The 114059-nt window shown below is 71.8% G+C and carries 99 protein-coding genes, 3 tRNA genes and 1 riboswitch (2 of these 103 running past the window's edge); of the genes, 41 read left to right on the top strand and 61 right to left on the bottom strand.

Annotated features, from left to right (window positions below; all coding sequences use genetic code 11):
• The 7 genes from ABFX81_RS05575 to ABFX81_RS05545 form a co-directional block, all read right to left on the bottom strand.
• A protein-coding gene (locus ABFX81_RS05575) for a non-ribosomal peptide synthetase (RefSeq protein ID WP_346137689.1) crosses the window boundary here: on the bottom strand, positions 1-7537 show its 5' portion. 3374 nt of this gene lie to the left of the window's left edge; the window shows 7537 of its 10911 coding nt (coding positions 1-7537); it begins with the start codon at positions 7535-7537; its stop codon lies beyond the left edge, outside the window.
• A 58-nt stretch (positions 7538-7595) separates the two neighbouring features.
• Positions 7596-9383 (bottom strand): ABC transporter transmembrane domain-containing protein, encoded by a 1788-nt coding sequence (locus tag ABFX81_RS05570; protein WP_086852922.1) that lies wholly within the window; start codon positions 9381-9383, stop codon positions 7596-7598.
• A gap of 46 nt (positions 9384-9429) precedes the next feature.
• A complete protein-coding gene (locus ABFX81_RS05565) occupies positions 9430-10488 on the bottom strand; it encodes an ABC transporter substrate-binding protein (RefSeq protein ID WP_086852924.1) in 1059 nt (352 codons plus the stop codon).
• 114 nt (positions 10489-10602) lie between these two features.
• Positions 10603-11442: an ATP-binding cassette domain-containing protein gene (locus tag ABFX81_RS05560; protein ID WP_086852925.1), complete on the bottom strand. Its 840-nt coding sequence runs from the start codon at positions 11440-11442 to the stop codon at positions 10603-10605.
• A 38-nt stretch (positions 11443-11480) separates the two neighbouring features.
• A complete protein-coding gene (locus ABFX81_RS05555) occupies positions 11481-12542 on the bottom strand; it encodes an iron chelate uptake ABC transporter family permease subunit (protein ID WP_086852927.1) in 1062 nt (353 codons plus the stop codon).
• Positions 12539-13597: an iron chelate uptake ABC transporter family permease subunit gene (locus tag ABFX81_RS05550; RefSeq protein ID WP_086852929.1), complete on the bottom strand. Its 1059-nt coding sequence runs from the start codon at positions 13595-13597 to the stop codon at positions 12539-12541. The genes ABFX81_RS05555 and ABFX81_RS05550 overlap by 4 nt, the downstream gene beginning before the upstream one ends.
• Before the next feature lie 98 nt (positions 13598-13695).
• Complete coding sequence (locus ABFX81_RS05545) at positions 13696-15051, bottom strand: SidA/IucD/PvdA family monooxygenase (protein WP_086852931.1); 1356 nt, start codon at positions 15049-15051, stop codon at positions 13696-13698.
• 263 nt (positions 15052-15314) lie between these two features.
• On the opposite strand from ABFX81_RS05545, the gene ABFX81_RS05540 reads away from it, so the two are divergent.
• Positions 15315-16262, top strand: a complete 948-nt coding sequence (locus ABFX81_RS05540) for a formyltransferase family protein (RefSeq protein ID WP_086852933.1) — start codon at positions 15315-15317, stop codon at positions 16260-16262.
• Between the two features lie 449 nt (positions 16263-16711).
• On the opposite strand, the gene ABFX81_RS05535 is transcribed toward ABFX81_RS05540, so the two are convergent.
• Positions 16712-17449: a response regulator gene (locus ABFX81_RS05535; RefSeq protein ID WP_346137688.1), complete on the bottom strand. Its 738-nt coding sequence runs from the start codon at positions 17447-17449 to the stop codon at positions 16712-16714.
• Positions 17446-19074 carry an ATP-binding protein gene (locus ABFX81_RS05530; protein ID WP_086852938.1) on the bottom strand — a complete coding sequence of 543 codons (1629 nt, stop codon included), beginning with the start codon at positions 19072-19074 and terminating at the stop codon, positions 17446-17448. Before ABFX81_RS05530 ends, ABFX81_RS05535 begins: the two co-directional genes overlap by 4 nt.
• Before the next feature lie 97 nt (positions 19075-19171).
• Here ABFX81_RS05530 and ABFX81_RS05525 point away from each other — a divergent pair, with 97 nt between their 5' ends.
• Positions 19172-20155 (top strand): tripartite tricarboxylate transporter substrate-binding protein, encoded by a 984-nt coding sequence (locus tag ABFX81_RS05525; RefSeq protein WP_086852940.1) that lies wholly within the window; start codon positions 19172-19174, stop codon positions 20153-20155.
• A gap of 2 nt (positions 20156-20157) precedes the next feature.
• Here ABFX81_RS05525 and ABFX81_RS05520 read toward each other — a convergent pair whose 3' ends face one another.
• Complete coding sequence (locus ABFX81_RS05520; RefSeq protein WP_086852942.1) at positions 20158-20664, bottom strand: hypothetical protein; 507 nt, start codon at positions 20662-20664, stop codon at positions 20158-20160.
• A gap of 102 nt (positions 20665-20766) precedes the next feature.
• The gene (locus ABFX81_RS05515; RefSeq protein ID WP_086852944.1) at positions 20767-22653 is read right to left on the bottom strand and encodes an ABC transporter transmembrane domain-containing protein; all 1887 of its coding nucleotides are present in this window, start codon (positions 22651-22653) and stop codon (positions 20767-20769) included.
• A 212-nt stretch (positions 22654-22865) separates the two neighbouring features.
• Between ABFX81_RS05515 and ABFX81_RS05510 the strand changes: the two genes are divergently transcribed.
• The 5 genes from ABFX81_RS05510 to ABFX81_RS05490 all read left to right on the top strand — a co-directional run bounded on the left by ABFX81_RS05510 (position 22866) and on the right by ABFX81_RS05490 (position 29039).
• On the top strand, positions 22866-23849 hold the full coding sequence (locus ABFX81_RS05510; protein WP_428837134.1) for a lysylphosphatidylglycerol synthase transmembrane domain-containing protein: 984 nt from the start codon (positions 22866-22868) through the stop codon (positions 23847-23849).
• Positions 23850-24077: 228 nt separating this feature from the next.
• The gene (locus ABFX81_RS05505; protein ID WP_086852948.1) at positions 24078-25175 is read left to right on the top strand and encodes a mechanosensitive ion channel domain-containing protein; all 1098 of its coding nucleotides are present in this window, start codon (positions 24078-24080) and stop codon (positions 25173-25175) included.
• A gap of 312 nt (positions 25176-25487) precedes the next feature.
• Positions 25488-25643, top strand: a complete 156-nt coding sequence (locus ABFX81_RS05500; protein ID WP_346137687.1) for a hypothetical protein — start codon at positions 25488-25490, stop codon at positions 25641-25643.
• A 255-nt stretch (positions 25644-25898) separates the two neighbouring features.
• Complete coding sequence (locus ABFX81_RS05495; RefSeq protein ID WP_086852950.1) at positions 25899-28118, top strand: NADP-dependent isocitrate dehydrogenase; 2220 nt, start codon at positions 25899-25901, stop codon at positions 28116-28118.
• Positions 28119-28244: 126 nt separating this feature from the next.
• Positions 28245-29039 (top strand): N-formylglutamate amidohydrolase, encoded by a 795-nt coding sequence (locus tag ABFX81_RS05490; RefSeq protein WP_086852953.1) that lies wholly within the window; start codon positions 28245-28247, stop codon positions 29037-29039.
• Positions 29040-29295: 256 nt separating this feature from the next.
• Here the strand turns inward: ABFX81_RS05490 and ABFX81_RS05485 are convergent, their stop codons facing one another.
• The 3 genes from ABFX81_RS05485 to ABFX81_RS05475 form a co-directional block, all read right to left on the bottom strand.
• On the bottom strand, positions 29296-29784 hold the full coding sequence (locus ABFX81_RS05485; RefSeq protein WP_086852955.1) for a hypothetical protein: 489 nt from the start codon (positions 29782-29784) through the stop codon (positions 29296-29298).
• The gene (locus tag ABFX81_RS05480; RefSeq protein WP_346137686.1) at positions 29781-30356 is read right to left on the bottom strand and encodes an RNA polymerase sigma factor; all 576 of its coding nucleotides are present in this window, start codon (positions 30354-30356) and stop codon (positions 29781-29783) included. Before ABFX81_RS05480 ends, ABFX81_RS05485 begins: the two co-directional genes overlap by 4 nt.
• 62 nt (positions 30357-30418) lie before the next feature.
• Positions 30419-31849: a S8 family serine peptidase gene (locus ABFX81_RS05475; protein WP_086854632.1), complete on the bottom strand. Its 1431-nt coding sequence runs from the start codon at positions 31847-31849 to the stop codon at positions 30419-30421.
• Positions 31850-32027: 178 nt separating this feature from the next.
• Here ABFX81_RS05475 and ABFX81_RS05470 point away from each other — a divergent pair, with 178 nt between their 5' ends.
• Positions 32028-34595, top strand: coding sequence for a CHAT domain-containing protein (locus ABFX81_RS05470; protein WP_086854631.1), 2568 nt, complete (start codon positions 32028-32030; stop codon positions 34593-34595).
• Between the two features lie 42 nt (positions 34596-34637).
• On the opposite strand, the gene ABFX81_RS05465 is transcribed toward ABFX81_RS05470, so the two are convergent.
• Complete coding sequence (locus ABFX81_RS05465; RefSeq protein ID WP_346137685.1) at positions 34638-36365, bottom strand: LuxR family transcriptional regulator AbsR2; 1728 nt, start codon at positions 36363-36365, stop codon at positions 34638-34640.
• Positions 36366-36460: 95 nt separating this feature from the next.
• On the opposite strand from ABFX81_RS05465, the gene absR1 reads away from it, so the two are divergent.
• Together absR1 and ABFX81_RS05455 are read left to right on the top strand one after the other, a co-directional pair.
• A complete protein-coding gene (gene absR1 / locus ABFX81_RS05460) occupies positions 36461-37546 on the top strand; it encodes a beta-glucuronidase AbsR1 (protein WP_086854928.1) in 1086 nt (361 codons plus the stop codon).
• Between the two features lie 71 nt (positions 37547-37617).
• Positions 37618-38640 (top strand): hypothetical protein, encoded by a 1023-nt coding sequence (locus tag ABFX81_RS05455; protein ID WP_346137684.1) that lies wholly within the window; start codon positions 37618-37620, stop codon positions 38638-38640.
• A gap of 84 nt (positions 38641-38724) precedes the next feature.
• Here ABFX81_RS05455 and ABFX81_RS05450 read toward each other — a convergent pair.
• Both ABFX81_RS05450 and ABFX81_RS05445 read right to left on the bottom strand, forming a co-directional pair.
• A tRNA-Pro gene (locus ABFX81_RS05450) sits at positions 38725-38798 on the bottom strand.
• Positions 38799-39318: 520 nt separating this feature from the next.
• Positions 39319-40317, bottom strand: a complete 999-nt coding sequence (locus ABFX81_RS05445) for a substrate-binding domain-containing protein (protein ID WP_086854927.1) — start codon at positions 40315-40317, stop codon at positions 39319-39321.
• Positions 40318-40428: 111 nt separating this feature from the next.
• Between ABFX81_RS05445 and ABFX81_RS05440 the strand changes: the two genes are divergently transcribed.
• Complete coding sequence (locus ABFX81_RS05440; protein WP_086854926.1) at positions 40429-41592, top strand: Gfo/Idh/MocA family protein; 1164 nt, start codon at positions 40429-40431, stop codon at positions 41590-41592.
• A 3-nt stretch (positions 41593-41595) separates the two neighbouring features.
• Here ABFX81_RS05440 and ABFX81_RS05435 read toward each other — a convergent pair whose 3' ends face one another.
• Both ABFX81_RS05435 and ABFX81_RS05430 read right to left on the bottom strand, forming a co-directional pair.
• Positions 41596-42210, bottom strand: a complete 615-nt coding sequence (locus ABFX81_RS05435) for a TMEM175 family protein (protein WP_346137683.1) — start codon at positions 42208-42210, stop codon at positions 41596-41598.
• Positions 42211-42283: 73 nt separating this feature from the next.
• On the bottom strand, positions 42284-43318 hold the full coding sequence (locus tag ABFX81_RS05430) for a substrate-binding domain-containing protein (protein ID WP_086854925.1): 1035 nt from the start codon (positions 43316-43318) through the stop codon (positions 42284-42286).
• Between the two features lie 108 nt (positions 43319-43426).
• On the opposite strand from ABFX81_RS05430, the gene ABFX81_RS05425 reads away from it, so the two are divergent.
• The 3 genes from ABFX81_RS05425 to ABFX81_RS05415 all read left to right on the top strand — a co-directional run bounded on the left by ABFX81_RS05425 (position 43427) and on the right by ABFX81_RS05415 (position 46484).
• Positions 43427-44584: a phytanoyl-CoA dioxygenase family protein gene (locus ABFX81_RS05425; RefSeq protein ID WP_086854924.1), complete on the top strand. Its 1158-nt coding sequence runs from the start codon at positions 43427-43429 to the stop codon at positions 44582-44584.
• 8 nt (positions 44585-44592) lie between these two features.
• Positions 44593-45369 (top strand): oxidoreductase, encoded by a 777-nt coding sequence (locus tag ABFX81_RS05420; protein ID WP_086854923.1) that lies wholly within the window; start codon positions 44593-44595, stop codon positions 45367-45369.
• Positions 45370-45479: 110 nt separating this feature from the next.
• Positions 45480-46484, top strand: coding sequence for a Gfo/Idh/MocA family protein (locus ABFX81_RS05415; RefSeq protein WP_086854922.1), 1005 nt, complete (start codon positions 45480-45482; stop codon positions 46482-46484).
• Positions 46485-46542: 58 nt separating this feature from the next.
• Here ABFX81_RS05415 and ABFX81_RS05410 read toward each other — a convergent pair whose 3' ends face one another.
• From ABFX81_RS05410 to ABFX81_RS05380, 7 genes are all read right to left on the bottom strand, one after another.
• Entirely contained in the window at positions 46543-49176 is a 2634-nt protein-coding gene (locus ABFX81_RS05410) for a hypothetical protein (protein WP_086854921.1), read from the bottom strand.
• On the bottom strand, positions 49173-49976 hold the full coding sequence (locus ABFX81_RS05405; protein ID WP_346137682.1) for an SMODS-associated NUDIX domain-containing protein: 804 nt from the start codon (positions 49974-49976) through the stop codon (positions 49173-49175). Before ABFX81_RS05405 ends, ABFX81_RS05410 begins: the two co-directional genes overlap by 4 nt.
• Before the next feature lie 118 nt (positions 49977-50094).
• Positions 50095-51114: a Gfo/Idh/MocA family oxidoreductase gene (locus ABFX81_RS05400; protein WP_086854919.1), complete on the bottom strand. Its 1020-nt coding sequence runs from the start codon at positions 51112-51114 to the stop codon at positions 50095-50097.
• Positions 51115-51132: 18 nt separating this feature from the next.
• Positions 51133-52035, bottom strand: coding sequence for a TIM barrel protein (locus ABFX81_RS05395; protein WP_086854918.1), 903 nt, complete (start codon positions 52033-52035; stop codon positions 51133-51135).
• Position 52036: 1 nt separating this feature from the next.
• The gene (locus tag ABFX81_RS05390; protein ID WP_086854917.1) at positions 52037-52948 is read right to left on the bottom strand and encodes an ATP-binding cassette domain-containing protein; all 912 of its coding nucleotides are present in this window, start codon (positions 52946-52948) and stop codon (positions 52037-52039) included.
• Positions 52949-52953: 5 nt separating this feature from the next.
• Complete coding sequence (locus tag ABFX81_RS05385) at positions 52954-54030, bottom strand: ABC transporter permease (RefSeq protein ID WP_346137681.1); 1077 nt, start codon at positions 54028-54030, stop codon at positions 52954-52956.
• Entirely contained in the window at positions 54030-55049 is a 1020-nt protein-coding gene (locus ABFX81_RS05380) for a substrate-binding domain-containing protein (protein WP_086854915.1), read from the bottom strand. Before ABFX81_RS05380 ends, ABFX81_RS05385 begins: the two co-directional genes overlap by 1 nt.
• Positions 55050-55369: 320 nt before the next feature.
• Here ABFX81_RS05380 and iolC point away from each other — a divergent pair, with 320 nt between their 5' ends.
• From iolC to ABFX81_RS05350, 6 genes are all read left to right on the top strand, one after another.
• Complete coding sequence (iolC, locus tag ABFX81_RS05375; protein ID WP_086854914.1) at positions 55370-56347, top strand: 5-dehydro-2-deoxygluconokinase; 978 nt, start codon at positions 55370-55372, stop codon at positions 56345-56347.
• A 12-nt stretch (positions 56348-56359) separates the two neighbouring features.
• Complete coding sequence (locus ABFX81_RS05370) at positions 56360-57238, top strand: Cgl0159 family (beta/alpha)8-fold protein (protein ID WP_086854913.1); 879 nt, start codon at positions 56360-56362, stop codon at positions 57236-57238.
• 36 nt (positions 57239-57274) lie between these two features.
• A complete protein-coding gene (gene iolB, locus ABFX81_RS05365; RefSeq protein WP_086854912.1) occupies positions 57275-58168 on the top strand; it encodes a 5-deoxy-glucuronate isomerase in 894 nt (297 codons plus the stop codon).
• Positions 58165-60039 carry a 3D-(3,5/4)-trihydroxycyclohexane-1,2-dione acylhydrolase (decyclizing) gene (iolD, locus tag ABFX81_RS05360; RefSeq protein ID WP_086854911.1) on the top strand — a complete coding sequence of 625 codons (1875 nt, stop codon included), beginning with the start codon at positions 58165-58167 and terminating at the stop codon, positions 60037-60039. Before iolB ends, iolD begins: the two co-directional genes overlap by 4 nt.
• A gap of 63 nt (positions 60040-60102) precedes the next feature.
• On the top strand, positions 60103-61599 hold the full coding sequence (locus tag ABFX81_RS05355; protein ID WP_086854910.1) for a CoA-acylating methylmalonate-semialdehyde dehydrogenase: 1497 nt from the start codon (positions 60103-60105) through the stop codon (positions 61597-61599).
• A gap of 44 nt (positions 61600-61643) precedes the next feature.
• Entirely contained in the window at positions 61644-62429 is a 786-nt protein-coding gene (locus ABFX81_RS05350; protein WP_086854909.1) for a UTRA domain-containing protein, read from the top strand.
• Between the two features lie 76 nt (positions 62430-62505).
• Here ABFX81_RS05350 and ABFX81_RS05345 read toward each other — a convergent pair whose 3' ends face one another.
• The 3 genes from ABFX81_RS05345 to ABFX81_RS05335 all read right to left on the bottom strand — a co-directional run bounded on the left by ABFX81_RS05345 (position 62506) and on the right by ABFX81_RS05335 (position 65121).
• Entirely contained in the window at positions 62506-63330 is an 825-nt protein-coding gene (locus ABFX81_RS05345; protein WP_346137680.1) for a DUF427 domain-containing protein, read from the bottom strand.
• A gap of 56 nt (positions 63331-63386) precedes the next feature.
• Positions 63387-64370, bottom strand: a complete 984-nt coding sequence (locus tag ABFX81_RS05340) for an aldo/keto reductase (RefSeq protein WP_346137679.1) — start codon at positions 64368-64370, stop codon at positions 63387-63389.
• A gap of 88 nt (positions 64371-64458) precedes the next feature.
• The gene (locus tag ABFX81_RS05335) at positions 64459-65121 is read right to left on the bottom strand and encodes an NUDIX domain-containing protein (protein WP_086854449.1); all 663 of its coding nucleotides are present in this window, start codon (positions 65119-65121) and stop codon (positions 64459-64461) included.
• 232 nt (positions 65122-65353) lie between these two features.
• On the opposite strand from ABFX81_RS05335, the gene ABFX81_RS05330 reads away from it, so the two are divergent.
• Entirely contained in the window at positions 65354-66544 is a 1191-nt protein-coding gene (locus tag ABFX81_RS05330; protein WP_086854448.1) for an FAD-dependent monooxygenase, read from the top strand.
• Between the two features lie 68 nt (positions 66545-66612).
• On the opposite strand, the gene ABFX81_RS05325 is transcribed toward ABFX81_RS05330, so the two are convergent.
• A tRNA-Pro gene (locus ABFX81_RS05325) sits at positions 66613-66686 on the bottom strand.
• A 99-nt stretch (positions 66687-66785) separates the two neighbouring features.
• Between ABFX81_RS05325 and ABFX81_RS05320 the strand changes: the two genes are divergently transcribed.
• From ABFX81_RS05320 to ABFX81_RS05310, 3 genes are all read left to right on the top strand, one after another.
• The gene (locus tag ABFX81_RS05320; protein ID WP_086854447.1) at positions 66786-67328 is read left to right on the top strand and encodes a DUF309 domain-containing protein; all 543 of its coding nucleotides are present in this window, start codon (positions 66786-66788) and stop codon (positions 67326-67328) included.
• A 99-nt stretch (positions 67329-67427) separates the two neighbouring features.
• Positions 67428-69503: an MDR family MFS transporter gene (locus tag ABFX81_RS05315; RefSeq protein WP_346137678.1), complete on the top strand. Its 2076-nt coding sequence runs from the start codon at positions 67428-67430 to the stop codon at positions 69501-69503.
• 67 nt (positions 69504-69570) lie between these two features.
• Complete coding sequence (locus ABFX81_RS05310; protein WP_346137677.1) at positions 69571-70371, top strand: HAD-IIA family hydrolase; 801 nt, start codon at positions 69571-69573, stop codon at positions 70369-70371.
• Here the strand turns inward: ABFX81_RS05310 and ABFX81_RS05305 are convergent.
• The gene (locus tag ABFX81_RS05305; RefSeq protein ID WP_086853948.1) at positions 70357-71130 is read right to left on the bottom strand and encodes a TSUP family transporter; all 774 of its coding nucleotides are present in this window, start codon (positions 71128-71130) and stop codon (positions 70357-70359) included. The genes ABFX81_RS05310 and ABFX81_RS05305 overlap by 15 nt on opposite strands.
• A 71-nt stretch (positions 71131-71201) precedes the next feature.
• Positions 71202-72389, bottom strand: coding sequence for a thiolase family protein (locus tag ABFX81_RS05300; RefSeq protein ID WP_346137676.1), 1188 nt, complete (start codon positions 72387-72389; stop codon positions 71202-71204).
• A 182-nt stretch (positions 72390-72571) separates the two neighbouring features.
• Here ABFX81_RS05300 and ABFX81_RS05295 point away from each other — a divergent pair, with 182 nt between their 5' ends.
• The 4 genes from ABFX81_RS05295 to ABFX81_RS05280 are packed head-to-tail and all read left to right on the top strand — an operon-like array spanning position 72572 to position 74340.
• Complete coding sequence (locus tag ABFX81_RS05295) at positions 72572-72829, top strand: WhiB family transcriptional regulator (protein ID WP_086854403.1); 258 nt, start codon at positions 72572-72574, stop codon at positions 72827-72829.
• On the top strand, positions 72826-73308 hold the full coding sequence (locus ABFX81_RS05290) for a ferritin-like domain-containing protein (RefSeq protein WP_086854400.1): 483 nt from the start codon (positions 72826-72828) through the stop codon (positions 73306-73308). The genes ABFX81_RS05295 and ABFX81_RS05290 overlap by 4 nt, the downstream gene beginning before the upstream one ends.
• Before the next feature lie 34 nt (positions 73309-73342).
• Positions 73343-73687 (top strand): DUF3140 domain-containing protein, encoded by a 345-nt coding sequence (locus ABFX81_RS05285; RefSeq protein ID WP_086854399.1) that lies wholly within the window; start codon positions 73343-73345, stop codon positions 73685-73687.
• A 5-nt stretch (positions 73688-73692) separates the two neighbouring features.
• Positions 73693-74340 carry an HhH-GDP family DNA glycosylase gene (locus ABFX81_RS05280; RefSeq protein WP_086854398.1) on the top strand — a complete coding sequence of 216 codons (648 nt, stop codon included), beginning with the start codon at positions 73693-73695 and terminating at the stop codon, positions 74338-74340.
• Between the two features lie 12 nt (positions 74341-74352).
• Here ABFX81_RS05280 and ABFX81_RS05275 read toward each other — a convergent pair whose 3' ends face one another.
• From ABFX81_RS05275 to ABFX81_RS05240, 8 genes are all read right to left on the bottom strand, one after another.
• On the bottom strand, positions 74353-75042 hold the full coding sequence (locus tag ABFX81_RS05275) for an SDR family oxidoreductase (RefSeq protein WP_086854397.1): 690 nt from the start codon (positions 75040-75042) through the stop codon (positions 74353-74355).
• Positions 75039-75920, bottom strand: a complete 882-nt coding sequence (locus ABFX81_RS05270) for a cupin domain-containing protein (protein WP_086854396.1) — start codon at positions 75918-75920, stop codon at positions 75039-75041. Before ABFX81_RS05270 ends, ABFX81_RS05275 begins: the two co-directional genes overlap by 4 nt.
• Positions 75917-77287, bottom strand: a complete 1371-nt coding sequence (locus ABFX81_RS05265) for an amidohydrolase family protein (RefSeq protein ID WP_086854395.1) — start codon at positions 77285-77287, stop codon at positions 75917-75919. The genes ABFX81_RS05270 and ABFX81_RS05265 overlap by 4 nt, the downstream gene beginning before the upstream one ends.
• Before the next feature lie 46 nt (positions 77288-77333).
• Positions 77334-78314 carry a pyruvate dehydrogenase complex E1 component subunit beta gene (locus ABFX81_RS05260; RefSeq protein ID WP_086854394.1) on the bottom strand — a complete coding sequence of 327 codons (981 nt, stop codon included), beginning with the start codon at positions 78312-78314 and terminating at the stop codon, positions 77334-77336.
• The gene (locus ABFX81_RS05255; protein WP_086854393.1) at positions 78302-79279 is read right to left on the bottom strand and encodes a thiamine pyrophosphate-dependent enzyme; all 978 of its coding nucleotides are present in this window, start codon (positions 79277-79279) and stop codon (positions 78302-78304) included. Before ABFX81_RS05255 ends, ABFX81_RS05260 begins: the two co-directional genes overlap by 13 nt.
• Positions 79279-80616, bottom strand: a complete 1338-nt coding sequence (locus ABFX81_RS05250; protein WP_086854402.1) for a M24 family metallopeptidase — start codon at positions 80614-80616, stop codon at positions 79279-79281. The genes ABFX81_RS05255 and ABFX81_RS05250 overlap by 1 nt, the downstream gene beginning before the upstream one ends.
• Positions 80617-80668: 52 nt before the next feature.
• Positions 80669-81307, bottom strand: coding sequence for a cupin domain-containing protein (locus ABFX81_RS05245; RefSeq protein WP_086854392.1), 639 nt, complete (start codon positions 81305-81307; stop codon positions 80669-80671).
• Positions 81308-81418: 111 nt separating this feature from the next.
• Complete coding sequence (locus ABFX81_RS05240; protein WP_346137675.1) at positions 81419-82591, bottom strand: sensor histidine kinase; 1173 nt, start codon at positions 82589-82591, stop codon at positions 81419-81421.
• A 178-nt stretch (positions 82592-82769) separates the two neighbouring features.
• Between ABFX81_RS05240 and ABFX81_RS05235 the strand changes: the two genes are divergently transcribed.
• The 7 genes from ABFX81_RS05235 to ABFX81_RS05205 all read left to right on the top strand — a co-directional run bounded on the left by ABFX81_RS05235 (position 82770) and on the right by ABFX81_RS05205 (position 89632).
• The gene (locus tag ABFX81_RS05235) at positions 82770-83528 is read left to right on the top strand and encodes a response regulator (RefSeq protein ID WP_346137674.1); all 759 of its coding nucleotides are present in this window, start codon (positions 82770-82772) and stop codon (positions 83526-83528) included.
• Positions 83529-83637: 109 nt separating this feature from the next.
• A complete protein-coding gene (locus tag ABFX81_RS05230; protein WP_086853626.1) occupies positions 83638-84462 on the top strand; it encodes a hypothetical protein in 825 nt (274 codons plus the stop codon).
• A gap of 134 nt (positions 84463-84596) precedes the next feature.
• A complete protein-coding gene (locus ABFX81_RS05225; protein WP_086853597.1) occupies positions 84597-85409 on the top strand; it encodes an SAM-dependent methyltransferase in 813 nt (270 codons plus the stop codon).
• A gap of 32 nt (positions 85410-85441) precedes the next feature.
• Positions 85442-86845 (top strand): type I glutamate--ammonia ligase, encoded by a 1404-nt coding sequence (locus tag ABFX81_RS05220; protein WP_086853599.1) that lies wholly within the window; start codon positions 85442-85444, stop codon positions 86843-86845.
• A gap of 1 nt (position 86846) precedes the next feature.
• Positions 86847-87977: an amidohydrolase family protein gene (locus ABFX81_RS05215; RefSeq protein WP_086853601.1), complete on the top strand. Its 1131-nt coding sequence runs from the start codon at positions 86847-86849 to the stop codon at positions 87975-87977.
• Positions 87978-88061: 84 nt separating this feature from the next.
• Positions 88062-88598: a DUF4916 domain-containing protein gene (locus ABFX81_RS05210; protein WP_086853602.1), complete on the top strand. Its 537-nt coding sequence runs from the start codon at positions 88062-88064 to the stop codon at positions 88596-88598.
• Between the two features lie 32 nt (positions 88599-88630).
• Complete coding sequence (locus tag ABFX81_RS05205) at positions 88631-89632, top strand: glycoside hydrolase family 43 protein (protein WP_346137673.1); 1002 nt, start codon at positions 88631-88633, stop codon at positions 89630-89632.
• 54 nt (positions 89633-89686) lie between these two features.
• Here the strand turns inward: ABFX81_RS05205 and ABFX81_RS05200 are convergent.
• Positions 89687-89760: transfer RNA gene (locus ABFX81_RS05200), tRNA-Pro, on the bottom strand.
• A 136-nt stretch (positions 89761-89896) separates the two neighbouring features.
• Between ABFX81_RS05200 and ABFX81_RS05195 the strand changes: the two genes are divergently transcribed.
• Positions 89897-90598 carry a transketolase gene (locus ABFX81_RS05195; protein ID WP_086853606.1) on the top strand — a complete coding sequence of 234 codons (702 nt, stop codon included), beginning with the start codon at positions 89897-89899 and terminating at the stop codon, positions 90596-90598.
• 29 nt (positions 90599-90627) lie between these two features.
• Positions 90628-91539 (top strand): transketolase C-terminal domain-containing protein, encoded by a 912-nt coding sequence (locus ABFX81_RS05190; protein ID WP_086853607.1) that lies wholly within the window; start codon positions 90628-90630, stop codon positions 91537-91539.
• Between the two features lie 10 nt (positions 91540-91549).
• Here the strand turns inward: ABFX81_RS05190 and ABFX81_RS05185 are convergent, their stop codons facing one another.
• The 12 genes from ABFX81_RS05185 to ABFX81_RS05130 form a co-directional block, all read right to left on the bottom strand.
• A complete protein-coding gene (locus tag ABFX81_RS05185) occupies positions 91550-91909 on the bottom strand; it encodes an MmcQ/YjbR family DNA-binding protein (protein ID WP_020270920.1) in 360 nt (119 codons plus the stop codon).
• A 30-nt stretch (positions 91910-91939) separates the two neighbouring features.
• The gene (locus ABFX81_RS05180; RefSeq protein WP_086853612.1) at positions 91940-92467 is read right to left on the bottom strand and encodes a GNAT family N-acetyltransferase; all 528 of its coding nucleotides are present in this window, start codon (positions 92465-92467) and stop codon (positions 91940-91942) included.
• Positions 92464-93036 (bottom strand): helix-turn-helix domain-containing protein, encoded by a 573-nt coding sequence (locus tag ABFX81_RS05175; RefSeq protein ID WP_086853614.1) that lies wholly within the window; start codon positions 93034-93036, stop codon positions 92464-92466. Before ABFX81_RS05175 ends, ABFX81_RS05180 begins: the two co-directional genes overlap by 4 nt.
• A 46-nt stretch (positions 93037-93082) precedes the next feature.
• Complete coding sequence (locus tag ABFX81_RS05170; RefSeq protein WP_086853616.1) at positions 93083-93985, bottom strand: LysR substrate-binding domain-containing protein; 903 nt, start codon at positions 93983-93985, stop codon at positions 93083-93085.
• 31 nt (positions 93986-94016) lie between these two features.
• Positions 94017-95210, bottom strand: a complete 1194-nt coding sequence (locus tag ABFX81_RS05165) for a glycine C-acetyltransferase (RefSeq protein WP_086853618.1) — start codon at positions 95208-95210, stop codon at positions 94017-94019.
• A gap of 33 nt (positions 95211-95243) precedes the next feature.
• Positions 95244-96272, bottom strand: coding sequence for an L-threonine 3-dehydrogenase (gene tdh / locus ABFX81_RS05160; RefSeq protein WP_086853620.1), 1029 nt, complete (start codon positions 96270-96272; stop codon positions 95244-95246).
• Positions 96273-96457: 185 nt separating this feature from the next.
• Positions 96458-97030 carry a GAF domain-containing protein gene (locus tag ABFX81_RS05155; protein WP_086853622.1) on the bottom strand — a complete coding sequence of 191 codons (573 nt, stop codon included), beginning with the start codon at positions 97028-97030 and terminating at the stop codon, positions 96458-96460.
• A gap of 61 nt (positions 97031-97091) precedes the next feature.
• On the bottom strand, positions 97092-97721 hold the full coding sequence (locus ABFX81_RS05150; protein ID WP_086853624.1) for an ATP/GTP-binding protein: 630 nt from the start codon (positions 97719-97721) through the stop codon (positions 97092-97094).
• Complete coding sequence (locus ABFX81_RS05145) at positions 97699-98070, bottom strand: DUF742 domain-containing protein (protein ID WP_010044672.1); 372 nt, start codon at positions 98068-98070, stop codon at positions 97699-97701. Before ABFX81_RS05145 ends, ABFX81_RS05150 begins: the two co-directional genes overlap by 23 nt.
• Positions 98071-98072: 2 nt before the next feature.
• The gene (locus tag ABFX81_RS05140; protein WP_346137672.1) at positions 98073-98507 is read right to left on the bottom strand and encodes a roadblock/LC7 domain-containing protein; all 435 of its coding nucleotides are present in this window, start codon (positions 98505-98507) and stop codon (positions 98073-98075) included.
• A gap of 74 nt (positions 98508-98581) precedes the next feature.
• Positions 98582-100816: an ATP-binding protein gene (locus ABFX81_RS05135; protein WP_346137671.1), complete on the bottom strand. Its 2235-nt coding sequence runs from the start codon at positions 100814-100816 to the stop codon at positions 98582-98584.
• A 536-nt stretch (positions 100817-101352) separates the two neighbouring features.
• Positions 101353-102618 (bottom strand): MBL fold metallo-hydrolase, encoded by a 1266-nt coding sequence (locus ABFX81_RS05130; RefSeq protein WP_086853665.1) that lies wholly within the window; start codon positions 102616-102618, stop codon positions 101353-101355.
• Positions 102619-102762: 144 nt separating this feature from the next.
• On the opposite strand from ABFX81_RS05130, the gene ABFX81_RS05125 reads away from it, so the two are divergent.
• Positions 102763-103941, top strand: a complete 1179-nt coding sequence (locus ABFX81_RS05125) for a Glu/Leu/Phe/Val dehydrogenase dimerization domain-containing protein (protein WP_086853663.1) — start codon at positions 102763-102765, stop codon at positions 103939-103941.
• A gap of 86 nt (positions 103942-104027) precedes the next feature.
• Positions 104028-104642 carry a TetR/AcrR family transcriptional regulator gene (locus ABFX81_RS05120; RefSeq protein WP_346137670.1) on the top strand — a complete coding sequence of 205 codons (615 nt, stop codon included), beginning with the start codon at positions 104028-104030 and terminating at the stop codon, positions 104640-104642.
• Between the two features lie 37 nt (positions 104643-104679).
• Here ABFX81_RS05120 and ABFX81_RS05115 read toward each other — a convergent pair whose 3' ends face one another.
• Complete coding sequence (locus ABFX81_RS05115; RefSeq protein ID WP_086853667.1) at positions 104680-105423, bottom strand: helix-turn-helix domain-containing protein; 744 nt, start codon at positions 105421-105423, stop codon at positions 104680-104682.
• A 226-nt stretch (positions 105424-105649) separates the two neighbouring features.
• Between ABFX81_RS05115 and ABFX81_RS05110 the strand changes: the two genes are divergently transcribed.
• On the top strand, positions 105650-106696 hold the full coding sequence (locus ABFX81_RS05110; protein WP_086853660.1) for a serine hydrolase: 1047 nt from the start codon (positions 105650-105652) through the stop codon (positions 106694-106696).
• 152 nt (positions 106697-106848) lie between these two features.
• Here the strand turns inward: ABFX81_RS05110 and ABFX81_RS05100 are convergent, their stop codons facing one another.
• The 4 genes from ABFX81_RS05100 to ABFX81_RS05085 all read right to left on the bottom strand — a co-directional run bounded on the left by ABFX81_RS05100 (position 106849) and on the right by ABFX81_RS05085 (position 112182).
• Positions 106849-107634: a GDSL-type esterase/lipase family protein gene (locus ABFX81_RS05100; RefSeq protein ID WP_086853658.1), complete on the bottom strand. Its 786-nt coding sequence runs from the start codon at positions 107632-107634 to the stop codon at positions 106849-106851.
• A 145-nt stretch (positions 107635-107779) separates the two neighbouring features.
• Entirely contained in the window at positions 107780-108496 is a 717-nt protein-coding gene (locus tag ABFX81_RS05095; protein ID WP_086853656.1) for a DUF6250 domain-containing protein, read from the bottom strand.
• Positions 108497-108697: 201 nt separating this feature from the next.
• Positions 108698-109630: a peptidoglycan DD-metalloendopeptidase family protein gene (locus ABFX81_RS05090; RefSeq protein WP_086853654.1), complete on the bottom strand. Its 933-nt coding sequence runs from the start codon at positions 109628-109630 to the stop codon at positions 108698-108700.
• Between the two features lie 4 nt (positions 109631-109634).
• Positions 109635-109789, bottom strand: a riboswitch (cyclic di-AMP (ydaO/yuaA leader).
• 317 nt (positions 109790-110106) lie between these two features.
• Positions 110107-112182, bottom strand: a complete 2076-nt coding sequence (locus tag ABFX81_RS05085; protein WP_086853653.1) for an alpha-galactosidase — start codon at positions 112180-112182, stop codon at positions 110107-110109.
• 179 nt (positions 112183-112361) lie between these two features.
• Here ABFX81_RS05085 and ABFX81_RS05080 point away from each other — a divergent pair, with 179 nt between their 5' ends.
• Positions 112362-113159, top strand: coding sequence for a tyrosine-protein phosphatase (locus ABFX81_RS05080; protein WP_086853651.1), 798 nt, complete (start codon positions 112362-112364; stop codon positions 113157-113159).
• Between the two features lie 9 nt (positions 113160-113168).
• On the opposite strand, the gene ABFX81_RS05075 is transcribed toward ABFX81_RS05080, so the two are convergent.
• The 3 genes from ABFX81_RS05075 to ABFX81_RS05065 all read right to left on the bottom strand — a co-directional run.
• Positions 113169-113288 carry a DUF6126 family protein gene (locus tag ABFX81_RS05075; RefSeq protein WP_086600141.1) on the bottom strand — a complete coding sequence of 40 codons (120 nt, stop codon included), beginning with the start codon at positions 113286-113288 and terminating at the stop codon, positions 113169-113171.
• Positions 113285-113926: a helix-turn-helix domain-containing protein gene (locus ABFX81_RS05070; protein ID WP_086853649.1), complete on the bottom strand. Its 642-nt coding sequence runs from the start codon at positions 113924-113926 to the stop codon at positions 113285-113287. The genes ABFX81_RS05075 and ABFX81_RS05070 overlap by 4 nt, the downstream gene beginning before the upstream one ends.
• Before the next feature lie 88 nt (positions 113927-114014).
• Positions 114015-114059: the 3' end of an aminotransferase class III-fold pyridoxal phosphate-dependent enzyme gene (locus tag ABFX81_RS05065; protein ID WP_086853647.1), read on the bottom strand. The gene runs 1371 nt beyond the window's last position; the window shows 45 of its 1416 coding nt (coding positions 1372-1416); the start codon falls outside the window, past its right edge — the gene reads right to left on this strand; its stop codon occupies positions 114015-114017.

The raw sequence follows: 114059 nt of genomic DNA, 5'->3' as shown, positions 1-114059 counted from the left end.
CGTCCGGCTGGCGTTCGGCGACTTCGCGGGCCGCCGCGACCGGGTCCGTGTGCGCGGTGAGGCGTACGGGTGCGATCGCGGTGAACCAGCCGACCGTACGGGTGTAGTCGTGATGTTCCAGCACCGGGACCCGGCCGTGCCGTTCCAGGTCGACCGCGAGGTCGGTGGGCGAGGGCTGGATGTGGGTCAGCGCCGTGCGGAGGGCTCCGCACAGCAGCTCGGTGAGGCCGATGCCGAGTGTGGCGGGGGCGGTGCGGGTCAGGCGGTCGGTGGCTTCGGGCGGGAGGACGACCGTGGTCTCCCGCGGTCCCCCGACGGCGGGCAGCAGCGGGGGCGCCTGGAGCGTGGTGAGCCAGTGCCCGAGGTCGTCGGTCGCGTGGGCGGACCGGAGGGCCAGGGCTTCGGCGTACTCGGCGTACGACGTCGTCGGTGCGGCCAGGGCTTCCCCGCGCAGGGCGGCGGCCAGGTCGTCCAGCAGGATCAGCCAGGACACCGAGTCGACGGCGAGGTGGTGCACGGTGACGACCAGGGTCCGGCTCGCCTCCAGCCACGAGAAGGCGACGACCTCGCCCGACTCGGGGTCGAGCCGCCCGGCGGCCTCGTTCGCGGCGGTCGTGGTGTCGGTGGTGTCCGGGCGTACGACGGTGACTTCGCGGGCGGGTTCGGTGCGGAGGATCCACACTCCGTGTTCGGTACCGAGCCTCAGTCGCAGGGTCTGGTGTGTGGCGACCACGGCGTTCGCGGCGCGTTCGACATCGGCGAAGGAGCTGTCCGGGACCACGAGCGTTCTGGCCTGGGCGAAGCGGGTGAGTGAGCCCCCCAGTTCGCGTTGGCGCAGGATGATCGGCGTCGGGGGGAGGGGGCCGTCCTCGCGGTGGGTGGGGGCGGTCGCTTGTGGTGTGCGCGTTGGCAGGTGTGCGGCGAGCGCGCGAGGGGTCTTGTGCAGGAACACGTCCCGGGGGGCTATGGGCAGGCCGAGCGTGCGGGCCCTGTTCACGACCGTGATGGCGATGATGCTGTCGCCTCCGGCGTGGAAGAAGTCGGTGTCGGCGGTCACGTCCGAGCCGGGCAGTGTCTCTGTGAAGATCTTGGTGAGTGCGGCTACAGCTGAGTTTTCGTCTGCGGGTGCGTCGTGGCTTGTCGCGCAGTTCCCCGCGCCCCTAGAGGCGCGCTTCTCCAAGGCCTTTCGATCGAGCTTGCCGTTGACCGTCAGGGGCAGGGCATCGATCGTGAGCACCCGCCCCGGCACCATGTGCACGGGCAGCTTCCCCGCCAGTCGCTCGGCGAAGTCCCCCGGCACCCGGCCCACCACGTGCGCCACCAGATGATCCCCGCTGTCCGCCACCGTCACAGCCACGTCGATCACGCCGTCGAGTTCCCGGATCGCGGACTCCACCTCGCCCAGCTCGATGCGGAAGCCCTTGAGCTGGACCTGGTCGTCGGCGCGGCCGGCGAACTCCAGCTCGCCGTCGAGGGTGCGGCGGGCGAGGTCGCCCGTGTGGTACATGCGGGAGCCGTCGCCGGCGAAGGGGTTCGCCACGAACCGGCCAGCGGTGAGGCCGGGCCTGCCCAGGTAGCCGAGCGACACCTGGTCGCCGGCGACGTAGATGGCACCCACCCGGCCCGGCGGCACCGGCCGGAGCCGGTCGTCGAGGAGGTAGGTGACCAGGCCGGGTATGGGGCCGCCGATCGGGCTGATGTCGTCCCCGGGGCCGAAGTCCTCCTCGGTCAGCACGCGGTGGGTGACGTGGACGGTGGTCTCGGTGATGCCGTACATGTTGACCAGCTCGGGCGAGCCGGTGCCGTGCCGCTCGACCCAGCCGCGCAGCCGCGCGAGGTCCAGCGCCTCGCCGCCGAAGATGATGCGGCGCAGGGCGGGCAGCGGCTCGCCGTCGTGCCGGTCGGCCTCGATGAACTGGTAGAAAGCGGACGGCGTCTGGTTGAGCACGGTCACCCCGCGCTCGCGGACCAGCCGGTGGAAGTCGACCGGGGAGCGGGTCAGCCCGTACTCCGGCACCAGCAGCTCACCGCCGTGCGCGAGCGCTCCCCACAGCTCCCAGACCGCGAAGTCGAAGGAGAAGGAGTGGAACTGGACCCAGACGTCGTGCGGTCCGAAGTCCATGTCGGGCTGGGTGTTGGCGAGCAGCGTCACCACGCTGGAGTGGGGGACGACGACGCCCTTGGGGCGTCCGGTGGATCCGGACGTGTAGATCACGTACGCGGGGTCGTGCCAGCTGGCGTCGGGCGCGGTGCTCTCCCCCACCGGCAGTTCGTCCCCCTGTACGAGCACGGCGGCCGGCACGCCTGTGCGGGCCAGGAGTTCCGTGAAGCGGTCCCGCTGCTCGCGGTCCACGAGGACGACCTGCGGGGCGGCGTCGGCGAGGATGTACTCCAGCCGTTCGTCCGGGTAGGCCAGGTCCAGCGGTACGTACGCGCCGCCCGCGGTGACGATGGCGACCAGGGCGACGACCTGCTCCACGGACCGGGGGACGGCGACGGCGACCCGCCGGCCGGGGCCGACACCGGCCGCGCGCAGTGCGGAGGCCAACTGGTTCTTGGCCTCCGCCAGTTCGCCGTACGTCAGGGACCGGGTACCGCCGTCGAGGCCGCACTGGGTGACGGCGGTGGCGGCCGGGTCGCGCCGCGCGGCGGCGTCGAAGAGGCCGCCCAGGGTCGTCGGGGTGATGCGCGCGGGACGCCGGTCGCCCTCGGACGCCACGTCGTCGACCAGGGTGTCCGGTCGGGTGAGGAGGGCGGTGAGGGCCGAGGTGAACGTGCGCAGGATCGACTGGGCGGTGGTCTCCCGCAGCAGCTCGCCGTCGTAGATCAGGTTGAAGCGGGGACGGCCGTCGAGTGCGCGTTCCACGACGAGGGTCAGCGGGTAGTGCGGTGCGCCCTCGTTGACGAGGTCGGTGACGACCAGCGTGTCGCCGGGCCGCCGCAGTCCGTCCACGTCGGTCGCGACGTCGAACACCACCAGGGTGTCGAACAGGGAGCCGGCGTCGGCTTGGCGGCCGATCCTGGCCAGTGAGACGTGCTGGTGCGGCAGGACGGCGCCCTGGTGTTCCCGCACCGAGGAGAGCAGGTCCCGCGCGGTGGTGGTGCCGGTCCAACGGGCGCGTACGGGAATCGTGTTGATGAACAGGCCCACCATGTCCTCGATGCCGGGCACGTCCGCGTCGCGGCCGGACACGGTGGAGCCGAACACCACGTCCCTGCCGTGCAGGATGCCGCCCAGCGTCACCGCCCAGGCGCTGTGCACGGCCACGCTCAGCGGCACGCCGGCCGACCGTGCGGCCGCGTCGATGTCGTGCTCCGGCCGCACGGCGGTGTCGGCGAACCGGTCGGACGGGGTGTGCCCCTCGGCGACCAGCGACGGGCCGGGAAGCTCGGCGAGCTGCTCGCGCCACACCCGGTCGCTCTCGTCGGCGTCGCGTCCGGCGAGCCAGTGTACGTAGTCGGAGAAACCGCCGACCGGGTAGACGGTCCCCGGCGCGTGGTACTCGGCGAGCAGCGCGCGGAGCATCGGCGGCACCGACCAGCCGTCGGCGATGATGTGGTGCACGGTCTGCACGAGGACGGTGCGGCCCGGGCCGCCGCGGACGAGGGTGTACCGCATCAACGGGCCGGTCGCCAGGTCGAATCCGGCGCGGCGGTCCCGCTCGGCCAGGTCGCGCAGCTCGGCGTCGGTGATGCCGGGGCGGTCCAGGATGGTGAAGGGCGCCTCGGCGCCGCCCTCCAGTACGGAGACCACGCGGCCGTCGGCGAGGGCCACGAACCGCGCGGCCAGGTTGGGGTACAGCGTGAGCAGCCGGGTGGCCGCCGCCGCGAGCCGGTCGGCGTCCACCTCGCCGTCCAGGGTGAGCAGTTGCTGTTCGACGTAGGCGCCGGCCGAGTCGTCGTCGAAGACGGAGTGGAAGTACAGGCCCTCCTGCAACGGCGTCAGCGGCAGGATGTCCCGCAGCGCCGGGCCGTCCAGCGCGTCGACGTCGGCCTGCGTCAGCGGCACCAGGCCGAAGTCGCTGGGCGAGTGGCCGCCTTGCGGGTCGAGTGCGGCGAGTCCGGCCAGGGCGTCCCGGAAGTAGCCGCCGATGGTGGCGATGTCCTCGTCGCTGAACATGCCGTCGGGCCAGGAGATGGTGGTGACCAGGTCGTAGTCGCCGCTCGGGGCCGGTTCGGCGATCGCGTTGAACTCCAGGGCGCGCGGGAGGCGCATCCGCGGGTCCCGCTTCTCGCCCAACTGGCCCGTCGCCTGGGCGAGTTGCCAGTCCCCGGGTTCACCGGCGGCGAAGCGGCCCAGGTAGTTGAAGAGCACCTGCGGTGCGGGCGCGTCGAACTCGGTGTCGGTCAGGTACCGCAGGGCACCGTAGGAGACGCCGTTGTCGGGCACCCGGGCGAGGTCTTCCTTGACCGCCTTGAGGGCGGCGGTCAGGTATGCGGGGGCGGTGAAGTCGGCCGCCGGGCCGGGGTCGACGGTGACCGGGAAGAGGGTGGTGAACCAGCCGACGGTACGTGACAGTTCGGGCTCGAAGCCGGCGGAGGCGGCGACGAACTGTCCTTCGCGGCCGTGGCCTTCCAGTTCGATGTGCGCGAAGGTCTGGTCCTGTCCCAGGTCGCGGCGCCATCGGGCGAGCGCGACGGCGAGCCCGGTCAGCAGGACGTCGTTGACGCCCGCGTGGAACTTCGCGGGGATCTCGCCCAGCAGCGCGGACGTGACCTCCGGGCCGGCCGAGACGGTCCGCAGCCGCTCGGTGGCGACGGTGTCGGCGTCGGACAGCGCCCGCCTGCCCACCGGGTGGTCCGCTCCCGGCAGGGGGCGCCAGTAGTAGGAACTGTCCGCGTCGAACGCCGCGCGCTCCAGCAGTTGCGTCCAGCGCCGGAAGGACGTGCCCACCGGAGGCAGCTCGACGGGAGTACCCGAGGTGAACTGCCGCCAGGCCGTGGCCAGGTCGTCCATCAGGATCCGCCAGGACACTCCGTCGATCACCACGTGATGGGCGACCAGGACCAGCTGCCCCGCCTCACGGCGCCAGACGGCTCGCAGCATCACCCCGTTGTCGGGGTCCAGGGCGTCGGTGGCGAGTGCGACGCACGCGTCGAGCGGCCGGTCGCTCTCCTGCCACCCCGCGACGGCCCGGCCCGGTTCCGGGATGTCGAAGCTCCAGCGGTCCGCGCGCACCAGCCTGGCGCGCAGCATGTCGTGCCTGCGGACCACGGCGGTGAGGATCTCGTCGAGCGCGTCGGCGGTCAGGTCCGGCGGGGTGTTCAGCACGACGGACTGCACGAAGCCGTCGATCGCGTCGGTGGTCTCGCCGAGCCACTGCACGATGGGCGAACCCACGACGGACCCGGTCGCCACGTCGCGGTGGTCGACCGTGGAGACGTCCTCGCGGCTCGCGACCGCGGCCAGGGCTCCCACGGTGCTGTGGGTGAAGATCTGCCGTGCCGTGACGTAGAGGCCCGCGTCGCGCAGCGCGGTCAGCAGCGAGATCGCCAGGATGCTGTCGCCGCCGAGCTGGAAGAAGTCCTGGTCGACGCCGACTTCTTCGAGCCGCAGCACCGCCGCGACCGCCGCGCAGACCGCGCGCTCGTCGTCGGTGGTGGGCCGTACGAGCGTGCCGGTGCCGATCGTGGGTTCCGGCAGGGCGTTGCGGTCGAGCTTGCCGTTGGCGGTGAGCGGGAACTCCGTCATGACGACGATGTGGGCGGGCACCATGTACTCGACCATGTGCTCGGCGGCCCACGCCTTGACCTCGTCCGCCCGCAGGTCCTCGCTGCCGGCGGCCGGGATGACGTAGCCCACCAGGTAGGTGCCGCCCGCCGTGTTCTTCCGTGCGACGACGCAGGTGTGCCGCACGCCGGGGTGCTCGGCGAGGCCGACCTCGACGTCCTCGATCTCCAGCCGCATGCCGCGGATCTTGATCTGGTTGTCGGCCCGGCCGAGGAAGTCGAGGGAGCCGTCCGGGGCGAACCGGGCGAGGTCACCGGTGCGGTAGAGGCGGGAGCCGTCGCCGGCGAAGGGGTTGGCGACGAACCGGGAGGCCGTCAGACCGGGCGCGTTGACGTAGCCGCGTCCCAGGAGGAACCCGCCCACGTACAGTTCGCCGCCGACGCCGACGGGGACCGGGCGCAGTTCCTCGTCGAGGACGTAGAGCTGGGTGTTGGGGTTGGCCTTGCCGATGGAGGTCGACAGGCGTTCCGCCTCTCCCCGGTAGATGACGTGGGAGACGCCGATGGTCGTCTCGGCCGGGCCGTAGCCGTGGTACATGGGGATGTCGAGCTTGGTGCGGAACCGCTCGTAGAGCTCCGGAGTCAGCACCTCGCCGCCGCACCACACGTGCCGCAGGCTGTCCAGGCGGCCGGATTCGCCGGCGATCTCCAGCAGGACGTCCAGCATGGACGACACCAGATACGTGAAGGTGACGCGCTGTTCGGCGATGACGCTCAGCAGGTGGTGCGGGTCGCGTTCGCCGCCGGGCCGCAGCACCACCAGGCGGGCGCCGGACACCAGCGGCAGGAATATCTCGTTGATGGAGATGTCGAAGGACAACGGCGCCTTGAACAGCGAGGCGTCGTCGTGGCCGAAGCCCAGGATCTCGTTCACCTGCCACAGCAGGCGCTCGCTGATCGCCTCGTGGCGGATCATGGCGCCCTTGGGCCGTCCGGTGGAGCCGGACGTGAAGATCACGTAGGCGAGGGCGTCGCCGTGGACGGTGACGCCGGTTCCCTCGGTGGGGTGGGAACCGTAGCGCCAGTCGTCGAGGTCGACGGCCAGGGCCGGCGGTTCGGCCGGGTCGTGCTCGCCCGAGGCGTTGAGCTGTACGACGACCCGGGCGTCCTCGATGACGACGGCCCGGCGCGCGGCGGGCCACTGCGGATCGAGCGGCACGAACGCGCACCCCGCCTGGAGCACGGCGAGCAGTCCGATGACCATGTCGGCGGAGCGGCCCAGCGAGATGCCGACAACCTGTTCGTGGCCGAGGCCGCGTTCGATCAGGTGGTGGGCCAACTGGCCGGCGTGTTCAGCTGCTTGGCGGTAGGTCAGCGACCGGTGCTCGTCGACGATGGCGACGGCGTCCGGCCTGGTCCGGGCCTGCTCCCGGAACATCTCGACGATGGTCGGGCGGATCCGGTCGGCTTCGGTGTCGTTCCAGCGGGCCAGGAGTTCGAGTCTCGCGGCCACGCCGGCCGGGCCGATGGTGCCGAGGGGCCGGTCCGGGAAGTCGGCCAGGTCGTCCAGCGCGAGCTGCGCTTCGGCCGGTGCGACACCGTCCGGAACCGTGATGCTCCGGCCGTCCGCGCCGACCTCCCAGTCACCGGGCCCGGCCCCGCCGTTGTCGACCCATCCGAGGACGTCGGCGAACAGGGTTCCGGGGGTGAGGTCGATGCCGTCGGGGCTGCGGCCCGTCGTCCAGTACGACAGCCCGATGGCGCACGCTTCGGTGATGGTCCTGTCGGAGTAGTCGCCGGTCCGCCGGCGTACGTCGGCCAGGCGTGCGGGAGAAAGCCGTACGAGACGAGCGCTCGGTTCCATCATCGAAGACTCAGCACCCTTTCAAGGAAACCAAAGTAAGCCCAGCCTAACTTAGGCTTGCCTAACTGCCCTCGCGCCATGCCTGCCACAGTCGCGCGTACCGGCCGCCCAGCGCCACCAACTCGTCGTGCGTGCCCTGTTCGACGACACGGCCCGCGTCCAGCACGGCGATCCGGTCCGCCGCCATCGCCTGGGTCAGCCGGTGCGCCACGAACAGGGTGGTCCGGCCCGCGCACGCGGCCACGACCGCGCGTTCCAGCTCGGCGGCGCCCTCGCTGCCGGCCTCCGCGGTGGACTCGTCGAGCACCACCACGGGCGAGCGGGCCAGCACCAGCCGGGCCAGCGCGATCTGGGCGACCTTGGTGACGTCCAGACGCTCGCCGCCCTCGCCGACCGTGGTGTTCAGCCCGTCGGGCAGCGCCTGCACCCAGGCGTCGGCGCCGACCGTGCGCAGTGCTTCCGTCAGTTCAGCGTCGGTCGCTCCGGGCGCGGACAGCCGGAGGTCGTCGGCGAGCGGGCCGGAGAACACGTGCGTCTCCTGCGTCAGGATGCTCACCAGGGCCCGCGCCCCGGCCTCGTCCAGGCCTGCCAGGTCGGTCGTGCCGATGCGCACCGACCCGGCCTCGGGGGTCCCGATGCCCGCGATCAGCGCGGCCAGGGTCGTCTTGCCCGCACCCGTCGCACCCACCAGCGCGAGCGAACCCCCGGCCGGGATCGTCAGATCGACGTCCCTCAGCACCGGCTCCTCGGCGCCGGGGTAACGGAACGTCAGCCCCCGCACCGTCACCTGCAACGGCTCGGCGTCCGCCGGCGCGACGGCCGGGTCACCCACCAGCCGGCCCTCCCCGGCCTCCCCCAGCACGCCGACCAGCCTTGTCAGGCTCGCGCCCGACTTCTGCGCCTCGTCGAAGGTGAACATGATGAGGCCCAGCGGGCCGAACAGCCGGTGGAACAGCAGCGGCGCCGCGGACACCTCGCCCAGGCTGGCGGCGCCGGCCTCCAGCAGGGCGTACCCCACCAGGAGGATCAGGACCAGCCCGATGAACTCGGCGCGGTTCTCCCGGCCGACGAACCGGCCGAAGAACCGGAACACCTCGATACCGAGATCGCGCACCCGCCAGGACTCGCTGGTGACCTTCTCGCGGAAGGCGCCCTCCAGCCGGTAGGCGCGGACCGTGTCGATCCCGTTCAGACCGCTGATCAACGCCTGCGCACGGTCGGCCTGGGCCACCCGCTGCTTCCGGTAGAGCGGCGCGGAGCGGGGGAGGTACCAGCGCAGGGCGAGCGCGTACGCGGGCAGCGCGCCGGCGCCCGCCAGTCCGAGCCGCCAGTCCAGCCCGAACATGCCGAACGTGGCGATGGTGACCAGCACTCCGGCCGAGAACACCGTGGGGATGGCCGTACGGATGCCCTTGGAGATGACGGCCACGTCGTCGCCGACCCTGGAGAGCACGTCTCCCCGGCCGACCTGTTCGACGCGGGCGCTCGGCATGCCCAGCACCGCCCGGACGGCTCCTTCCCGCAGCCGCGCGAGCAGGTCGGCGCCCAGCCGGCCGATCAGGTAGGTCGACACCGCGGTGGCCGCCGCGCCGAGCAGCGCGGCGGCCCCGATCAACACCCCGATGGTGACCAGGATCGAGCGCGACTCGCCCTCGACCACGCCGTCGACCACCCGGCCGAGCAGCAGGACCGGAAGCACCTGGAGCGCCGCGCCGGCCACCGTGGTGAGCACGGTGGCCGCCGACAGCAAGGGCACCTCGCGGCAGTGCGCCGCGACCCATCGGGCGGCCTCGCGCCCGGTCGCCGTGTGCAGCGTCGCCGGGGCAGGGCGGGTGACGGTCGCGCTCACACCGCGACCCGGGTGGGGAGAGGACAGGACTTGGTGACCGGCATCGCTACTCGGCCACCGACTTCACGAGCTCGTCGACGGCGTACGGCATGGACAGCAGGGTGCCCTGGGAGATGGCCGCGCCGACCGCCGGGCCCTCGCTGTCCAGCAGGTAGGACACGTTGCCCTTCTTCACGGCGTCCAGGTTGGCGAACAGCTTGAACTTCTTCAGGGCCGCCGTGTCGGCCTTGTCGTTGATGACGAAGATGCGGTCGACGTCGACCAGGTCGACGCGCTCCGGCGAGAGCTTGGTGTAGAAGCTGCCGTCGGCGACCTTGTCGATCTCGGTCTGGTACTTGAAGCCGATACCCGTCACGAGCCTGCCGCGCACGTCGGTGGAGGTGAACGGCGCCACCGAGTTCTCGTACCAGGACAGTACGACGGCGGTCTGCTTCGCGAGTTCGGGGTTCGCCTTCTTGGCCGCGTCGAGCTTGCCCTGGATGTCCTGCACCATCTTCTCGCCCTCCTCGGCCTTGCCGAGTGCCTTGGCGATGTGCAGGGCGTTGTCCTGCCAGGGGGCGCTGAACGGCTCCTTCTCGGCCTTGGTGCGGGCCACCGTGGGCGCGATCTTGGAGAGCTTGTCGTAGCCGGCCTGGTCGATCTCGGAGTAGACCGCGACGATCAGGTCGGGGCGCAGGGCGGCGATCTTCTCGTAGTTGGGGCCGGTGTCACCGTTCTTCATGATGACCTCGGGCTTGGTGTCGCCCCACTTGTCCTTCACCCAGGGCCACTGGGTGTTGATGTCGGGGCTCTTGCCCGCCGGGTTCGGGTACTGGTCGGTCATGCCGACCGGCTTGATGCCGAACGCCAGGACGGTCTGGTCGTCGGTGTAGCCGACGGTGACGACCCGCTTCGGGGTCTCGGTGACCTTCGTGGTGCCGAACGCGTGCTCCACGGTGACCGGGAAGGCGCCGGCTGCGGCGGTCGAGGTGTTGTCGCTGCCCTTGTCCGCCGAGTCCGATTCGGAACCACACCCCGCGAGGAGGCCGACGCCGAGCGCCGCGGCGGAGAGGAGCGCCGCGGCCCGCCGCCATGGCGTCCTGCGCGTCGTTCTGTGGAGGAGCATCCGTCAATCCCCTTGCTGTTCGCACTGTCCACTGCGCCCCCGGGTAAGGGCAGGCAAACCGTATCGCAAGGCAGTAAGGTAAGCCTAGCCTTACTTACGTAACTTTATGGCGAACTAGTCGAGTTGGACATGCGTGCGACCGATCGGGACGATGAGCGGCCGGTCGCCCACCGGGTCGTCGATGACCTTGGCACGCAGTCCGAACGCCTCGTGCAGCAGCTCGGCGGTCAGCACGTCACGGGGATGGCCCTGCGCCAGGATCGACCCCTCCCGCATCACGATGAGGTTGTCGCTGTAGCGCGCGGCCAGATTGAGGTCGTGCAGCACCATCACCACGGTGCATCCCGACTCGTGCAGATCATCGACCAGATCGAGGACGTCCATCGCGTGCGCCAGGTCGAGATAGGTGGTCGGCTCGTCCAGCAGCAGCAGATCGGTGCCCTGGGCGAGGGTCATCGAAATCCAGACGCGCTGCCGCTGCCCGCCGGACAGCGCGTCGACCGGGCGGTCGGCCAGGTCGGCCACCCCGGTCATGGCCAGCGCGCGCTCCACCACGTCGGCGTCGTCCGAGGACCACTGCCGCAGCCAGCTCTGGTGCGGGTGGCGGCCCCTGGCGACCAGGTCGGCCACCGTCAGCCCCTCGGGCGCGACCGGCGCCTGCGGCAGCAGGCCGAGTTTCCTCGCCACGTCCCGGGTCCTGAGCCGGGCGATGTCGTCGCCGTCCAGCACGACCGTCCCCTTGGACGGCTTGAGCAGCCGGGACAGGGTGCGCAACAGGGTCGATTTTCCACAGCCGTTGGGGCCGATGATGGTGGTGATCACCCCGGGGGGTATCGCCACGTCGAGATCGTCGATGACGGCCCGGGCGCCGTAGCCGACCGTGATGCCCCTGGCTGCCAGCCGTGAGGCTTGATCGGACTTCGACTCGACCCCGGTGACGGACTGAGTGACCACAAGGCCCCCTTACTTAGGCTCGCCTGACTTTGTACCAGCTATCTGCGGTTCGCCCGTACCAGCAGATAGACGAGGAAGGGGCCGCCGATCGCCGCGGTGACCACGCCGACCGGGAGACTGACGGGCAGGGCCGTGCGGGCGACCAGGTCCGAGCCGGTCAGCAGCAGCGCGCCGACCAGCGCGGAGGCCACCATGGGCGGCGTCGGGCAGCGCGCCAGACGCATCGCCACCTGCGGGGCCACCAGCGCCACGAACGGGACCGGGCCCGCCGCGCTCACCGCCACGCCGGCCAGCAGCACCGCGCACAGCAGGAGGACCGCGCGCACGGCCGAGTACCGGACCCCCAGGCCCGCGGCGACGTCGTCACCGAGGTGCATCGGCTTGAACTGGAAGGCGGCGGCCGCCACGACGACCAGCAGGACGAGCGTGCCCCAGACGGCCACCTGGACCTCGTCCCACGACCGGTCGTCCAGCGAGCCGACCAGCCATGTCTGGGCCTGGGCCACGTCCCTGATGTCGGCCGTGACCAGCAGCCAGGTCGTGAGGGCCTCCATCACGGCACTCACCGAGATGCCGATGAGGATGAGCCGGAGGCCGTCGATCCCGCGCCGCCAGGCGAGGAAGTACACCAGCAGGCCCGTGCCGAGACCGCCCATGAGGGCCGCCGCCGACAGGCCCACGGAGCTGACGATCGCCGCCGCCGTCCCGCCCGACACCGTCACCAGGAACACCGCGACCGCGCTGGCGCCGTTCGTGATCCCCAGGACGTCCGGACTGGCCAGCGGATTGCGGGCGATGGACTGCGTGAGCGCCCCGGACACCCCCAGCGCGATGCCGACGACGACCCCGGCCAGGGCGCGCGGCATCCGGAGATCCATGATCACGAACTCGTCGACCTGCTCACCCCGGCCGAGGAGCGTGGCGATCACCTGGGGCAGCCGGATGGGGAAGTCCCCGACGCCGATGGACAGGCAGAACACCAGGAACGTCGCCGCCGCGAGCAGCAGCGTGACGCACACGATCCACGGCCGCCACACGAACGACACCTGGCCGAGCCGCACGCCCGGCGTCACCGACGGCTTCACGTCTGTCCTGTTCATGCGTTCTTGAACTTTCCGCGCCACACCAGGGCCGCGAAGAACGGGGCGCCCAGCAGGGCGACGACGACACCCGCGTCCAGCTCGCTCGGCCGCACCACCAGACGGCCCACGATGTCGCAGACCAGGAGCACGATGGCGCCGAGCAGACCCGCGTACGGCACCAGCCAGCGGTAGTCGGGGCCAGTCAGGTACCGGGCCACGTGGGCCACCATGAGCCCGAGGAACGCGATGGGCCCGCACGCGGCGGTCGCGGCGCCCGCCAGCAGGGTGATGGCGGTGATGCCGATGGTCCGGCTCAGTGCGATGTTCACCCCGAGGCCGCGCGCCACGTCGTCACCCAGGTTGAGCAGGTTGAGGGCCGGCAGCGTGATCAGGGCCAGTACCAGTCCGGCCGCGATGAACGCGGTCACCGGCCAGATGACGCCGAAGCCGACGCCGGCCACGGAGCCCGCGTTCCAGAACCGCAGCGCGTTCAGCGACTTCTGGTCCGACAGCGCGATCGCCGTGGTCATCGCCGCGAGGAACACCGTGACCCCCTGCCCGGCCAGGGCGAGCGTCAGCGGGTTCCCGGCACCGCGGCCGATGCTCGCCAGCCCGAACACCACGACACCGGCGACCGCCGCCCCCAGGAAGGCGAACCAGATGTAATGGAACGGGTCGGAGAGCCCGAACACGGCGATCACCGTCACGACGGTGAACGAGGCGCCGGAGTTCACGCCCAGCAGGCCGGTGTCGGCGATCGGGTTGCGCGTGTACCCCTGGATCAGCGCCCCGCCGACCCCGAGGGCGACGCCCGCCACGATCGCGAGCACCGTCCGGGGCACCCGCACGGTCTCCACGATGAGCCTGATCTCGGTGAGACGCTGGTCGGACTCCGGTGCCGCGAACAGCCCGTGCCACACCTCGCCGGGGCTCAGCGCGCGCGCCCCGACGGCCAACGACACGGCCCCCGCTGCGACGAGGACCAGCACCAGCGCGCCAAGTCCTACAACTCGCCGCCGACGGGCTTGAGTTGTGACCTTGGACGCGGGGCGCTCCACTGCGATCGTGCCCATGTCGACGTACGTTATCCCTTTGATCAGTGCCGTCGCGCCTCGCCGGGTGGGCCCACCCGGCGAGGCGCGACGATGTGCCGGCGGAACCGGTGGGTGGACTAGCGGGTCGCGCTTCCGGTTCCGTCGGCGACCGTCCGGGCCTCGTCCGAGGCGGACTTGCGGCCCCGGTCGAGGAGCGAGTCGAGGATCTCGCCGACCCTGATGGCGGTGTTGGACAGCAGGGACGAGGTGATGCCGTGCGTGTGTTCGGTGCCGCCCTGGAGGTAGATGCCGCAGTGCAGATCCGGCTCCGTCGCGATGCGGTAGTCGCGCTCGACGCGGATGCGGCCCTCGTCGTCCCGGAGGCAGCGGTCGGCCACCTCGCCGAGCAGACCGACGGGGTCCGCGGGGCTGTAGCCGGTGGCGAACACCACGACGTCCGCGTCCAGGAGGGTCTTCTCGCCGGTGACGAGGGACGTGACGGCGGCCGTGACCTTGTCCGGCGTCTCCGTGACACCGGTGAGCCGGGACACGTTGAGGAAGCGCAGCCGCTCGGTGCCGAGGACCTTCTCCTGGTACATCTGCCGGTACAGGTCGTCGATCAGGTCGATGTCCACCACGGAGTAGTTGGTGTTGCCGTGGTAGTCCATCAGCCGGCGTTTGACGTCCTTCGGCGCCGCGAAGAACTGGTCGACGGCCTCGGGGTCGAAGATGCGGTTGGCGAAGGCGCTGTCGTCGGCGGGGCTGTAGCCGTAGCGGGAGAAGACGGCGCAGACCTCGGCCCCGGGGAAGCGGCGGTGCAGGTAGGCGACGTTCTCGGCGGCACTCTGCCCGGCACCCACGACGACGAACCGGGAGGGTGAGGTGCCCTCCAGCGCGTCGACCCGGCCCAGCAGTTCGGAGTTGTGCCAGACGCGGTCGCTGCGCTCCACGCCCTCCGGCATGAGGGGGCGCAGACCGGTGCCGAGGACCAGGTTGCGGGCCCGGTGGACCTCGAGGCCCTCCCCCGAACGGACCGTCACGTCCAGGTACTCCACGACGCCGTCGCGCACGACGGGCATGACGCCGACGACCTCGTGGCCGTAGGAGACCATGTCGTCGACCTGGCCCGCGGCCCACTCGAAGTAGTCGTGGAACTCCACCCGCAGCGGGAAGAGGTTCTTGTGGTTGATGAAGTCGATCAGCCGTCCCTTGCTCTTGAGGTAGCACAGGAAGCTGTACTCGCTGGCGGGGTTCCGGAGCGTCACCAGGTCCTTGAGGAAGGACACCTGCATGGTCGCGTCGTCGATGAGCATGCCTCGGTGCCAGCCGAAGCGCGGCTGCTGCTCGAAGAAGTGAGCGGAGACCGCCTCCTCCCCGCCGGCGCCCGCGTTGTGCTCGCTGAGCGCGATCGCCATGGCCACGTTGGACGGCCCGAAGCCGATGCCTATGAGGTCGTGGATCAAAGGGGCGTCGCCAGGACGAGCCTGTGCCATGTCACTCCCATCGTGCGGTGCGGCGGCCCTTCTGTGCAGGCAGCCGTCGGTCGAGCATCGGGAAGTACGGAAGTCGGGCACGCCGAAGAGGCACCACCCAAAACTTAGGTAAGGCTAAGCTCATCCCGTGAGGGTGTCCATAGACAAAACGGACACGCCGGAGTGGGTGAGTCGTCAACACGTGGGCGAACTGGCCCCGTTGACCACTTAGGTAAGCCTTGCTTTACTGGTCACGGCCATTCCCTGCTTCGAGGAGGAACCCCATGCGGGTCGTCATGTTCGGTTACCAGACCTGGGGGCACCGCACCCTGCGAGCCCTCCTGGACTCCGAGCACGACGTGGTCCTGGTCGTGACGCACCCCAAGAGCGAGCACGCGTACGAGAAGATCTGGAGCGACTCGGTCGCCGACCTCGCCAAGGAGAACGGCGTACCGGTCGTGATCCGCAACCGCCCCGACGACGACGAGCTGTTCCAGCGCCTCAAGGAGGCCGACCCGGACATCATCGTGGCCAACAACTGGCGTACGTGGATCCCGCCGCGCATCTTCGACCTGCCGCGCCACGGCACGCTGAACGTGCACGACTCGCTGCTGCCGAAGTACGCCGGCTTCTCCCCGCTGATCTGGGCGCTGATCAACGGCGAGCCCGAAGTGGGCGTCACCGCGCACATGATGAACGACGAACTGGACGCCGGCGACATCGTGCGGCAGGAGGCGGTGACGGTCGGGCCCACGGACACGGCGACCGACCTGTTCCACAAGACCGTCGACCTCATCGCCCCGGTCACCATCGGCGCGCTCGACCTCATCGCCTCCGGGCAGACGGAGTTCACCAAGCAGGACCGCTCCCAGGCCAGCTTCTTCCACAAGCGGTCCATCGAGGACAGCCGCATCGACTGGACCTGGCCGGCCGAAGACCTGGAGCGCCTGGTCCGCGCCCAGTCCGAGCCGTACCCCAGCGCGTTCACCTTCCACAAGGGCAAGCGACTCGAGGTCCTGACCGCCGTCGTCTCGGAGGGGCGGTACGGCGGCACGCCCGGCCGCATCTTCTACCGCGAGGGCGAGGGCGTGGTGATCGTGGCCGGGGCCGACGCCCGCACCGGCCGCAACCACGGCCTGGCCATCACGCGCGTACGGACCGAGGACGGCCGGGAGTTGCCCGCGGCCGAGTACTTCACCGCCATGGGCGGCTACCTGACCAACCAGCCCTGACACCGCTGTGAAACTTCTGTGCAACGCGTGGGACTTTAAGTTTCAAGATTCCCTTTGCCGGCGGCGGCTGCGACAGTAAGGCCCATGGGGGCAGTACATGACGTCAAGTCGAACCACCGGGACGACAGTTGGCCTACCACGACACGTACCACCGGACTGCCGGCACGCTCCTGAGCCCCGTCCTCGGCTGGGTCCTGGCGCTCACCGGGGCCGTGGTGCTCCCCCTGACCGCCGCCACGGCTCTCGGACCGGAAACCGGACGGTGGCATGACCAGAGCCCGGGCCTGTACACCGTGACCATCACGGAGGACACGACGGGGAAGCCGGGCGCCTCGGCGCCGAAGGGCCGGGGCGGTTCGGCCGCGACGGTCTCCGTCCCGGTCCCCGCGCCTTCCCCCTTGCCGGCGCCCGGCCCTCCGGGGGGCGACGGCCCGTCGTAGTCGGGGGGATCACGTCCGCCAGGAGTACCGCCGTTCGGGCCGGCCGGCGACGCCGTAGCGCAGGGACACCTCCGCGCTGCCGGTGCCGTGGAAGTACTCCAGGTAGCGGCGGGCGCTCACGCGGGACACGCCGGTCAGCGCGGCGCACTCGGAGGCGGACAGGGTGCCGTCCGCCGCGCGCAGGGCCCGTTCGACGAGTTCGGCGGTCTCCACGCTCATGCCCTTGGGCAGCGCGGGGGCCGGTGCGGGGACGGCCGTTCCGGCCAGGACCCGGTCGATGTCGGCCTGGCCTCGTACCACCGTCGTGAGCAGCCGGCCCCGCTGGGCGGCGTAGCGCTCCAGGCGGGTGCGCAGGTCCTCGAAGTCGAAGGGTTTCAGGAGGTAGTCGACGACCCCTTGGCGGACGGCGCCGCGGACCGCGTCGGCCTCCTGCGCGGCGCTGATGACCATGACGTCGCAGTCGTGGCCGGCGGTGCGCAGCCGGGGTATGACGTCCAGGCCGAAGAGGTCGGGGAGGTAGAGGTCCAGCAGGACGAGGTCGGGGCGCAGTTCGTCCACGGCCTCGACCGCCTGTCCGCCGGTGTGGGCCACGCCGACGACACGGAACGGCTCGACGCGTTCGACGAACGCGCGGTGGACCCGGGCCACCATGAAGTCGTCGTCGACCACGAGGACGTCGATCGTGCCCGCCTTGTCGCGCGTTCCGGTGGTGGCGTGCGTTTCCGTCGTGTCGCGTGTTCCGGTCATGGGGCCGCTCCTTCCGCCACCGCTTCGGGGAGGTGGCTGACGGTCATGCGTGCGGTGAACACGGCCCCGTCGGGGGTGTTGGCCACCGATATCTCTCCCCCGTGCCGTTCACAGACCAGCTTGGTCAGGGCCAGTCCGATGCCGCGCTCGCCCTCCCGCGCGGCCTTGGTGGTGAAGCCGTGGGAGAACACCTCGCGGGCCAGTTCCGGAGCCACGCCCGGCCCCGAGTCGCGGACCACGATCTCCACGCTGGAGGCGTCCTGCCGCAGCGCCACCTCGACCCACCGCTCCCCGTGGTGCGCCGCCGCGTCGACGGCGTTGTCCACGAGGTTGCCCACCACGGTCGCCACGTCGGCGGCGTCCTCCGGGGCCAGCCGCTCCAGCGCGGTGTCGTCCGAGATGCGCAGGCTGACCTTCCGTTCGGCCGCGAGGGACGCCTTCGCCATCAGCAGTGCGGCCACCGCCCTGTCGCGGACGCGGCGGCTGAGGGTGATGTCCAGGGACTGGCGGTGCTGGTTCAACGCGCGGATGTAGCGCACGACTTCGTCCTGCTCGCCGATCTGGATCAGCCCGGAGATGGTGTGCAGCTGGTTGGCGAACTCGTGCGCCTGCGCCCGCAGCAGCTCCGAGGAGCTGCGGAAGGAGCCGATCTCCCGCTCCAGCCGGGCCAGTTCGGTACGGTCGCGCAGGGTGGTGACCGAGCCGAGGAGCCGGCCGTCCTTGGTGACGGTCATCCGGTTCATCACCAGGACCCGGCCGTGGCGGACGACGACCTCGTCCCGCTTGCCTGCGGCGGTTCCGGCCAGCACGTCGCGCAGCCGTCCGTCGATGCCCAGGCCGTCCAGGTTCTGGCCGACGCAGTCCTCGGGCAGGTCGAGCAGGCGGCGGCCCATGTCGTTGACGAGGGTGAGCCGGTGCTGCGGGTCCAGGGCGACCACGCCCTCGGCGATGCCGTACAGCATCGCCTCCCGGTGCTCGGCGAGTCCCGCGATCTCCCCCGGCTCCAGCCCGAGGGTCTGCCGCTTCACCCGCCGCGCGAGCAGCCAGGAGCCGGCCACGCCGAGCCCGCTGGCGATGCCCAGATAGGCGAGCAGGTACGAGGAGGCGCCGTTGAGCCGCTGCCACACCGTCGGATCGGCCTCGCCGATCATCACCGTGCCGAGGATCCGGCCGAGGTTCTCCTCCGTCGCCCCGAGGACGGGGACCCGGGCGGCCAGCTCGCGGTTGCCGTCCAGCGTCAGCGGCCCCGCCCAGCCCCGCGCCTGGTCGGTGGCGTGCCCCGGGGGCAGCCGCTCGCCGATCACCGTGGGATTGGTGGAGCTGACGATCCGGCCGGAGGCGTCGGCCACCGTCACCGAGGTCACTCCGGACTGCGCCTGCGTGGCGAGCACCAGCGGGGCGAGGGTCTCGCCGGGCGCGGGACGCACGAGCTGGCTGCGTACCAGGGGGTTGGCGGCGAGCTGTTCGGCCAGCGCGCTCACCCGGCGTCCCTCGACGCGGTTGAAGGTGGCCTGCGACTGGGCGAGCGAGACCGCGGCGACCGCCAGCAGCACCACCACGACGATGGCGAGCTGGAGCACCAGCATCTCGCCCGCGAGCGAATGGCGACGAAAGGTGGCGACCACAATGAACTCAATCTTCAATGCCGACACAGGTGGGGCGGCTCGTGTGCCGAGTCGCACAATCATGACGCCGGCCAGGGAAAACCGGAAGTGAGGTGTCATGAGACGTCCCGCACGCGCCTTGCTCGGCGCCTTGTCCGCCCTGGCCCTGCTGGCGGCCGGGGCGTGCGGTGGGTGGCCGGGCGGCGGACCCGCGCGGGACCTGCGGCTCATGGTGCCCAACACGCCGGGCGGCGGCTACGACACCACGGCCCGTACCGCGGCCCGGGTCATGGAGGAGACCGGGATCGCCTCGGACGTGCAGGTGTTCAATCTGCCCGGCGCCGGCGGCACGGTGGGCCTGAAGCGCCTCGCCGACGAGCGGGGCAACGGTGATCTCGCCCTCCAGATGGGCCTCGGAGTCGTGGGCGCGGCGCACGCGGCGGGGTCGAAGGTGACCGTCACCGAGACCACCCCGATCGCACGCCTCGTCGAAGAGGCCGGCGCGATCGTCGTCCGGAAGGACTCGCCGTACCGGACGATCGGCGCGCTGGTGGACGCCTGGCGCGAGGACCCCGGGAGCCTCAGGGTGGGCGGCGGGTCCTCGGCCGGCGGCCCCGATCACCTGCTGCCGATGCGGCTGGCGCAGACGGTCGGCATCGACCCGAGGAAGGTCGTCTACGTGCCCTACGACGGTGGGGGCGGTGAGCTGCTGCCCGCGCTGCTGGACGGCAGGGTCTCCGTCGCCACCAGCGGGTTCGGCGAGTTCCTCGACCAGATCCGCGCCGGCCGGCTGCGGGTCCTGGCCGTCACCGGCGAGCGGCCGGTCGGTGTGCTGCCAGGTGTCCCGACCCTGAAGTCCTCGGGGATCGACCTGGTCTTCGCCAACTGGCGGGGCATCGTGGCCCCGCCCGGCATCAGCGACACCGACCGGCGGCGCTGGGTCGAGGCCCTGACCGAGCTGCACGACTCCCGCCAGTGGCGGGCCGAGCTCCGGCGGCACGGCTGGAGGGACGTGTTCGCCACCGGCCGTGCCTTCGAGTCCTACCTGGCCCGGCAGGACGAACAGGTCGCCGGTCTCGTCCGCCGGCTCGGACGGCGGTGACGTCAGGAGGGCTTCGCGCTGGGCCCGATGCCCCGCAACTCCCGGACGGAGCCGCCCAGTTTCGCGCGAAGGGGTTCGAGCATCTCCGGTTTGGCGCTGACCACCCAGCGCATGCCGACGAGGTACTTGCCCCCGTAGACGCTGGCCGACTCCAGCCAGGTCTCCTTGAGCTTCTCCTCGGGGAAGGTGGTGATGAGGTAGTCACCCTTCTTCGTGTGGCACACGCCCTCGCGCAGCTCGTCCGCCTCGGTGCGGATCTTCACCTTGCAGCCGGTCAGGCCGGCGATCACCTCCACCTTCGCCGGCGCGACGACTCCGGCGGCGGGAGCGGCGGACCCGCTCGGGGTGGCCGCCCTGCCGCGGGCGGCCGGCTTGGCGTCGTCACCACCGCCGCAGGCGGTGACCAGGGGGAGCATCACCAGTGCGGCGGCCGGTGCGGCGGCGCGCAGCCGCAGGGCCCGGGGCAGGGACCGGCGGCTGGATCGTGCGTGCGGTTGCTGCTGGGACACGTCGTCTCTCCGGATGCGGACCGTCCCGCCCTCGCGGGCGGGCAGGAGTACTCGTCAGGGGTACGGACGCGCACCCGGAGCCGTTCACCGAGGCCGGGCGTGTTACGCGGCGGCCTCCTCCACGACCGGGCTCTCCGTCCCGCCGAACTGGGTCCGGTACAGCTCCGCGTACCGCTCCCCCGCCGCCAGGAGTTCCTCGTGCGTGCCGCGTTCCACGATCCGGCCGGCCTCGACGACCAGGATCTGGTCGGCCGTCCGGATCGTGGAGAGCCGGTGGGCGATCACGACCGCCGTCCTGCCTTCGAGGGCTTCGGCGAGTGCCTCCTGGACGGCGGCCTCGGAGGTGTTGTCGAGGTGGGCGGTGGCCTCGTCGAGGATGACGACGCGCTGCCGGGCCAGCAGCAGCCGGGCGATGGTCATGCGCTGGCGTTCCCCGCCGGACAGGCGGTAGCCGCGTTCGCCGACCACCGTGTCGAGACCGTCGGGCAGCGACCGTACGAGGTCGTCGAGCCGGGCGCGGCGCAGGGCGTCCCACAGGTCGCTCTCCGTGGCCGTGGGGCGGGCGAGGAGGAGGTTGGCGCGGACGGTGTCGTGGAAGAGGTGCCCGTCCTGGGTGACCATGCCGAGGGTCTCCCGCAGGGAGCGCGCGCTCAGGTCGCGGACGTCGACGCCGCCGACGCGTACGGCGCCCTCGTCGACGTCGTACAGGCGCGGCAGCAGTTGCGCGACGGTCGACTTGCCCGCGCCGGAGGAGCCGACGAGCGCCACGGTCTGCCCCGGTTCGGCGCGGAAGGAGATGCCGTGCAGGACCTCGTCACCGCCCCGCTTGTCGAGTGTGGCGACCTCCTCCAGGGAGGCCAGGGAGACCTTGTCGGCGGCAGGGTAGCCGAAGCGGACGTGGTCGAACTCGACCGCGACGGGCCCGTCGGGTACCCGGCGCGCGTCCGGCTTCTCCTCGATGAGCGGCTTCAGGTCCAGCACCTCGAAGACCCGCTCGAAGCTCACCAGGGCGCTCATCACCTCGACCCGCGCCCCGGCGAGCGCGGTCAGCGGCGCGTAGAGCCGGGTCAGGAGCAGCGCCAGCGACACGACCGCGCCCGGCTCCAGGGTGCCGCGCAGGGCGAGCGTGCCGCCGAGGCCGTAGACCAGGGCCAGGGCGAGGGCGGAGACCAGGGTGAGGGCGGTGATGAACGCGGCCTGGGCGGTCGCCGTCCGGACGCCGATGTCCGCGACCCGGCGGGCGCGTTCGGCGAATTCCGCCGACTCCTCCCCGGGGCGCCCGAAGAGCTTGACCAGGGTGGCGCCGGGTGCGGAGAAGCGCTCGGTCATGCGGGTCCCCATGGCCGCGTTGAGCGTCGCGGCCTCCCGCTGCATACGGGCCATACGGCTGCCCATGCGCCGGGCCGGGATGACGAACACCGGCAGCAGCACCAGGGCGAGCAGGGTGATCTGCCACGACAGCGTGAGCATCACGGCGAGTGTGAGCAGCAGCGTGACGAGGTTGCTGACCACGCCGGACAGGGTGTTGCTGAACGCCCGCTGGGCGCCGATGACGTCGTTGTTGAGTCGGGAGACGAGGGCGCCCGTACGAGTGCGTGTGAAGAACGCCACCGGCATGCGCTGCACATGGTCGAAGACGGCGGTCCGCAGATCGAGGATGAGGTGCTCGCCGAGCGTCGCCGACAGCCTCCGGCCGAGGATGCCGAGCGCCGCCTCCGCCACCGCGATCAGCGCGATGAGCAGGGACAGGCGTACGACGGTGCTCTCGGTGCCGTCCGAGACGATCGCGTCGACGACGCTTCCGGCCAGGACGGGGGTCGCCACGGCGAGCAGGGCGGTCCCCACGCCGAGCAGGACGAAGAGGGCGATGCGGCGCCGGTGCGGGCGGGCGAACGCGCCGATGCGGCGCAGGGTGGCGAGGGCGAACGGGCGGCGCTCCTCCTGGGCGTTCATGACGCTGTGCAGTTGTGTCCACGCTGTGGTCTCCATACTCATGGCAGAGAACGTAGAACCTCAAGCAATCTTGAGGTCAAGGCGCTCGCACATCGCCCCGACATCCCGCACAATCGGCCCGAACCCCCTCTCCCCGTCCCCCCGCAAAGGCCCCGATGACGCTCTCCTCCCAGCCGCTCCCCGCGCGTAAGACGCCGTCCGCCCGTCCGCAACCCGCCGTTGGCGGGGCGTGGGAAGCCTCTGCGGACGTGACAGCGGTACAACTCCCCGAACTCCGCCCGGGGCGACTCCCCCGTCGCGTCCCGGTCCGCCTCCTGCGTCAGATCCTGTGTCTGCTTCCGCTCCTGCTGGTCACCGTGGTCGCGGTGCGGCACCGGTCGGTGCTGGCCGAGGGCTTCGCGCATCTGGGCAACGCCGAATGGCCGTGGCTGCTGGCCGCGGCGGGCGCGACCTGTCTGACCTGGGTCGCCGCCGCCTGCACCCGGCAGGGCGCGGTCGTCGAGCGGCTGCCCCGACGGCGGCTGCTCGCCACGCAGTTCGCGGCGGGCGCGGCCAACCACCTGCTGCCGACCGGGCTGGGCGCGAGCGCGGTCAACCTGCGGTTCATGACGGTGTGCGGGCTGCCGCTCGCCCGCTCGTCGGCGGCCCTCGCGCTGTATCTGCTGGCGGAGAGCGTCGGCCGGGTGGCCCTGCTGGGCATCCTGCTCGTCGCGTTCCCGGACGCGCTGCGGCTCGGCACGCTGGTTCCCCAGACGGCGTTCGGCCCGCTGCTGGCCGGTGCGGGTGTGGTGTTCGTCATCGCGGTGGCCGTGCTGGTCCTGGTCCGCCGGGTGCGCTCGGCCGTGCTGTCCTTCCTGCGGACGGCACTCGGCGAGGCCCGCTCGGTGCACACCCGCCCGGCCCGGGCCCTGGCCCTGTGGGGCGGTTCCTTCACGTTCCCCGCGTTGCAGGCGACCGTACTGGTGCTGGTGGGCCGGGCGATGGGGCTGGACGTGCCGCCCGCGCACATGGCGGTGGCCTACCTGGCGGCGACGGTCGCCGTCGCGCTGGTGCCCACCCCGGGTGGGATCGGCTCGGTGGAGGCCGCACTGGTCATGGCGCTGGTCGCGGCGGGCGGCCCGGCCGCGGTGGCCACGGCCGTGGTGCTGGCCTTCCGCGTCATCACGGTCTGGCTGCCCCTGCTGCCGGGCGCGCTGACGCTGGCGGCGCTGGTACGCCTCAAGGTGATCTGACCGGCCGACAGGTCCCGGGTGTCCGGGCGGAGCTCCCCGGCTCGGCCGGTTCCACGGTACGAAACCCCATGCGGAATGCGGCAGGATGAACGATCGTGCCGACCCCGGGTCAGGGTGGTCGGGCGCGACCGGACATCCCGCAGGACGAACAGGTGACGACGTGACGAAACTTCACATCCGGCCGCCGGCAACGGCGTCCGCCGCAGTTCTTCTTCCCGGAGGTGACAGGTGAACCGGGCGCTCACCGCGGACGATCTGGTCTTCGCCGGCATCGCCCTGGTGTCGGGCCTGCTGGCGGCCTTCGCGCTGCGCATGCTGCTGCGCTGGCTGGGCCGGCACGCCGACCGCACCCGCTGGAGCGGGGACGACGTCATCGTGCACGCGCTGCGGGCCGTGCTGCCGTGGGCCGCGGTGGTGGGCGGCGCGGCGGGCGCGGCGGCGGTACTGCCGCTGACGAAGACGGTGCAGCACCACACCAACCAGGTGCTGACGGTGCTGCTCATCTCCGTGGCGACGGTGTCGGCGGCGCGGGTGGTGGCCGGCCTGGTGCGCACGGTCACCCAGTCCCGTTCCGGTGTCGCCGGCTCGGCCACGATCTTCGTCAACATCACCCGGATCCTGGTCCTGGCGATCGGCTTCCTGGTGGTGCTCCAGACGCTGGGGATCTCCATAGCCCCGATGCTCACCGCCCTGGGCGTCGGCGGTCTGGCGGTCGCGCTGGCGCTTCAGGACACCCTCGCCAACCTCTTCGCGGGCATCCACATCCTCGCCTCCAAGACCGTCCAGCCCGGTGACTACATCCAGCTGAGCAGCGGCGAGGAGGGCTACGTCGAGGACATCAACTGGCGGCAGACGACGATCCGCAACCTGTCCAACAACCTCGTCGTACTCCCCAACGGCCAGCTCGCGCAGGCGAACATGACCAACTTCATGCGCCCCGAGCAGCAGCTGACCATCCTGGTCCAGGTCGGGGTGGCCTACGACAGCGACCTGGAGCACGTGGAGCGGGTGACCAACGAGGTCATCGCCGAGACGATGACCGAGGTCGAGGGCGCGGTGCCGGACCACGAGCCGATCATCCGGTTCCACACGTTCGGCGACTCCCGCATCGGCTTCACCGTCATCCTGGGCGTCGGCGAGTTCAGCGACCAGTACCGGATCAAGCACGAGTTCATCAAGCGCCTGCACAAGCGCTACCGCGCGGAGGGCATCCGCATCCCCGCCCCGGCCCGGACGGTGGCGCTCCAGCAGGGCGGGGTCGTCATCCCGCATCAGCGCACGGGCGAGATCGAGCCGAACGAGATTTCCTCGGTCCGCTTCGACTGAGGCCTCGCGGGGCCGCTGCGGTGCTCCTGATCAGGTGGCCGGCCACCGTGACCTGCACGACCCCTGGGGCCATGAGCGAGCGGGACGGGTACGGGGTACGCGATCCGCTCGCCGATCGGCCGCCGGGCGCCGGACTCCGGTCGCTCTGGAGCCGGCCGACGGCGTGCGGCAGCCCGCCGACATCCCGACCCGGGCATTCGCGGGAAGCTGACGAGCGGGCGAGGCGGCCGGCCGCGGCTGAGGCCGGAGAAACCCGTGCCACCGACAACGGCGGCCCTCCCGCCTGAGCCGCCGCCGCGCCGACCAGCGGCCATGAGCGAGCAGGACGGGTACGCGTACGCGCTCCCGTCGCCGATCGACTACCAGGACGCCGACGCCGGTCCCAGGTCGCCGGTCGCTCCCGAGCCGGCCGCCGACGACGTGCGGCAGCACGTCGGCATCCCAGCCCAGGCGTTCGCGGGAAGCTGACGAACGCGCGAGGCGGCCGGCCGGCGCGGCCGGGGCCGGAGAAACCCGTGCCACCGACGACGGCGGCCCTCCCGCCGGAGCCGCCGCCGCGCCGACCAGGGCAGTCGCGGGGCCGCCACCCGCCGCACTGTCTCCCCGGCCCGGGCCCCGGAGCCGTCGGTGGCGCGAAACTGGGCGTGGACCCCTGTCGAGACGAGGTCCGTCAGGAGATATCTTGATGTCGAGCAATGTTGCAGACGTGGAGCGGAGCACCCGGTGACTGACTCGACCATCATCTATACGCACACTGACGAGGCCCCGGCCCTGGCAACGTATTCCTTCCTGCCGGTGGTCCGGGCGTACGCCTCGCAGGCGGGTGTCGCCGTCGAGACCCGCGACATCTCGCTGGCCGGGCGCATCATCGCCCTGTTCCCGGAGTACCTGACCGAGGACCAGCGCATCCCGGACGCCCTCGCCGAGCTCGGCGAGCTGGCCAAGACGCCCGCCGCCAACATCATCAAGCTGCCGAACATCTCGGCGTCCATCCCGCAGCTCAAGGCCGCGATCGCCGAGCTCCAGGGCCAGGGCTACGCGCTGCCGGACTACCCGGACGACCCGAAGACCGACGAGGAGCGCGAGATCCGCGCCCGCTACGACAAGGTCAAGGGCTCCGCCGTGAACCCGGTCCTGCGTGAGGGCAACTCGGACCGCCGTGCCCCCGCGTCGGTCAAGAACTACGCCAAGTCCCACCCGCACCGCATGGGCGCCTGGTCCGCCGAGTCCAAGACGGACGTGGCGACCATGGGACAGAGCGACTTCCGCTCCACCGAGAAGTCCGTGGTGATCGCCGAGGACGGCGCGCTGCGCATCGAGCTCGTCGGCGACGACGGCAGCACCACCGTGCTGCGCGAGTCCGTACCCGTCCAGGAGGGCGAGGTCGTCGACGCCTCCGTGATGCGGGTCGCCGCGCTGCGCGAGTTCCTGACCGAGCAGGTCGCCAAGGCCAAGGCGGAGGGCGTGCTGTTCTCGGTGCACCTGAAGGCGACGATGATGAAGGTCTCCGACCCGATCGTCTTCGGCCACGTGGTGCGCGCCTTCTTCCCGAAGACGTTCGCGAAGTACGGCGACAAGCTCGCCGCGGCCGGCCTGACCCCGAACGACGGTCTGGGCGGCATCTACAAGGGCCTGGACGCCCTGCCCGAGGGCGCCGAGATCAAGGCCTCCTTCGACGCCGAGCTCACCGAGGGCCCGGAGCTGGCGATGGTCGACTCCGACAAGGGCATCACGAACCTGCACGTGCCCTCCGACGTCATCATCGACGCCTCCATGCCGGCCATGATCCGCACCTCCGGCCACATGTGGGGCCCGGACGGGCAGGAGCAGGACGCCCTGGCGGTCATCCCGGACTCCTCCTACGCGGGCGTCTACCAGGCCGTGATCGAGGACTGCAAGGCCAACGGCGCCTTCGACCCGTCCACCATGGGCACGGTGCCGAACGTCGGCCTCATGGCGCAGAAGGCCGAGGAGTACGGCAGCCACGACAAGACCTTCGAGATCGCCACCACGGGCACGGTCCGCCTGGTCGACCAGAACGGCACCGCGCTCATCGAGCAGACGGTCTCGGCCGGTGACATCTTCCGCGCCTGCCAGACCAAGGACGCGCCGATCAGGGACTGGGTGAAGCTGGCCGTCACCCGCGCCCGCGCCACGGGCGACCCGGCGGTGTTCTGGCTGGACGAGACCCGCGCCCACGACGCCAACCTGATCGCCAAGGTCGAGCAGTACCTGCCGGAGCACGACACCGAGGGCCTGGACATCCGGATCCTGAACCCGGTCGAGGCCACGAAGCTGTCGGTGGAGCGCATCCGGCGCGGCGAGAACACCATCTCCGTCACCGGCAACGTGCTGCGCGACTACCTGACCGACCTGTTCCCGATCCTGGAGCTGGGCACCAGCGCCAAGATGCTGTCGGTCGTCCCGCTGATGGCGGGCGGCGGCCTCTTCGAGACGGGTGCGGGCGGCTCGGCGCCGAAGCACGTGCAGCAGCTGGTCAAGGAGAACTACCTGCGCTGGGACTCCCTGGGTGAGTTCTTCGCCCTCGTGCCGTCCCTCGAGCAGTTCGCCAAGGTGACGGGCAACGCCCGCGCCCAGGTCCTCGCCGACACCCTCGACCGCGCCACGGCGACCTTCCTCAACGAGGACAAGTCCCCGACCCGGCGCGTCGGCGGCATCGACAACCGCGGCAGCCACTTCTACCTGTCCCTGTACTGGGCGCAGGAGCTGGCCGGGCAGACCGACGACGCGGACCTGGCGAAGGCCTTCGGCCCGATCGCCGAGACGCTGGCCGCCAACGAGCAGAAGATCGTCGACGAGCTGAACGCCGTCCAGGGCAAGCCGGCCGACATCGGCGGCTACTACCAGCCCGACCCGGCGAAGGCCGCCGAGGTCATGCGCCCGTCCGCCACGTGGAACGAGGCGCTGGCGTCCCTGAGCTGACGCCCCGGACCACTCGGTCCCTCCGCTCCGCCCCGGCCTGCGCACCGCCCGGCCGGGGCGGAGTTATGTTCGAAGAGGCCGGGCTTTCGAGCGGAGCCCCCCGACACCGTCCCCTGGAGCCGCCGCGTGACCGACGACCTCCGGTCTTTCGACGTCCTGCCCGGTGCCGGGCGCTCCCCCGTGATCCTGCATGTCCCGCACTCGGCGCGGGAGATACCGCCGTCCGTGCGGGCGGACATCGTGCTGGGCGACGACGAGCTCGCGCGGGAGCTGGACCACATCACCGACGCGCACACGGCTCAGATCGCCGAGTCGGCGTCCGGGGCGGCCGGTGTCGTCCCGTGGCGGTTCGTCAACCGGCTGTCGCGGCTGGTCGTCGACCCCGAGCGCTTCCCCGACGAACGGGAGGAGATGCGGGCCGTCGGCATGGGCGCGGTCTACACCCGGACCACGCACGGCGCCGTGCTGCGGTCCGGGAAGGTCGAGGCCGGGCCGCTCGTCCAGCGGTACTTCCTGCCGTACGCGCGGGCGATGACGCAGGCCGTGGCGGACCGGCTGGCGGCCACCGGGCGGGCCGTGATCATCGACGTGCACTCCTATCCCCGGGCCCGACTGCCGTACGAGCTGCACGGGGAGGGACCCCGCCCGCCGGTGTGTCTCGGCACCGACTCCTTCCACACCTCTCCTGCGCTGCTGGACGCCGCGCGGCAGGCCTTCGGGGACGTCGGGGAGACGGGGCTCGACAGCCCGTTCAGGGGGGCCTATGTGCCGCTGGAGTTCTACGGGACCGACCCGCGGGTCGAGGCGCTCATGGTGGAGATCCGCCGGGACACCTACATGACCGAGCCGGGCGGTCCCGCCGGTCCCGGCCTCGAGCGGCTCGCCGCCGCGCTGGCCCGCCTGGTCGACGCCGTGTCCTGACCGAGACCTGCTCGACGAACTGGTGGACGAGGTCGTACGGGACGGTCCACCGGCCGATCCGACTCGGCCCTGCCCACCGGGTTCCGGCCCAACCCGGGCACTGCCCCGGCTTCCCCCCGGCGGGCCCGCGGACTTGAGGCCTGCGCCCGGTTCCCCCGGCGGCCTCGCCGGCCTGACGCCTGCACCCGGTTCCTCGGCGCGCCCGTGAGCCTGTGTGCCCGGCGCAGTCGGCCGCCGGGCGCACGGCATCCGGGGACTACGCCCGGAGCCACTCCGTCACCACCACGTCCCCGCCGGTCCGCAGCCGCAGGGCGAAGGGGCCCAGGGGCGGTGCGTCGGCGGTGAAGCGGCCCAGGTCGTCGGACGTGAGCGAGGAGCCGGGGCGTGGTCCGGTCAGGACCTCGATCCTGGCCGGCTGAGGCGGCAGCACCTGCCCCATCAGCCCGTGTCCGGTGACCTCGACGTCGACGGTCACCTCGCCCGCCTGGAAGGTCAGCATCCGGGGCGGGTCGCCGGCTCCCCGGACCGGCAGGGCGTCGACCAGCGAGTCGAAGGTGAGTTCCGCGACTCGGGCGTCCAGGTCGTGCAGCGCGTAGGCGTCGACGGCGATCTGCTGGAGCTCCGCCGGCACGGGGTCCAGGACGGCGGCGGCCCGCCGGAGTTCCTCCTCCAGCAGCCCCGCGTCCAACGCCTCGTCCCCCCGGTCGTCTTCGTCGAACAGCTCGTCGTCGCTCAAGTCGCTCATACCGCCCCCCGCGCTTCGAGCCGGGCCCGCAGGCGGCGCAGACAGCGCTGGCGCAGCGGCCCGATGCTGCCCACCGCGATCCCGAGCGCGGCGGACACGTCCTGGTAGCTGGGCGGCGGGGTGGCCATCAGCACCCGCAGCAACTGCCGGCACCGCTCGCCCAGTTCCTCGAACTCCTGCCACAGCCGCCGTACCCGTTCGCTCTGGGCGGCGGCCTCCTCGGAGTCGAGCAGCGACTGTTCCGGCGTGCCGTCCTCGCTGACCCGGTCCAGGAGCCGTGGATCGTCCGTCAGGGTCAGCCGTCGCGAGCTCCGGATGACCTTCAGGCACTCGTGGCGCGCGGTGCTCGCCAGCCAGGCGCCGGCCTTGCCGGGTTCCCGGATCCGCCCGAGGTGCTGGGCGAAGCGGAACCAGGCGGTCTGGTAGACCTCGTGGGCGTCCGCGTCGGACAGCCGGTGGGCCCGCACCACGGACCACACCAGGGGGCTCAGCCCTTCCACGAGCGCCTTCCAGGCCGCCGCGTCGCCGTCGGCGGCGGCCTGGACGAGCGCCCCGGCATCAGTACGGTCCACGGCAGCCCCACCCCTCGAGTACGGCACGTCATCGTACGCCGCGGAGGGGGCGGTTCCGGCCCTCACAGACCGGGGGCGAGAGGGACGACCGGGACAGGGCGCCAGGTGGGCGGGCGCAGCGCGGGTACCTGCGCCCCGCACACCTCCGCGAACCCGGTGTCGGCGGCGAGCAGTCGCCGCCGGGCCGCGCGCGGGTCGGTCTCCTTGTGCGCCGTCATGTGGGCGGCGACCAGACCGGCGGTCACCGGGGTGGCGAACGAGGTGCCGCTCCACTGCGCGTACCCCTCGAACATCACCTGGTCCGGCTTGGCGGAGGCGTTCTCGTCGCTCAGCACTCCGGTGTGGCGGGGGTGCCGGCAGGTGCAGCCGTAGGTGAAGCCGTAGCGGCAGGCGTCGTACGTGGAGTGCTGGTAGACGTACGGGACGGGTGTCTCGAAGCCGGTGAGGGCGCTGGTGAGGCGCTCGCCGGGGGCGTAGACCTTCACCCAGGAACCGTGGTTGGTGAAGCAGGCGCCGGACTCGCCGTCGCTGCGCAGCGCGCCGACGGACAGCACGGAGTCCTCCCAGCCGGGCAGGTCGGCGTAGGCGGCGGGCCAGAAGGGCGTGGCGCTGCCGTTGTTGCCGGCGGCGGCGACCAGCAGGGTGCGCTGCTCGCGCAGTTCCCGCATGAAGTTCTCCACGCCGAGCAGGCCGTCGGTGCGGCCGTTGGAGGTGCCGGCGGAGAGGCTGAGGACGTCGGGCCAGCCGCCGGCGTCGACGGCCTCGAAGAGCTTCTCGCCGAACTCCGACTCCAGGATGGCGCCGGCGTCGTTGAGGCTGCCGCGCACGGTGATGTCGGTGTTGGGGGCGACTGCGGCGACGAGCCCGGCGATGAACGTGCCGTGCCCGACGTACTGCTGGAGGATCCCCTGCTCGTCGCACTCCTGGACCTGGGCGTCGCCGTCGGCGTGGGCGAGGAGCGTGCAGGAGCGGTAGTCGTGCGTGAGGCCGGTGTCGACGACGAGGACGCCGACGGCGGTGCCCGGGTCGTACGCCGTGTCCGCGGCCGCCGGGTTGGGCGGCTCGCTCGCCGGGACGGGTACCGGTTCGTCGCCGGGGCAGGCGTTGACCGCGATGTGCACCACGTGGTTGCGGGCGACCATCCGGTGCCCGGCCCGGGCCTCGCGCTCGCGCACGGACCGAAGGGCCTGCGCGACGGCCCGGTCGGTTCCCCGGCTCCCCTCGCCGGGGTCGCCGACCCTGATCCGGGTGACTCCGCTGCGGTTGGCCCGCGGGCCCGCCCGGCGGACCTGGCCCTGGTCGAGGTCGGGTGCCGCCGTGAAGTGCGCCCGTACGGTGTCCTCGACGATCCGGGCCTCCTCGCCGTCGCGGACGAGGACGACGCCCTTCTCGTACATGAATTCGGCCGAGTCGTCCGGTCCCATCGCCAGGGGGACGTCCGGCATCGAGCGCTGGATCTGGTCGAACTGCTCGTGGAATCGCTGAGGTGCCATGCGGGTCCTCCCACTGGGCGACGGCGTCGGTCGGTGCGGCGAACGGTCGTCGGTACTCGTCGACAAGAGCCGTCGGGCGGCTTTTTGATACAGAGCCAACCCTGTGTGCCGCGGTTCGGGGGCCACTACCATCCGAGGAGTGACAGCGGGAAGCGGCTCGGTGCAGGAACTGCTGCCTATGGTGTTCGCCGATCCGGGCGAGGCTCTCGCGAGGGCCCGGGCGCTGCTCGGCGCCGATCCCTCTCCGCTGGACGCCTCCGTCGCGCATCAGGTGATCGGTATCTGGCAGCGGGATTTCGGTGATCTGCGGCTCGCGCTGAACCACCTGCGGCGGGCCCGGGAGTTCGCGGCGCGGGCGGACTCGGCCGACCGGGAGGCGGACGTGCTGGCCACCCTGGGGGTGGCGCTGGTGCACGCGGGGCGCACCCGGGAGGGCCTGGCGGCGTTCGAGCGGGGCGTCGCGCGGGGCGGCGGGCACACGCGGGCGCGGGTGCTGTACCGGCGGGCGTACGTGTGGTGGGTGCTCGGTCACCATCGCGAGGCGCTGGAGGACGTACGCCGGGCGATTCCCGTGCTGCGCCAGGCGGAGGACGTGATCTGGACGGCGCGGGCGCTGACCCTGCGGGCGACCGTGCACCTGGCGCTGGGCGCGGTGGAGCGGGCCGAGGCGGACTTCACCGCGGCCGAGACGCTGTGGGAGACCACCGGCCAGGAGCACGACAAGGCCGACGCGGTGGAGAGCCGGGGGCTCGCCGCGTTCCGGTCCGGTGACGTGCCGGCGGCGCTGCGGCTGCTCGACGAGGCGGAGGAGCGCTACGCCCGGCTGGGCACGCCGACGTTCATGCTGAACATCCGGCGCTGTGAGGTGCTGATGGCGGCCGGGCTGGCTCCCGAGGCGCTGGCCGAGGCGGACGCGGCGATCGGGAAGCTGGACGGGATCGGCGGGCAGTCCACCCGCAAGGCGGAGCTGCTGCTGGCCGCCGCCCGGGCCGCACGGCTGGCCGGGGACCCGCACACCGCGATCGCCCGTGCCGCCCTGGCGGTACGGCTGTTCGCCGGGCAGCGGCGCACCTGGTGGGAGACGCACGCCCGGCTGGTGCTGATCGAGGCGCGGCACGCGGCCGGGCGCGGCTCGGGGCGGCTGGTCGCCGACGCCGCCGCGGTGGCCGGGAAGCTGGCCGCCTTCGGCGCGCCGGCCGCACCGGAGGCGTCGCTGCTCGCCGGCCGGATCGCGCTGGGCCTGGGCTGGACGGCGGACGCGGAACGGCATCTGGCCGTCGCCGCCCGCAGCAGACGCAGCGGCCCGCCGCTGGCGCGGATGACGGGCTGGGCGGCGCAGGCGCTGCGGGCCCGGGCCGCCGGGTCCACCCGGGGCGTGCTGGAGGCGTGCCGGCGCGGCCTGGACGTGCTCGACGACCACCGGATGACGCTGGGCGCCTCGGAACTCCGGGCCCGCGCCACCGAACAGGGCGCGGAACTGGCCGCGTTGGCCGGACGGGCCAGCCTCGCCTCCGGCGGCCCGCGGCGGCTGCTGGTGTGGAGCGAGCGCTGGCGGGCCACCGTGCTGTCCACCCCGCCGACCCGGCCTCCCGCCGACCCGGAACTGCTCAGCGGCATGACGGCCTTCCGTGAGATCGCCTCCCGGGCGGAGGCCGCCCGGATGGAGGGCCGGCCGGTTCCGGCCCTGGAGCGTGAACAGCGGCGCCTGGAGCGGCAGATCCGCTCCCGGACCTTGCACATGCGCGGCGAGGCCCCCGGTGGCGGTGATCGTTTCGACGTCGGCCGGCTGCTGGAGCGGCTGGGCGACGAGGTGCGGCTGGTGGAACTCGCCGTGCTGGACGGGCGGGTGCAGGTGCTGCTGTGCGGGCAGGGGCGGGTGCGCAGGTTCGAGGCCGGGCTGCTGGCCGACGCGGAGACCGAGGCCGAGCACGTGCAGGCGGGGCTGCGGCGGCTGGCGCACCCGGGGGCCGAGGCGCGGCTTCCGGTGGTGGAGGCCGCGGGGCGGCGGCTGGAGGAACTGCTGCTCGGACCGGCCGCGGCGCACCTGGGCGGCGGCCCGGTGGTGATCGTGCCGCCGGGACGGCTGCACCGGGTGCCGTGGGCGCTGCTGCCGTCGCTGCGGGAACGGGTGCTCAGCGTGTCGCCGTCGGCGGGCAGTTGGCTGCGGGCCCGGGAGACCGCGCCGCCACCGGACGGCCGCCATGTGCTGGTACGCGGCCCGGGCCTGGCCACGGGCGGCGCCGAGGTGCCCGAACTGGCCGACCGCTATGCCTGTGCGACGGTTCTTGAGGACGACGAGGCGCGGGTGCCGCGGGTGCTGGAGGAGCTGGACGGGGCCGCGCTGGCGCACATCGCCGCGCACGGCACGTTCCGTGCGGACAGCCCGCTGTTCTCCTCACTGCGGATGGCCGACGGCCCGATCGTCGTGCACGACTTCGAGCGTCTGACCCGCAGCCCCTACCGGATCATCCTGTCCTGCTGCGACACCGCTCTCCTCGCCTCCGTCGGCGCCGACGAACTGCTCGGCCTGGTCACCGCGCTGCTGCCGCTCGGCACGGCCGGGGTGGTGGCGTGCAGCGCGCCCGTCAACGACGCCGCTGTGGTGCCGCTGATGCTCGCGTTGCACAAGGGCCTGGGGGCCGGCCTGTCCCTGGCGGAGGCGCTGCGCGACGCCCGGGCCGCCCTGCCGGGCGACGCGCTGCACCAGGCCACGGGGTGGGCGTTCTCGGCGTTCGGGGCGGCCTGACCCGTCCCCTGTTCGGGTCAGGCCGCCGGTCAGGGTGCGGCCTCAGGCCGGCTGGGCTTGCGGGACTTCCGTCAGCCAGGGCAGGGCGCCGCGGTCGCTCGCGCCGAGGCGGGCGTAGGCGCTGTACAGGTGGTTGCCGACGGTCCGGATCGACAGGGTGAGGCGTTCGGCGATCTGCCGGTTGCTCAGGCCCGCCGCCGCGAGCGTGACGATCTGCCGTTGCCGGGCGGTGAGTTCGCCGAGGACCAGCCCGGACAGGGCGGGTGTGCGGGCACCCTGGCAGCGCCGGGCCAGGGCGACGGCCCGGGTGCGGGAGTGGCGGGCGGCGCTCGGATCACGGTGGGCGCGCACGGCCTGGGCGTGCGCCTCCGCGGCGAACAGCGTGAAGCCGCGCCGCTCCAGCTCCTCGGCCACCTCGTCCAGGGCCGGGCCGTCGGCACGGGTCAGCGCGTCGGCGTGCCGGGCGAACACGCCGGTCAGCCGGTCGATGACCTTCTCGGGGGCGCCGAGACGGACGGCGTCGTAGGGGTCGGTGAGGGCTTCGAGGTCCAGGTCGCCCCGGATGTCCACCGGTGCGGAGGCGCGGGAGAGTTCGTCCCGGCACGACGCGTCCCCGGGATCGCCCCGCAGGCCCTCCCTCGCCCAGGCCTCCGCCTCCCTCACCTCGCCCCGCAGCCGGGCGAACCGGGCGCGTACGGCGGCGTACCGGCCGAGCAGCGGGCCGCCCTCGGCGACCAGCCACTCCCCCACCGGCGTGGGCATCGCCCGTACGTCGTCCCGGTCGATCCGGCGGGCCAGTGCGGCCGACTCGGCGTCGAGCGCCGAGGCGTACGCGTCCGGCGTCCGGGCCAGCCGACGCGCCCGCAGCCGGCCGGCCGCGGCTCTGAGCACGGGGCCGTGGAGGGGGTGGGCGAGGCGGACGCCGCCCAGGTCGTCGACCTCGATCAGGCCGTCGGACTCCAGGACTTCGAGGGCTCCGAGGTCGAGGTCGTCCAGTGTCCGCGAGAGGGGTTCGGCGAAGGCGAGGCGGTCGAGGGTCTCCCGTTCGAGCGGGCAGGTGCGGCCGAGGACCTGGGCGGTGCGTTCGCGGACGGCCGTGGTCAGCGGCACCGGGCCGCGCCACGCCCGTTCGCCGGTTCCGGGCACGGGGGTCAGCAGTCCGCGGACGGCCCCCAGAAGGTCGCGCAGCAGCCGCAGGTCGCCCTGACTCAGGCGCCGCAACCGGTTGACGGTCAGTGGTTCGAGGGGTCCGGCCCCGGCCGCCGCGAGCAGTTGCGCGGTCTCCTCCTCGGGCAGCCGTTCCAGGGCGAGACGCGGCAGCAGCTCGCCGGTCCACAGCCGGGAGATCGCACCCGGCACCGGGCTGCCGTCCGTGGCGACGACCAGCAGGCGGGTGCGGCCATGCACGGCGAGCTGGTGGACCAGGGCGGCGGAGGCGTCGTCGAGCAGCTGGGCGTCGTCCACGACCAACGTCCGCATGCCCGACAGGAGCTGGACCGCGCGGTGCAGGGTGACCGGCTCCGGCAGCAGATGGGCGAACGCGGCGAAGGGGATGGCCCGGCTCTCGGGCGTACCCGCCGCCCGGGCGCAGTCGGTGCCGCGGAGCGCCTCGGTGACGAGGCGGGTCTTGCCGCAACCCGCCGGGCCCGTCACCACGATGCCGCGGCGTCCGCCGGCCAGGGACCGGCGGACCAGCTCCAGTTCGTCCTCCCGCCCGGCGAACGGCCAGGGCAGCTCCAGCGTCGTCGCGTCCCGCTCGTAAGTCGTCACACATGCATGAGCGCCGCTGCTCACTTCTGATACAGGGCGACTTGAGTAGCCCCCGACTCAGGCGCCCGGGACCGGCCGCGGGGCAGGCTGTGGCCATGACCGCACGCTACTGCTCGCTGGCACAGGCGCCGGCGCCCGCCTTCGCACCCGGGCTGGCGGCCGAGCGGCTGAGCGCACTCGCGAGCGGGCGGCGGATGTGGGTCAACGGCACGGTCCTGCACTACTGCTTCTTCGACCGTGACACCGACGCGTCCGTCATCCCCGTGCCGGGGACGGGGATGACGCGACGGGTGTCGTGGGTCGGCGCCAGGGAGCAGCGGGACGTGGTGCGCGAGTGCTTCGAGGAGTGGCAGAACCTCGGCATCGGGATCACCTTCGCCGAGGTCGACGACCCTTCGGAGGCCGAACTGCGCATCGCGTTCCAGTTCGGCGCCGGCTCCTGGTCGGCGGTGGGCCGGGACGCGCTGCCGGCCGGCCGGAACGAGCGCACCATGAACTTCGGCTGGGACCTGATCGCGCCCGGGGAGCGCGGGACGGCCCTGCACGAGATCGGGCACGCGCTCGGCATGCTGCACGAGCACCAGAGCCCGTTCGCCGGTCTCCACTGGGACGACGAGGCCGTGTACGCCGAACTGGCGGGCCCGCCCCACCACTGGAGCCGGGAGCGGACGCACTACAACATCCTGCGCAAGCTCGACCCGGACGAGGCCAACGGCTCCGTCTGGGACCCGCATTCGATCATGGAGTTTCCGTTCCCGTCGGGGCTGGTCCTGGAGCCCGAGCAGTACCGGGCGGGTCTCAGCCCGCCCGGCACCCTGTCCGCCGCCGACAAGGAGTTCGCGCTCCGCTGGTATCCGCCGGCACATCCGGCGGGCCCGCCCGCGCTGGTGCCGTTCCGCTCGGCGCCGCTCGGTCTCGGGCCGGGCGAGCAGGCCGACTTCGTCGTCGACCCGCCGGAGACCCGCACGTACACGCTGGGCACCTTCGGCGACAGCGACGCCGTCGTCGTGGTCTTCGAGGAGCGGGACGGGGAACCCCGCTACCTCGCCGGGCAGGACGACGGAGGTACTCCGCACAACGCCACGGTCAGCGTGCGGCTCGTCAAGGGTCGCCGCTACTTCGTCCGCGTACGCCTGTACTCCGCCTGGGGTTCCGGCGAGACGGCGGTGATGTGCTGGTGACGGCACGGATCCGCCGCGCGGGCACCTGAGCCACAGTCCGGCGCCGGGGGAAGGGTCGAGGACGTCGCCTCATGGGGGTGGGCGACGTCCTCGACCACGCCATGCGTCGTCGGCCACGCCGCCCTGAACCGCCGGGTGCGGCCCGCCGGAGCGTGCGCCGCCATCCGCTCGTTCACGCCGATGCCCGGCCGGGGCGAGCGCGACTCCTTCGACGCGCTGCTGCGCCATCCGGGCGTCGTGGCCCGTCAGTGGGGCGCCGACGGAACGCTGCCTATACCCGTGCCGGTGAGGAGACACAGCCGCACCCCGACGAGTGGCGATCGAGCACCACCGCCGACAGTCCTGAAGAACGGGACGCGGCGAAGACGATCCGCGACCGGATGCTGTCCATGCTGGCGACCAAGGACATGGACTTCATGCAGCCCACCATCACCTTCAACCAGCGGGCACAGACTGTGCTGGTGACCGGTGGGCCGGTTTCGCAGTTGCCCGAGGACCATCAGGACGTGTTCCGCAGGGTCGGCGAGATGGCGGCCTGCTCGACCCTCGCTCATCGCCTCGAGAACGACCCGACCACCTGGCCCTACGGCCGCTTCTCCGTCCATTGGAAGACATCCGACGGCGACCTCGGCGCAGCGGCCCTCGGCTTCGGAGAGGCCACTGACGGCTGCGTCGCGGAGACAGCCGGCCAATGGCACGGAGACGAGTTCGGTATGGCAACGGCTGAGATTCCCAGCAGTGACAAATCGGAGATCCGCGTCGCCGACGCCACGGTCAAGGCCATCGTCGCCACCTGGAACGCCCATACCGCCGAGACAAACGAGGACGCCCTGACGGTCAACGACGGCATCAGCCTCGGCTTCGACCCCGTCGAAAGCGCCGCGTACGTATGGACCGACGATCCCAACAGCCGATTCGCCAGCCGCGCTTCCCAGTCCAACCTGAAAGGCGCCGTCGAAGCGGCGGTCTGCCGCAAACTCACCGACGAGTTCAACAGCGACAAGAGCTGGAACTACACACGGTGGGCCGTCGCCGTCCACGACGCGTACACCGGCACGCGCCAGTTCGTCGGCTCGGGCACCTGCACCATTTGAGTGCCGCGATCACCACGCCCGCGAAGCACGAAGGCCGCTCTCTCATGGATGAGAGAACGGCCTGCGACCTGCGTTTCCGCACAGTCGGGACGACAGGATTTGAACCTGCGACCCCTTGACCCCCAGTCAAGTGCGCTACCAAGCTGCGCCACGTCCCGATGCGCCCTCGCGCGGGTGAACCGCGTGATCGCGCAGGTCAACCCTACCGCATCCGCACACCGTGCCCTCGTGGACATCCAGCGGCGGGTAACCGGTGATCGCACACGCGCCGAGGGGTTTCTCGCCGGGCTCCGAGGCGGCCTCGTCGCGTCCCCCGCACCGGCCGCCGAGATGTGCCCCGGTCCAGCCGACGAGGGCCGCTGTCGACACGGCGACGGCCAGGACGGCCCACCAGGGCAGGTCCGCCTTGGTCGCGTGTCCGGCACAGGACGCGATGGCGAGGAGGCCCGTGACGGCACCTCCGGTCGCTTCGGCTCGCCGGACACGCCGGTCCCGCGCGTCATCCACCCGTTGCTCCCCCTTCGCCCTAGGATGCCCGCAAGCCTCAACTCATGGGCATATGCCGCAAACAATACGCTAAGTCGACGGGTACACCTGACCAGGGCATAGAGGTCGAGACGGACAACGCGGTCCGTTCCCCGCTCAGGGAAGTGCGAACGCCGGCGTTGCCCTCGGTCACTACGACGGCCGCGCCGTCGTCCCCCGGATCTCCAGTGTCGGCGCCGCCAGTTGGAGCCGCCCCTCTCCCCCGGGCCGCTCGAACCGGTCGAGGAGGAAGCGGGCGGCGCGGCGGCCGACCTCGTGGCCGGCGTTGTCGACGGTGGTGAGCCACAGGTGGCGCAGCCGGGAGATGCTCGTGTTGTCGTAGCCGACGACGGACACGTCGTGCGGGACGCGCAGGCCCAGTTCCTCCGCCGCGGAGAGGGCGCCGACGCAGGTGATGTCGTTGACGGCGAAGACGGCTGTGGGGCGGTCGGGGCGGCTGAGGAGGCGGACGGTGGCGCGGTAGCCGCTCTCCTCGGTCATGTCGCCGGTCTCGACGACGGCCCGGTCCGCCAGGCCGTGCGCCCGCATCGTCGCCTCGAAGCTGCGGCGGCGCAGTTCGCCGACGGCTCCGTAGCCCGCGAGGTGCGCGATGCGGCGGTGGCCGAGGCCGATGAGGTGCTCGGTGACCAGCCGGGCGCCCTGCTCGTCGTCGCCGGCGATCTGGTCCACCCCGGGTGGCACGGGCTCGCGGGCACCCGCCAGCACCACCGGCATCCGCTCGGCGACCGCGCCGAGGGCCGCCGGATCGGGCAGGGTGCCCACCACGACCAGACCGTCGACGCGGAGGTCCAGGAGCGGTTCGGCCGGGTCCTGGCCCGTGCGGCGGTTGAGGCGGGCGTCGGCGAGCAGCATCTGCAGGCCGTTGGCGTGCAGGAGGGAGTTCAGGCCGTCGAGGAGTTCGACGAACCACGGGTTGCGCAGGTCGTTCAGCAGGACGCCGACCGTGCGGGTGCGCCGCTCGCTGAGGCTGCGCGCGGCGGCGTTGGGCCGGTAGCCGAGCTCCTGGGCGGCTCGGAGCACGGCCTCGCGCTTCTCGGCGCGCACCTGGTCGGAGCCGCGCAGCACCAGGGAGACCAGCGACTTGGAGACGCCGGCCCGTTCGGCAACGTCGCGGATCGTCGGCGCTCTCATGAGGTGGACCGTTCCATGCGGGTCAGCTGCTTGTCAAAGGGTTGACAGCAACGGGAAATCCCGCCCAGGGTGGCCGGGACAGGTTGTGGAACGGTCCAAAGAGGGGCTCTCATGGTGGACACGCTCGGCGTCGCCGTCGTCGGTTTCGGCTGGATGGGGCGGGTGCACACCCAGGCGTACGCGCGCGTGCGGCACCACTATCCGCAGCTGCCCCTCGTTCCGGAGCTGGTCACGGTCGCCGAGGAGGTGCCGGGCCGGGCGGAGGAGGCCGCCGCGCAGTTCGGGTTCGCGTCGACCACGCGTGACTGGCGTGAGGTGGCCGACGACCCCCGGGTGCGGGCGGTCAGCATCACCGCGCCGAACTTCCTGCACCGCGAGATCGGGGTCGCCATGGCCGAGGCGGGCAAGCACATCTGGATCGAGAAGCCGGTGGGTCTGACCGCCGGGGACGCCCGTGCGGTGGCGGACGCGGTGGCCCGGGCGGGTGTGCAGGGTGCCGTCGGCTTCAACTACCGCAACGCGCCCGCCGTCGAGGCGGCCCGCGAGCTGATCGCCTCGGGGGACATCGGCACGGTCACGCATGTGCGCATCCGGCTGTTCAGCGACTACGCGGCCCATCCCGAGGGCGCGTTGACGTGGCGGTACGAGCGGGAGCGGGGCGGCAGCGGCGTGCTGGGCGACCTGGCCTCGCACGGCACGGACCTCGCCCGTCACCTGCTGGGCGACATCGCGTCCCTGACGGCCGACACGGCGATCTTCCTTCCGGAGCGGGCCCGTCCCGCCGGGGCGACGGCGGGCCACAGCCGCGCATCCGGCGGCGAGCTCGGCCCGGTCGAGAACGAGGACTACGTCAGCTGCCTGCTCCGCTTCGCCTCAGGGGCGCGCGGTGTGCTGGAGGCCTGCCGGGTCTCGGTCGGCGAGCAGAACAACTACGGCTTCGAGGTGCACGGCACCAAGGGCGCGGTGTTCTGGGATTTCCGCCGCATGAACGAGCTGGGGATCAGCCACGGCACGACCTACCAGGACCAGGCCGTCACGACGGTGTACGTCGGCCCCGGCCACGGCGAGTTCGCCGCGTTCCAGCCCGGCGCGGCGAACGCCATGGGGTACGACGACCTGAAGGTCATCGAGGCGTACCGCTTCCTCCGGTCGGTCGCCGAGGGCACCCCGCACGGGGCGACCCTCGCGGACGCCGTGCACAGTGCGGCCGCGCTGGACGCGATGGCGCGGTCGGCGTCGAGCGGTGCGTGGGCGGACGTGGCTGCGGGGGCCTGACGTTCAGCCCGCCGCCCTCTGGGGGCGGCGGCCCAGAACGAACCTCACCGGGGCGAGGACGAGCCACAGCCACATGGCGTGGGCCCCGGCCACCAGGGCCAACGGGACGGTCACCGCGAACACCACCACCAGCGTGGCGCTCTCGAGGAGGTAAGGCGTGCTGCTGGTGTCGGATGGGGTGCCGTCACGGAGCCAGGGGCGTTTCGCCAGGACGGCGGCCAGTGCCAGATGGCAGGCGCCCAGTGCGGCCACCGCCGCCGCGTACACGGCGACCGACACGGGCACGTCGCCGTACTCCGCGAGCAGCCTGGTCGGGAAGGGCACCAGGGCCGCGACGCCCAGGCCGGTGAGGGACAGGATGACCACATGTCCGTCGACCTCCCGTACGTCACGGAAGATCCTGCGGTGGTCGCGCCAGAAGCTGCCGAGCACCGCGACGCTGAGCGCGTAGGCCCCGAGGTCCGGGAGCAGCCGGTGCAGGGCTTGTCGATACTCGTCCGCGTCCAGGCCGCGCGGGACGTAGAGGTCCAGGACCAGCAGCGTGATGGCGATGGCGAACACGCCGTCGGCGAGCGTCAGCAACCGGTCCGGCCCGCCGTCCGGGCGCGAGGTCCACATGAGGACGACCGTAGGGGCCGTGGCGCACCGCGCTCCGGATACACGCCGAGGTCCCGCCCGACACCACCCGGGCTCACACGGCCGTCGCCTGCGGCGGCATGTTGTACGGCGTCACCACCTGGATCGCCGACGGCAACGACGGCCCGGCCGGCGGCAGCGCGCCGTGCGCCCGCATGACCGTGTGGCAGGCTTCGCGCACGTCCTGACGCAGGTCGTGGTGGAGCACGGCGGACAGGCGGTGCGCGCGCAGCAGCCGGGTGTTGTCGTGGTCCAGGTCGTGCGCGACGAACACGGCGCAGTCGCGGCCGAGGTCGTCGAAGGCCTTCAGCGTGGCGATGTTGCCGCCGCCGATCGAGTACACGGCGCGGATGTCCGGGTCGCGTTCCAGCGCGGCCCGGACGAGGTCGTACTGGGTGGCGTCCAGCCCCTGCCCCTCGGCGATCTCGACCAGCGTGCGCTCGGGGTGCCGGGCCCGCATGGCGCTGCGGAAACCCATCTCGCGCTCCTCCTCGTTGCGGAAGAAACCGCTGCTGAGGCTGGTCAGGATGTTGCCCGGGCGCTCCCCCAGCCACTGGCCCATCAGATACGCGGCCGTCGCGCCCGCCGCCCGGTCGTCGATGCCGACGTAGGCGCGGCGGGCGCTGGCGGGCAGGTCGGTCACCAGGGTCACGACCGGGATGCCGGCGGCTTCGACGCGGCCGACGGCGGCGGTGACCTCGGGGACGTCCGGGGCCTTGAGGATCACGCCCTGCGAACCGCGCCGGGTGATCCGGTCCAGGATCCGCACCAGCTCCCCGACCGGGCCGGTCTCGCGGAAGTGGAAGCGGGAGCGCAGCACCGCCGGGTGCAGGGACGGCAGCTCGGCCTCCAGGGCGGCGCGGATCGCGGTGGTGAAGCGCTCGGGCGCCTGCATCACGATGTCGACCATGAACGTCCTGCCGACGAGCCTGACCTGGGTGCGCTGCCGGTCCAGATCGGCTATCGCCCGGCGCACCTCCTGCGCGGTGCTCTCCCGGACCCCGCCGCGCCCGTTGAGGACGCGGTCGACGGTCGCCTCGCTCAGGCCCGCCTGACGGGCGATCTCCCGGATCGGGAAGGGGTGGCCCATGCGCCGGCTCCTTGAGGGGTTTTTGATGGCTGCCTGCTGGTTGTTCGAGGGGTTTGTACTGACAAGAATGACAGGGCTGCGTCGCTCCATGACCCCGAAGGGACGACGATGTCCTTCACTTCCGTACACCCCCGTGTCTGGCTGTCCGAGCAGGACTGCGATCTCGACGCGTTCCGCGCGCTGGTCGAGCGGGCGACGGACCCCGCCGACTATCCGCACGCCTCGGCCGTGGAGCGGAACGTGCCGGTCTACGACGCCGGTCTGCTCGAGGGCGACCGGGTGGTCCAGGCCGAGCTGGTGCGCGCGCTCGCCGAGGGGCCCGGCATCGTCGTCTTCCGCGGTGCCTTTCCCGACCCGGAGGTCGTGGACCGGGCCACCGCCGTGTTCGACGCCCTGATCGCCGAGCAGCGCGCCTCGGGCGCGACGGCCGGTGACCACTTCGCCAAGCCGGGCGCCAACGACCGGGTGTGGAACGCGCTGGAGAAGGCGGCCCTGTACGACGCGGAGGCGTTCGCCGACTACTACGCCAACGACGTCCTGGCCCTCGTGGCGACGGCCTGGCTGGGCCCCGGCTACCAGGTCACCTCGCAGCTCAACGTGGTCAACCCGGGCGGCGCCGCCCAGACCGCGCACCGCGACTACCATCTGGGCTTCCTGTCCGACGAGGCCGCCGCCGCCTACCCCGGGCACGTGCACCGCCTCTCCCCCGTGCTGACCCTCCAGGGCGCGGTCGCGCACTGCGACATGCCGGTGGAGTCGGGGCCCACGATGTATCTGCCGCACTCGCAGACGTACGAGCCGGGCTACCTCGCCTGGCGGCGCCCGGAGTTCCGGGCGTACTTCGAGGCGCACCAGGTGCAGCTGCCGCTCGCGAAGGGCGACGCGGTCTTCTTCAACCCGGCTCTCTTCCACGCCGCCGGCACCAACCGTTCGGCGGACATCCGGCGCATGGCCAACCTGTTGCAGGTGTCGTCCGCGTTCGGGCGCGCGATGGAGACGGTGGACCGGGAGGCCGTGGCGAACGCGGTGTACCCCGTGCTGCTGAAGCGGAAGGCCGAGGGCGCGAGCGACGCGTGGCTGGCCAACGTCATCGCGGCGAGCGCCGAGGGCTACCCCTTCCCCACCAACCTCGACAGCGATCCGCCGGTCGACGGCCTGGCCCCGCCCTCGCAGGCGGATCTCGTGCGGCGGGCCCTGTACGAGGGGTGGCCGCCGGAGGTGCTCCGGGCGGAGCTGCGGGCCGGTACCGCACGGCGAGAGAGCTGAGGGACATCGTGGGACTTCTCGACGACAAGGCCGTCCTGGTCAACGGCGGCAGCCAGGGTGTCGGCGCCGCCATCGCGCGGGCCGCGGTCCGCGAGGGGGCGGTCGTGGCCGTCACCGGGCGGCGCCCCGGGCCCGGCGAGGCCCTGGTGGCGGAGCTGACCGCCGCGGGCGGCAAGGCCTTGTACGTCCGGGCCGACCTGTCGGACGCCGCGCAGGCGAAGGCCTCCGTGGCCCGGGTCGTGGAGGCGTACGGCCGCGTCGACTGCCTCGTGAACTCCGCCGGGCTGACCTCCCGGGGGACGCTGCTGGACACCACGCCCGAGCTGTTCGACCAGCACATCGCGATCAACCTCAAGGGGCCGTTCTTCGCCATGCAGGCGGCGGTCGCGGACATGGTCGCGCGTGAGGCACCCGGCACGATCGTCAACATCATCACGTCGTCGGCGCACGGCGGGCAGCCGTTCCTGGCGCCGTACGTCGCCGCGAAGGCCGGCCTGATCGGCCTGACCCGGAACGCCGCGCACGCGCATCGGTGGGACCGGATCCGGATCAACGGGCTGAACATCGGCTGGACGGCGACGGAAGGCGAGGACGCCACGCAGAAGGCCTTCCACGGGGCCGGGGACGACTGGCGTGAGGTCGCTGCTGCCCGGCTGCCCATGGGCAAGTTGGGCCAGCCGGATGAGATCGCCGAGTTTGTTGTGTTTCTGCTGTCGGAGCGGTCCGGGGTGGTTACCGGGTCGGTGATCGATTGGGATCAGAACGTGCTCGGAGGACTCGACTAAGGATTTGCCGCGCTTTGTCGTTGGTCGTGTGCGGCGCCGTTGTGGCTCGTCGCGCAGTTCCCCGCGCCCCTTAGGGGCGCATCACACCCTGCAACAAGGAGCAACACCCCATGCGTATCGGAATCCTCGGTCTCGGCCGCATCGGCGCCTTCCACGCCGAGACCCTTTCCGGGCTCGACGCCGTCGAGTCCCTCGTCGTCACCGACCCGTTCGCGGACGCCGCCAAGGCCGCCGCCGAGCGGTTCGGCGCAGAGGTCGTGGACTCGCCGGAGGCCCTGCTGGCCGCCGGCGTGGACGGCATCGTCGTCGCGGCCGCGACGGACGCCCACCCCGCGCTGATCCTGGCCGGGGTGGAGGCCGGCATCCCCGTCTTCTGCGAGAAGCCCGTCGCCAAGACGATGAGCGAGGGCGTCGAGGTGCTGAAGGCCGTCCAGGGCAAGGGCGTGCCGATCCAGATCGGCTACAACCGCCGCTTCGACACCGGTTTCGTCAACGCCCGCGCCGCCGTGCAGGGCGGCGAGCTCGGCAAGCTGCACACGGTCCGCTCGACCACGCTCGACCCGGCGCCTCCGCCCGCCGCGTACATCGCCGCCTCCGGCGGCATCTTCCGCGACTGCTCGGTGCACGACTTCGACATCATCCGCTGGGTGACCGGACGTGAGGTGACCGAGGTGTACGCCGTGGGCGGCAACCGCGGGGCCGACTTCATCAAGGAGGCCGGTGACGCCGACACCACCGGCGCGATCCTCACCCTGGACGACGGCACCATCGCGGTGGTCTCCAACTCCCGCCACAACGCCCGCGGTTACGACGTCCGCATGGAGATCCACGGCTTCACGGACTCCATCGCCGTCGGCCTGGAGGACAAGCTGCCGCTGCGTTCGGTCGAGCCGGGCGTGACCTTCCCGGCGGGCACCCCGCACGACTTCTTCATGGACCGCTTCACCGAGGCCTACCGCGCCGAACTGACCGCGTTCACCGAGGTCGTCGCCGGCACCCGCCCCTCCCCCTGCACGATCGAGGACGCCCTGGAGGCGGGCTGGATCGCCGACGCGTGCACACTGTCGCTGCACGAGCACCGCCCTGTGACGATCGCGGAGGTGCGGGAGGGCTGACGGCCGTCCTTGTCGCGCGAGGTCAGGTCCGTGCCGTGGAAGGAGCACGGACCCGCCGTCAGCCGTCGAGGAAGCCCCGCAGCTCCCCGGCCAAGTCGCGCAGCCCGGGTGCGGCCGCCGTCTCCTCGCACCGTTCCAGCAGAGCGTGAGCATGGAAGAGACGCCGCTGCGCCCAGCGGCGTGAGCCCGTGGACACGGCGGAGTCGGCTGCCGCCGTCTCCGACAGATGCTCCATCAGGAACAACGCGCGTACCAGGGCGAACGACTGGTAGGCGGGAAGTACGTCAGCGTGGGCGACAGTGACCGGGTATCCGAGGTGCGCCAACTCGTCCAGGTAGAGCTGGCACAGAGCCACGCGTTCCGGCCAGTCGCTGTCCTTGAGGTCCAGGGCGGCATGGTCCTCGACCAACTGAGCCACCTCGTAGAGCAGGGGCAGGTGGCCGTGCGGTTCGAGGTCGAGCGCGACCATCCGGCCGTTGTCGGTGACCAGCCAGTTCTCCGCGTGCGCGTCACGACCCGGTACCGGAGGAAGCGCGGAGGGTGTCACCGACCTCCAGCGAGCAGCGCACGCGTTCGCGTCAGGGACGCCGAGCCGACCCGCGCGCTTCGTCAGGTCATCCGCGACCCTCTCGTAGGCGTTGCTCGTGGTCGCGGGTGCCTGTCCCGGCCGCAGTCCCGACATCTCCGTCGCCCAGACGTGGATGCGTGCCAGGTATCGGATCGCCTGGGAGACCGAGGCCAGCGGTTGCCCGCTCCGCCCTTCGTAAGCGTCCGCGATGGCCGCTGCCAGGCTGCGGCCCACCGCGCGACGCGATGCCAGCGCGGTGTCCGGCGCGGGATCACGCGAAGTCGGCCAGTCCCGGGGAAGTTCGACCATCGCCAAGGGGACGGGCAACAGCATCCAGCCCGGTGCCCCAGTGTTTCGCAGATACTGCCGCAGTGACGCCAGGTGGTCGCGTTCCGCCTCGGCCTCAGCCCGGCTGGTCGGTTTCAGCACCAGCGTCGCCGACAGGAGACGCTGGGGATCGTCCAGTACGAAGGTTTCCGACCGTCCTCCGAGAACCTCCTGGCGGAAGGGCTGGGCGTGCACGGCAGTCCATGCCGCTTCCTGGTAAAGCCGGGCCTGATCGCCCTCGCGGACCGCACGCCGAACTTCCGACCCCTTCGGGTCAGCATGCCCTTCTTCCTCGAGTTCCGGCGTCGCACTCTCCTGCGGGGGCCCTGCCGGTATGCCCTTCCGGGCCCCTGCTGCCGCGAACTCCGCGAGTTGCATCAGCGGCCAGGGCCACTGGGGATCGAGTTCCCACGCCGCGACAGCGAGGTCGACCGCCGTGGAAAACTCTTGAGGCGCGCCCGTCTTCCGCCACAGCTGGAAGTGGCCGGCGGCCGAAACGCTGAAGTTCCCGGGGTTGGAGTCGCCGACGTCGCGAGCCCTGGCCTTGTACTCGAGTGCGGTCCGCAGGTCCTTCTCACTGCCCGTACGGGCCCGCCGCAGGTACGCCTCACCCAGCAGGCCGTGGACATTGTCCGGGGCGTGGGGATCCTGAGAGGCCGTTTCGAGCCAACTGATCGCCTCGGTGAGATGGTGCTGTACCCGTGTGAGCGAGTGCAATCGCAGTGCGACCTCGCCGAGCATGCCGGTGACACGCGCGGAGGAGATCTCCTGGACGTCCACTTCCCCGCCGGTGTCGGCCGGGTCGTCGTCGAGACACGCGGTGAGGACGTCCCTCGCCTCGCGCAGGAGCATCACCGCCTCGTCGTCCGCGCCGCCCGCGAGCTTCATGACCTTCGCGTAGTGCAGGGCCGCCCGCCCCAGCACCACCTTGGCCTCCCTGCTCTGCTCATCGGCCGCCACCAGGTCGGTGCACAATTGCCTGTACAGCGCGGAGGCGGACTGGACGTCGAGTCCGTCGGCGGGGTGTCCGTACGGTGACTGCGCCCGCTTGAGCCGATGCTCCCCAAGAGTGACCAGCCAGCGGGAGGAACCGACAACCCGCGGGGCCGCCCGTTCGATGAGGGCATCGGCAGCCTCCCAGAGCATGGGCAGTTCAGCCGGGTCGTCGGACAGCCGGGTGAGCACCTCCAGCAGGAACGTGTAGTGCCCTGGGCTGTGGTCGTCCGCCGCCTCGGCGTACTCCAGGTCCGTGCGGGCTCCCCGCAGGAGTTCGAAGGGCTGCCGTGTGTTGCGGGCCAGGTAGAGCCGGGTGACTCCGCGCTTCCCGCGCCAGATGCGGCGTGCCTTGCTCGTGGGAGCCAACAACCGGTCCGCGTCGGGCTCCACGATCTCCCAGCAGCGGATGGCCTCCTCCAGCATGGGGCGGACCAGACGGCTGCGTCCCCGGGCCATCTGTTCGGTGGCGTACTGCTGCAGCGACCCGGCCAGATACAGGTGCACGTGGAAGAAGGTCGCGTCCCAGCGCAGTCCGGCGAACCGCGTCCCGACCACGGCAGGCCCCGGTCGCAGGACGTTGCGCATGGCGAGACAGACGAGGATGGCCCGCTCGGGCTCGAGTTCGTTGTAGGACGCGCGCCAGACGACGGGGAGGGCGCCCAGGGCGGTCCGGGGGTCCAACAGCTGCTGGAAGGTGCCGTCCGGGCAGAAGTCCGTCACCCGGTCCAGGAGGTCAGGGGTGAACGGGAAGTTCAGCGTGAGCGTCTGCCGGTACAGCAGCGTCAGGAGATCTTCGCTCACGGGGTCTCCGCCTGTCCGGCGGTGGGCCGCCGCACCGGCTGGATGTCCTCGCGCAGGCGCTCGTCGCCGATCAGGAAGGCGGACTGCGGAAGCACCATGTGCACACCTTCCCGCCCGAGAGCGATGCCCTGCCGGCCCACGGCGATGACGTGCTGTTCCGCGGGGTCACGCGCCAGGGCCAGCAACGCTGAACGGAGTTCGACGGCGTGCGGCTTGTCGAGCAGAAGGTCGTGCACCTCGAATAAGCGGACCTGCTGGTACGACGCACCGGCCACTTTCAGTGGTCCGTCGGTCACACGACGGACCAGGGTGAAGTTGACGGACGCCACCAGCGGGGCCAGTTCGGGGTGACCGACCTCGCCGAGTTCCTCGACGAGCTCGCGGCGCAGACAGTCGGCCGCCGACTCACGGCCGGTGCCGCCGTGCAACCAGCGAGCGAAGTCCGGCATCCTGGCCGCTCGCACGAAGCCTCGTAAGTCGCACCTCATCACCTCCTGGCTGCGTTCCTCGTACTCGAATCCCAGCTTGTCCAGCTTGCGGAGCCCGGTCTCGTGGTACTTGACCACTCCTCCGGGCGGGCCGAAGGCCGCCGGCCGAGTGGGCGAGTCGAACAGGACGTAGCGATCCTCATCGCCGAGTCGCAGGAGCACGGCCACGGAGACGCGCACACGCCGCCACGGCGTGAACAGGAGGAGCAGCAGCCGTAGATGCCGCCGGTTCTGCCAGACCGTCTTGCCGATGTAGATGACCAATGCCGCGGCTACCGTGGCGGCAACGCGAAGCGCGATGTCTTCGATCACTGAGACCCCCCTCTGCGAGGAATGGATCCTAGCGGCCGGTGTGTCCCGTTGCGCCCCCCTTCCGGTACGACAATCCCAATGAGTGACTTGGGTTCCCGGATCCCTCCGGACAGCCAGGTCACCGGTACAGGGGCGGCCTCTCCACCAGTTCGACCTCGACCCGGCCGCCGTCCTCCAGCGCCCGCACCCCCGCCTCGCACACCGCGGCGGCTGCATAGCCGTCCCAGACGCTCGGGCCGGTCACCTCGCCGCGGCGGGTGGCGTCGACCCACGCCTGGACCTCCCGGTCGTAGGCCGTCTCGAAGCGTTCGGTCCAGTCCTGGGCGATGGTGCCGCCCCAGCGGCCGGCCATGTTGGTGACCAGGGCGTGGCCGTCGCCGATGCGGGCGGTGCCGCGTTCGCAGACCACCTCGGCCTGCACCTGGTAGCCGAAGCCGCAGTTGACGAAGATCTCCACGTCGGACAGGGCGCCGCCGTCGGTCTCGAAGACGACGAACTGCGGATCGCGCAGTCCGTCGGGGGCGTTGGCGGACGGGGCCGGGCGCAGCACCGTGACCGCCGTGATCTCGTGGTCCAGCAGCCAGCGGGTCACGTCCGCCTCGTGGGCGACGGAGTCGCTGATGAGCATGGAGCTGGTGAAGAAGGGCGGGCTGGCGACGTTGCGGTGCCGGTTGTGCAGCATCAGCGGACGGCCCAGCTGGCCCGTCGTCAGCAGGGCCCTCAGCTTCGCGTACTCGGGGTCGTAGCGGCGCATGAAGCCGACCTGGACACGGCGGTGGCCGAGGCGCAGTTCGGCTTCGAGGACGCGCAGGGCGGAGGCCGCGTCGGGGGTGAGCGGCTTCTCGCACAGGACGGGCAGGTCGCGCTCGAAGGCGGCGAGCAGGGTGGCCTCGTGGGCCGGGCCCGGGGAGGCGATCAGGACGGCGTCGACGTCGGCGGCCGCCAGCGCGGCGGCCGGGTCGGTGTGTGCGGTACAGCCGTCGACGCGGGCGGCGACGGCCTTCGCGCGCTCCGCGTCGACGTCCGCGACGGCCACCACCCGTGCTCCGCTGGTGACTTCGTGGAGGCGGCGCACGTGGTCGGCGCCCATTCTTCCGGTACCGATGACCGCGACTCCCAGGGTGGCGCGCTCAGTCATGGCCGTCCTTTCGGATCGTCAGGCGCCGCAGGACCTCAGGAACTTGCGGGTGCGCACCGCGATCGGCAGCGGCTTGTCCGGCTCGCAGGGGTACATGTCCTGCTCGACGATGGCGAACAGGTCCACGCCCAGCTTCTGGGCGGCCGTGAGGACCGGTCCCAGCTCGGGCACACCGGCGGGCGGTTCGCACATGACTCCGCGCGCCACGGCGGGGCCGAACGGGACCTCGTTCTTGACCACGTCGGCGAGGATGTCCGGGTCGACCTGCTTGAGGTGCAGATAGCCGATGCGCTCGCCGTACGTCTCGATCAGCTTGACGCTGTCGCCGCCGCAGTAGGCGTAGTGCCCGGTGTCCAGGCAGAGGTTGACCGCGCCGGAGTCGGTGGAGTCGAGGAACTGCTCGACGTGCTCCTCGGTGTCGATGTGGGTGTCGGCGTGCGGGTGGACGACGATGTCCAGACCGTACGTGTCCTTCACCTCACGGCCGAGGCGCTCCATGCCCGTGGTGAGGTTGCGCCACTGCTCGGTGGTGAGCTCCGGCGGCTCCAGGATCTCGGCGGTCTTGTCGTCCCGCCAGAAGGACGGGATGACGACCAGGTGCTTCGCGTCCATGGCCTGGGTGAGGGCGGCGACCCGGCTGACCTGCTCCCAGGTGGAGTCCCACTCGGACGGGCCGCGGTGCAGGCCGCAGAAGATCGTGCCCGCGGAGACCTTCAGGTTCCGCTTGGTCACCTCGTCGGTGAGCCGGGCCGGGTCGGTCGGCAGGTAGCCGTACGGGCCGAGTTCTATCCACGAGTAGCCGGCCTCGGCGACCTCGTCGAGGAAGCGTTCCCAGGGCACCTGCTGGGGGTCGTCGGGGAACCAGACGCCCCAGGAGTCGGGGGCTGAGCCGACCCGGATGCGGTCGAGCGCGAGGGCCATGTCAGGACTTTCCTTCCGAAGACGTGGCTACGGGGGCGGTGAGGTCTCCCGCTTCGGGGAGCTCCTCGACGTCGACGCCGCGCACCTGGGACAACTCGTGCTTGAGGGAGGCGAGTTCGGTGCCGCCGGCCATGTGGTTGGTCAGCTCCTCGAGGCTGACCTCGCTGCGGGAGGCGGACAGTTCCATGGTGCCGAGGCGCAGCACGCTGAAGTGGTCGCCGACCATGTAGGCGTGGTGCGGGTTGTGGGTGATGAAGATGACGCCCAGGCCCTTCTCGCGGGCGGCGGCGATGTACTTCAGCACCACACCGGACTGCTTGACGCCGAGGGCGGCGGTCGGTTCGTCCAGGATGAGGACGCGGGCGCCGAAGTAGACGGCGCGGGCGATCGCGACGCACTGGCGCTGGCCGCCGGAGAGCGTGCCGATGGGCTGCTCCATGTCGTCGAGGACGATGCCCATGTTGCGCAGTTCCTCGTCGGCGGTCTTCTTCATCTTCTCGATGTCGAGACGGCGGACGGGCCAGGGGCCCTTGGTCATCTCGGAGCCGAGGAAGAAGTTGCGCCACACCGGCATCAGCGGGACGACGGCGAGGTCCTGGTAGACCGTGGCGATGCCCTTGTCGAGGGCCTCGCGCGGGGTGGAGAAGCGCACCGGTTCGCCGTCGACGAGGAACTCGCCCTCGGTGTGCTGATGCAGACCCGAAACGATCTTGATGAGGGTGGACTTGCCGGCACCGTTGTCGCCGAGGACGCAGGTGACCTGGTTGGGGAAGACCTTCAGGTCGACGCCGTGCAGGGCCCGGATGTTGCCGTAGGACTTGCCGGCGCCGCGGAGTTCGACGAGGGGTCGGTCCTTCTCGGGCGGCGTGTCTTCCAGGACGGCGCCGTGGGTGCCGGTTTCGTTGCTGGTCATTGCGGTCACCTCCGGGTCGCCGTGCGCTGGACCCACAGATTGATGAGGACGGCGCCGAGGAGCATCACGCCGAGGAAGGCCTTGAACCAGTCCGGGTTCCAGCCGGCGTAGACGATGCCCTGCTGCACCATGCCGAACATGAAGGCGCCGAAGACCGGGCCGATCGCTGAGCCGTAGCCGCCGGTGAGCAGACAGCCGCCGATGACGGCCGCGGCGATGTAGATGAGCTCCTGGCCCACGCCCTCGCCGGACTGCACGGTGTTGAAGGAGAACAGCTGGTGCATGCCGACGAACCAGGCGCCGAAGCCGACCAGCATGAACAGGGAGATCTTGGTGAAGGTCACCGGGACACCGACGGCCCGGGCGGAGTGCTTGTTGCCGCCGACCGCGAAGATCCAGTTGCCGTACTTGGTGCGCAGCAGCACCCAGGTGGCCAGGGCCGCGAAGACCAGCCACCACACCACGGTGATCTTGACGTTGACCCCGCCGACCTCGAACGTCGAGGCGAAGAGCTTCTGCGCCTGGGAGAAACCGTCCATGTCGCTGATGTCGTCGGTGGCGACGTTGCCGGTGACCAGCTTGGTCACGGCGAGGTTCACGCCCTGGAGGATCAGGAAGGTGCCGAGGGTGACCAGGAAGCTGGGCAACCCGGTCTTGACCAGCAGCCAGCCGTTGAACGCCCCGATGGCGAGCGACACCAGGAGGGCGACGATCACGCCGACCCAGACGTTCATGGTCAGCTGGTAGCTGAGCATCGACGCGGTGAGCGCCGAGGTGACCACGGCGACACCGGCCGACAGGTCGAACTCGCCGCCGATCATCAGCAGGGCCACCGGCAGTGCCATGATCCCGATGGTCGACGACTGGTACAGGATGTTGGCCATCGAGCTGCCGTCGCGCACCGGCGGTGCCGCGAACAGGAAGAACACGAGCACGGCGACGGCGCCGAGGAAGACGCCGACCTCGGGCCGGGCCAGCAGCCGCAGCGCCATCGGGCGCTGCCGCGTGCGGCCGTCGGACTGCTTGGGGCCGGGGGCCGGCGGTGTGTCCACCGCCGGCGCAGCCTGTTGGGTCATGCTCATCACCGGGTGCCCTTCGCGGCGAACTCCCCGATCTTGTCGACGTTGGACTTGTCGACGAAGGCCGGGCCGGTCAGCACGGGCTGCTCGCCGCCGCCGCTGTAGTTGCCGTTGTTCTTGTAGAGCCACAGGCCGTCGACGGCCAGATAGCCCTGGAGGTAGGGCTGCTGGTCGACGGCGAACTGGATGTCGCCGGCCTTGATGGACTTGATCAGGTCCTTGTTCAGGTCGAAGGTGGCGATCTTCGCCTTGCTGCCGGCGTCGGAGACCGACTGCACCGCGGTCAGCGCGAAGGGGGCGCCGAGGGTGACGACGTAGTCGATGGACGGGTCCTGCTTCAGCTTGGCGGTGATCGTCGACTTCACGGACGGCATGTCGGTGCCGTTGACGTTCTGCGGGTCGACCTTGCCCTCGAAGGTCTTGGCCACGCCGTCGCAGCGCTGCGTCAGGCCGACGTTGCCCTGCTCCTGCATGACGCAGAGGACCTTCTTGGCGCCGACCTCGTTGAGCTTCTTGCCGAAGGCCTCGCCCGCGACGGACTCGTCCTGGCCGAAGAACTCCAGCAGGTTGAGCTTCTTCCAGTCGCTCAGGCCGGAGTTGAGTCCGACCACGGGTATGCCGGACTTCTCGGCCTTGCCTATGACGCCCTTGAGGGCGTCCGGCTTGGCGAGGGTGACGGCGATGCCGTCGACCTTCTGGTCGATCGCGTTCTGGACCAGGTTGGCCTGGTTGCCCGCGTTCGGGTCGGCGGAGTAGACGAGCTTGATGTTGTCCTTGGCGGCGGCGGCCTCGGCGCCCTTGCGGACGGTGTCCCAGAAGGTGTCACCGGGGGCCTGGTGGGTGACCAGGGCGACGGTCATGCGCGGCGTGGTCGCCTTGCCCGCGGAGGCGTCGGCAGCGCCTTCCTCGGACTTCTTGCCCCCGGAACTGCTGGAGCAGCCGGCGAGGGTCAGGGCCGCTGCCGCGGCAACGGCGACAACCGGCGCGATTCTGCGGGAGCGGGGGTGAGAAGAGCGGTCCATCTTTCCTGGCACCTCACTGTGCTACTGCGGGGGAAAGGAGGGGATCACGAGGATCCGTGGTCCCGGAGCCTTACGGAGTCCGGATCATGATGCCGCAAACAGACTGTTGCGATGCCACGGGATACAAGTCCCTGCCGCGCCCGCTGTCAATACTTTGTTAAGACATCATTTCACAAGCAGGTCCGAATGTAAGTACAAACTATTGACAGGGCCCTGCTCGGGCACCTACACCTGTTAAGCGGCAGGTCCCAGGTCACCCACGCCCCACGGTGTCAGGGCGGCTCCGGACCCGCATCCCCAGCTTCCCGAGGAGGTCGCGCATGGCCGGGCCAGCCCAGTATTTCGACTTGATCACGATGGGCCGCATCGGAGTCGACCTCTATCCCCACCAGACCGGCGTCCCTCTTCCCCAAGTGGAGACGTTCGGGAAGTTCCTTGGAGGTTCGGCGGCCAATGTGGCGGTCGCCGCGGCACGCCTCGGACGCCGCACGGCGGTCATCACCCGGACCGGCAACGACCCCTTCGGCACCTACCTGCACGAGGAGCTGAGGTCCTTCGGCGTCGACGACCGCTGGGTCACCCCGGTCGACGCGTATCCCACGCCGATCACGTTCTGCGAGATCTTCCCGCCGGACGACTTCCCGCTGTACTTCTACCGCCGCCCCAAGGCCCCCGACCTGGAGATCCACACCGACGAGCTGGATTTCTTCGCGATCCGCGGAGCCCGGATCTTCTGGATCACCGGGACCGGCCTGAGCGAGGAGCCGAGCCGCTCCGCCACGCTCGCCGCCCTCAAGGCCCGCGACAAGGCGGGCGTCACCGTCTTCGACCTCGACTGGCGGCCGATGTTCTGGGCCGACCCCGAGGAGGCCCGCCCGTACTACCGCGAGGCGCTGCGCCACGCCACGGTCGCGGTCGGCAACCTCGACGAGTGCGAGATCGCCACCGGCGTGCGCGAGCCGCAGGCCTGCGCCGACGCGCTGCTGGAGGCGGGCGTGGAACTGGCCGTCGTCAAACAGGGCCCCAAGGGCGTCCTCGCCGTGCACCGCGACGGCACCCGGGCCGAGGTGCCGCCGGTGCCGGTCGAGGTGGTCAACGGCCTGGGCGCGGGCGACGCCTTCGGCGGTTCCCTCTGCCACGGCCTGCTCGCCGGCTGGGACCTGGAGAAGACCATGCGCCACGCCAACGCCGCCGGTGCCCTCGTCGCCTCACGCCTCGCCTGCTCCTCCGCGATGCCCGCCGAGTCCGAGGTCGAGGACCTCCTCGCCGGGGTGTCGTCGCCGAGCACGAGTCACTGAACGGAGCCTGCATTGAACATCGGCATCCCCGACCTCACCACGGTCCGGGCCCGGAATCCCGAGGCCGTCGCCGAGGCGGCCGCCCGCCGGGTGCGCCGGCCGCTGATCGGCGACAGCGGCCGGCTGATGATCGTGGCCGCCGACCACCCGGCGCGCGGCGCCCTCGGGGTCGGTGACCGGCGCCTGGCCATGGCCAACCGCGCCGAACTGCTGGAACGGCTCTGCGTCGCGCTGTCGAGGCCCGGGGTCGACGGGGTGCTCGCCACCGCCGACATCCTCGAGGACCTGCTCCTGCTCGGGGTGCTGGAGAACAAGGTCGTCATGGGCTCGATGAACCGCGGCGGCCTCGCCGGCGCCACGTTCGAGATGGACGACCGTTTCACCGGCCACCGCGCCGAGGACATCGCCCGGCTCCGCTTCGACGCGGGCAAGCTCCTGGTCCGCATCGACTACGACGACCCGGGCTCGCTCACCACCCTGGAGTCCACCGCACGGGCGATCGACGCCATGGCGGCCCGGCAACTCCCCCTCTTCGTCGAGCCGTTCATCTCCCGGCGGGTCGACGGCAAGGTGCGCAACGACCTGTCCGCCGAGGCCGTCACCCGGTCCGTCGCGATCTCCTCGGGGCTGGGCGGCACCTCCGCCTACACCTGGCTGAAGCTGCCCGTCACCGACGACCCGGACGACATGGCCCAGGTGCTGGAGACCTCCACGCTCCCGGTCGTGCTGCTCGGCGGCGAGGTGGGCGGCGACCAGGAGGGCGCGTACGAACGCTGGCGCAAGGCCCTGCGCCTGCCCACCGTGCAGGGTCTGGTCGTCGGGCGCTCGCTGCTCTACCCGGCCGGGGGCAGCGTGGAAGAGGCGGTGGACACGGCCGTCGGCCTGCTGTGATGCAAGAGGCACCTGCTGTGACCCGAAAGGCACACGATGACGTATCACCTTCCCGCGGGTAAGGCCCTCGGCGTCCCCTACATCGTCGACGTCACGCCCGAGAAGGCCGGCTGGGACCACTCCAGCCTGCGGATCCTGGAGCTGCCGCCGGGCGGCACGCACTCCTTCGAGGCCGGCGACAGCGAGTGGATCGTCGTCCCGCTGAGCGGCGGCTGTACGGTCGCCGCGACGGACGACTTCGGCCAGGACACCTTCGAGCTCCAGGGCCGCCGGGACGTCTTCAGCGGCGTCAGCGACTTCGCGTACGTGCCGCGCGACGCCCGGGCGACCGTGACGTCCGCCGGCGGCGGCCGGTTCGCGCTGACCGGCGCGCGCTGCACCCGCCGGCTGCCCGCCCGCTACGGCCCGGCCTCCGAGGTGCCCGTGGAGCTGCGGGGCACCGGGAACTGCTCCCGGCAGGTCAACAACTTCGGCGCGGCGGGCGTGTTCGAGTGCGACAAGCTCATCGCGGTCGAGGTGATCACCCCGGGCGGCAACTGGTCGTCGTTCCCGCCGCACAAGCACGACGAGCACCGGCCGGGCGAGGAGTCCGTGCTGGAGGAGATCTACTACTTCGAGTTCGCCGGCCACGACGGCATCCCCGGCCTCGGCTACCAGCGCGTCTCCCCGTCCGGACCGGGCCGCGACACCGATGTCCTGGCCGAGGTCCGCGACGGCGACGTCGTCCTGATCCCGGACGGCTGGCACGGGCCGTCGATGGCCACGCCCGGCCACCACATGTACTACCTCAACGTCATGGCGGGCCCGGAGGCCGAGCGCGCCTGGCTGATCTGCGACCACCCCGACCACGCCTGGGTCCGCGACACCTGGCCGGACCAGCCGGTCGATCCCCGACTCCCCCTCTACACCGCCCCGGAGACCTCCGCATGAGCGCCCGCACCCGCCGACTGACGACCGCCCAGGCCCTGGTGCGGTTCCTGTCCGCCCAGTACACCGAGCGGGACGGCGTGCGCCGCCAGCTGATCGCCGGGACCTGGGGGATCTTCGGCCACGGCAACGTGGCGGGTGTCGGCCAGGCGCTCCTGGAGGCGGGCGAAGATGTCATGCCGTTCCACCAGGGCCGCAACGAGCAGTCGATGGTGCACGCGGCGGTCGGCTACGCCCGGCAGCTCAACCGCCTGTCCGCGCAGGCCGTGACGACCTCGATCGGCCCGGGCGCGACCAACCTGGTCACCGGTGCCGCCCTGGCGACGATCAACCGGCTGCCGGTGCTGCTCCTGCCCGGCGACTACTTCGCCACGCACTCCGCCGACCCGCTGCTCCAGCAGCTGGAGCACCCGGTCGAGGCCGACGTGTCGGTCAACGACACCCTGCGCCCGGTGTCCAGGTACTTCGACCGGATCACCCGCCCCGAGGCGCTGATCCCGTCGGCGCTCCAGGCGATGCGCGTGCTGGCCGACCCGGCCGAGACCGGCGCCGTCACCCTGGCCCTGCCCCAGGACGTGCAGGCGGAGGCGTACGACTGGCCGGAGGAGTTCTTCGCCGAGCGCGTCTGGTACGTACGGCGTCCCGCGCCCGACCCGGTGGAGCTGACGGCGGCCGTCGACGCGATCCGGTCGGCCGAGCGCCCCCTGATCGTCGCGGGCGGCGGCGTCCACCACAGCGAGGCCGAGTCGGCGCTGAGGGCGTTCGTGGACGCCACCGGCATCCCGGTCGCCTCGACCCAGGCCGGCAAGGGGTCGCTCCGCCACGACCACCCCGCCGACCTCGGCGGCATCGGCCACACCGGCACGGCCGTCAGCGACGACCTCGCCCGCGCCGCGGACCTCGTCATCGGCGTGGGCACCCGCTACACGGACTTCACCACGGCCTCCGGCACGCTCTTCCAGAATTCGGACGTGCGGTTCCTCAACCTCAACATCACCGGCTTCGACGCGCACAAGCTGGCCGCGCGCACGCTGGTGTGCGACGCGCGGTCGGGCCTCGAAAGGCTGCTGGAGGCGCTCTCCGGACACCGGGTGAGCGAGGCGTACGAGGCCGCGTACCGCGCCGGCAAGGAGCGCTGGGACGAGGTCGTCGAGGCCGCCTACCGCGCCGACGACGAGAGCGCGGTCCCGACCCAGACGCAGGTGCTCGGCGCGCTGGACGCGGCCGTCGGCGACGACGACGTGGTGATCAACGCGGCCGGCTCGCTCCCCGGCGACCTGCACAAGCTGTGGCGCTCCCGCAGCCCGCGCCAGTACCACCTGGAGTACGGCTACTCCTGCATGGGCTACGAGATCCCGGCCGGCATCGGCGTCCAGCAGGCCGCTCCCGGTACGCCGGTGTGGGCGCTGGTCGGCGACGGCACCTACCTCATGATGCCGACGGAGATCGTCACGGCCGTCCAGGAGGGCCTGCCGCTCAACATCGTCCTCCTCCAGAACCACGGCTACGCCTCCATCGGCGGTCTGTCGGAGGAGACCGGCGGCGAGCGGTTCGGCACCGCCTACCGCTTCCGGGCCGCCGACGGCACCTTCACCGGCGCCCCGCTGCCCGTCGACCTGGCCGCCAACGCGGCCAGCCTCGGCATGGACGTCCTGCGCGCCAAGACGGTGCGCGAGCTGCGCGAGGCGCTGGCCACGGCCCGTTCCTCCGACCGGCCGACCTGCGTGTACGTCGAGACCGACCCGGCCCCGACCGCTCCCCCGGCCGAGGCCTGGTGGGACGTGCCGGTGGCCGAGACCGCCTCCCGCGAGGCCGCCGTCGAGGCCCGCGAGCGCTACGAACGGCAGGTCGCCGGACGCCGTCGCCACCTCTGAACTCCCGCGAAGTCCCCGCGAACTCCCCGTGAAATCAGGCTCCACGAAAGGCCCTTGCTCCCCATGAAGACCATCACCCACTGGATCGACGGCAAGCCCGTCGAGGGCACCTCCGGCCGCTTCGGCCCCGTCTACAACCCGGCCACCGGCGCCCAGGAGAAGCAGGTCGCGTTCGCGACCGTCGACGAGGTGGACGCCGCCGTCGCCTCCGCCAAGGCCGCGTTCGAGTCCTGGGGGGAGTCCTCGCTCGCCAAGCGCACGGCGGTCCTGTTCAAGTACCGCGAGCTGCTGGACGCCCACCGCGACGAGATCGCCGAGCTGATCACCGCCGAGCACGGCAAGGTGCACTCCGACGCGCTCGGCGAGGTCGCGCGCGGCATGGAGATCGTGGAGCTCGCGTGCGGGATCAGCGTCCAGCTCAAGGGCGAGCTGTCCACGCAGGTCTCCACCCGGGTCGACGTCGCCTCGATCCGCCAGCCGCTGGGCGTGGTCGCGGGCATCACGCCGTTCAACTTCCCGGCGATGGTGCCGATGTGGATGTTCCCCCTCGCCATCGCGTGCGGCAACACGTTCGTGCTGAAGCCGTCGGAGAAGGACCCCTCCGCCTCCCTCCGCCTGGCCGAGCTGGCCTCCGAAGCGGGCCTGCCGGACGGCGTCCTGAACGTCGTGCAGGGCGACAAGACGGCCGTGGACCGCGTCCTGGAGCACCCGGACATCGAGGCGGTCTCCTTCGTCGGCTCGACCCCGATCGCCAAGTACATCCAGCTCAAGGCCGTCGAGCACGGCAAGCGGGTGCAGGCCCTGGGCGGCGCCAAGAACCACATGCTGGTCCTGCCCGACGCCGACCTGGACCACGCCGCCGACCAGGCGATCAACGCGGCGTACGGCTCGGCGGGCGAGCGCTGCATGGCCGTGTCGGTCGTGGTCGCGGTCGGCGACACCGGTGACGAGCTGGTCGGCAAGATCGCCGAGCGGGCGAAGAACCTGCGGATCGGCCCCGGCGACGACCCTGCGTCCGAGATGGGACCGCTGATCACCCGTGAGCACCGCGACAAGGTGGCGTCCTACGTGTCGTCGGCCGCCGAGCAGGGCGCCGAGGTCGTCGTCGACGGCACGGGCTTCTCGGTCGACGGCCACGAGGACGGCTTCTTCCTCGGCGTCTCCCTCCTGGACCGGGTGCCGCTGACGGCGGACGCGTACCGCGACGAGATCTTCGGCCCGGTGCTGTGCGTGGTCCGCGCGGACACGTACGAAGAGGCCATCAAGCTGATCAACGACTCCCGCTGGGGCAACGGCACCGCGATCTTCACCCGGGACGGCGGCGCCGCCCGCCGCTTCCAGCTGGAGGTCAAGGCCGGCATGGTCGGCGTCAACGTCCCCATCCCGGTCCCGGTGGGCTACCACTCCTTCGGCGGCTGGAAGGACTCGCTCTTCGGCGACCTGCACGTCTACGGCAACGACGGCATCGCCTTCTACACCCAGGGCAAGGTCATCACCACCCGCTGGCCGGACCCGGCCGACGCGGGCGGCATCAACCTCGGCTTCCCGAGCAACTCCTGACGCCGAAGGGGGGCAGTCCGTGGCACACCGATGGGGGGTAATCCATGGCGAGGACCGGTGACCGGGCCCGCACGGCAGCAGTCCCCGCGCTCAGCGCGCTGGACTTCGCCCTGGACCGGGGCAGTCCCGTGCCGCTGTACTACCAGCTCGCGCAGCAGCTGGAGTCGGCGATCGAGCACGGGGTCCTCGCCCCGGGCAACCTCCTGGGCAACGAGGTCGACCTCTCGGTGCGCCTCGGCCTGTCCCGCCCCACCGTCCGCCAGGCCATCCAGTCCCTCGTCGACAAGGGACTGCTGGTCCGGCGGCGCGGGGTCGGCACACAGGTGGTGCACAGCCAGGTCAAGCGCCCCCTGGAGCTGAGCAGCCTCTACGACGACCTGGAGGAGGCCGGGCAGGGACCCACCACCCAGGTCGTGCGCAACGAGGTCGTCCCGGCCTCCTGCGACGTGGCAGCGGCGCTCGGCGTCGCGGAGGGCAGCGAGGTCACCGTCCTGGACCGGCTGCGCCGCACCCACGGCCAGCCGGTGGCCCTGCTGTGCAACTACCTGCCGGCGTCTCTCGTGCCCCTCGACGACACACGCCTGGAGTCGACGGGCCTGTACCGGATGATGCGCTCGGCGGGCATCACCCTGCACAGCGCCCGGCAAAGCGTCGGCGCCCGCGCGGCCACGGCGGAGGAGGCCGCGTGCCTGGACGAGGAGGAGGGAGCGGCGCTGCTCACCATGCAGCGCACGGCTTACGACGACACCGGGCGTGCGGTCGAGTACGGCACGCACATCTACCGTGCGTCGCGGTACACGTTCGACTTCCAGTTGCTGGTCAGGCCGTGACCGGACTCCGAGCGCGGGTGCGAGCGGGGCGGTTCCGAGGGCCTCGCGGCCGGCCTCGACGCCCTGGCCGGCAGCTTCAAGAGCGGTCCCCCTTCCGCAGCATCCGGCTGAACGGCGTGTCCGGGCGCTCCAGGCGTTCGCCGTCCAGCGTGATGTCGACGGCCTCGTTGAAGAAGGCGACGCGTCCCTGGATCGCCGCCACGGCGGGCAGCGGCTCGGGGTAGCTCCAGACGATGTTGGGCGGCACATCGCCCTCGTCGCGCCAGGACCAGTACTCGGCGGTGCCCTTGTAGGGGCATCCGGTGCTGTGGTCCGTGGCGTCGAACAGGTCCAGGCGGACGTCCTCGCGGGGGAGGTAGTACCGGGTCGGCAGGGACGTCTCGAAGAGCAGGACGGGGGCGTGGGTGTCCGCGACGACCCGGCCGTCGATCTCGACCCGGACATGGCGGCTGCTGGGCAGCGCGTCGACGCGTTTGTGCGGGTCACGGGGGTGGATGAAGATCTCTTCCTCCTCCTCGTACCAGTGGTCCAGGCCCGTGTCGGTGCGCAGGAACCACTCGAAGGCGATGTGGCCGGCCAGGTCGTCGGCGGGGAACGTCCAGGCCGCGTTCGCGCGCACCTCGCCGTCGGCGTCGAGGTCGTAGAAGATCCGGGAGCCGGTGTGCTTGCCGGTGGGCGGGTTCTGCGCCGGGCGGAGGAGGTCGGTGCGGACCTCGTCGTGCGGGAAGGCGTACTGCGGTACGGGCAGGTGGGGTTCCCAGACGAGGACGGGGTGCCGGCTGTCGACGACGGTGACGTCGCCCTTGCGGCCGCGCACCCAGCGCTCGCTGGGCTCCCACATGAGGCCTTCGGGGGTGGTCCTGATCGACCGGGCGGCGGGGTGGGCCGGGTGGGTGGTCATGGCCGGTGCTCCTTCCGGAGGTCCGGATGTCCGGTTCCCTCCACGGTCCCACGAGCTCAGTGGGCCGCGTCCAGCCTGGCCCGCTGCCCGGCGGTCAGTTCCAGGTCCACCGCGGCGAGGTTCTCCTCCAGCTGGGCCACCGAGGAGACCCCGGCCAGCGGGACGATCGGCAGCTCACCGCCGATCTGCCAGGCCAGCACGACCTGGTTGACGGTCGCCCCGGTCTCCCGGGCCACCTCCCGCAGCACCGCCAGCCTGGCGGGGGTGCCGGGGTGGTCGAAGTCCGCGGGCAGCCGGTCCGGGTGGGTGTAGGCGCCCTTCAGCAGCGGCGAGTAGGCGACCAGGGTCAGTCCCGGCTCGGCCCGCAGGTAGCTCAGCAGGTCGGGGCCGGCGTGGCCGAGGCTGCCGTCCGGGAAGAGGCTCTCGGGTACGTCGGTGCGGGGGCGCAGGTGGCTGTGCGCGTACTGGAGCACCTCGTAGCCGGGCAGTCCGGCCGCGGCGGCGAGTGCGCGGGCCCGCTCCACCCACCAGGCGGCGTGGTTGCTCACGCCGAGCAGTCCGACGGTGCCCTCGGCGACCAGGGCGGCGAAGCCCTCGACGGTCTCCTGGAGCGGGACCTCGTGGTCCTGGATGTGGGCGTACAGCAGGTCCAGCTTCGCCACGCCGAGCCGCTCGCGGCTGCGTTCGGCGGACTCGCGGATCACCTTCGCCGACAGGCCCTCGGCGTTGTCGACATAGCTGGTGCCGGGGGCCAGGGGGCGGGCACCGAGCTTGGTCGCGATGACGATCTCGTCGCCGATGCCGCGGCTGCGCCGCCAGCGGCCGAGGAGTTCCTCGCTCTGGCCGCCCTGGCCGCCGTCGACCCAGAAGGCGTAGTTGTCGGACGTGTCGATGAAGTTCCCGCCGGCTTCGACGTAGCGGTCGAGGACGGCGAAGGACGTCTTCTCGTCCGTCACCGATCCGAACAGCATGGCGCCGAGCGCGAGGACGCTCACCTCGCGGCGGGTGTGCGGATCCGTGCCGATCGTGCGGTACTTCATGGCTGCTCCTCCCGTGCGCGCCCCGGGGGTCGGGGCACGAACGGCAGTCTTCATCTTGAAGCGCACTTCAAGTCAAGACCCGCACGGGTCAGTCGGCGAACGGTCCCTCCAGCGCCGCCCACTGCAGCAGCATGATGGTCTTCGCGTCGGCGATCTCACCGGTGCGGATCATCTCCAGGGCCCTGCGGAAGGGCAGCTCGAAAATCTCGATGTCCTCGCCCTCCTCGTCCAGACCGCCACCCTCGTGGGTGCGGGTCGACGGGCCGTAGGCGGCGGCGTAGAAGCTGACGCGTTCGGTGACCGAGCCGGGGCTCATATAGACGTCGAAGACGTGCCGGACCTCGCCGATGGTGTGGCCGGTCTCCTCCACGACCTCGCGCCGCACCGCGATCTCCGGGTGCTCGTCATCGTCGTCGAGCAGGCCGCCCGGGGTCTCGACGAGCATGCCGTCGGGGTGCCCGTTGACGTACACGGGGAAGCGGAACTGGCGGGTGAGCAGCACGGTTTCGCGTTCGGTGTCGTACAGCAGCATGGTGGCCCCGTTGCCGCGGTCGTGTGTCTCGCGTTCCTGGGTGCTCCAGGTGCCGTCGGCGTGCCGGAAGTCGAAGGTCGTGGTCCGCTCGACGTACCAGTGGCTGGACAGGAGCTTCACGTCCCGCACCTTGACGCGGGGGTTGCCGGTCAGGTCCCGGCCGGTCCGGTCGAGTCCGGTGCGGCCCCTGCGGTCAGGGGTGTCGATGCCGGCGGTCATCGGGCACCGGCCGGGCGGGCGGAGAAGGGCGAAGTGGTCATGCCCGCTTCTACCATCCGGGACCGCCCGGTGCCGCACGCTCCGGATCGGCACGGGTGTCGGACACGGGAGGTGACGCGTCTGCGCCTGCCCGTCGCCCGGTGAGCCGGGAGACAGTGGGAGGCCGGTGTCGCGGCCTCTGCGGCAGGCCTGCGGGCCACGGCGCTTCGATTCGCCTCACGGGGGAGGACCCATGGAAACCGGCCGGAGCAACAGGCACGCGCTCGTCGTCGGCGCCGGTATCGGCGGACTGGCCACCGCGCTCGCCCTCGGCCGTGCCGGGTGGCGCGTGACCGTGCTGGAGCGGGCGGCGGCCATCGGGGAGATCGGCGCGGGAATCCAGCTCAGTCCCAACGGGGTGCGCGTGCTGAGCTCCCTCGGGGTGCTGGAGGGGCTGCTGCCCACGACGTTCCGTCCCGAGGCCGTCGAGATGCGGCTCGGCCGTTCAGGTCGGCACGTGTTCCGCATCGAACTCGCCGAGACCGCCGTACGGCGGTGGGGCGCCCCTTATCTGCACGTCCACCGTGCGGACCTGATCGACGTCCTCCACACCGGGACGGTCGGCAGTGGCCTGGACATCACGCTCCACACCGGGTCGGCGGTGAAGAGCTACGAGCAGAGCCCCGAGGAGGTCACGGCACTGCTCGACTCGGGCCGGCGCGTCAGCGGCAGCCTGCTCGTCGGTGCCGACGGCATCCACTCGGTGATCCGCGGTCAGATGCTGGGGGCGGGCGAGCCCCGGTTCACCGGCCATGTCGCCTGGCGGGTCACCGTCCCGGTCGAGCGTCTGGGGCGTGACGCGCCCCCGCCCACCGCGTGCCTGTGGGTGGGCGACCGGCGTCACGCGATCACCTACCGGCTCCGGGGCGGGGCACTGGCCAATCTCGTGGCGGTCGTGGAGCGCGACGAGTGGCGGGGAGAGTCCTGGACCGAGCGCGGCACACGGCAGGACGCGCTGGCCGACTTCGAGGGCTGGCACCCCACGGTCACCACCACCCTCCGGGAGGCGGACGCCCACTACCGCTGGGCGTTGTTCGACCGCGAGCCCCTGGAGACCTGGACCGACGGACGCGTCGCGCTCCTCGGTGACGCGTGCCATCCCATGCTGCCGTACCTGGCCCAGGGTGCCACCATGGCCATCGAGGACGCACAGGTGCTCGCCCACCGGCTCGAAGGCACCGACGACGTGCCCCGGGCGCTGCTCTCCTACTCCGCCACGCGGCGGCCGCGTACCGCACGTGTCCAGGCCGGATCACGCCAGAACGGGCAGCGGTTCCATCAGGGAAGCACCTTCGCCCACCTGCCCCTGTGGTTCCTGGGGAAACTCGCTCCCCGCGCCTACCACCGCCGGCTGGACTGGCTCTACGGACACCGGGTGCCTTGATCGCCTGCTCCCCCGGCCCAAAGGAAAAGGCCTCCGCAGGCTGTTGCCCGCGGAGGCCTTCCGCACCGTCGGGACGACAGGATTTGAACCTGCGACCCCTTGACCCCCAGTCAAGTGCGCTACCAAGCTGCGCCACGTCCCGGTGCGCGCACCGCCGCGGTGAACCGCGTGATCGCGCGAACAGCACTTTACCTCACACCCCTGGCCGCGCCGAAAGCGGCCCGGGCGGGACAATCGGCGTATGGGCAGCACAGGCAGTGAGGAAAGCACGGGACGGCCGGGCGGCGCACGCGACCGCGACAGCGAGGGGCGGGCGCGCAACGCCCGGCCGCGGGACGGTCTCGGCCGGCCCCTGCCGTACGACGCGCCGGGGGTGCCGCGGCAGCCCGAGGGCGTCGTCCGCACCCCGGAGGAGACCGTCGTCGAGGCGCAGCGGCTGCTGGACGAGGGGAAGCCGTTCCACGCGCACGAGGTCTTCGAGGACGCCTGGAAGTCGGGCCCCGACGCGGAGCGGGAACTGTGGCGCGGGCTCGCCCAGCTCGCGGTGGGCCTGACACACACCGCCCGCGGCAACCTCACGGGCGGGGTACGCCTGCTGCGGCGCGGTGCGGGCGCGGCCGAGGCGTGGGCGTCCGGCTCCGGGAAGGCGACGCCACACGGGATCGACGTCGCGAGCGTCGCCGCCTGGGCACGGGGGCTGGCCGAGGACGTGGAGCGGGAGGGCCGGCCGGTGGACGCGGGGGCGCGGGCGCCCCGGTTGCGGGGTGCGGACGCCGGGCGCTGACAGCACCCCCACGACTGACACGACTGGCGCGCCCATCACCGGGCACCCGTGCGGACGTTCTGGCATGCGCACGTAGTCCACTGGTGTGAGGGTGACGTCGTGACCGTCGTGGAGGAAACCGCACTGCCCGCCTCCCAGCCCCCGGTGCTGGACACCCGTCGCCGCAACGTCGTCTTCGTGACGATCATGCTGGGGATGCTGCTCGCGGCCCTCGACCAGACCATCGTCGGCACCGCTCTGCCGACCATCGTCTCGGACCTGGGCGGGGCGGACCACATGTCGTGGGTGGTCACCTCGTACCTGCTCGCGGAGACCGTCGCGACCGTGCTGGTCGGCAAGTTCGGCGATCTGTTCGGCCGCAAGGTGGTCTTCCAGGTCTCGGCGATCGTGTTCATCACGGGCTCGTTCCTGTGCGGTCTGGCCACCAACATGTCCATGTTGATCGCCTGGCGGGCGATGCAGGGCATCGGCGCCGGCGGGCTGATGGTCACGTCGATGGCGTTGATCGCCGACGTCATTCCGCTGCGCGAGCGCGGCAAGTACCAGGGCGCGATCGGCGCGGTGTTCGGTGTGGCCACCGTCATCGGGCCGCTGCTCGGCGGGCTCTTCACCGACCATCTGACGTGGCGGTGGGCGTTCTACGTCAACGTGCCCATCGCGATCGTGGTCGTCGCGGCGGCCGCCCGCACCATCCCGGTCGTGAAGTCGGTGTCCCGGCCGGTCATCGACTATCTGGGCATCGCGCTCGTCGCGGCCGGCGCGAGCGCGCTGATCCTGGCGACGAGTTGGGGCGGCAACGAGTACGCGTGGGGCTCGGGCGTGATCATCGCCCTGTTCGTGGGCGGTGTGGTCGCACTCGGTCTGTTCTGCTGGGTGGAGACCCGGGCGCGCGAGCCGATGCTGCCCATGCGGCTGTTCGCCAACCCGGTGTTCACCGTCTGCTCGGTGCTGAGCTTCATCGTCGGCTTCGCGATGCTCGGCGCGCTGACGTATCTGCCGACGTATCTCCAGTACGTCGACGGTGACTCGGCCACGGTGTCCGGCGTGCGGACGCTGCCGATGGTGGCCGGGCTGCTCATCGCGTCGGTCTTCAGCGGCGGCGTCGTCAGCAGGACCGGGCGGTACCGAGTGTTCCCGATCGTCGGCGCGCTGGTGATGGGCGCCGGTCTGTTCCTGATGTCCCGCATGGGGCCGGACACCGGCTCGGGGCTGGAGTCGCTGTACATGTTCGTCATGGGCACCGGCATCGGTCTGTGCATGCAGGTGCTGACGATCGCGGTGCAGAACACCGTCGACTACGCCGACCTGGGCACGGCGACCTCCGGCGTGACCTTCTTCCGCACGCTGGGCAGCTCGTTCGGTACGGCCGTCTTCGGCACGATCTACACCAACGCGCTGGCGCCCAACCTCCGCGAGGGGGTGGCGCGGGCGGCGCAGACCGGCGGCGTGGAGCCGGACACCCTCGCCGGGGCGGCGACCAGCCCGGACGGCGTGCACGAGCTGCCGCCGGCCACGGCCGCCCCGATCATCGACGCCTACGCCGACACCCTCCAGACCGTGTTCCTGTGGACGGTGCCGGTGGCCGCCCTGGGCTTCCTCGTCGCCCTGTTCCTCAAGCAGGTCCGGCTGCGCGACACCGCGCGGACCGGGTCGACCGACATGGGCGAGGGCTTCGCCTCGCCGGGCGGCGCGGACTCCCGACGAGTGCTGGAGGCCGCCGTCGGAAAGATCATCGGCAGTACGGACCTGGACACCGCGCGCCGGATCATCCTGGAGTCGGACACCCGGCTCGATGTGGCGGGTGCCTGGGCGGTGATGCAGGTCGAGCTGTTCTCGCGGATGGTCGGTCATGCCAGTCTCGGACTCATCGCCGCGCGGCGCCGGATGCCGCCCGAGGTGTTGCTGCCGGTCTTCGAGCGGATGGTCGACGAGGGATTCCTGACCCGCGACGGCTCCCTCCTGTCCCACACCGAGGCCGGTGCCCGCGAGGCCGCGGTCATCACCAGGGCCTGGGCCTCCTGGCTGGAGGACCGGCTGGGGCAGGACATCGGCCGTCCGTCGGACAGCGACCTGCGCGTCGCGGTCGACGCGATCGCCAAGCGGCTGCTGGTGGAGGACCTGAGCCACGGTCTGCCGGCCAGGCCGGCGAAGGTCCTGGCGACCAGCACGGCGTGACGGGCGGCTGCCGCTCTGCCCCGGGTACCGACCGGCGGACACGCCCCACCGTGGTTATCGTCCAGGCATGGAGTCCGTACGTGCCGTGCTCGTCGACATCGACGGGGTGCTGACCGTCTCGTGGCGGCCCTTGCCCGGGGCCGTGGAGGCGTTGCGGGATATCCGGGATGCCGGGCTCGCCGTGCTGCTGGTCACCAACACCACGTCCCGCACCCGGGCGTCGATCGCCGGGACGCTCACGGACGCGGGGTTCCCGGTGTCCGCCGAGGACATCCTGACCGCGCCCGCCGCCACCGCCTCCTACCTCGCCGAGCACTGCCCCGGCGCCCGGTGCGCCCTGCTCAACAGCGGCGACATCGCGGAGGACCTCGATGGTGTGGTCGTCGTCGACCCGGCGGACTCCGGCCCCGTGCCGGATGTCGTGCTGGTCGGCGGGGCCGGTCCGGAGTTCGGCTACGCGGCGCTGGACCGGGCCTTCGGGCATCTCCAGCGCGGGGCCCGGCTGGTCGCCATGCACCGCAACCTGTACTGGCGTACGGCCGAGGGACTGCGGCTGGACGCCGGTGCGTTCCTGGCCGGGCTGGAGCAGGCCGCCCGGGTGGAGGCCGAGATCACCGGGAAGCCGGCCCGGGCGTTCTTCGAGGCGGCGCTCGCCCGGCTGGGCGCGAGTGCGGGCGAGGCCGTGATGGTGGGCAACGACGTCGAGTCCGACGTGCTCGCGGCGCAGCGGGCCGGGATCACCGGGGTCCTCGTCCGGACCGGCAAGTTCCAGCCGGAGGTGCTCCGGGCCGCCGACGGCACGCCCGACCACGTGATCGACTCCTTCGCGGACCTTCCGGCACTGCTGCGGGGTTCAGCGCAGCAGTAGCTGCAACCCGCCCACGACCGTCGCCGCGATGACCAGCTGTTCGAACAGCCGCTGGTTGATCTTGTTGACCGCCCACTTGCCGAAGAGCGCGCCGGGCACGACGAACGCCACGAGCGCCAGGTCGAGCAGCAGGGAGCGGCCGTCGATCAGGCCGAGGCCGGCGCTGAAGGGCAGCTTGGAGACGTTGACGATCAGGAAGAAGAAGGCCGACGTGCCGAGGAAACCGAGCTTGCGGAAGCCCGCGGACAGCAGGTACATCGACATCACCGGGCCGCCCGCGTTGGCGACCATGGTGGTGAAGCCGCCGAGGACGCCGTAGGAGCGGGCCTTGATCCGGCCCGCCCGGGTCGTGACCGACTCCGGCTCCTGCTCGGCCTCCGCCGTACGCCTGCGCCAGACCGTCACCGCGGCCATCAGCAGCAGGATCGCGCCGATCGAGGTCCGTACGATCGCGTCGTCCGCCCACATCAGGAACACCGTGCCGACGACGACGCCCGCGGCGACCGCCGGGAACAGCCGCCACAGCGTGGGCCAGTGGGCGTGCCGCCGGTAGGTGGCGACGGCGAGCAGGTCCCCGGCGATCAGGACCGGCAGCAGCACGCCGGTGGAGGCGCGGGCGGGCAGCACCGCGGCGAAGATGGCGAGGCTGACTGTGTTGGCCCCGCTCACGGCGGTCTTCGAGAAGCCGACGAGCAGGGCCGCGAAGGCGAGCGCGGCGAACTCCCAGCCGGTGATGTGCCAGAGCGTCATCGTGTTCATGCGAGCACTGATGCTATGTGCAACGAACCGGGTCGGCAGTGCCGTCTCGCCTGGTGGCACGAAGTGGGTGGCTACGCCCGCTCGACCAGCAGCGCGCTCCCCTGGCCCACCCCGACACACATCGTCGCCAGTCCCCGCCGTGCACCCGTACGCCGCATCCGGTGGAGCAGCGTCGTCAGGATGCGGGCGCCAGAGCAGCCGAGCGGGTGGCCGAGGGCGATGGCTCCTCCGCTGGGGTTGACCAGCTCGGGGTCGATGCCGAGCTGGTCCACGCAGGCCAGGGCCTGGGCCGCGAAGGCCTCGTTGAACTCGGCCTCCTCCAGGTCGCCGACGTCCCAGCCGGCCCGGGTGAGTGCCTTGCGGGTCGCGGGGACCGGGCCGATGCCCATGACGTCGGGGTGGACGCCTGCCGACGTTCCGGCGACGTAGCGGCCCAGGGACTCCAGGCCCAGTTCGCGCAGGGCGTCCTCGCTGACCAGGAGGAGACCGGCGGCGCCGTCGTTCATCGGGGAGGCGTTGCCCGCGGTGACCGTGCCGCCCTCCCGGAAGACGGGCTTCAGCCGGGACAGCTTCTCGTACGAGGTGTCTTCGCGGACGCACTCGTCGGTGTCGACGACCACCCCGTCGGGGCGTTCCACGGGCAGGAGCTCGTCGTCGAAGTGGCCGTTCTTGCGGGCGAGGGCGGCGCGTTGGTGGCTGCGCAGGGCGAAGTCGTCCTGGCGTTCGCGGGGGATGCCGTAGCGCGCGGCGACCTCCTCCGCCGTCTCGCCCATCGAGAGCAGGCCGTGCAGGTCCCGCATGGCGGGGTTGACCAGGCGCCAGCCGAGGCGGGTGTCCACGGTCTCGATGCGGTGCGGCAGGGCCTCGTCGGGGCGGGGCAGGACGAAGGGAGCGCGGCTCATCGACTCGGAGCCTCCCGCGATCACGATGTCGGCCTCGCCTGAGGCGATGGTGCGGGCTGCCGTGGTCACGGCCTCCAGTCCCGAGGCGCAGAGACGGTTGACGGTGGCGCCGGGCACGGACTCGGGGAGGCCGGCGAGCAGCGCGGCCATGCGGGCGACGTTGCGGTTGTCCTCGCCGGCCTGGTTGGCGGCTCCCCAGTAGACGTCGTCGACGCGGGCCGGGTCCAGCGCGGGCACCTCGCCGACCAGGGCGCGGACGACGGTGGCGGCGAGGTCGTCGGGCCGTACCGGCGAGAGGGAGCCGCGCAGCTTGCCGATGGGGGTGCGGCGGGCGGCCGCGAAGTGGACGGGACGCACGAGAGGACTCCTCACACCGCTTAATTAGCACTGCTAGTTTCGGACTATAGACCCTCGGTCCGCTGCTGTGAAGATTCCAGCGGCGGAGGTGCGCTCGGAGGGCATCATCGCAGGCCGGAACAACCGGCCTCCGTGCTTCCGCATCGGGTTTGCCCCAGGGGGCCCGGGGCACCCGCGCGTGCATGGAGTGGTTGCGGAGCGCCGCCTGTGTGGACGAGGACCCCGAGTTGTTCTTCCCCGTGGGCACAACGGGTCCGGCCCTGCGGGACGTAACGGCCGCGAAACGGATCTGTGCGCGCTGCCCGGTGACCGACCAGTGCCTGAGCTTCGCGCTGAGCAGCGGCCAGGCCTCGGGCGTGTGGGGCGGGACCTGCGAGGAAGAGCGCGACGCACTGCTCCGGACCACGAGAAACGACGCGAGGAGGAGAAGCGCCCTATGACGGCTGTGCGGAGCACACTGCCCGACGAGGCCCGCCGGGTCTCGTGCGAGGCACTCCAGGACACCCTGGTGGACCTGCTCGGGCTCTCGCTGATCGGTAAGCAGGCGCACTGGAACATCGTCGGACCGCGGTTCCGGTCGATCCACCTCCAGCTCGACGAGGTGGTCTCGGCGGCGCGGAACTTCGCCGACACGGTGGCGGAGCGGTCCGCGGCGCTCGGCGTCCCGCCGGACGGCCGGCCCGAGACCATCGCCAAGGCCTTCACGCTGCCCGCCCCCAAGGAGGGCTGGGTGCGCGACTCGGACGCCGTACAGGTGATGGTGGAGTCCCTCCAGGACGCCATCGGCCGGCTGCGCGAGCGCATCGACGCCACCGAGAAGGCCGACCTGGTCACCCAGGACCTGCTGATCGGCATCACCGCCGAGCTGGAGAAGCAGCGGTGGATGTTCGACGCCGAGAACGTCCCCGGCGAGGCCTGACCGGCGCGCACGTACGTACGGAAAGGGGCATGTGATGACCGACGCCCTTGAACTCGACGCGCTGTGGGAGGACTTCCACCGCGTGGTGAACATGACCTCGCAGGAGCTGGCGGCCTGGCTGCGGATGCGGGACGCCGACGAGGACGCGGAGCCGCTGCCGGAGCAGGCGGGCACGCAGACCGGGCAGCACGTCCTGGCGATCCTCCAGAAGCGGCGCACCGACCTGACCGAGGACGACCTGCGGGTGATGCGGAACGTCGTGGACAGGGTCACCTCGCAGGTGGACCTGGAGGACGAGCCGCTGCCCGAGGTGACGCCCGAGGACACACGCCGCCGGCACCGGCTGATGACGGTCGGCCACGATCCGCTCAAGGGGTAGCAGCCGTGGATCGGCAGCGGCGTGTCGTACGCGCACTCCTCGACGCGCACGGCCGGACGTACGCGGATGAGGCGGGCATCCGGTTGAGGGACACCCCGCAGCCGCTGTACCGGCTGCTGGTGCTGGCCCATCTGCTCAGCGCCCGCATCCGGGCCTCGGTCGCGCTGGCCACCGCCCGTGCCCTGCACGAGGCGGGGCTGCGCGACCCGCACCGCATGGCGGAGGCCGACTGGCAGGAGCGCGTGGACGCGCTCGGCCGGGGCGGCTACCGGCGCTACGACGAGCGCACGGCGACCCAACTCGGCGAGGCGGCCGAGCTGTTGAACGAACGGTGGAGCGGGGACCTGCGTCGGCTGCGCCGGGAGGCGGACGGCAAGGTGTCCGAACTGCGCCATCTGCTCCAGGAGTTCCCCGGGATCGGCCCGGCCGGCGCCGACATCTTCCTGCGCGAGGCACAGGGTGTGTGGCCGGAGGCCGCCCCCTACCTCGACGCGAAGGCCCTCCAGGGTGCCGAACGGCTGAAGCTGCCGGCGGACACGGAGCGCCTCGTCGAACTGGCGGGCGGCACCGACCCGGCCGTCCTCGCCGCCGCGCTGGTGCGGGCGGCGGTGGACAAGGACGTGGCCGAGGACGCGATGCGGCGGGCCGGGTGACCGGACCTCCCGTCAGCCGAGCAACCACCCTCCGTCCACCGTCAGTTCGACCGCGTTGACCGACCGGTTGCGCAGCAGGAAGTCGACCGCGTCCACCACGTCCGCCATCGCGGCGAGCCGCCCGGTGGGCGTCTCGGTGCGCAGTACCTCGAGCACCTTCTCCGGCTTGGCCTGCCAGTACGGGCTGTCGCCGACGACACCGGGATGCACGGCGTTGACCCGGACGGGAGCGAGTTCGACGGCGAGCGAGTTCATCAGCCCCCGCACGCCGGCGTTGACCGTCGCCACCGTCGTCGCCCCCGGGTAGGGGCGTTCCTTGGCCTGTCCGCCGAACAGGACGATGGCGCTGTCGTCGTGCAGCCGGGTCCGCAGCGTGTGCACGACCTCGGTGTAACCGACGAGCTTGAGGGTGACCAGCCGCAGAGCGGCGTCGATGTCGTACTCGCTCACCTTGTTGTCGTCCCGGGAAACCCCCGCGAGCACCAGATGGTCGACGCGTCCCACGCCGGCCAGCGCCGCAGCGATCTCCAGCGGCCGCCCCAGGTCGAGGGCGATGCCCCGGGCGCCGAACTCCTTGGCGATCAGATCGGCGCGGTGGGCGTCGCGGCCGGTGAGGACCACCTCGTCCCCCTGCTCGGCGCGGGCCCGGGCGAACGCGAGGCCGATGCCCGACGTGCCGCCGATGACAAGGACACTGCTCATGACCCCTCCTCAAGCACCTGGCGCAGATAGTCCCAGTCCCTGGTGAACCGGTACGAGTGCCGAGCCGGTGGCTGCGGCGCCTGCGTCTCCAGCCAACGCAGGGGCCCCTGCCCAGCGTTCACGAACCCATGCACACAGCCGGCGCCCGCCCAGGCGAGGTCCCCGGGCTCCAGCCGGTACCGCTCGCCGTCGAGGGTGGCCTCGGCGACGCCCTCCAGGATCAGATACGTCTCCTCGAAGGGGTGGTCGTGGGTGCCGATGACGCCGTCGGAGGCGTACTGCACCATGAACATCGTCGAGCCGACCGCGCCCAGGTCGCCGTCGACCATCATCTTCACGGTGATGCCGCTGTAGACCAGCAGCGCGGTGCGCATGCTCGCCGTGACGGCCAGCAGGTCCTGGGACTGCTTGCCCGGGTCCATCTGACCGGGCTCGAAATGGCCGAAGGAGCGGGTGCGCGGGTCGCGGACGTCGACCCGGACGGGGTCGCGGACGGGCAGGTCCGGCACCGTCTGGGTGTCGTACCCGTAACTGGCTCGCGGCACGGGGGCGAGCATGTCCGCCCAGCGGCCGCCGGTAGCCCCGGCGCCGCGCCAGGCGTGCGGGACGCCGATCGGCAGCAGGCCGTAGTCACCCTCCTCCAGCAGGTACGAGCCCTCGGGCACATCGAGGACCACGGCCCCGTCGAGGACGTGGAAGCTCTCCTCGTACGAGTGCACATGGGCGGGCACACGGCCGTCCGGTCGCAGTTCGCACAGGCCGAAGCCGGTGTGCGCACTGCCGTCGTCCTCGCCGACCAGCGTCCGCCGCCGGTGGCCCAGGCCGTCGTACGGCGGCCCGGGAAGATCGGCCGCGCGGCGGACCAGGTGATGCGTCATGCCGTGGCCTTCTCCCCCTTCGGCGCCTTCGTCTCCTTCGCCGCGAGGAGCCGGTCCCGGGCCTCGGAGACGAGCCGCAGGGCACGCCCAGTGTCGGTGAGCAGCTTGCCGTCACGCTTGTGGATCACGCCGTCGACGAGGACGGTGTCGACGTTGGACACGTCCGCGCACAGGGTCACCGCGGCCGCCGCGTCGTGCACGGGCGCGACGTTCAGCGCGGTGGCGTCGATCGCGACGATGTCGGCGCGCTTGCCGGGGGTCAGGGAACCGGTGCGGTCCTCCAGGCCCGCCACATGGGCGCCGTTGACGGTGGCGATCTCCAGCATCTGACGTGCCGTCAGCATGTTGCTGGGGACAGGCATGTTGGCCTGCCAGCAGTCGGCGTTGACGCGGGCGCGTTCGGCGCCGAAGGCCGCGCGGATCTGGGTGAACATGTCGCCGGGCACGGTGGTGACGACGTCGACGCTGAGCGACGGCCGCAGACCGTGCTCGATCGCCTGCATCACGGGCGGCCAGCCGTGCCCCATCTGGAGCTCCACCTGCGGCGCGACGGACACCGTGCCGCCGCTGCCGGCGACCATCCGCCACTCCTCCTCGCTGAAGTAGCAGCAGTGGACGTAGGTGGTGTCCGGGCCGAGGAGCCCCATGCCGTGGAGCTGCTTGACCATGCCGAAGCGGCCTGCCAGCCGCCCCATGGCCACGTGCACGGTGATCGGGATGCCGAGTTCGCGGGCGAGGGCCCACTCGGAGGCGACGACGTCGTTGACGCAGAAACCGGGTCCGCGCGTGGCGAGGGCCATGGTCAGCAGGCCGTCGTCCGACGCGAAGTGCCGGGCGCGGATCCGCCGCACGTCGTCGGCCGGTATCGCGATCTTGCTCTCGAACCAGTAGTCGGCGAGGGAGGTGTTGGCGCTGCCGTACGCGTACTGCGCCCGGATGCCGGACTCCGTCAGGCCCTGGATCGCGGCGTCCGGGTGGTCCGGGGTGTTGTTGATGTGCGACCAGTCGACGAGCGTGGTGATACCGGCGTTGAGGCATTCCAGCGCGCCCGCGAGGTTGGCCGCGTAGACGTCCTCCGGGGTGTACAGGGGCGCGAAGGTGTCGAGGACTTCGACGAAGTAGTCGTCGAGGGTGGCGTCGGGGGCGACACCCCGGATCGGCGCCTCCCAGGTGTGGCGGTGGGTGTCGACGAAGCCGGGGATCACGATGCGGCCGGTCATGTCGAGCACCTCGGCGTCGGCGCTGATCTCGGGCCGCACGTCCACGATCCTGCCGTCCTCGACGAGGACGTCCCCCTGGGGCAGATCCCCGACGGCGGGGTCCATCGAGATCACGTGACCGGAGCGCAGCAGTGTTCTGGTGGTCATCGCGCTTCCTCCCATGGGGTGTTCGGTGCGTGGGCGGGTGGGCAGCTCAGTAGGCGGCGAGTCCGCGGACCGCCGTGACGACCTTGTCGACGGTGGGGATGACCTGTTCCTCCAGTGCGTCGGCGAACGGCAGCGGGACGCACTCCGCCGCCACCCGCCGCGCGGGCGCGTCCAGCAGGCCGAAGCCCTCGTCGGCGACGATCGAGACGACAGTGGCCCCCCAGCCGCCCTGGTACGGGTTCTCCTCGACGGTGAGGAGCCGCGAGGTCCCGCGCAGTGAGTCGAGGACGGTCGCGGCGTCCAGGGGGACCAGGCAGCGCAGGTCGACCACCTCCGCCTCGATCCCCTCCCCCGACAGCACGTCGGCGGCCTTCAGCGCCAGGGGCACCGTCGAGGCGAGTGCGACGAGCGTGACGTCGGCGCCCTCGCGTACGACGGCGGCCCGGCCCAGCTCGACGACATGACCGGGCGGTGGCGGTGCCCCCTTGGTGGCCAGGAGGGCCTTGTGCTCGAAGAAGACCACGGGGTCGTCGCTGCGGATCGCCGCCGCCATCATGCCGATGACGTCGGCGGGTGTGGCCGGTGCCGCGATCTTCAGGCCGGGGACGGTCAGCGCCCAGTTCTCGGTGGCCTGGGAGTGCTGGGCGCCGAAGCCGAGCCCGCCGCCGTTGGCGGTGCGCACGACCAGGGGCACCGTCACCTGGCCGCCGGTCATGTAGCGGACCTTGGGGATCTCGTTGGCGAGGTAGTCCCAGCAGCAGGCCAGGAAGTCGGAGAACATGATCTCCGCGACGGGCCGCATCCCGGTCATCGCGGCGCCCATCGCCGCACCCACGATGGCCTGCTCGGATATGGGCGTGTCCCACACCCGCTCGGGCCCGAACTCCTTCAGCAGACCCACGGTCGTTTTGAACACGCCGCCGGCCGCGGCGATGTCCTCCCCGAGGCACACGACCGACGTGTCCCGGCGCATCTCGCGCGCGATGCCCTCGGCGACCGCTTCCCGGTAGGTGATCACGTCCGCCATGCGGCACCTCCGTCCGCCCACACGTCGGTCAGCGCCTCCCGCGGATCGGGCGGTGGCCCGGCCTTCGCCGCCTCGACGGCCCGCTCCACGACGGCCCGGGCCCGCTCGTCGGCCCCGGCGACCGTCTCCGCCCCGACCCCCAGCTCGGCGAGCCGTCCCCGTGCGAGGTCCAAGGGGTCGTGCTTCAGCCACCGTTCGACCTCCTCGGCCGGGCGGTAGGCCGCCGGGTCGGCGCGGCTGTGCCCGAAGTGCCGGTAGGTCTCGGCCTCCAGCACGGCGGGCCCGTCCCCGGCCCGGGCCCGCCGCGCGAGCCGCGCCACCGCCTCCTCGACGGCCTCGACGTCGTTGCCGTCGACGACCTCGCCGGGGATGCCATGGGCGGGCGCCCGGTCGGCGGCGGGCCGGGCCACCGCCGTGACGTCGGCGATCGGCGTGTACTCCATGTACTGGTTGTTCTCGCACACGAACAGCACCGGCAGTTTCCACACGGCGGCCAGGTTGAGCGACTCGTGGAAGGCGCCGATGTTGGTCGCGCCGTCCCCGAAGAATGCGACCGCGAGCTGGTCCGTGCCGCGCAGCCGGGCCGACCAGGCCGCGCCGACCGCCATCGGCAGATGGGAACCGACGATGGCGTACGAGCCGAGCATGCCCCTGGTCGCCTTGGTCAGGTGCATGGAGCCGCCCTTGGCCTTGCACAGCCCGGTCGCCCGGCTCATCAGCTCGGCGAGGCACTCCTCGGGCGTGGCGCCCCGGGCGAGGGCATGGTGGTGGCCTCTGTAGGTGGCGAACACATAGTCGTCCGGGCGCAGGGCCGCGCTCGCACCCACGGCGATCGCCTCCTGCCCGGCGGCGAGATGCGTGGTGCCCTTCACCAGCCCCTGGAGGAACAGGTCGTGGGCGGCCTTCTCCGTGCGGCGGATGACGGCCATCCGCTCGTAGCAGGCGAGGAGTTCGACGTCGTCCATCAGTTCACCCCGTCGCCACGAGAGGTGTTGAGATGGGACTGCGCCTCCCGGCGGGTGTTCAGCTCACCGCCCACCGTCCAGTACTTGCGCCCGGCCACCAGCAGTTCCTCGGCGGGGAACTTGGTGATGACCTCGCAGCCGTCGGCGGTGACGACGAGCTCCTCCTCGATCCGGGCGGCGGACCAGTCGTCGGCGGCCGGCCAGTAGGTCTCCAGGGCGAAGACCATGCCCTCTTCGAGGACTTCGGGATGGTCGAGGGAGACCAGACGGCTGAAGATCGGCTTCTCCCAGATCGACAGGCCGACGCCGTGCCCGTACTGGAGGGCGAAGGCGGCGGTCTCGTCGGCGAAGCCGAACTCCTCCGCACGCGGCCAGACCTGGACGATGTCGGCGGTGGTCGCGCCGGGCCGGACGAGGGCGATCGCCTGGTCCATGTACGCGCGGCAGCGCGCATAGGCGTCCCGTTGCGCACGGGAGGCGCTGCCCACGGCGAACGTGCGGTAGTAGCAGGTGCGGTAGCCGAGGTGGCTGTGCAGGATGTCGAAGAAGGCCGGGTCGCCGGGGCGGATCAGGCGGTCGCTGTAGACGTGCGGATGCGGTGAACACCGCTCGCCCGAGATGGCGTTGACGCCCTCGACGTACTCGCTGCCGAGGTCGTACAGGACCTTGCTGACGACTCCCACGCACTCGTTCTCGCGGACACCCGGGCGCAGGTAGCCGTACAGCTCCTCGTAGGCCGCGTCGACCATGGCGCAGGCCTGGGTGAGCAGGGCGATCTCGTCGCCGGTCTTGATCCGGCGGGCCTCCAGGAAGACCTGCTGCCCGTCGACGACGTCGATGCCTTCGGCGCGCAGGGCGGCGAGGACGGGCATCTCGGCGACGTCGACACCGAGCGGTTCGTTCGCCAGCCCGTGGTCGCGGAGCTCGGCGGCGATCTTGGCGGCGACGTCCTGCGCGATGCCCGCGTCCGGGTGGAAGGCGCCGCGCAGGGTGGAGATGCCGGCACGCGCGCCGGTGGGCGGGCCGCCCTTGCCGTCGCTGTAGTCGAGCCACGGGTTGTAGAGCTGGTGGTGGCGGGCGGCGGAGCCGAAGTCCCAGACGACCGGTTCGCCGTCGCGCACCAGCAGGGCGAAGCGGATCAGCTTGTCCATCGCCCAGGTGCCGATGTGCGTGGCGGTCATGTAGCGGATGTTGGCGAAGTCGAAGCTGAGCACCGCGCCCAGCGCGGAGCGGTTCAGGGACTCGTGCAGCCGGGCCAGGCGCTGTCCGCGCAGCCGGTCCAGGTCGATGCGCTCTTCCCAGTCGACGGCGTTGGGCCCGTATGTGCGGATCGCCATGGCGACCACCCCCACTTCGGAGTGAACGCCCGGGTGCCATGGGTGTCAAGTGTCACTGAACATCGCCGGAGACGAACCAGACACCCACTGCCGGTACCTCTCCATCGTTGCGGTAGCGGTGGGGAGTCGTCGACTCGAAGGAGACGGCGTCGCCCGGGCGCACGGTGTACTCGTCGAAACCGAGCGTGAGGATCAGTTCGCCGGAGGTGAGATAGCCGTACTCGGTGCCGGTGTGCCGCATCAGGCCGCCCGAGCCGGAGGAGGAGCCGCCGGGCCGGTAGGTCACCAGCAGGAAGTCGACATCGGCGCCCGGCACCCGGCCGAGACGCTCCCAGACGACGCCCGAGTCCAGCTCCAGCGTCTCGCGCTCACCCGCGCCGACCAGCGGGCCGATCCGCCGCCCCGGGTCGGCGGCGAAGGCGGCGAGGGCGGGCGGGACGGCGCCGTGCGAGTCCGCGCCGGCCATCGGCGAGGAGGCCCGGGCGTCGAAGAGGGACTCGACGGATATGCCCAGGACGGTCGTGATCGCATAGAGGGTGCTGACGGACGGCTGGCTCTTCCCGGTCTCGATCTGCGACACGAGGCTCGCCGACACACCGACTTCTCGTGCGAGCGCACGCAGGCTCGTCCCGCGCTCCAGACGCGCCTGCCGGATACGCGCCCCGACGGGCGGCACGACGGCGGCTGACACGGGCGGCTCCTCTCGGGTGGCGTGCGGCTTCGATCCTCAGCCGGCGTGCGGCTTCACTTCCCAGGCGGCGTGTGCAGTCTCATTGAACAGTGCGCGGGAGCCCTGACGCCACTACTTTCCTGCCGGGAACACCGCCCGCACCTGCCAGCCCGCTCCCCCGTCCGCGCCCCCGCGGGGTCCCGCGTGCAACTCGCCGCCCAGTGCCGTCACCCGTTCCGTCAGGCCGACGAGGCCGAAGCCGCCGCCGTGGGCGGCCTCCGGGAGCTGGGTGCCGCCGTGGCCGTCGTCCGTCACCGTGACCTCCAGCCGGTCGCCGGGGCGGGCCAGACGGACGGTGACCCGCGTGGCGTCGCCCGCGTGACGCCGTACGTTGGTCAGCGCCTCCTGCACGACCCGGAACGCGGCGGCCTGCACCTCGTGCGGCAGGTCGTCGGACACGGCCGGGTCACGCCGCAGGACGGTCTTCTGCGCCGGGGTCGCGAAGCCCTCGACCATGTCCGTGACGGCGGCCAGGTCGCCGACGGGACGGCAGTCGGCGGCCTCCGGGCCGGTGTCGCGCAGCACGCCCACCGTGCGCCGCATGGACGCCAGCGCCTCGGTCGCGGCGCGCTCGATGCCGGCCAGGACGGGGTCCAGGTCCTGCGGCTGCCGGGCCGCCATCATGCGGGCCATCTGCGTCTGCACGAGGATGCCGGTGACGTGGTGCGCGACGAAGTCGTGCAGGTCGGCGGCGATGGCGACGCGTTCGGCGCGGCGGGTCTCGCCGACCGCGACGGTGCGCCGGTAGTCCAGGGACCGCAGGTACGCGGCGAGCCCGGTGACGAGCCCGATCAGGACCAGCCCGATCAGGGCGTACGCCAGCACCTCGTCCTGCGACGACCGGAAGTACCGCACCGGCAGCAGGAGCAGGGTGACCGCGTCGAGCACCCCGCACACCAGGGCCCACGGCCACGGGCAGTGGCGTACGGCGATGAACAGCAGGCTCAGCAGGATCACCACCTCGCCCGGCCCGAACGGCACCTGCGCGCGGCCGGCCAGCAGCGCGCCCGCCGTGAAGAGCCCGGAGACCACGGCGGGCACGGTGGTGCGCGCCTGCGGTGTGAGCCACGGCGGCCTCCGGTCGACAGGCCACAGCACGGCGGCGAACCCGACGAGCAGCACCGTCACCGGCGGCCAGAGGGCGCCGCGGAGGCCGTTCGCGATGAGCAGGTCGAAGACCGAGGCCGCCAGCAGCAGGCCGACGCCGAAGCCCCGCACACAGCCCCGGGGAGAGGTGGATCTCATGCGGCTCACGGTATGCGAGGCCGTGAGCGTCGGGATCGGCCGAACGGCCGAGGGGCCGACGCCCTGACCTGGCCGTTCGGCGGAGGCGGGCTCCCGGGTCCGCGGGCGAGGCTGGAGCCGCACCCGCCACGTACGCTGACGCCCCTGCCCCGTCCCGGCCCTGAGGCATGATCGACCCATGACGACACCCGTCCCACCCGGCCCGGCCGGCGAGCCCGGCGCCGCAGGCCGCCGCGGCGCTCCCATCCGGGTGCTCATCGCGGACGACCAGGACATGATCCGCACCGGATTCCGGTTCTTCCTCGACGCCCAGCCGGACATCACCGTGGTCGCCGAGGCCCGCGACGGCGAGGAGGCCGTGGCGCTGGCCCGCCGCGAGCGGCCGGACGTGTGCCTGCTGGACATCCGGATGCCGAAGCTGGACGGGCTGGAGGCGACCCGGCTGCTGGCCGGACCGGACGTCGCCGACCCGATGCGGGTGGTCGTGGTCACCACCTTCGACCTCGACGAGTACGTGTACGGCGCGCTGCGCGGCGGCGCCTGCGGCTTCCTGCTCAAGGACTCCGGGCCGACCCTCCTCGCGGAGGCCGTCCGGGCCGCCGCCGCGGGCGACTCGCTGGTCTCCCCCTCCGTCACGGTCCGGCTGCTCAAGCACGTCACCGCGCCGGCGGCCGCCGACACCCGGCCACGGCCGGCGCCCCCTGCTCCCCCGGCCCCCGCGGCGCCTCTCCGGGAGCCGCTGACCGAGCGCGAGCTTGACGTGGTCCGCCTGGTCGCCCTCGGCCGGACCAACGCCGAGATCGCGGCCGCACTGTACGTCTCCCTCTCCACGGTCAAGACGCACCTGTCCAGCGTCCAGCTCAAGCTGGCCGCCCGGAACCGCGTCGAGATAGCGGCCTGGGCCTGGCAGAACGGGCACGCCCGGGCCGGAAGGTAGGCGTCCGCGAAGCGGGCGGCGCTCACCCGAACAGTCCGGTGCCGGTGGTGGGCCTCCGGTGCCGGTGGTGCCCTGAGGACACGCGTCACGTTCCCAGGAGGCACTCCCGATGACCCGTCGTCCGTACCGGCTCCTCCGCGTTCTCTCCTCCGCCCTGGCGGCAGGCACGCTGCTGACCACCGCGGCATGCTCGGACGACGGCGGCACGGACGGTTCGCGCGTCTCGGGCGTCACCGCGTCACAGGCCGCCGGGCAGCGGCAGACCCCCTCTCCCACCGCCACCCTCACCACGGACCGCGCCCGCACCGCGCTGGTCACCGAGGCGGACGTCGAGGACGGCTGGACGCAGGTCAAGGACACGGAGGCCGAGAACTGGCACGACAGCCTGCTCATCGGCAGGGTCGACGTCTCCGACTTCCTCACCGCCAAGGCCCAGGCCGCCGACTGCCGGCGGCTCCTCGACTCCCTCTTCGACGACGACCTGCTGGGCAGGCCGTCCGGAGCGTCCGAGCTGCGCGGCTTCGAGCAGGGCGACTCGCGACTGCTGTACCAGGTCGCCTCCTACGAACGGACCGACCCGCAGGACTCCTTGAACTGGATGGCGAACCTGCCGGAGAAATGCGACCAGTTCACCGTCACCGACGGCGGCGAACAGCGCACCGTCCAGGTCGTCGAGACCTCGCTGCCCGGCGTGGGCGACGCCCGTGAGGGCCTGCGCGTGACGGTGAAGGGCACGACCGGGGGCACGGAGGCGACACTGACCCTGGACGTCGCCGCCGTACGCGTCGGCGACGACGCGATCACCGTCACGGCGGGCGGGCTCGACGGGGACGAGAACGACTCCGTCGAGCAGGCGGTGCGGCTCGGCACCCAGCGCCTCGAGGACGTGCAGGCCGGCAAGACGCCCGCCCCGTTCCCCGGCGATCTCGAGTAACACGGTCCGCGGCTCTCCCCACCGCGCGCGGACGGCCCCGCCGGTCTGCCGATTCCCGGGACGGCGTGATCACCGGAGCGGCACAATGACGCCGACGGCCGGTACCGGTCGCTCGTGCGAGGAGAGGAAGAGACGTGAGTGAGAGCCACACCCCGCCGAGCGGCTCGGCGAGGCTGAACACCGGTGTGGCGCACAACGCGCGCGTGTGGAACTACTGGATCGGCGGCAAGGACAACTACGAGGTCGACCAGCAGGTCGGCGAGCACGTGGCCGGCATGTTCCCGATCATCCGGGACATCGCCCGCGCGGACCGGGACTTCCTGGGCCGGGCCGTGTCGTTCCTGGCCGGCGAGCGCGGAGTGCGGCAGTTCCTCGACATCGGCACGGGGCTGCCGACGGCGGACAACACCCACGAGATCGCCCAGCGGGTCGCGCCCGACTCCCGGATCGTCTACGTCGACAACGACCCGATCGTGCTGGTGCACGCCCGTACCCTGCTGACCGGCACCCATGACGGCGTCACCGCCTACATCGACGCCGACGTGCACGACCCGGAGGCCATCCTCGAACGGGCCGGGCAGACCCTCGACCTCACCCGCCCCGTCGCCGTCATGATGCTGGGCATCCTGAACTTCGTCCTGGACACGGACAAGGCCCGGGACATCGTGCGCCGCGTGATGGCCGCGGTCCCCTCCGGCAGCTTCCTCGTCCTCACGCACCCGACGTTCGACGACGAGCTCGGCGGCGCGGGCCAGATCCCGGCCATGAAGTTCTGGAACGAGAACGCCACTCCCCCGATCACCGCCCGCAGCGGCGCGGACATCGCCGCGTTCTTCGACGGTCTGGAACTGCTCGAGCCGGGCATGGTGTCGTGCGGGCAGTGGCGCGCCGACGCCGGCTCGGCCGTGCTGGTGCCGCAGTACGGCGCGGTGGCCGTGAAGCCCTGACACCGGGCGCCCACCTTCGTCGAGGAGGACGTATGACGACCCTGGCCGATCCCGTGCCCGGCGGGCGTCCCGGCGATGTCGAGCGGGCCACCGCGCTGAGCGGCGAGCTGTCCGGGCGGGGTGTGCACGGCGTCGTGCTGTCCTACGTCGACACCGCGGGCATCGGCAGGGTGAAGACCGTCCCGACGGCCCGGCTCGCCTCCGCCGCGGCCTGGGGCGTCGGCATGTCCCCGGTGTTCGACACGTTCCTGGCGAACGACTCCGTCGTCACCACCGACGTCCTCGGCTCCCCCGACGGCGATCTGCGCCTCTACCCCGACCTCGACCAGCTCGTGGTGCTGGCCGGGCAGCCCGGCTGGGCGTGGGCGCCGGTGGACCGGGTCACGCAGGACGGGGAGCGGCACCCCGGCTGCGCGCGCACGTTCCTGCGCCGCGTCGTCACCGAGGCGGCCGAGCGGTACGGCCTGACGTTCAAGGCCGCCGTGGAGGTCGAGTGGACCGTGGCCCGGGGGGACGCGCCGGGTGACGCGTTCGTGCCCGCGACGACCGGTCCGGCGTACGGGGCCGCGCGGCAGGTCGAGCTCGGCGACTGCACCGCGGACCTGCTGGCCGCCTGCGCGGCCCAGGGCCTCGATGTGGAACAGGTCCATCCCGAGTACGCGGCCGGGCAGTTCGAGATCTCGGTGGGTGCCGTCGACCCGGTGGCGGCGGCCGACCGCAGCGTGCTGGTGCGGCAGACGGTCCGCGCGGTGGCCCAACGGCACGGGCTGCGCGTCTCGTTCGCCCCGGCCGTCGTGGGGCAGGGCGTCGGCAACGGCGGGCACGTCCACCTCTCCGCCTGGCGCGGCGCGGTCAATCTGCACGCCGGGGGCGAGGGCCGGTACGGCATGACGGCCGAGGCGGAGTCGTTCACGGCCGGCCTCCTCGCCCACCTGCCCGGTCTCACGGCCGTGACCGCGCCGAGCCCCGCCAGCTGTCTGCGGCTCAGGCCCTCCCAGTGGGCGGGGGTGTTCACCGCCTGGGGCCACGAGACCCGGGAGACCGCCCTGCGCCTCGTCACCGGCACCGCGGGCCTGCGCGACCAGGCGGCGAACCTGGAGATCAAGCCCGTCGACCTGGCCGCCAACCCCTACCTCGCGATCGGCTCCCTGATCGCCGCCGGGCTGGACGGACTGACCTCGTCCGCCGCCCTGCCCGAGGAGACCACCGGGGACCCGGCGCGGCTGGGCGAGGCGGAGGCGGCGGCCCGGGGCGTACGGCGGCTGCCGGTCTCGCTGGAGCAGGCCGTCGAGGAGTTCCGCGAGGACGGTGTGCTGCGGGCGGCCCTCGGCCCGGTCCTGGCCGACGCGGTGATCGCCGTACGGCGGGGAGAGCTGGCGTCCGTCACCGGGCTCGACGACGACCAGGTGGCGGCGGCGTACCGGTGGAAGTACTGACGTGGGCGCGGTCCGCGAAGCGCTCGACGCGCTGGGCCTGGTCGACCACCACTGCCACGGCACGGTGGCCGCCGATCTCGACCGGGAGGCCTTCGAGCCGCTCCTCACGGAGGGCGACGCGTGGCCGGGCGTCTCGCCGTTCGACAGCCCCGTGGGCGTGGCCGTGCGCCGCCACTGCGCTCCCCTGCTGGACCTGCCCAGGCACGCCCCCGTCGAGCAGTACCTGGCCCGCCGCTCGGAGCTCGGCCGGCGCGAGGTGCAGCGGCGTTTCCTGCGCGCCTCGGGCACGGACGTCTTCTGTGTCGACACCGGTTTCGCCCCGGACCGGCTCACCACCCCGCGCGAGATCGCCGAGGCCGCGGGCGGGTCCGCGTGCGAGGTCGTGCGGCTGGAGAGCGTCGCCGAGTCGGTGCGGGCCGCGGGGGTCGAGCCGGACGGCTACTCCGACGCCTTCCGGGCGGCGGCGCTGGCCGCCGTACGGCGGCCCGGCGTGGTGGGCGTGAAGTCGGTGGCGGCCTACCGCACCGGCTTCGACCTGGACCCGGCCCGCCCCTCGGACGCTGAGGTCACCGGCGCCGCCCGGCACTGGACGGCCCGCGGCGGCCGGCTGGACGACCCGGTCCTGGTCCGGCACCTGCTGTGGACCGCCGTCGACCTCGGTCTGCCGCTCCAGTTGCACACCGGGTTCGGCGACAACGACATCCGTCTGCACCGGGCCGACCCGGCCCGCCTCACGGACTGGCTGCACCTGACCGCCGGGACGATCCCGGTCCTGCTGCTGCACTGCTGGCCCTACCAGCGGCAGGCCGCGTACCTCACGGCGGTCTTCGAGCAGGTGTACCTCGACGTCGGCCTCACGCTCCACCACGTCGGCCCCGCCCGGGCCGGCGCGGTCCTGGCGGAGGCACTGGAGATCACACCGTTCCGCAAACTGCTGTACAGCTCCGACGCCTATGGTGTGCCGGAGTTCTTCCACCTCGGGGCGCTCGCCTTCCGGCAGGGCCTGGCGGGACTGCTCCAGGAGCGGGTGGACGCCGACGAGCTGTCCCTGCCGGACGCGCTGCGGATCGCCCGGTGGGCGGGCCGGGACAACGCCCGGCGGGTCTACCGGTTCCCGGACGACTCCCCGTGAGGTGGTTGAACGGCGTGTGGCCGGTCACAGTTCCTCCCGAGCGGCTATCCAGGAAGTCCGAACGGCTGAAAGTATGATCAAGCGATGTCTGACATGACCGAAACCACGCCCGGCTGGCTGTCCTCCGACGAACTGGAGATGACACGCGCCCGCATGCCGATCCTGTACGTCGACGCCGTCCCGGTCCGTGTCGACGACAGCGGCGAAGTCACGAGTGTCGGTGTGCTGCTGCGCATGGGGCCAGACGGAACGGTCAGCCGGACGCTGGTCTCCGGCCGTGTGCTGCACCACGAACGCGTCCGCGACGCCCTCCTGCGCCACCTGGAGAAGGACCTCGGTCCGGTCGCGCTGCCCCGTGTCCCGGCGTCGCTCCAGCCGTTCACGATCGCGGAGTACTTCCCGACGCAGGGCATCACGCCGTACCACGACCCCCGTCAGCACGCGGTGTCCCTCGCCTACATCGTGCCGGTGACGGGCGACTGCCGGCCCCGGCAGGACGCGCTGGACCTGGTGTGGTTCAGCCCGCAGGAGGCGGTCTCGGAGGCGGTGCAGAGCGAGATGCCGGGCGGCCACGGGGTGCTGCTGAAGCAGGCGCTGGCCCATGCGGGGTGTGCGATCTGACCGCCCGGGGCGCCGGCGGCACGACCCCTCCGATGCGGCTCCTGGACATGCCGCTGCACGACCCGTTCGTCGTCGCCGACGACGAGACCCGCACTTATCACCTCTACACGTCCAACGTCCCGTCCGTGTCGGGCGTGGACGGCACCGGCACGATGGTCTACCGCAGCCACGACCTGCTCGACTGGACGCGCCCCGTCGTGGTGTTCCTGACCGCCGGGCAGGAGGGGATCTGGGCGACGGACGGCGCGTGGGCGCCAGAGGTACACGCGTGGGACGGCAGGTACTACCTCTTCACGACGCTGCACAACGAGAACAGGCCGCTGCCGGTCCCGCCTCCGAACCAGTGGGGCGTGCCGTTCCGGACCCCGACCCATATGCGCGGCACGATCACGGCGGTCTCCGATTCGCTGCTCGGCCCGTTCACCGTCCTCGACCCCTCACGCCCCGTCCCGCCCGAGCACCTCATGACCCTCGACGGCACGCTGTACGTCGACCCGTCCGGGCAGGCCTGGATGGTGTACGCGCACGAGTGGCTCCAGACGATCGACGGAACCATGGAGGCGATCCGGCTGACACCCGACCTGTCCCGGACGGTCGGCGACCCGGTTCACCTCTTCAAGGCCTCGGACGCGCCCTGGACCGCCGAGCAGATCCCCGCCGGCGTACCGCACCAGCTGCCGCCGTACATCACCGACGGCCCCCAGCTGTACCGCACCCCTGACGGATCCCTGCTCATGCTGTGGTCGACGTACGAGAAGAACACGGCCGGCCAGGACGGCACGATCAGCGGCGGCTACGTGCAGACGTACGCCGTGTCGAGATCCGGGGACATCCAGGGCCCGTGGCAGCAGCACCGGCCCCTGGTCCGTGACGACAGCGGCCACGGCATGCTGTTCCGCACCTTCGACGGGCAGCTGATGATGATCCTGCACCGGCCGTTCGAGAACGCCCGCGGGAAGCTGTACGAGATGGAGCTCCGCGGCCATGAGCTGATGGTGCTGCGCCGGCGCGACGACCTGGACGGCGGCGGCTGACGCAACGCGAATCAGCGGGTCCGCCGATACCGGCCGACCCGCTGATCGATTCTGTCGGGACGACAGGATTTGAACCTGCGACCCCTTGACCCCCAGTCAAGTGCGCTACCAAGCTGCGCCACGTCCCGTTGCCCATCTGACCTGGGGATTCCCCCGGCCGAACGCGCAGGGAAACAATACCGCACTCGCACCGGTGATCGCGCATCCGTTTCCGGGCGTCCGCCGCTTGACCTCAACATTGGTTGAGGTTGCACGCTCGTGCACATGACGAACGCGACGGACATGACACACACGTACGCCGACCTGCCGGGGCTCATGGGCCTCATGACCGGCGACGAGAAGCACGGCCCGGCCGCGACGTCCACGCTGGACGTGCTGTGGGTGCTGTACGACCGGGTGCTGCGGGTGAGCCCGGAAGGGATGGCCGATCCGGAGCGGGACCGGTTCCTGCTCTCGAAGGGGCACGGGCCGATGGCGTACTACGCCGTGCTGGCCGCCAAGGGCTTCGTGCCGGTGGAGTGGCTGCCCGGCTTCGGCTCGTACGACTCGCCCCTCGGTCACCATCCCGACCGCACGCTCGTGCCGGGGGCCGAGATCGGCAGCGGATCGCTCGGGCACGGGTTGCCGATCGCCGTCGGTACGGCGCTGGGGCTGCGCGCCCAGGGGCTCGACGAGCCGCGGGCGTGGGCGCTGATCGGGGACGCCGAGCTGGACGAGGGCAGCAACCACGAGGCGATCGCCTTCGCCGGGCCCGCCGGGCTCGACCGGCTGCACACGGTCGTCGTCGACAACTCGTCCGCGACCTACGCGCGGCCGGGCGGGATCGCCGCCCGCTTCGAGGCGGCGGGCTGGTCCGCGCTGACCGTCGACGGCCGTGACCACGAGGCGCTCTACGCCGCCTTCACCGCATCGCACCCGGGCCGCCCGCACGTGGTCGTGGCCCGGGTCGAGCCCAAGTCCGCCTGATCTCCCCGCCGGAAAGGAAGCAGAACTCCATGGACACCATGCGTGACCGTTTCGCCCCTGTCGTCTCCCGGCTGCTCGACGAGGATCCCCGCGTCGCCGTGGTCCTGGCCGAGATCGGCGTGGACGGCTTCGCCGAGGCCGCCCGCCGCCATCCCGACCGGGTCGTCAACGTCGGCATCCGCGAGCAGCTCCTGGTCGGGACGGCGGCCGGGCTGGCGCTGACCGGGCTGCGGCCCGTCGTGCACACGTTCGCCAGCTTTCTCGTCGAGCGGCCCTTCGAGCAGGTCAAGCTGGATCTCGGGCACCAGGACGCGGGCGCGGTGCTGGTGAGCGCCGCCGCCTCCTTCGACTGGCCGGCCGGGGGCTACACCCACATGGCGCCGGGCGATGTGGCGCTGCTCGACACCCTGGACGGCTGGACCGTCCATGTGCCGGGCCACCCGGACGAGGCCGAGACGCTGCTGCGGCATGCGGTCGCCGCGGGCGACGACAAGGTGTACGTGCGGCTGTCCCTTCAGTCCAACGGGCGGGCACTGCCCGTCGACGGGCAGCGTTTCCGCACGGTCCGCGAGGGGCGCTCCGGTGTCGTGGTCGCCGTCGGGCCGATGCTCGACACGGTGCTCGCCGCCACGGAGGGCCTCGACGTCACGGTCCTGTACGCGACCACCGTCCGCCCCTTCGACGGGGCCGCCCTGCGCCGGGCCACCCAGACGGCCGGGACGGACGTCGTGCTCGTCGAGCCCTACCTGGCGGGCACCTCGACGGCGGCCGTCAACGACGCGCTGTCCGAGGTGCCGCACCGGGTGCTGGGGCTGGGTGTGGGCCGTCGCGAACTGCGGCGATACGGGCAGGTGGAGGAGCATGTCGCCGCCCACGGCCTCGACGCCCGGTCGCTGCGGGAGCGCATCGGGGGCTTCGTCGGGGCGGCGGTTCCCGCGTGAGGCCCGGAGGTCACTCCCCCGCCGCGAGGCCCAGCCGGGGGTGTGCCTCCAGGAGCCGGGTCGGGGCGGCCTGGCGCCAGGAGTCGGCCAGGATGTCCCGCAGTTCGCCCTCGTCCTCCAGCGCGTCGAGCCGGGCCCGCACCCAGGCGAACTGCGCCTCGTGGTCGGCGATCCAGAACTTCTCCGGCTCGGCGAGCACCAGTTCGTCCCGCTCCTCCTTCGGGCAGCGCACGGCGATGGACGTCTCGTCCTCCGGCAGCGTGGCGAACATCTTCCCCGCGACCCGGAACGTGGGCATGCTCCAGGCGATCTTCTCCGTCGTGTCCGGCAGGGACAGAGCGATACGTCTTACGTCTTCGGCATCCGGCATGGCAGGCACGGTATCGGCCGCCACTGACAATCACCTGGTGAGAGCGGTTGCCGGTACGCGCTTGTAGTAGATCGTCGTCGGGCGCAGCTCCCCGTCGGGGCTCGCCGCGTAGTCGGGGATCACGCCGATCGCGGTCCAGCCGGCGGAGCGGTACAGCTGCTCGGCGGGGCTGCCGGTCTCGGTGTCCAGGTGGAGGAGGGTGACGCCGGCCTCGGCGGCAGCGCGCTCCGCCGTGGTCAGGAGCCCGCGTCCGAGGCCACGGCCCCGGGCGTCCCGATGCACCATGAGCTTGACGAGTTCGGCGCGGTGACGGCTGTTCGGCTTGGCGGGGAAGGCCAGGCTCACGGTGCCCAGCACCCGGTCCCCGTCGTGCGCCGCCCACACGGCGAGCCGTCCCGCTGCCACGTCGGCGGCCCGTTCCTCCCACCAGGCGAGGGCCGCGGCACGGTCGAGCGGGGCGAGGAAGCCGACCGAGGCACCGCCGTTCACGGTGTCGGTCAGCAGGTCCGCCAACGCCCCGGCGTGCCGGAGCACTTGAGTCTCGTCCAGACGGATCACGGCCGCACCACCGCCAGCAGGTACCGGACACCCTCGGGAGCGGCGCACCGGAACCGGGTCGGGCCCCACACGCGCATCCGCAGGCAGTCACCGGCACTCAGCTGGTGTTCGGTGTCCTGCGCGGTCACGTCGAGCGCGCCTTCCAGGACCCAGATGTGCTGCTCCAGACCGGCCACGGGCGGACGGTCGTAGGCGATGTCGGCGCCGGCGGTGAGGCGTCCCTCGACGAGCTCGCCGCGCAGCGCGGCGTGCGGTGGCGACACGGATCGCCGTACGAAGCCGGAGGCCTGGTCCTGCCAGACGGGCTGGTCGGCCGTCCGCACCACGGGGGCCGGTTCGGCCTCGACCTCGCTGAGCAGCTGGGACATGGTCCGCCCGTAGACGGCGCACAGGCGGTTCAGGAGGGAGGCCGTGGGGCTGATCTCCGCCCGTTCGGCCCGGGAGAGGGTGGACCGGCTCACCCCGCTGCGGTCGGCCAACTCGCCCAGGGAGTAGCCGCGTTCGGTCCGCAGCTCGGCCAGGCGGGCGCCCAGCCGGGTGTCGACCGCGTCGATGTCATCGCTTCTCACATATGGGACACTATCCCGGATGTGAGACGCCCGCGTTAACGAATCCTCACACCCGGGCCGCCGCGCCGAGCGCGTCCAGCACCGGGCGGATCAGGGGGTGTTCCTCGGCTCCACGGCGTACGGCGGCGAAGACCCGCCGGGTGGGGGCCGTGCCGTCGACGGGGCGGACGACCACTCCGGCGAGGTCCATGCCGCGCAGTGCCGAGCGCGGCACGAGGGCGACGCCCGCGTCGGCGGAGGCGAGGGCGACGACCGCCCGGAAGTCGTCCGAGGAGTGCTCCATGCGGGGCTGGAAGCCGGCGTTCTCGCAGGCCAGGACCACCACGTCGTGGCAGGGGTTGCCGGGGTACGGGCCGATCCACGAGTCCTTGGCCAGTTCGGCGAGCGGGACCTCCACCGCGTCGGCCAGACGGTGGGTGACCGGCACGACCGCGTCGAAGGGCTCCGCATAGAGCGGCACATGGGTCAGTCGCGGGTCATCGGCGGCCGGGGCGCCCCGGTACTCGACGGCGACGGCGACATCGACCTGCCGGTCCAGCACCATCGGCAGGCTGGCGTCGCCCTCGGCGTCCTGGACGCGGATGCGGATCCCGGGCGCCGTCGTGGCGAGGCGGGCCACCGCGGGCGCGACGACCAGGACGATGCCGGTCGCGAAGGAGGCGACCGTGACGGTGCCGGCCGCTCCCGAGCTGTAGGCGGCGAGCTCCGCCTCGGCCCGCTCCAGCTGGGCGAGGACCGCGTTGGTGTGGCTGAGCAGGATCTCGCCGGCGGGGGTGAGGCGTACGCCCTTGGCGCCGCGCTCGACGAGCCGGTGCCCGGTCTCCTGCTCCAGCGCGGCGAGCTGCTGGGACACGGCCGACGGGGTCAGGTACAGCGCGGCGGCAGCCGCCGTCACCGTACGGTGGTCGGCCACCGCACGGAGGATGTGGAGCCGCCGCGCTTCGATCATGCGATCGATTCTCTCAGGTCGCCGGTGCTTTTCAGCCGGCCAGCTCCGCCCGTGCCGCAATGAAGGCGTCGACCGCGCGGTTGACGTCCTGCGTCGAGTGCGCGGCCGACAACTGGACGCGGATCCGGGCCTGGCCCTGCGGCACGACCGGGTACGAGAAGCCGATCACGTACACGCCGCGCTCCAGCAGCAGCTCCGCCATGCGCCCGGCGACCGCCGCGTCACCGATCATCACCGGTGCGATGGCGTGGTCACCGGGGAGCACGTCGAAGCCCTCCTCGGTCATGCGGCCGCGGAAGAGGGCCGTGTTCTCGGCGAGCCGGACGCGCAGGTCGTCCGCCGACTCCAGCAGGTCGAGCACCTTCAGGGAGGCCGCCGCGATGACGGGGGCGAGGGTGTTGGAGAAAAGGTACGGCCGGGAGCGCTGACGCAGCAGGGCGACGATCTCGGCGCGGGCGGCGACGTAGCCGCCGGAGGCGCCGCCGAGCGCCTTGCCGAGGGTGCCGGTGATGATGTCGACGCGGTCCATGACGCCGTGCAGCTCGGGCGTGCCGCGGCCGCAGGGGCCGACGAAGCCGACGGCGTGCGAGTCGTCGACCATGACCATCGCGTCGTAGCGGTCGGCGAGGTCGCAGATCTCGCGCAGCGGGGCGACGTAACCGTCCATGGAGAAGACGCCGTCGGTGACGATCAGCCTCCGGCGCGCGTCGGCGGCCTCCTTCAGCCGGGCCTCCAGCTCGGCCAGATCACGGTTGGCGTACCGCAGGCGGCGGGCCTTGGACAGCCGGATGCCGTCGATGATCGACGCGTGGTTGAGCGCGTCGGAGATGACCGCGTCCTCGGGGCCGAGCAGCGTCTCGAACACGCCGCCGTTGGCGTCGAAGCAGGAGGAGTACAGGATCGTGTCCTCCTGGCCGAGGAAGGCCGACAGCCGCGCCTCCAGTTCCTTGTGCACCTCCTGGGTGCCGCAGATGAAGCGGACGGACGCCATGCCGTAGCCCCAGCGGTCCAGGGCCTCGTGGGCGGCGGCGACGACCTCGGGGTGGTCGGCGAGGCCGAGGTAGTTGTTGGCGCAGAAGTTGAGGACCTCGCCCGGCCGGCCGCCCGCGGTGACGTTCACGGTGGCGGACTGCGGGCTGCCGATCACGCGCTCGGGCTTGTGCAGGCCGGCGGCGCGGATCTCGTCGAGGGTGGCGCGCAGGTCGTCGCGCACGGAGTCGAACATGAGGGCTCCTGAAATGCTTGCGGTGAAGGGGAGTTACGCGGTCCAGTCGAGGATGACCTTGCCGCCGCGGCCGCTCGCCGCGTCGGCGAACGCCGCCTCGAAGTCGCGGAAGCCGTACCGGCCGGTGATCACGGGCGCGAGGTCGAGGCCGCCTTCCAGCAGCACGGACATCGCGTACCAGGTCTCGAACATCTCGCGGCCGTAGATGCCCTTGACGGTGATCATCGAGGTGACGATCCGGGCCCAGTCGACGGGGAACTCCTGCGCGGGCAGGCCGAGCATCGCGATCCGGCCGCCGTGCGTCATGTTGGCGATCATGTCCCGCATGGCCTCGGGGCGGCCGGACATCTCCAGGCCGATGTCGAAGCCCTCGCGCAGGCCGAGCGTGCGCTGCCCGTCGGCGATGGTGGCGCCGGCGACGTTGAGCGCGAGGCTGACACCGATCTTGCGGGCCAGTTCCAGCCGCTCCTCGCTGACGTCGGTGATCATGACGTTGCGGGCTCCGGCGTGCCGGGCCACGGCAGCGGCCATCAGGCCGATCGGGCCCGCGCCGGTGATCAGGACGTCCTCGCCGACGAGCGGGAACGACAGCGCGGTGTGCACGGCGTTGCCGAACGGGTCGAAGATCGCGGCCACGTCGAGGTCGACGGGCACGCGGTGCACCCAGACGTTGGCGGCTGGCAGGGCGACGTACTCGGCGAACGCCCCGTCCCTGCCCACGCCCAGCCCGATGGTGGCCCGGCACAGGTGACGGCGGCCGGCCAGGCAGTTGCGGCACTTGCCGCACACCAGGTGGCCCTCGCCGCTCACCCGGTCGCCGACGGCGATGTCGGTGACGTCCCGCCCGGTCCCGACGACCTCGCCGACGAACTCGTGGCCGAGCACGAGCGGGGTGCGGATCGCCTGCTGTGCCCAGCCGTCCCAGGCCCTGATGTGCAGGTCGGTGCCGCAGATACCGGTGCGCAGCACCTTGATCAGTACGTCTCCGGGCCCGACGGCGGGCTCCGGGACGTCCGCGAGCCACAGTCCGGGCTCCGCCTTCTGTTTGACCAGCGCCTTCACCGCTACGGCTCCAGGGGGTGAGTCCCGGGTCCGGGCACGCCGAAGGTGCCCCTGGGCCGGGAAAGGAGTGGAATCGCACAGCAATCTGCCGTACGGCGGCCGCACCGGTCCATCGAGGTTTTCTTAAGCGGCGCCTCAGCTTTCCTTCACGCCCGCCCGGGGGCGCCGCGGGAACCCGGGGCGTGTCAGTAGGGCAGCCTGCCGTCCCAGCCCTCCAGCTGTACGACGAGCTGCGCGGCGTGTTCCTTGATGGCCGTCAGGCCCGGCTTCCCCCACGGCCGGGGCCCGACGTCGGCGACGCTGACCGTGCCCAGCACCAGGCCCGAACCGTCGATGAGGGGCGCTCCCAGATAGGAGCGGATACCGAACTCGTCGACCACCGGGTTGCCCGCGAACCGCGGATAGTCGTGGACGTCCTCCAGGGCCAGGGCTTTGCGTCGCGCCACCACATGGGGGCAGAAACCATGGTCGCGGGGCAGAGTACGGCCCACCCGGGGGCTGGAACCGTCGCTCCGCACCACCGGCGCGATGGCCGGAACGTACAGCCCCGCGTAGAACTGGCCCCGCTCGTCCGGGAAGTTGACCATGGCGTACGGCGCCCCGGTGAACTCGGCGAGGCGGTGCGCGAAGGCGTCGAGTGCGGGTTCGGGGCGCTCCCCCAGACCCAGCAGGCGCAGTCGGCCGGCTCGGGCGGGGGCCTCCTTGTCCTCGGGTGTGAGCAGTAGACGACCGGCCGGACGCGGCGGGTCGTAGCTCATGGGCGTCCTCCCGGACTGTGGGCATGCGTCATATACGGGCTCCCTGGCGGGTGTTGGGGGATCACATGTGGGCGCCATACCCCGTCGTGGGGGCGGGCGCATGGGCGATGAGGTGACGCACGAGGGTCAGCAGGGTCTGGACCCCGGAGCTGGAGATCCGGGCGTCACAGCACACGACGGGGATCTCCTCGGAGAGGTCGAGGGCCGCGCGCACCTCCTCCGGGTCGTAGCGGTAGGAGCCGTCGAACTCGTTCACGGCGACTATGAAGCCGAGGCCGCGCTGTTCGAAGAAGTCGACGGCCGCGAAACACTCCTCGAGGCGGCGGGTGTCGGCGAGGATGACCGCCCCGAGCGCGCCCTCGCACAACTCGTCCCACATGAACCAGAACCGTTCCTGGCCGGGGGTGCCGAACAGGTACAGCACGTGTTTCGGGTCGAGCGTGATGCGGCCGAAGTCCATGGCCACGGTCGTCTCGACCTTGTTCTCGATGCCGTCGAGGTTGTCGGTCGCGGCGCTGACGGTGGTGAGCAGCTCCTCCGTGCTGAGCGGCGCGATCTCGCTGACCGCGCCGACGAAGGTCGTCTTGCCCACGCCGAACCCGCCCGCCACCAGGATCTTGAGGGCGGTGGGGAAGGGATCGCCGCCGTGGCCGGAAGCGTCGGCGTAGTCAGAGCTGTCGTCGTAGTCCATCGAGCACTGCCTCCAGAAGGGCCCGGTCCGTCGGGTTGTGGTGGAACGCGGGGGGCTTGGTGGTCAGCGCCCCGCAGTCGACGAGGTCCGCCAGCAGCACCTTGGTGACGGCCACCGGCAGCTTCAGATGGGCGGCGACCTCCGCGACGGCGACGGGCACACTGCACCGCTCGAGTGCCTGCGCGTGCTCGGGGCCGAGGTAGCCGAGGGGGGTCGCCCCGGTGGCCATCACCTGCGACATGAGGTCGAGCGCGACGGTGGGACGGGTGCGGCCGTTGCTGACCGTGAACGGGCGCACCAGCCGCCCGGCCGCGTCGTCGAGCCAGGGCCCGTCACCGGCCGCCGCCACGCTCAAGGCCTCATCGCCGGGGGTTCGACGGACTGCTGGCGGGGAGCGGTGACCAGGTACGGGCGGACGCTCTTGACCAGCATCGCCATCTCGTAGCCGAGGACGGCCGCGTCGGCCTCCCGGCCGGCGAGCACGGCCAGGCAGGTGCCGGAGCCGGCGGTGGTGACGAACAGCAGGGTCGAGGCGAGTTCGACCACGACCTGCCGGACGTCGCCGCCGTCGCCGAAGCGGACGCCGGCGCTGCGGCCGAGGGAGTACAGGCCGGAGGCCAGGGCGGCCATGTGGTCGGCGCTGTCCGGGTCGAGGCCGTGCACGGACTTCACGAGTCCGTCGCAGGACAGGAGCACCGCGGCGGTCGTGTGCGGTACGCGCTGCACGAGGCCGCTCATCAGCCAGTCGAGATCGGAAACATGGGCGGTCGGCGCATCGCTCGCCATGGTGGATCGACTCCTTGGGGTACGAAGGTCTGCGGGAGCGCTGGGGGTGGGGGTGGGGGTGGAAACGGGGGTGGTCATCCGGCGGGTGCGCTCCCGTCGTGCCGGGTGGTGGTGTGGTCGGGGTGGGACGCGGTCACACCGTCCCGGGCGCCGCGCGCCTCGGTTGTGCGGGCCGCGTCCACGGTGGGGAGGGACTCGGTGTGCACCGGCTCCATGGGGATCGGGTCCCTGTGTGGGGACTCCGTCAGTGCGGACTCCCGGTGTGCGGACTCCCGGTGTGCGGACTCGCTGTGGGGCGGCTGCATGTGTACCGGCGCCAGGTGTGCCGACTCCATGTGCGTCGGCTCCATGTACGTCGACTCCGTGTGCGTCGGCTCCATGTCGCCCCACTCCATGTTCCCGGCTTCCATGTGCTGTTGGGCCTCGGCGAGGCTGATGCCGCGCTGGAAGGCCGCCATCAGGCCGGGGTCGTGGCTGACGAGGTGGTCGGAGTCCTGGCGCGGCGTGGGACCGTCGCGCAACTGGGGGGCGATGTGCTCCTGGGCGCGGCGGCGGGGCAGCTGGGGCTTGCCCATGGTGCCGCGCACGGTGCCGTTGCGCGGGGTCGGCGGCGTGGTCACGTTCTCGGCGAGGACACGCCGGTCGTCGGCACTGATACCGGGCCTCGCCTCGGCCGGGTTGGGCCGCTCCCGACGGGTCCCGCGCACGGGCAGGGGCGCGGGCCGACCGCTCTGCGGGCTTCCGCCGGAGCCCCGTTCGGCCTCCTGCCGGTGCGTCCGGGATGCGGCGGGCGGGACAGGCGGCAGTGCTTCGGGCGCGACACTTGCCCCGGACGAGAATCCGTACCCCACCGAGGACACCGACGCGGGCGCGGATCCGGCCTCGGGCGGGCTTCCGAGCCCGGCCCCACCGGACACGGTCCCCTCGGCTCGGGACATCCCCCTGGACGCCGCGCCGTCTCCCGCCCCGGCCGCGGACTGCCCGAGCTGTCCCTGCTGTCCCTGCTGCCGGGTCTGCCGCAGCGGTACGGCAGGGCGATCCGTACCGCCCGCCCCGCCCTCCGGCTGCCCGGTGCCCCCGGGCGCACCCGCCTCCGCCCCCAGCAGCGCCTGCGGTACGACGAGCACCGCCTGCACCCCGCCGTAGATGTTGCTCTGGAGGCGGACGGTGATGCCGTGCCGCCTGGCCAGCTGCGAGACGACGAACAGCCCGATGCGGCCGTCCGCGAGGAGCCGGGCGACGTTCACCTGGTCCGGGTCGGCGAGCAGCGCGTTCATCCGCGTCTGCTCCTCCAGGGGCATGCCCAGTCCACGGTCCTCGACCTCGACGGCGAGCCCCGAGGTGACGAGGTTGGCGCGCAGCAGCACCTGGGTGTGCGGGGCGGAGAACACCGTGGCGTTCTCGACGAGTTCGGCCAGCAGGTGGATGACGTCGGCCACGGCGTGTCCCCGCAGGGTGCCGTCGATCGGCGGTACGAGTTTGACCCGCGAGTACTGCTCGACCTCGGCGATGGCCGAGCGCAGCACCTCGGTCATGGGGACCGGGTTGCTCCACTGGCGGCGGGAGACCGCCCCGCCGAGCACGGCGAGGTTCTCGGCGTGACGGCGGATGCGGGTGGCGAGGTGGTCGACGTGGAAGAGCCCCTTGAGCAGGTCGGGGTCCTCCATCTCGTTCTCCAGCTCGTCGAGGATGGAGATCTCGCGGTGCACCAGCGACTGGAGGCGCCGGGCGAGGTTGACGAACACCTCGAGCTTCTGTTCGCTGCCCGCCTGGCTGGAGAGCTGCGAGGCCTGCACGACGGCGCTGACGGCGCCGTCGTGCGCACGGGTCAGGTCGGCGGAGAGGAGTTCGAAGTCGTCGGCGCCCTCGGCGGGACCGCCGCGCTGACCGGCCGGCGGGCCGAGCTGCGGCGGTCCGTCGCCGCGGCGCAGGGTCTCCACCAGGGCGCGCAGGTCGGCTTCGCGCCGTGCGGTGGTGCGACGCAGGACACCGATGCGGTCGTACACGGACCGGGCGGCCCGGTTGGCGGCCACCGCGGCGACGACGATGCCGACGAGGGTCACCGAGACCGCCCCGGCGAGCACGGCCCACAGCATCGGCCCCGGCCGCGCTCCGGTGGACCGGACGGTGAAGAGGACGGCGGCGCAGCCGCTGAGGGCGACGGCGGTGGGCGGCAGCACGGCGAGACGCAGCAGCTGGGGCCGTATATGAGTCTCGGGCAGCGCGGGTGCGGTGCGGGCGGCCGGCCGCCCGTGCCGCCCGCCTTCACGGCGGTCTGCGCGTGCGGCGGGGGCGCGGAGGTGCGACATCGGTGTCCTCGAACTGGTCCGTCGGGCCTGGCTGCCAGGGGGGCTTGCGGTGGTACGCCCGGGCTCACGGGGTCGCTTCCGCGCGCTCCGAGCCGTCAGCCCGGGCTCGCCCCGCTCCCGCCCGGCACCGCCGCGTCCGGAGTCCGTGCGCTGCCCGGGGCCGGAGGCGGCCGCCACGGCGGCGCCCGTACCGGCGTCGGTCGTGCGCGGGCAGCGGGAATCCCCCTCGCGTCGACTCCCTCGTCCGCCTTGCGCCTGCACGTGCCGGTCCCCACTCCCTGATCCGCCTGTTTCCCGACGGACACTGACAGTAGTCGTCAGCGCATCATGTGCGGTGGGCAGTTGACAAACTCATACGGTGAGCGTCCCGCTCTGGTATGAGGTCTCGTACGACAGACCGATAACTCCGAGACACGTCCGGCCACGACCGAAAGCAGTTCGATACGACCTGGTCAGAAGCGGTCACACAGACACGGCGAGGGCCGGGGAGCCTCGCGCTCCCCGGCCCTCGCCGTCTCCCCGCCGTCCGCTCCGGCTCAGCCCGCCGGAAGCGTTTCAGGGTCCTCCGTACCCTTCCCCGCCTTACCCTCTTCGTCACTCAACGTATCGGCCTGGGCCACGGCTGCCGCGTTCGACGCGGTCCTGATCGTGGCGTCGGCGAGGGCTTCACCGGCCGGGAAGCCGCCCGCCGGGGCGAGCGCCACCCCACGCCACCACGGCTCGGACGGGACGGTCCCGGCCGTGGGCTCGAAGGGTTCACCGGGGTGCGGCAGGGCGATCCGGGCGCCCACGGCACGGGCGGCCGCCAGCGTCCCCTCACCGGGCTCCGCCCACGGATGGGTCGCCAGGTTGAACGTGGCCCAGTGGATCGGCAGCATGGGTCCGTGCTCCGGTCCGCCCTGGAGATCGAGGTGGGCGCGCATGCCCTCCTCGGGGGTCATGTGGATGTCGGGCCAGAAGTCGGAGTACGCGCCGATCTGGATCATCGTGGCGTCGAACGGCCCGTGCTCCGCACCGATCTCCTGGAAGCCGTCGAAGTAGCCGGTGTCACCGCTGTGGTAGATCCGGTGCTCGTCACCGGCGACGACCCAGGAGGCCCACAGGGTGTGCTGGGTGTTGCGCAGCCCCCGCCCGCAGAAGTGGCGGGCCGGAGTGGCGGTCAGGGTGAGGCCGCCGATCTTCGTGGTCTCGTGCCAGTCCAGTTCGCGCAGCCGGCCGGCGGAGACGCCCCAGCGCTCCAGGTGCTCCCCGACGCCGAGCGGCACGGCGAACAGCGTGTCCGTGCCGGCCAGGGCCTTGATGGTGGGCATGTCCAGGTGGTCGTAGTGGTCGTGCGAGATGACCACGACGTCGACCGGGCCGAGCGCGGCCAGCGGCAGGGGCGCCGGGTGCAGCCGCTTGGGGCCGGCGAAGGGGAACGGGGAGCACCGCTCGCCCCACACCGGGTCGAACAGGACGCGCCTGCCGTCGATCTCGGCGAGCACGCTGGAGTGCCCCATCCAGGTCAGCCGCAGCCCGGTGGCCGGCGGCCGGGCGATGTCGGCGAGGGTGGTGGCGTGCACCGGCACGGTGCCCTTCGGGCTGCGGCGCGGCCGGGTCTCCTTGTCGAAGAAGACCTTCGCGAAGTCCAGCGCCGAGCCCGAGGGCCGGGTTCGCGCGGGGCCGCCGGGGTTCCGGAAGACCCCGTTCTCGAAGTGGGGCGATCTGCGGATGCGCGCCATGCGCTCGCCGCTCGGGTCCGCGCCGAACGCGCCGGGCCGGAGCGCGCGGAGCCCGGAGCTCAGAGAACGGAAACCGGCCACGGTACCTCCAGGTGGAGTCGGTCAGGCTTTCCATTATGGGCGGCCCCTCCGACAACACTGGGCCGCAGGGGTCCCACGACGGTGATACTGAACGGAGATTCAGTAATCACGGCGAAAATCAGCAATCACGGCGAAGGAGCCCGCATGGCCAGTCCCCTGCTGTCCCTCACCTGGACCGACCACATCACCGGCCGTCAGGGCTTCCTGGTCGTCGACCGGCTGGTGCGCGGTGTCGCCAGCGGCGGCCTGCGGATGCGGGCGGGCTGCACCCTGGACGAGGTCACCGGCCTGGCCCGCGGCATGACCATGAAGGAGGCCCTCCACTACGACCCGGACAGCCGCTACGTCCCGCTCGGCGGCGCCAAGGGCGGCATCGACTGCGACCCGCGCGACCCGGAGGCCTACCCGCTGCTGGTGCGGTACCTGCGCGCCATGCGGCCGCACATCGAGAGCTTCTGGACGACCGGCGAGGACCTCGGACTCAGCCAGGACCTGGTGGACCGGGCCGCGGCCGAGGCGGGGCTGGTCTCCTCCGTCCAGGCCGTGTACCCGCTGCTGGAGGACGGGGCCGAGGCCCGGCGGCGGCTCGGGGACGCGTTCGCGGTGGAGGTGGACGGGATCGGCCTGGACGAGCTGGTGGGCGGCTGCGGTGTGGCCGAGGCGGCCCTCACGGCGCTGGACGGTGCCGGGGTGCCCCACGCGGGGACGCGGGTCGCCGTCCAGGGGTTCGGCACCATGGGCGGGGCCACCGCGCGCTTCCTCAGCCGCACGGGACTCACCGTCGTGGCCGTCGCCGACATCAAGGGCACGATCGCCAACCCGGCGGGGCTCGACATCGAGGCGCTGCTCGCCGCACGGGATGCCTTCGGCACCGTGGACCGCTCCGCGCTGCGTCCCGGTGACCGCGAACTGCCGGGCGACGCCTGGTTGTCGGCCGACACGGACGTCCTGGTGCCCGCCGCCGTCTCGTACGCGATCGACGCCGGGAACCAGGACCGGATCACCGCCCGCTGGGTCGTCGAGGCGGCCAACATGCCCGTACGGCCGGAGGCGGAACTGCTGCTGGCCGCACGGGGGGTGACCGTGCTGCCGGACGTCGTGGTCAACTCCGGGACGAACGCCTGGTGGTGGTGGACGCTGTTCGGGGACATCGGCGCCGACGCCGAGGAGGCGTTCGCGCACACCCGCCGCTCGATGCGGTCCCTGGTCGAGCGGATGCTGGCCCGCGCACAGGCCGACGGCACGACACCGCGGGCCGCCGCCCACGCGCTCGTGGCGGACCGGCTGCCGGTCATAGCGGAACGCTTCGGCTGGTACCGCTGACGGACGGCGAGGCTCCTGCGGGCACCTTGCCGGACCGGCCGAATACACACGTCAAGCGGGTACACGCGCGTGTGTAGGGTGACGGCGTGACGAGAGTCCGGTTGAGCGTGGCGGAACGGCGCGGCGAACTGCTGCGGGCCGCCGTCGAGCAGATCGAGGCCCGGGGTGTGACGGCGGTCAGGATCGCCGACGTGGCCTCGGCGCTCGGCGTGAGCAACGCGCTGGTGCTCTATCACTTCTCGACCAAGGAGAAGCTGGTCGCCGCCGCGTTCCGGCACGCGGCCGAGGCCGATCTCGCCCATCTGCGCAGGCTGCTCGGCCGCCGCACGTCGGCGCTGCGCCGACTGCGGTCGGCCGTACGGTGGTACGCCCCGACAGGCCAGGCCAAGGGCTGGCCGCTGTGGATCGAGGGCTGGGCGGCGGCACTGCGTGAGCCCGCGCTGCGGGAGGTCACCCAGGACCTCGACAGGCAGTGGAAGGCGGCCCTCGCCGAGGTCATCACGGAGGGCGTGGCGGCGGGCGAGTTCCCCTGCCCCGACCCGCACGGCACGGCCCTCCGCCTCACCGCCTTCCTCGACGGCCTCGCCGTCCAGCTGACGTCCTACGCGGGCGCGCTGCCGCGGGCTCGGGCGCAGGAGTGGGCCGAGGAAGCACTGGCTCGCGAACTGGGCCTGGAATCCGCGGTCTTGACCCGACCCTGACCGGGCCGGCAACCCAGGACAGCCGCCCATCCACCGTCTAATTGCGATCGTCGGCGCCGCCTGAGGTCGTCTCATGTTTGATGTGGAGAACCTCTCGGGCTTGCTCCGCGGCGCGAATGAGGCTCTCGGCGACGAAGTCGACGAAGCGGGCGATGTTCTCGAGGCGGGTGGCGGCCGGGGTGTCGGGGCCGAGGACGCCGACGCCCTGCCGTGCGGCCTCGGCGAGCTGGGCGCTGGACCGGGCGCTGGCGATCATCGACTGGTAGAAGACGTCGTCGTCGACGGCGTAGCGCTCGCGGCGGCCCTCGTCGCGTTCCCTGCGGATGAGGCCCTGACTTTCGAGGAACGCGACCGCTTTGGAGACGGACGCCGGGCTGACCTGGAGGTGCCGGACGAGTTCGGACGCGGTGAGGCTGCCCGCGTCGGTGGTGTAGAGGCAGGTCAGCACCCGGGACATCATCTTGGGCAGGCCCTGCCCCATGAGGAGGGTGGTGAACATCTCCTCGTACTCGCGCACGGCCTCGACGTCGCGCCCGTGGCCCAGTGCGGGCGCCTCCGCCCCCCGGGGCGCGGCCTGCCTGCGCCGGCGGGTGCGGCGTTCGGTGGCGCGGTGAGCCAGGTCGGCACGGTAGGCGGTGGGCCCGCCGTTGCGCATCACCTCACGCGTGATCGTCGATGTCGGACGCTCGAGACGTCTGGCGATCTCCGCGTAGGCGAGGCCATCGGCCAGCCCCTGCGCGATCTGCTGGCGTTCCTGCTGGGTGAGCCTGCCTCCCGGCATCGCGGTCTCCTTCGTGTTGCTCGGCACGTCGAGCATAGCGTTCACTTCCAATTCATTGCAACGAACGCCTCGGTGATCGTTGCATTGAGTCCACATCTATTGCAACGTTTTCGTGATGCTGGACTGCATAAATGGCAATGCATCGCAACAACCATGTTGCTATCTGCGTGAACGCAACGTAGCTTTTCCAGCGTTCGAAACAAAGCTGCGAGGGAGAGGTACAGCCATGTTGCAGAAGGTTCTTCAGGAGATCGTCGATTCCGGTTTCACCGGGGTGCAGTTACGCGTGCACGACGAGAGGGGCGAGTGGGTCGGCAGCGCCGGGGTCGGCAGGCTGGGCGAGAGCGCCGAGCCGCCGATCGACGGACACTGCCGGATCGGGAGCAACACGAAGACCTTCATCGCGACCCTGGTGCTGCAACTGGTGGCGGAAGGCAGGATCGGGCTGGACACCCCGGCGGCGGAACACCTGCCCGAGCTCGGGCTGGACCGGCGGATCACGGTACGGATGCTGCTCCAGCACACCAGCGGGGTGTTCAACTTCACCGGCGAGTACTACGACGACGGGACGTTCACGCCGGGCATCCCCGTCACGGGCAGGGAATGGGTGGACAACCGATTCAAGACCTACCGGCCGGAGGAACTGGTGCGGCTGGCGTTGTCCAAGCCGGCGCGGTTCGAGCCGGGAACGGACTGGAGTTACTCCAACACCAACTACGTGCTGGCCAGGCTGCTGATCGAGAAGGTCGTCGGCTGCTCACTGGCCGAGGAGATGCAGCGACGGATCCTGGACCCGCTCGGGCTGTCGGGCACGGTGGCGCCGTACACCCGGCAGGAGGTCCCGGAGCCGCATGCCCATGCCTACTACCGGTACGAGGATGAGGACGGCCGGCAGAAGACGGTCGACGTCACCCGCCAGAACCCCTCCTGGATCTCCGGCGGCGGTGACATGATCTCGACCACCCAGGACCTCCACACGTTCATCTCCGCACTCCTGCGCGGCAAGCTCCTGCCGGCCCCGCTGCTCGCCGAGATGTGCAAACCGCATCCCAAGGCGGGTTACGGCCTGGGGGTGTTCGTACAGGAAACGGAACGCGGCGGCACGATCATCACCCACAACGGCGGCATCACGGGCCACGCAGCGCTGATGTACAGCACGCCCGACGGCGGCAAGACCCTGACCGCCGCGCTGAACTATGTGGACGACGCGGCGATGTCACTGGCCGAGCCGTTCCAGAAGGCGACGCGGATGCTGGTCAGGGAGGTGTTCTGATGCCAGTGGTCACGCCGCGCGAATCCGACTGCGCGGTCACCGCCGTGGGCCCTGCCCGCCTGGCGATGGCTGCGGCGAAGCACGGCTTCCGCCTGCTCCATGTACCGAGCGACGCGGTGTTCTCCGGCGCCCGCGTCCACCTCGACGAAACCTCACGCCACCGAAGCGATCCGCATCCTGATGTCCTCCGGCGACAGAGCGCCCTTCGCCGTCACGTGATCCCCCGACGACTCCCCACGCAGCCGCCGCCCGATCCACGGCACCAGGAACTCCCGCGCCCAGTGCACATCGTCCCGCCGGACCTCGAGCGGCCCGCGCGCCGGCAGCGGCGGCCACGGCTGCTCCGGGTCGGCCGGAACCTCCAGCCCGAGCACCTGCCCCGCGCGGAGCGCCACTCGCGTGTGTCCCTCGGGCGACAGGTGCAGCCGGTCGGCGTCCCAGGCCCTGCGGTCCTGGACACTGCGCAGGGACCACAGGTCGAGGACGGGGCAGCCGTACCGGTCGGCGATGGCCCGGACATGCCCGTTGTACGTCGCGATCTTGCCGCGCAGGTGCTTGAGCACGGGCATCCCACGGGTGTCGAACCCGGTCGTCACCATCACCGTGCCGGCCACGGCGGTGAGCCGCACGAGGGCCCGCTCGAACCGCTCGGCCACCTCGTCCGGGTCGGTTCCGGGACGGAGGATGTCGTTGCCCCCGGCGCAGAAGGAGACGAGGTCCGGGGCCATTTCGACGGCCCGCGGAACCTGGTCCGCCACGATCTGGTCGAGGAGCTTCCCGCGCACCGCGAGGTTGGTGTACTGGAAGTCGCCTTCGGGCCGGCGGTCGGCGAGCAGGACGGCGAACCGGTCGGCCCAGCCGACGAACGCCCCGTCGGGGCCGGGATCACCGACGCCCTCGGTGAAGCTGTCCCCCACCGCCACGTACGACCCGATCACTGCTCTGCTGTCACTCTTCGAATCGTCTGCCACAGCCGCTCATGATTCACCCTCTAATGTGACCTACGCGACCGTAGGCAGGGGTTGACGGGCGGTGAGATAAGCCACTTCCCAAGTGTTCGCCAACTCCGGAATACGTCACCCGTCAGCGATGTTGGGGGGTCAGGCGCCATACCCGGAAGCCCGTGATCCGGAAGTGGCTCCACACGGTCCGGAAGGCGAAGTGCCCGCGGGTGTACGGCTGCGGGTCCGTGTAGTCGAAGACGAGGCGCCCGTTGTTCCACCACCTGACCGTCGAGCCGTCGGAGACGATCCGGACCCGGTGGGGCTCGTTGGGGACCAGCAGCGGCTCGGTGTAGTCGTAGACCAAGGGCCGCACGCCGGGCTCGCCGACGTACCGCCGCAGCCGGGTCGTGGTGTTGTAGTTCGCGCCGTAGCCCGCGTAGTACGTCGTCAGGTGGTCGTACTCCGCCAGCGCCCCACCGCGCGGCGTGGCGAAGAGATCGCCCGGGGAGCGGACGTCGGTCGCGTTCCAGAAGTTGTTGAGGTCCGAGACACGGTCGTTGACCCCGCCCTCGGAGACCGGCGTGGCGGTGTACTCGAGGACGTACGGCCCGTCGAGCCGCCGCCTGAACCACACGGTCGCCCCGCTCGGTACGTCGATCTCCAGGACGCCGCGAGAGGCGGTCACGGTCCCGCCGTCCTGGAGTTCGGTCGCCCACTGGGAGAGGCCGTGGCAGAAGTCGTCGTGGGCGATGAGGCGGCGGTGCCGGGGCGCGGCATGGGCGGCGCCCGTCGGGACGAGGGCCACCAGGCCGGCTCCGGCTGCCAGGGCTGCGAACGCTCTGCGAGTGGTCGGCACGGGACACGTCTCCTCGGTGATCCGCCTGGAAGGCTCTAGAAAGCGCTTGCGCTCCGGACTGGATCACTGTGTCCCAACTGCCGCCCGCTGTCGATCCCTTGGGCGCGACCGATCACATCGGGCCCGCACACACCGAAGGCCGGACCCGGGGATCGGGGTCCGGCCGACGGTTGCGTGTCAGGCGGGTGGTCGTGCGGTCGGTCAGCCGACGGAGACGCCGTGCGAGCGCAGGTAGGCGACCGGGTCCACGTCCGAGCCGTAGTCCGGCGTGGTGCGGATCTCGAAGTGCAGGTGCGGTCCGGTCACGTTGCCGGTGGCACCGGAGAGGCCGACCTGCTGGCCCGCGCTCACGGTCTGGCCCGCCGAGACGGAGAGCGAGGACAGGTGGGCGTACTGCGCGTAGCTGCCGTCGTTGAGCTTGATGACGACCTGGTTGCCGTACGCGCCGCCCCAGCCGGCGGAGACGACCGTGCCGGCGCCGACGGCCTTGAGCGAGGTGCCCGTCGGGACGACGAAGTCGACACCGGTGTGGTAGCCGCTGGACCACATGCTGCCGGACATCCGGTACGGGGTGCCGACGGTGGCACCGTCCACCGGGGCGCTGTAGCCGCTGGAGGTCGCGGCGGCCGGCTTGGCGGCGGCCGGCTTCGAGGGCGACTCGGAGGCGGACGACTTCGGAGCCGAGGGCTTGGCAGCCGAGGACTTCGAGGACTTGGAGGCCGAGGACTTCGGCGAGGACGGGGCCGGGGCCTTGGACTCGCCCGCCGCCTTCTTGCCGATCGACAGCTTCAGGCCCGGGTGGATCAGCGACGGGTCGTCGCCGACGGCGTCACGGTTGTCCGTGTAGAGCTTCTTCCAGCCCCCGTCGACGTTCTGCTCGTCGGCGATCTTCGCGAGATAGTCACCGGACTGCACGGTGTACGTCCGGGCGCCCGTGGCCTTTTCGGCGGCCTTCTTCTCGGCGGCCGGAGCGGACTGGACGGTCTTTTCCGCAGCCGACTGCGGGGTGGCGGCGTGGGCGCCGCCGGCGCCCATGAGCGGAAGGGCGAGAGCGGCTCCGCCGGTTCCGGCGACGGCGATGGAGCGGGTGAAGCGCTGGGTCTTCGGGCGGCGGTGCTTACCCTTCGCGGGCATGGCGAATTCCTCTCCGTCGCCTGCGAGGTGAGCTGTCGGGTTCGGGCTGGAGATGCCCGGCCGCGCCGAGGCGCGGCTTAACCCCAAGCCGTTCCGGGAACCGGAACAGGCGTCTTACCTGTGGGTCCCCCGCTCCTGCCGTACGTCGGGTCAGTGTGTGGGGCTCCGGGCGGCGGCAGGATTAGGCGTCCGTCCGGATTGGGGTGGAACGTAAGCGACCAAGACGCAAAGGGACAAGTTCCCGGTTGCCTGTGACGGCGTTTTTCTTGACGCACCGGCACATTTTCCGTGACGGAGCGTGGATTAGCGATCTCCCGCTTTCCTCAATACCCCTGAATATCGCCAGAATTACGTGTACATGGCAACAACACATCGTCACGAATATGACGATGCTCACGCACCCCGACCTCGTCTCCTTTACGATCGGGGCACGTTATGTCGAAATAACCGAAGAACTCCCTATTCGGACAGAACGGCTACTTACGCTTAAGCCGGACGACGGTGGCGTCCAGATCCCCGCGCAGACCGACCCGCAGCCCGTGATGGAGCAGTACGGCACCTCGGTGAACTTCGCCCGTTTTAAGGCATTCGTACGATGCCGTGGGGTCGAGGCCCCGCAGCCGGAGCGCCGGTACGGGCTCGCCGTAGCGCTGCGCCTGGAGCCAGGCCAGGACGACGGTCTCGCCGCCGAGGGTGTACTGCACGGCGCTCAGGCCGCCCTCCGGCGGTCGCAGCCGGTACTGGTCGCCGCGCTGCACCACGGGCCGGATCTCCTTGTAGAGCGCCACCCAGTCCCGCGCCTCGGCGAGTTCCTCCCCCGTCCACTTCGTGAGGTCGCCGCCGACCCCGAGCACCCCGGCCATGGCACTGACGAACCGGAACCGCAGGGAACTGGCGCGCTGGTTGAGCATGGCGTTCGGACTGTCGGTGACCCAGGCGGCCATGACCCGGGCCGGATGGATCTGGCTGAAGCCGTGCTGGATGGCGAGCCGGTCGAGCGGGTCGGTGTTGTCCGAGGTCCACACCTGGTCCGTGCGGCTCAGCACACCGAGGTCGATCCGGCCGCCGCCGCCCGAGCAGGACTCGAAGGCCACCCCGGGGTGAGCGGCCCGCAGCCGGTCCAGCAGGGCGTACAAGGCATGGACGTGGTCGACCCACAGCCGCTGCGGGTAGGGGTCGTCCGGCCAGCCGGCGTCGGTGAAGCAGCGGTTGAAGTCCCACTTGACGTAGTCGATCGGGGCGCTGGAGAGGAGCCCGTCGAGCTGGTGCCAGAGGTACTCCTGGACGTCCGCGCGGGCGAGGTTCAGTACGAGCTGATTGCGGAACTCCGTCCGCTTTCGTCCCGGTTGGTACTGCACCCAGTCCGGGTGCGCGCGGTACAGGTCGCTGTCGGCGTTGACCATCTCCGGCTCGACCCAGATCCCGAACTGCATGCCGAGGCCGTGCACGTGGTCGGCGAGCGGCTTGAGGCCGCCCGGGAAGCGGTCCGGGTTGGGAGTCCAGTCACCGAGCCCGGCCCGGTCACTCGTACGCGCCCCGAACCAGCCGTCGTCGACCACGAACAGCTCGACGCCCATGGCGGCGGCCCGCTCGGCGAGCGCCCGCTGCTGCTCCTCGGAGATGTCGAACTCGGTGGCCTCCCAGGAGTTGAACAGGACCGGCCGGTCCCGGCCGGCGTCCGGGATCACGTGCGCCCGCTGGTAGGCGTGCCAGGCGCGGCTCGCCCCGCCGAAGCCGCCGTCGGTCCAGAGCCCGGCGAAGACGGGAGTCGTGTACGACTCCCCCGTGCCGAGCATCAGCAGGCCCGAGTCGTCGTACCCGGCCCCGCCGGTGATCTGCACGCGCGCGTCCGGGAGTCGGGCCACGGCGATCCGCCAGGACCCGGACCAGCCCAGGGCGCATCCGTAGACCTCGCCGCGCTCCTCGGTGGCGTCGGTGTCGAGCGCGACCCACGGCAGGTGCTGGTGACCGGTGTGGCCGCGGCGGCTGCCGATGGCCTTCTCGCCGTGGGTGAGGGCGGAGCGCTCCAGGCGGGACTCGGCGCCCCAGCGGCCGTGCAGCTGGGACAGCCGCCAGGTGTCGCGGTCGGGCAGGGTCCAGGTGGCGGAGTCGGCGCGCAGCACTTCGACGGACGGCCCGCGGTTGTCGAGGGTCACCCAGCGCTCGACGACGTCCGTCGAGGAGCGCATCCGGTAGTGCAGCGTGATGGTCAGGTCACCGTCGCGGAAGCGCAGCCGCAGCTCGCCGTCCCCGGCGTCGTGCCCCTCATAGGTCCACTCGGTGCCGCGCCGCTCCGGGGTGCGGACGGACAGGGCGGGCCGGACGAAACGGGGGCCGCCCTCGACCGGGTACTCCTCGCGCCCGTCGAGCGGGGACTCGAAGGGCCAGTAGTCCGGCAGCGGCCGGACGGCGAGGGCCTCGGCGTCGGCGAGGCCGATCCGGGGGCCCCAGTGCAGGTGCAGCAGCTCGTCACGGTCGGTGACGTGGACGGCGTAGCTACTGGCCGGCCCCGAGAGGACCCAGGTACGACCGTCTTCGGAGATGTCCAGCATCAAGCCCTCACAGGTTCGAACAGGCCCGCTCAGGAGCGACCAGGCCCCAACATCATCAAGGGCTGCGGGGGCTCCCGGCAACGGCTGTGGACAACTCATTGCCCCAGGCAGGCATGTCGTATCGTCGAGTGGTGCCCGTCGACGAGCCGCGCCGGCGGCGCCGAAGGGGAGGAGCCCTCGTGACACAGCAGGTCCCGTCGACCGAGCCCGAGCTGGCCGGAGTGCGCAACTTCCGTGATGTGGGCGGACTGCCGACCGTGGACGGACGCCGGGTGCGGCAGGGAGTGCTGTTCCGCAGCGGCCACCTCGCGCACGCGACCGGTGAGGACGCCGCCTTCCTGGCCACCCTGGGCCTGCACACGATCTTCGACTTCCGCAACGCGGCGGACCAGAAGCTCGAGGGGCCGGACGTCGAGCTGCCGGGCGTGCGCAATGTGAACCTGCCGCTGAGCGACCCGGCCGACGGCGCCGAGTTCTGGCGGATGGTCCGCGACGGCGACCTGGACCAGCTCCGCGCGATCCTCTCGGACGGCAAGGGCGCGGACCGCATGATCGCCTCGTACCGCATGATCATCCGGACCCGCACGGCCGAGCACTCCCGGGTGCTGCACGCGCTCGCCGAGGACAGCGTCCCCGCCCTGATGCACTGCGCGGCGGGCAAGGACCGCGCGGGCCTGTCCATCGCCGTGACGCTGCTCGCCCTGGGCGTCGAGCGCGAGGCGATCGTCGACGACTACCTGAAGTCCAACGCCAAGCACCGGCGCTACAAGGTGCGCCGCAGCAGCTCCGCCGCCTCGGCCTACTCCCCCGAGGTCATGGAGCTGCTCAGCCCCCTGTTCGACGCGCGCGCCGAGTACCTGGCGGCGGCCTTCGACACCATCGAGGAGACCTGGGGCGGCGTCGACTCCTATCTGGAGAAAGGACTCGGGCTCACCCCGGAGGCCCGGGAGCGGCTGCGCGAGCGACTGCTCGACTGAGGTGCACGGCTAACGGGCCCCCGCCTCGAACAGGAAGTACACGAACGCGGCGAAGATGTGCCCCACCACGAGGTAGACGAACAACCGCACCCACAGAGCGCGGGGGAACTTCTCCTCCATGTCCTTCATGGCATGTCTCCAGGGGTGGGGCCCAGGCACAGGGCGGCCGTGGGGCTCTGCAAGAGGGTGTGGACGAAGAGCAGTTCGACGCCGTCCGAGTCCTGGGCGGCGATCCGGTGCGGGGTCAGCGAGTCGAAGTGGGCGCTGTCGCCGGGCGCGAGCTGGTGCGTGGTGTCACCCAGGCTCAGCCGCAGCCGCCCCCTCAGCACGTGGAGCCACTCCTCGCCGGGGTGGACGCGCACGATGTCGCCCTGGGAGCCATGGGGGACGTGCACGCGCAGGGCCTGCATCCCGCGGCCGGAGGCGCCCGCCTGCCAGTACGTCCAGCCGCCCGCCGCGGTCGGTTCCATGTCGGCGGCGCGGACGACGGCGTCCCGGTCGGCGACCGTCTCCCCGAGCAGCTCGGAGACCGTCGTACCGTAGATGCGGGCGAGCGCGAGGAGCATCGGCAGGGAGGGCTGGCGTTGCCCGGTCTCCAGGCGGGAGAGGTGGGCGGGCGACAGCCCGGCGGCGCGGGCCGCGGCCTCCAGGGTCAGGGAGGCCCGGCGCCGCAGTGCACGCAGCTGCGGTGCGACGGCGGGCAGCGCACCGGCCGCCTGGTCGGGCGACGGGTCGGCCCCGGGCCGCCCGGTCTCGGAGGAGCTCATGCCTCCATTCAGCCGGAGCCTTGCCTCAGCGGCAAATTTCTTGCCTCTGAGGCAAACAGGCGCGATCGTTCGCCGCCCGGGTCGAGCGCTACCGGTTGGCCACCGCCTGCTTGACCAGTGTCTTCCCGAAGTC

This window comes from Streptomyces coeruleofuscus (assembly GCF_039532725.1).
GTDB classification, from domain to species: domain Bacteria; phylum Actinomycetota; class Actinomycetes; order Streptomycetales; family Streptomycetaceae; genus Streptomyces; species Streptomyces coeruleofuscus.
This window is presented reverse-complemented; position numbering and strand designations above follow the sequence as displayed.

What these genes read in the sequence shown, in the direction of transcription:
- ABFX81_RS05565 (WP_086852924.1), bottom strand. Translation starts at nt 10,488, where the DNA reads ATGCTCCTCCACAGAACGACGCGCAGGACGCCATGGCGGCGGGCCGCG.
- ABFX81_RS05555 (WP_086852927.1), bottom strand. Translation starts at nt 12,542, where the DNA reads ATGAACAGGACAGACGTGAAGCCGTCGGTGACGCCGGGCGTGCGGCTC.
- ABFX81_RS05550 (WP_086852929.1), bottom strand. Translation starts at nt 13,597, where the DNA reads ATGGGCACGATCGCAGTGGAGCGCCCCGCGTCCAAGGTCACAACTCAA.
- ABFX81_RS05545 (WP_086852931.1), bottom strand. Translation starts at nt 15,051, where the DNA reads ATGGCACAGGCTCGTCCTGGCGACGCCCCTTTGATCCACGACCTCATA.
- ABFX81_RS05540 (WP_086852933.1), top strand. Translation starts at nt 15,315, where the DNA reads ATGCGGGTCGTCATGTTCGGTTACCAGACCTGGGGGCACCGCACCCTG.
- ABFX81_RS05535 (WP_346137688.1), bottom strand. Translation starts at nt 17,449, where the DNA reads ATGACCGGAACACGCGACACGACGGAAACGCACGCCACCACCGGAACG.
- ABFX81_RS05525 (WP_086852940.1), top strand. Translation starts at nt 19,172, where the DNA reads ATGAGACGTCCCGCACGCGCCTTGCTCGGCGCCTTGTCCGCCCTGGCC.
- ABFX81_RS05515 (WP_086852944.1), bottom strand. Translation starts at nt 22,653, where the DNA reads ATGGAGACCACAGCGTGGACACAACTGCACAGCGTCATGAACGCCCAG.
- ABFX81_RS05500 (WP_346137687.1), top strand. Translation starts at nt 25,488, where the DNA reads ATGAGCGAGCAGGACGGGTACGCGTACGCGCTCCCGTCGCCGATCGAC.
- ABFX81_RS05485 (WP_086852955.1), bottom strand. Translation starts at nt 29,784, where the DNA reads ATGAGCGACTTGAGCGACGACGAGCTGTTCGACGAAGACGACCGGGGG.
- ABFX81_RS05475 (WP_086854632.1), bottom strand. Translation starts at nt 31,849, where the DNA reads ATGGCACCTCAGCGATTCCACGAGCAGTTCGACCAGATCCAGCGCTCG.
- ABFX81_RS05470 (WP_086854631.1), top strand. Translation starts at nt 32,028, where the DNA reads ATGGTGTTCGCCGATCCGGGCGAGGCTCTCGCGAGGGCCCGGGCGCTG.
- absR1 (WP_086854928.1), top strand. Translation starts at nt 36,461, where the DNA reads ATGACCGCACGCTACTGCTCGCTGGCACAGGCGCCGGCGCCCGCCTTC.
- ABFX81_RS05455 (WP_346137684.1), top strand. Translation starts at nt 37,618, where the DNA reads ATGGGGGTGGGCGACGTCCTCGACCACGCCATGCGTCGTCGGCCACGC.
- ABFX81_RS05445 (WP_086854927.1), bottom strand. Translation starts at nt 40,317, where the DNA reads ATGAGAGCGCCGACGATCCGCGACGTTGCCGAACGGGCCGGCGTCTCC.
- ABFX81_RS05440 (WP_086854926.1), top strand. Translation starts at nt 40,429, where the DNA reads ATGGTGGACACGCTCGGCGTCGCCGTCGTCGGTTTCGGCTGGATGGGG.
- ABFX81_RS05435 (WP_346137683.1), bottom strand. Translation starts at nt 42,210, where the DNA reads ATGTGGACCTCGCGCCCGGACGGCGGGCCGGACCGGTTGCTGACGCTC.
- ABFX81_RS05430 (WP_086854925.1), bottom strand. Translation starts at nt 43,318, where the DNA reads ATGGGCCACCCCTTCCCGATCCGGGAGATCGCCCGTCAGGCGGGCCTG.
- ABFX81_RS05425 (WP_086854924.1), top strand. Translation starts at nt 43,427, where the DNA reads ATGTCCTTCACTTCCGTACACCCCCGTGTCTGGCTGTCCGAGCAGGAC.
- ABFX81_RS05415 (WP_086854922.1), top strand. Translation starts at nt 45,480, where the DNA reads ATGCGTATCGGAATCCTCGGTCTCGGCCGCATCGGCGCCTTCCACGCC.
- ABFX81_RS05400 (WP_086854919.1), bottom strand. Translation starts at nt 51,114, where the DNA reads ATGACTGAGCGCGCCACCCTGGGAGTCGCGGTCATCGGTACCGGAAGA.
- ABFX81_RS05395 (WP_086854918.1), bottom strand. Translation starts at nt 52,035, where the DNA reads ATGGCCCTCGCGCTCGACCGCATCCGGGTCGGCTCAGCCCCCGACTCC.
- ABFX81_RS05390 (WP_086854917.1), bottom strand. Translation starts at nt 52,948, where the DNA reads ATGACCAGCAACGAAACCGGCACCCACGGCGCCGTCCTGGAAGACACG.
- ABFX81_RS05385 (WP_346137681.1), bottom strand. Translation starts at nt 54,030, where the DNA reads ATGAGCATGACCCAACAGGCTGCGCCGGCGGTGGACACACCGCCGGCC.
- ABFX81_RS05380 (WP_086854915.1), bottom strand. Translation starts at nt 55,049, where the DNA reads ATGGACCGCTCTTCTCACCCCCGCTCCCGCAGAATCGCGCCGGTTGTC.
- iolC (WP_086854914.1), top strand. Translation starts at nt 55,370, where the DNA reads ATGGCCGGGCCAGCCCAGTATTTCGACTTGATCACGATGGGCCGCATC.
- iolB (WP_086854912.1), top strand. Translation starts at nt 57,275, where the DNA reads ATGACGTATCACCTTCCCGCGGGTAAGGCCCTCGGCGTCCCCTACATC.
- iolD (WP_086854911.1), top strand. Translation starts at nt 58,165, where the DNA reads ATGAGCGCCCGCACCCGCCGACTGACGACCGCCCAGGCCCTGGTGCGG.
- ABFX81_RS05355 (WP_086854910.1), top strand. Translation starts at nt 60,103, where the DNA reads ATGAAGACCATCACCCACTGGATCGACGGCAAGCCCGTCGAGGGCACC.
- ABFX81_RS05350 (WP_086854909.1), top strand. Translation starts at nt 61,644, where the DNA reads ATGGCGAGGACCGGTGACCGGGCCCGCACGGCAGCAGTCCCCGCGCTC.
- ABFX81_RS05345 (WP_346137680.1), bottom strand. Translation starts at nt 63,330, where the DNA reads ATGACCACCCACCCGGCCCACCCCGCCGCCCGGTCGATCAGGACCACC.
- ABFX81_RS05340 (WP_346137679.1), bottom strand. Translation starts at nt 64,370, where the DNA reads ATGAAGTACCGCACGATCGGCACGGATCCGCACACCCGCCGCGAGGTG.
- ABFX81_RS05335 (WP_086854449.1), bottom strand. Translation starts at nt 65,121, where the DNA reads ATGACCGCCGGCATCGACACCCCTGACCGCAGGGGCCGCACCGGACTC.
- ABFX81_RS05330 (WP_086854448.1), top strand. Translation starts at nt 65,354, where the DNA reads ATGGAAACCGGCCGGAGCAACAGGCACGCGCTCGTCGTCGGCGCCGGT.
- ABFX81_RS05320 (WP_086854447.1), top strand. Translation starts at nt 66,786, where the DNA reads ATGGGCAGCACAGGCAGTGAGGAAAGCACGGGACGGCCGGGCGGCGCA.
- ABFX81_RS05310 (WP_346137677.1), top strand. Translation starts at nt 69,571, where the DNA reads ATGGAGTCCGTACGTGCCGTGCTCGTCGACATCGACGGGGTGCTGACC.
- ABFX81_RS05305 (WP_086853948.1), bottom strand. Translation starts at nt 71,130, where the DNA reads ATGAACACGATGACGCTCTGGCACATCACCGGCTGGGAGTTCGCCGCG.
- ABFX81_RS05295 (WP_086854403.1), top strand. Translation starts at nt 72,572, where the DNA reads ATGGAGTGGTTGCGGAGCGCCGCCTGTGTGGACGAGGACCCCGAGTTG.
- ABFX81_RS05290 (WP_086854400.1), top strand. Translation starts at nt 72,826, where the DNA reads ATGACGGCTGTGCGGAGCACACTGCCCGACGAGGCCCGCCGGGTCTCG.
- ABFX81_RS05285 (WP_086854399.1), top strand. Translation starts at nt 73,343, where the DNA reads ATGACCGACGCCCTTGAACTCGACGCGCTGTGGGAGGACTTCCACCGC.
- ABFX81_RS05275 (WP_086854397.1), bottom strand. Translation starts at nt 75,042, where the DNA reads ATGAGCAGTGTCCTTGTCATCGGCGGCACGTCGGGCATCGGCCTCGCG.
- ABFX81_RS05270 (WP_086854396.1), bottom strand. Translation starts at nt 75,920, where the DNA reads ATGACGCATCACCTGGTCCGCCGCGCGGCCGATCTTCCCGGGCCGCCG.
- ABFX81_RS05265 (WP_086854395.1), bottom strand. Translation starts at nt 77,287, where the DNA reads ATGACCACCAGAACACTGCTGCGCTCCGGTCACGTGATCTCGATGGAC.
- ABFX81_RS05260 (WP_086854394.1), bottom strand. Translation starts at nt 78,314, where the DNA reads ATGGCGGACGTGATCACCTACCGGGAAGCGGTCGCCGAGGGCATCGCG.
- ABFX81_RS05255 (WP_086854393.1), bottom strand. Translation starts at nt 79,279, where the DNA reads ATGGACGACGTCGAACTCCTCGCCTGCTACGAGCGGATGGCCGTCATC.
- ABFX81_RS05250 (WP_086854402.1), bottom strand. Translation starts at nt 80,616, where the DNA reads ATGGCGATCCGCACATACGGGCCCAACGCCGTCGACTGGGAAGAGCGC.
- ABFX81_RS05240 (WP_346137675.1), bottom strand. Translation starts at nt 82,591, where the DNA reads ATGAGATCCACCTCTCCCCGGGGCTGTGTGCGGGGCTTCGGCGTCGGC.
- ABFX81_RS05235 (WP_346137674.1), top strand. Translation starts at nt 82,770, where the DNA reads ATGACGACACCCGTCCCACCCGGCCCGGCCGGCGAGCCCGGCGCCGCA.
- ABFX81_RS05230 (WP_086853626.1), top strand. Translation starts at nt 83,638, where the DNA reads ATGACCCGTCGTCCGTACCGGCTCCTCCGCGTTCTCTCCTCCGCCCTG.
- ABFX81_RS05220 (WP_086853599.1), top strand. Translation starts at nt 85,442, where the DNA reads ATGACGACCCTGGCCGATCCCGTGCCCGGCGGGCGTCCCGGCGATGTC.
- ABFX81_RS05210 (WP_086853602.1), top strand. Translation starts at nt 88,062, where the DNA reads ATGTCTGACATGACCGAAACCACGCCCGGCTGGCTGTCCTCCGACGAA.
- ABFX81_RS05205 (WP_346137673.1), top strand. Translation starts at nt 88,631, where the DNA reads ATGCGGCTCCTGGACATGCCGCTGCACGACCCGTTCGTCGTCGCCGAC.
- ABFX81_RS05195 (WP_086853606.1), top strand. Translation starts at nt 89,897, where the DNA reads ATGACGAACGCGACGGACATGACACACACGTACGCCGACCTGCCGGGG.
- ABFX81_RS05190 (WP_086853607.1), top strand. Translation starts at nt 90,628, where the DNA reads ATGGACACCATGCGTGACCGTTTCGCCCCTGTCGTCTCCCGGCTGCTC.
- ABFX81_RS05185 (WP_020270920.1), bottom strand. Translation starts at nt 91,909, where the DNA reads ATGCCGGATGCCGAAGACGTAAGACGTATCGCTCTGTCCCTGCCGGAC.
- ABFX81_RS05170 (WP_086853616.1), bottom strand. Translation starts at nt 93,985, where the DNA reads ATGATCGAAGCGCGGCGGCTCCACATCCTCCGTGCGGTGGCCGACCAC.
- ABFX81_RS05165 (WP_086853618.1), bottom strand. Translation starts at nt 95,210, where the DNA reads ATGTTCGACTCCGTGCGCGACGACCTGCGCGCCACCCTCGACGAGATC.
- ABFX81_RS05155 (WP_086853622.1), bottom strand. Translation starts at nt 97,030, where the DNA reads ATGAGCTACGACCCGCCGCGTCCGGCCGGTCGTCTACTGCTCACACCC.
- ABFX81_RS05150 (WP_086853624.1), bottom strand. Translation starts at nt 97,721, where the DNA reads ATGGACTACGACGACAGCTCTGACTACGCCGACGCTTCCGGCCACGGC.
- ABFX81_RS05140 (WP_346137672.1), bottom strand. Translation starts at nt 98,507, where the DNA reads ATGGCGAGCGATGCGCCGACCGCCCATGTTTCCGATCTCGACTGGCTG.
- ABFX81_RS05135 (WP_346137671.1), bottom strand. Translation starts at nt 100,816, where the DNA reads ATGTCGCACCTCCGCGCCCCCGCCGCACGCGCAGACCGCCGTGAAGGC.
- ABFX81_RS05125 (WP_086853663.1), top strand. Translation starts at nt 102,763, where the DNA reads ATGGCCAGTCCCCTGCTGTCCCTCACCTGGACCGACCACATCACCGGC.
- ABFX81_RS05115 (WP_086853667.1), bottom strand. Translation starts at nt 105,423, where the DNA reads ATGCCGGGAGGCAGGCTCACCCAGCAGGAACGCCAGCAGATCGCGCAG.
- ABFX81_RS05110 (WP_086853660.1), top strand. Translation starts at nt 105,650, where the DNA reads ATGTTGCAGAAGGTTCTTCAGGAGATCGTCGATTCCGGTTTCACCGGG.
- ABFX81_RS05090 (WP_086853654.1), bottom strand. Translation starts at nt 109,630, where the DNA reads ATGCCCGCGAAGGGTAAGCACCGCCGCCCGAAGACCCAGCGCTTCACC.
- ABFX81_RS05085 (WP_086853653.1), bottom strand. Translation starts at nt 112,182, where the DNA reads ATGCTGGACATCTCCGAAGACGGTCGTACCTGGGTCCTCTCGGGGCCG.
- ABFX81_RS05075 (WP_086600141.1), bottom strand. Translation starts at nt 113,288, where the DNA reads ATGAAGGACATGGAGGAGAAGTTCCCCCGCGCTCTGTGGGTGCGGTTG.
- ABFX81_RS05070 (WP_086853649.1), bottom strand. Translation starts at nt 113,926, where the DNA reads ATGAGCTCCTCCGAGACCGGGCGGCCCGGGGCCGACCCGTCGCCCGAC.